General features: G+C 59.2%; 85 protein-coding genes and 7 tRNA genes. 40 read left to right on the top strand and 52 right to left on the bottom strand.

The genetic code is table 11. From position 1 onward, the window contains the following. Positions 1-136: 136 nt before the first annotated feature. The 6 genes from QP909_RS01805 to QP909_RS01780 form a co-directional block, all read right to left on the bottom strand. Positions 137-212, bottom strand: a tRNA-Gly gene (locus QP909_RS01805). A 42-nt stretch (positions 213-254) separates the two neighbouring features. After that, a tRNA-Val gene (locus tag QP909_RS01800) sits at positions 255-326 on the bottom strand. 27 nt (positions 327-353) lie between these two features. After that, a tRNA-Cys gene (locus QP909_RS01795) sits at positions 354-424 on the bottom strand. A 30-nt stretch (positions 425-454) separates the two neighbouring features. Continuing rightward, positions 455-530 (bottom strand) — tRNA-Gly (locus tag QP909_RS01790). A 38-nt stretch (positions 531-568) separates the two neighbouring features. Then, a tRNA-Val gene (locus tag QP909_RS01785) sits at positions 569-640 on the bottom strand. Positions 641-687: 47 nt separating this feature from the next. Beyond that, positions 688-763 (bottom strand) — tRNA-Gly (locus QP909_RS01780). Positions 764-1024: 261 nt separating this feature from the next. Between QP909_RS01780 and QP909_RS01775 the strand changes: the two genes are divergently transcribed. The 5 genes from QP909_RS01775 to msrB all read left to right on the top strand — a co-directional run bounded on the left by QP909_RS01775 (position 1025) and on the right by msrB (position 4433). Next, positions 1025-1096, top strand: a tRNA-Val gene (locus QP909_RS01775). 73 nt (positions 1097-1169) lie between these two features. Continuing rightward, positions 1170-2072: a DMT family transporter gene (locus tag QP909_RS01770; protein WP_284765920.1), complete on the top strand. Its 903-nt coding sequence runs from the start codon at positions 1170-1172 to the stop codon at positions 2070-2072. 72 nt (positions 2073-2144) lie between these two features. Next, positions 2145-2831 (top strand): pyrimidine reductase family protein, encoded by a 687-nt coding sequence (locus tag QP909_RS01765; protein ID WP_284765919.1) that lies wholly within the window; start codon positions 2145-2147, stop codon positions 2829-2831. Positions 2832-2849: 18 nt separating this feature from the next. Next, positions 2850-4001, top strand: coding sequence for a glycosyltransferase family 87 protein (locus QP909_RS01760; RefSeq protein ID WP_284765917.1), 1152 nt, complete (start codon positions 2850-2852; stop codon positions 3999-4001). 9 nt (positions 4002-4010) lie between these two features. After that, on the top strand, positions 4011-4433 hold the full coding sequence (gene msrB, locus QP909_RS01755) for a peptide-methionine (R)-S-oxide reductase MsrB (RefSeq protein ID WP_005328550.1): 423 nt from the start codon (positions 4011-4013) through the stop codon (positions 4431-4433). 110 nt (positions 4434-4543) lie between these two features. Here msrB and hemQ read toward each other — a convergent pair whose 3' ends face one another. Continuing rightward, positions 4544-5245 carry a hydrogen peroxide-dependent heme synthase gene (gene hemQ, locus QP909_RS01750; RefSeq protein ID WP_204608795.1) on the bottom strand — a complete coding sequence of 234 codons (702 nt, stop codon included), beginning with the start codon at positions 5243-5245 and terminating at the stop codon, positions 4544-4546. 146 nt (positions 5246-5391) lie between these two features. Here hemQ and QP909_RS01745 point away from each other — a divergent pair, with 146 nt between their 5' ends. Then, positions 5392-6051: a DUF3000 domain-containing protein gene (locus tag QP909_RS01745; protein ID WP_374048899.1), complete on the top strand. Its 660-nt coding sequence runs from the start codon at positions 5392-5394 to the stop codon at positions 6049-6051. A gap of 1 nt (position 6052) precedes the next feature. Next, positions 6053-7297, top strand: coding sequence for an HRDC domain-containing protein (locus tag QP909_RS01740; RefSeq protein ID WP_284765916.1), 1245 nt, complete (start codon positions 6053-6055; stop codon positions 7295-7297). 20 nt (positions 7298-7317) lie between these two features. Here the strand turns inward: QP909_RS01740 and dxs are convergent, their stop codons facing one another. The 5 genes from dxs to dut form a co-directional block, all read right to left on the bottom strand. Continuing rightward, positions 7318-9243: a 1-deoxy-D-xylulose-5-phosphate synthase gene (dxs, locus tag QP909_RS01735; protein WP_284765915.1), complete on the bottom strand. Its 1926-nt coding sequence runs from the start codon at positions 9241-9243 to the stop codon at positions 7318-7320. A gap of 138 nt (positions 9244-9381) precedes the next feature. Further along, positions 9382-10605, bottom strand: a complete 1224-nt coding sequence (locus QP909_RS01730; RefSeq protein WP_284765914.1) for a class I SAM-dependent RNA methyltransferase — start codon at positions 10603-10605, stop codon at positions 9382-9384. Further along, entirely contained in the window at positions 10598-11320 is a 723-nt protein-coding gene (locus tag QP909_RS01725) for a DUF3159 domain-containing protein (RefSeq protein ID WP_502868552.1), read from the bottom strand. Before QP909_RS01725 ends, QP909_RS01730 begins: the two co-directional genes overlap by 8 nt. Positions 11321-11337: 17 nt before the next feature. Further along, positions 11338-12285 carry a DUF3710 domain-containing protein gene (locus tag QP909_RS01720; protein WP_284765913.1) on the bottom strand — a complete coding sequence of 316 codons (948 nt, stop codon included), beginning with the start codon at positions 12283-12285 and terminating at the stop codon, positions 11338-11340. Between the two features lie 48 nt (positions 12286-12333). Next, positions 12334-12807 (bottom strand): dUTP diphosphatase, encoded by a 474-nt coding sequence (gene dut / locus QP909_RS01715; protein WP_200435696.1) that lies wholly within the window; start codon positions 12805-12807, stop codon positions 12334-12336. A gap of 64 nt (positions 12808-12871) precedes the next feature. Between dut and QP909_RS01710 the strand changes: the two genes are divergently transcribed. Beyond that, a complete protein-coding gene (locus QP909_RS01710; protein ID WP_502868551.1) occupies positions 12872-13408 on the top strand; it encodes a DUF3093 domain-containing protein in 537 nt (178 codons plus the stop codon). A gap of 112 nt (positions 13409-13520) precedes the next feature. Here the strand turns inward: QP909_RS01710 and QP909_RS01705 are convergent, their stop codons facing one another. Both QP909_RS01705 and QP909_RS01700 read right to left on the bottom strand, forming a co-directional pair. Continuing rightward, positions 13521-13811, bottom strand: a complete 291-nt coding sequence (locus tag QP909_RS01705) for a DUF4193 domain-containing protein (protein ID WP_284765912.1) — start codon at positions 13809-13811, stop codon at positions 13521-13523. A gap of 111 nt (positions 13812-13922) precedes the next feature. Further along, complete coding sequence (locus QP909_RS01700) at positions 13923-14810, bottom strand: inositol monophosphatase family protein (RefSeq protein WP_284765911.1); 888 nt, start codon at positions 14808-14810, stop codon at positions 13923-13925. Between QP909_RS01700 and ppgK the strand changes: the two genes are divergently transcribed. Together ppgK and QP909_RS01690 are read left to right on the top strand one after the other, a co-directional pair. Then, positions 14809-15567 (top strand): polyphosphate--glucose phosphotransferase, encoded by a 759-nt coding sequence (gene ppgK, locus QP909_RS01695; RefSeq protein ID WP_284765910.1) that lies wholly within the window; start codon positions 14809-14811, stop codon positions 15565-15567. The genes QP909_RS01700 and ppgK overlap by 2 nt on opposite strands. Positions 15568-15701: 134 nt before the next feature. After that, the gene (locus tag QP909_RS01690; RefSeq protein WP_284765909.1) at positions 15702-17225 is read left to right on the top strand and encodes an RNA polymerase sigma factor; all 1524 of its coding nucleotides are present in this window, start codon (positions 15702-15704) and stop codon (positions 17223-17225) included. 91 nt (positions 17226-17316) lie between these two features. Here QP909_RS01690 and QP909_RS01685 read toward each other — a convergent pair whose 3' ends face one another. After that, positions 17317-19083 (bottom strand): DEAD/DEAH box helicase, encoded by a 1767-nt coding sequence (locus QP909_RS01685; protein WP_284765908.1) that lies wholly within the window; start codon positions 19081-19083, stop codon positions 17317-17319. Then, complete coding sequence (locus tag QP909_RS01680) at positions 19080-19331, bottom strand: DUF3039 domain-containing protein (protein ID WP_005325062.1); 252 nt, start codon at positions 19329-19331, stop codon at positions 19080-19082. The genes QP909_RS01685 and QP909_RS01680 overlap by 4 nt, the downstream gene beginning before the upstream one ends. Before the next feature lie 137 nt (positions 19332-19468). Here QP909_RS01680 and QP909_RS01675 point away from each other — a divergent pair, with 137 nt between their 5' ends. The 9 genes from QP909_RS01675 (at position 19469) to galE (ending at position 29136) form a co-directional block, all read left to right on the top strand. Next, the gene (locus QP909_RS01675; RefSeq protein ID WP_284765907.1) at positions 19469-19843 is read left to right on the top strand and encodes a DUF3099 domain-containing protein; all 375 of its coding nucleotides are present in this window, start codon (positions 19469-19471) and stop codon (positions 19841-19843) included. 15 nt (positions 19844-19858) lie between these two features. Further along, positions 19859-21430, top strand: coding sequence for a DUF7782 domain-containing protein (locus tag QP909_RS01670; protein ID WP_284765906.1), 1572 nt, complete (start codon positions 19859-19861; stop codon positions 21428-21430). A 42-nt stretch (positions 21431-21472) separates the two neighbouring features. Further along, positions 21473-21916 (top strand): D-aminoacyl-tRNA deacylase, encoded by a 444-nt coding sequence (dtd, locus tag QP909_RS01665; RefSeq protein WP_239277560.1) that lies wholly within the window; start codon positions 21473-21475, stop codon positions 21914-21916. Positions 21917-22274: 358 nt separating this feature from the next. After that, entirely contained in the window at positions 22275-23690 is a 1416-nt protein-coding gene (locus QP909_RS01660) for an SLC5/6 family protein (protein ID WP_225746854.1), read from the top strand. Positions 23691-23736: 46 nt separating this feature from the next. Continuing rightward, on the top strand, positions 23737-25110 hold the full coding sequence (locus QP909_RS01655; protein ID WP_284765905.1) for an L-serine ammonia-lyase: 1374 nt from the start codon (positions 23737-23739) through the stop codon (positions 25108-25110). 145 nt (positions 25111-25255) lie between these two features. Continuing rightward, positions 25256-26050, top strand: coding sequence for a helix-turn-helix transcriptional regulator (locus QP909_RS01650; protein ID WP_350309211.1), 795 nt, complete (start codon positions 25256-25258; stop codon positions 26048-26050). Positions 26051-26232: 182 nt separating this feature from the next. After that, on the top strand, positions 26233-27246 hold the full coding sequence (locus QP909_RS01645; RefSeq protein WP_225746851.1) for a sigma-70 family RNA polymerase sigma factor: 1014 nt from the start codon (positions 26233-26235) through the stop codon (positions 27244-27246). A gap of 222 nt (positions 27247-27468) precedes the next feature. After that, positions 27469-28146: a metal-dependent transcriptional regulator gene (locus QP909_RS01640; RefSeq protein ID WP_239277554.1), complete on the top strand. Its 678-nt coding sequence runs from the start codon at positions 27469-27471 to the stop codon at positions 28144-28146. 3 nt (positions 28147-28149) lie between these two features. Beyond that, positions 28150-29136, top strand: a complete 987-nt coding sequence (gene galE / locus QP909_RS01635) for a UDP-glucose 4-epimerase GalE (RefSeq protein WP_284765904.1) — start codon at positions 28150-28152, stop codon at positions 29134-29136. Between the two features lie 12 nt (positions 29137-29148). Here galE and QP909_RS01630 read toward each other — a convergent pair whose 3' ends face one another. Beyond that, positions 29149-30252 (bottom strand): DUF4192 domain-containing protein, encoded by a 1104-nt coding sequence (locus QP909_RS01630; RefSeq protein WP_284765903.1) that lies wholly within the window; start codon positions 30250-30252, stop codon positions 29149-29151. A 224-nt stretch (positions 30253-30476) separates the two neighbouring features. Here QP909_RS01630 and QP909_RS01625 point away from each other — a divergent pair, with 224 nt between their 5' ends. Both QP909_RS01625 and QP909_RS01620 read left to right on the top strand, forming a co-directional pair. Further along, positions 30477-31541, top strand: coding sequence for a PAC2 family protein (locus QP909_RS01625; RefSeq protein ID WP_284765902.1), 1065 nt, complete (start codon positions 30477-30479; stop codon positions 31539-31541). 34 nt (positions 31542-31575) lie between these two features. After that, positions 31576-34119, top strand: a complete 2544-nt coding sequence (locus tag QP909_RS01620) for a DEAD/DEAH box helicase (protein WP_284765901.1) — start codon at positions 31576-31578, stop codon at positions 34117-34119. Here the strand turns inward: QP909_RS01620 and QP909_RS01615 are convergent. Next, a complete protein-coding gene (locus QP909_RS01615) occupies positions 34049-35203 on the bottom strand; it encodes a SulP family inorganic anion transporter (RefSeq protein WP_502868550.1) in 1155 nt (384 codons plus the stop codon). The genes QP909_RS01620 and QP909_RS01615 overlap by 71 nt on opposite strands. 225 nt (positions 35204-35428) lie before the next feature. Here QP909_RS01615 and QP909_RS01610 point away from each other — a divergent pair, with 225 nt between their 5' ends. After that, positions 35429-36325, top strand: a complete 897-nt coding sequence (locus tag QP909_RS01610; protein ID WP_284765900.1) for an NAD(P)/FAD-dependent oxidoreductase — start codon at positions 35429-35431, stop codon at positions 36323-36325. A 108-nt stretch (positions 36326-36433) separates the two neighbouring features. On the opposite strand, the gene ahpD is transcribed toward QP909_RS01610, so the two are convergent. Both ahpD and QP909_RS01600 read right to left on the bottom strand, forming a co-directional pair. Then, positions 36434-36958: an alkylhydroperoxidase, AhpD family gene (gene ahpD / locus QP909_RS01605; RefSeq protein WP_005325083.1), complete on the bottom strand. Its 525-nt coding sequence runs from the start codon at positions 36956-36958 to the stop codon at positions 36434-36436. Between the two features lie 97 nt (positions 36959-37055). After that, on the bottom strand, positions 37056-37649 hold the full coding sequence (locus tag QP909_RS01600) for a peroxiredoxin (RefSeq protein WP_023021385.1): 594 nt from the start codon (positions 37647-37649) through the stop codon (positions 37056-37058). 160 nt (positions 37650-37809) lie between these two features. On the opposite strand from QP909_RS01600, the gene QP909_RS01595 reads away from it, so the two are divergent. After that, on the top strand, positions 37810-38754 hold the full coding sequence (locus QP909_RS01595) for a hydrogen peroxide-inducible genes activator (protein ID WP_239277550.1): 945 nt from the start codon (positions 37810-37812) through the stop codon (positions 38752-38754). A gap of 104 nt (positions 38755-38858) precedes the next feature. Here QP909_RS01595 and QP909_RS01590 read toward each other — a convergent pair whose 3' ends face one another. After that, positions 38859-39767, bottom strand: a complete 909-nt coding sequence (locus tag QP909_RS01590) for a hypothetical protein (protein ID WP_284765899.1) — start codon at positions 39765-39767, stop codon at positions 38859-38861. A gap of 105 nt (positions 39768-39872) precedes the next feature. Between QP909_RS01590 and hrpA the strand changes: the two genes are divergently transcribed. Then, entirely contained in the window at positions 39873-43760 is a 3888-nt protein-coding gene (gene hrpA / locus QP909_RS01585; protein ID WP_284765898.1) for an ATP-dependent RNA helicase HrpA, read from the top strand. On the opposite strand, the gene nrdR is transcribed toward hrpA, so the two are convergent. Next, positions 43757-44215, bottom strand: coding sequence for a transcriptional regulator NrdR (nrdR, locus tag QP909_RS01580; protein WP_005328590.1), 459 nt, complete (start codon positions 44213-44215; stop codon positions 43757-43759). The two genes, hrpA and nrdR, sit on opposite strands and share 4 nt — an antisense overlap. Before the next feature lie 730 nt (positions 44216-44945). Between nrdR and lexA the strand changes: the two genes are divergently transcribed. Together lexA and sugR are read left to right on the top strand one after the other, a co-directional pair. Then, a complete protein-coding gene (gene lexA / locus QP909_RS01575) occupies positions 44946-45650 on the top strand; it encodes a transcriptional repressor LexA (RefSeq protein ID WP_239277543.1) in 705 nt (234 codons plus the stop codon). A 359-nt stretch (positions 45651-46009) separates the two neighbouring features. Continuing rightward, positions 46010-46792 carry a transcriptional regulator SugR gene (gene sugR, locus QP909_RS01570; protein ID WP_284765897.1) on the top strand — a complete coding sequence of 261 codons (783 nt, stop codon included), beginning with the start codon at positions 46010-46012 and terminating at the stop codon, positions 46790-46792. Positions 46793-46813: 21 nt separating this feature from the next. Here sugR and ptsP read toward each other — a convergent pair whose 3' ends face one another. Beyond that, positions 46814-48502: a phosphoenolpyruvate--protein phosphotransferase gene (ptsP, locus tag QP909_RS01565; RefSeq protein ID WP_284765896.1), complete on the bottom strand. Its 1689-nt coding sequence runs from the start codon at positions 48500-48502 to the stop codon at positions 46814-46816. A gap of 198 nt (positions 48503-48700) precedes the next feature. On the opposite strand from ptsP, the gene QP909_RS01560 reads away from it, so the two are divergent. The 3 genes from QP909_RS01560 to QP909_RS01550 are packed head-to-tail and all read left to right on the top strand — an operon-like array spanning position 48701 to position 52127. Further along, on the top strand, positions 48701-49666 hold the full coding sequence (locus QP909_RS01560; RefSeq protein WP_284765895.1) for a 1-phosphofructokinase family hexose kinase: 966 nt from the start codon (positions 48701-48703) through the stop codon (positions 49664-49666). 13 nt (positions 49667-49679) lie between these two features. Then, positions 49680-51803 carry a PTS fructose transporter subunit IIABC gene (locus QP909_RS01555; RefSeq protein WP_284765894.1) on the top strand — a complete coding sequence of 708 codons (2124 nt, stop codon included), beginning with the start codon at positions 49680-49682 and terminating at the stop codon, positions 51801-51803. A 54-nt stretch (positions 51804-51857) separates the two neighbouring features. Continuing rightward, positions 51858-52127 carry an HPr family phosphocarrier protein gene (locus QP909_RS01550; RefSeq protein WP_005325102.1) on the top strand — a complete coding sequence of 90 codons (270 nt, stop codon included), beginning with the start codon at positions 51858-51860 and terminating at the stop codon, positions 52125-52127. A 68-nt stretch (positions 52128-52195) separates the two neighbouring features. Here the strand turns inward: QP909_RS01550 and QP909_RS01545 are convergent, their stop codons facing one another. The 3 genes from QP909_RS01545 to hflX form a co-directional block, all read right to left on the bottom strand. Further along, positions 52196-53185, bottom strand: a complete 990-nt coding sequence (locus QP909_RS01545; RefSeq protein WP_284765893.1) for an HNH endonuclease signature motif containing protein — start codon at positions 53183-53185, stop codon at positions 52196-52198. 131 nt (positions 53186-53316) lie between these two features. Further along, complete coding sequence (locus QP909_RS01540) at positions 53317-54597, bottom strand: uracil-xanthine permease family protein (RefSeq protein WP_040425259.1); 1281 nt, start codon at positions 54595-54597, stop codon at positions 53317-53319. 31 nt (positions 54598-54628) lie between these two features. Continuing rightward, positions 54629-56122: a GTPase HflX gene (gene hflX / locus QP909_RS01535; RefSeq protein WP_284765892.1), complete on the bottom strand. Its 1494-nt coding sequence runs from the start codon at positions 56120-56122 to the stop codon at positions 54629-54631. Positions 56123-56197: 75 nt separating this feature from the next. On the opposite strand from hflX, the gene QP909_RS01530 reads away from it, so the two are divergent. Continuing rightward, positions 56198-56995: a hypothetical protein gene (locus tag QP909_RS01530; RefSeq protein ID WP_284765891.1), complete on the top strand. Its 798-nt coding sequence runs from the start codon at positions 56198-56200 to the stop codon at positions 56993-56995. Between the two features lie 36 nt (positions 56996-57031). After that, entirely contained in the window at positions 57032-57643 is a 612-nt protein-coding gene (locus QP909_RS01525; protein WP_502868549.1) for a hypothetical protein, read from the top strand. A gap of 46 nt (positions 57644-57689) precedes the next feature. Here the strand turns inward: QP909_RS01525 and dapF are convergent, their stop codons facing one another. Genes dapF through QP909_RS01510 form a run of 3 tightly spaced genes read right to left on the bottom strand, consistent with a single transcriptional unit; the run spans position 57690 to position 60051 of the window. After that, a complete protein-coding gene (gene dapF, locus QP909_RS01520) occupies positions 57690-58550 on the bottom strand; it encodes a diaminopimelate epimerase (RefSeq protein WP_284765889.1) in 861 nt (286 codons plus the stop codon). A 5-nt stretch (positions 58551-58555) separates the two neighbouring features. Next, positions 58556-59452, bottom strand: a complete 897-nt coding sequence (miaA, locus tag QP909_RS01515; protein WP_284765888.1) for a tRNA (adenosine(37)-N6)-dimethylallyltransferase MiaA — start codon at positions 59450-59452, stop codon at positions 58556-58558. Next, complete coding sequence (locus tag QP909_RS01510) at positions 59452-60051, bottom strand: hypothetical protein (RefSeq protein ID WP_284765887.1); 600 nt, start codon at positions 60049-60051, stop codon at positions 59452-59454. Before QP909_RS01510 ends, miaA begins: the two co-directional genes overlap by 1 nt. A gap of 136 nt (positions 60052-60187) precedes the next feature. Between QP909_RS01510 and QP909_RS01505 the strand changes: the two genes are divergently transcribed. Next, positions 60188-61492, top strand: coding sequence for a DUF349 domain-containing protein (locus tag QP909_RS01505; RefSeq protein WP_284765886.1), 1305 nt, complete (start codon positions 60188-60190; stop codon positions 61490-61492). Further along, positions 61492-62622 (top strand): GNAT family N-acetyltransferase, encoded by a 1131-nt coding sequence (locus tag QP909_RS01500; RefSeq protein ID WP_284765885.1) that lies wholly within the window; start codon positions 61492-61494, stop codon positions 62620-62622. The genes QP909_RS01505 and QP909_RS01500 overlap by 1 nt, the downstream gene beginning before the upstream one ends. An 11-nt stretch (positions 62623-62633) precedes the next feature. On the opposite strand, the gene QP909_RS01495 is transcribed toward QP909_RS01500, so the two are convergent. From QP909_RS01495 to QP909_RS01475, 5 genes are all read right to left on the bottom strand, one after another. Beyond that, entirely contained in the window at positions 62634-63263 is a 630-nt protein-coding gene (locus QP909_RS01495) for an Rv2732c family membrane protein (RefSeq protein WP_284765884.1), read from the bottom strand. A 22-nt stretch (positions 63264-63285) separates the two neighbouring features. Further along, positions 63286-64848, bottom strand: a complete 1563-nt coding sequence (gene miaB / locus QP909_RS01490; RefSeq protein WP_284765883.1) for a tRNA (N6-isopentenyl adenosine(37)-C2)-methylthiotransferase MiaB — start codon at positions 64846-64848, stop codon at positions 63286-63288. A 46-nt stretch (positions 64849-64894) separates the two neighbouring features. Further along, positions 64895-65497, bottom strand: coding sequence for a recombination regulator RecX (gene recX, locus QP909_RS01485; RefSeq protein ID WP_284765882.1), 603 nt, complete (start codon positions 65495-65497; stop codon positions 64895-64897). Positions 65498-65546: 49 nt separating this feature from the next. Beyond that, positions 65547-66683: a recombinase RecA gene (gene recA, locus QP909_RS01480; RefSeq protein WP_284765881.1), complete on the bottom strand. Its 1137-nt coding sequence runs from the start codon at positions 66681-66683 to the stop codon at positions 65547-65549. A 182-nt stretch (positions 66684-66865) separates the two neighbouring features. Beyond that, positions 66866-67081, bottom strand: a complete 216-nt coding sequence (locus QP909_RS01475) for a DUF3046 domain-containing protein (protein WP_239277525.1) — start codon at positions 67079-67081, stop codon at positions 66866-66868. A gap of 163 nt (positions 67082-67244) precedes the next feature. Between QP909_RS01475 and QP909_RS01470 the strand changes: the two genes are divergently transcribed. The 3 genes from QP909_RS01470 to QP909_RS01460 are packed head-to-tail and all read left to right on the top strand — an operon-like array spanning position 67245 to position 69132. Continuing rightward, entirely contained in the window at positions 67245-67808 is a 564-nt protein-coding gene (locus QP909_RS01470; RefSeq protein ID WP_284765880.1) for a biotin transporter BioY, read from the top strand. Next, a complete protein-coding gene (locus tag QP909_RS01465) occupies positions 67808-68500 on the top strand; it encodes an energy-coupling factor ABC transporter ATP-binding protein (RefSeq protein ID WP_284765879.1) in 693 nt (230 codons plus the stop codon). The genes QP909_RS01470 and QP909_RS01465 overlap by 1 nt, the downstream gene beginning before the upstream one ends. 11 nt (positions 68501-68511) lie before the next feature. Beyond that, positions 68512-69132 carry an energy-coupling factor transporter transmembrane component T family protein gene (locus QP909_RS01460; RefSeq protein ID WP_005325123.1) on the top strand — a complete coding sequence of 207 codons (621 nt, stop codon included), beginning with the start codon at positions 68512-68514 and terminating at the stop codon, positions 69130-69132. 78 nt (positions 69133-69210) lie between these two features. Here QP909_RS01460 and QP909_RS01455 read toward each other — a convergent pair whose 3' ends face one another. From QP909_RS01455 to pgsA, 4 genes are all read right to left on the bottom strand, one after another. Next, positions 69211-70071, bottom strand: a complete 861-nt coding sequence (locus tag QP909_RS01455) for a PspA/IM30 family protein (RefSeq protein WP_005325125.1) — start codon at positions 70069-70071, stop codon at positions 69211-69213. A 181-nt stretch (positions 70072-70252) separates the two neighbouring features. Next, positions 70253-70615, bottom strand: a complete 363-nt coding sequence (locus tag QP909_RS01450) for a helix-turn-helix domain-containing protein (RefSeq protein WP_284765878.1) — start codon at positions 70613-70615, stop codon at positions 70253-70255. A 26-nt stretch (positions 70616-70641) separates the two neighbouring features. Next, positions 70642-71139: a CinA family protein gene (locus QP909_RS01445; RefSeq protein WP_284765877.1), complete on the bottom strand. Its 498-nt coding sequence runs from the start codon at positions 71137-71139 to the stop codon at positions 70642-70644. Positions 71140-71146: 7 nt separating this feature from the next. Beyond that, complete coding sequence (gene pgsA / locus QP909_RS01440; protein WP_284765876.1) at positions 71147-71731, bottom strand: CDP-diacylglycerol--glycerol-3-phosphate 3-phosphatidyltransferase; 585 nt, start codon at positions 71729-71731, stop codon at positions 71147-71149. A 59-nt stretch (positions 71732-71790) separates the two neighbouring features. On the opposite strand from pgsA, the gene QP909_RS01435 reads away from it, so the two are divergent. Further along, on the top strand, positions 71791-72078 hold the full coding sequence (locus QP909_RS01435; RefSeq protein WP_284765875.1) for a YciI family protein: 288 nt from the start codon (positions 71791-71793) through the stop codon (positions 72076-72078). Here QP909_RS01435 and QP909_RS01430 read toward each other — a convergent pair. The 7 genes from QP909_RS01430 to dapB all read right to left on the bottom strand — a co-directional run bounded on the left by QP909_RS01430 (position 72075) and on the right by dapB (position 82207). Beyond that, on the bottom strand, positions 72075-73196 hold the full coding sequence (locus QP909_RS01430; RefSeq protein ID WP_284765874.1) for a TerC family protein: 1122 nt from the start codon (positions 73194-73196) through the stop codon (positions 72075-72077). The genes QP909_RS01435 and QP909_RS01430 overlap by 4 nt on opposite strands. Before the next feature lie 169 nt (positions 73197-73365). Further along, positions 73366-76692 (bottom strand): FtsK/SpoIIIE family DNA translocase, encoded by a 3327-nt coding sequence (locus QP909_RS01425; protein ID WP_502868553.1) that lies wholly within the window; start codon positions 76690-76692, stop codon positions 73366-73368. 218 nt (positions 76693-76910) lie between these two features. Further along, positions 76911-77546, bottom strand: coding sequence for a TIGR03085 family metal-binding protein (locus QP909_RS01420; RefSeq protein ID WP_284765872.1), 636 nt, complete (start codon positions 77544-77546; stop codon positions 76911-76913). Positions 77547-77604: 58 nt separating this feature from the next. Continuing rightward, positions 77605-79743, bottom strand: a complete 2139-nt coding sequence (locus QP909_RS01415; protein ID WP_239273061.1) for a ribonuclease J — start codon at positions 79741-79743, stop codon at positions 77605-77607. 2 nt (positions 79744-79745) lie between these two features. Beyond that, positions 79746-80654 (bottom strand): 4-hydroxy-tetrahydrodipicolinate synthase, encoded by a 909-nt coding sequence (gene dapA, locus QP909_RS01410; RefSeq protein ID WP_225746820.1) that lies wholly within the window; start codon positions 80652-80654, stop codon positions 79746-79748. A gap of 56 nt (positions 80655-80710) precedes the next feature. Next, positions 80711-81457: an FAD-dependent thymidylate synthase gene (thyX, locus tag QP909_RS01405; protein ID WP_269953064.1), complete on the bottom strand. Its 747-nt coding sequence runs from the start codon at positions 81455-81457 to the stop codon at positions 80711-80713. 3 nt (positions 81458-81460) lie between these two features. After that, entirely contained in the window at positions 81461-82207 is a 747-nt protein-coding gene (gene dapB, locus QP909_RS01400) for a 4-hydroxy-tetrahydrodipicolinate reductase (RefSeq protein WP_049377438.1), read from the bottom strand. 140 nt (positions 82208-82347) lie between these two features. Between dapB and QP909_RS01395 the strand changes: the two genes are divergently transcribed. Both QP909_RS01395 and QP909_RS01390 read left to right on the top strand, forming a co-directional pair. Next, positions 82348-82737: a VOC family protein gene (locus QP909_RS01395; protein ID WP_284765871.1), complete on the top strand. Its 390-nt coding sequence runs from the start codon at positions 82348-82350 to the stop codon at positions 82735-82737. A 114-nt stretch (positions 82738-82851) separates the two neighbouring features. Next, entirely contained in the window at positions 82852-83550 is a 699-nt protein-coding gene (locus tag QP909_RS01390) for an AMIN-like domain-containing (lipo)protein (protein WP_284765870.1), read from the top strand. A 96-nt stretch (positions 83551-83646) separates the two neighbouring features. On the opposite strand, the gene QP909_RS01385 is transcribed toward QP909_RS01390, so the two are convergent. From QP909_RS01385 to QP909_RS01370, 4 genes are all read right to left on the bottom strand, one after another. After that, the gene (locus QP909_RS01385; protein WP_284765869.1) at positions 83647-85893 is read right to left on the bottom strand and encodes a polyribonucleotide nucleotidyltransferase; all 2247 of its coding nucleotides are present in this window, start codon (positions 85891-85893) and stop codon (positions 83647-83649) included. Positions 85894-86037: 144 nt separating this feature from the next. Then, positions 86038-86307: a 30S ribosomal protein S15 gene (gene rpsO / locus QP909_RS01380; RefSeq protein ID WP_005278802.1), complete on the bottom strand. Its 270-nt coding sequence runs from the start codon at positions 86305-86307 to the stop codon at positions 86038-86040. Positions 86308-86476: 169 nt separating this feature from the next. After that, positions 86477-87409: a nucleoside hydrolase gene (locus QP909_RS01375; RefSeq protein WP_284765868.1), complete on the bottom strand. Its 933-nt coding sequence runs from the start codon at positions 87407-87409 to the stop codon at positions 86477-86479. Beyond that, positions 87410-88432, bottom strand: a complete 1023-nt coding sequence (locus QP909_RS01370) for a bifunctional riboflavin kinase/FAD synthetase (protein ID WP_284765867.1) — start codon at positions 88430-88432, stop codon at positions 87410-87412. A gap of 23 nt (positions 88433-88455) precedes the next feature. Here QP909_RS01370 and truB point away from each other — a divergent pair, with 23 nt between their 5' ends. Further along, positions 88456-89349: a tRNA pseudouridine(55) synthase TruB gene (gene truB / locus QP909_RS01365; protein WP_284765866.1), complete on the top strand. Its 894-nt coding sequence runs from the start codon at positions 88456-88458 to the stop codon at positions 89347-89349. On the opposite strand, the gene QP909_RS01360 is transcribed toward truB, so the two are convergent. The 3 genes from QP909_RS01360 to QP909_RS01350 all read right to left on the bottom strand — a co-directional run bounded on the left by QP909_RS01360 (position 89346) and on the right by QP909_RS01350 (position 92232). Continuing rightward, the gene (locus QP909_RS01360; RefSeq protein WP_284765865.1) at positions 89346-90020 is read right to left on the bottom strand and encodes a 4'-phosphopantetheinyl transferase family protein; all 675 of its coding nucleotides are present in this window, start codon (positions 90018-90020) and stop codon (positions 89346-89348) included. The two genes, truB and QP909_RS01360, sit on opposite strands and share 4 nt — an antisense overlap. Then, complete coding sequence (locus QP909_RS01355; RefSeq protein WP_284765864.1) at positions 90017-90829, bottom strand: metallophosphoesterase family protein; 813 nt, start codon at positions 90827-90829, stop codon at positions 90017-90019. The genes QP909_RS01360 and QP909_RS01355 overlap by 4 nt, the downstream gene beginning before the upstream one ends. An 86-nt stretch (positions 90830-90915) precedes the next feature. Continuing rightward, positions 90916-92232 (bottom strand): MATE family efflux transporter, encoded by a 1317-nt coding sequence (locus tag QP909_RS01350; protein WP_284765863.1) that lies wholly within the window; start codon positions 92230-92232, stop codon positions 90916-90918. Between the last annotated feature and the right edge of the window lie 14 nt (positions 92233-92246).

Here is a 92246-nt window from a genome sequence, read left to right as displayed (position 1 = left end):
CATGCGCTAAACCCCACCAACACAAAATGTCGTTTAGCCCGACACGCCGCAAAACAACACATTCTGTCGTTTAGGCCACTTGTGATCAGGCACATGCAGACATAGAAAAAGCCGCTCCATTTCTGGAGCGGCTATGTGGAGCGGATGACGAGACTCGAACTCGCGACCCTCACCTTGGCAAGGTGATGCGCTACCAACTGCGCTACATCCGCGTGGCAAACATAAGTTTGCCACGGGTTCTAAAAGGAACCCTGTGCGCGATACTGGGATTGAACCAGTGACCTCTTCCGTGTCAGGGAAGCGCTCTCCCACTGAGCTAATCGCGCTTAATGCCCGAAGGCATTAAGAAGTTGAGGTGGAAACGGGAATCGAACCCGTGTGCACGGTTTTGCAGACCGTTGCCTCACCACTCGGCCATTCCACCGTGGCGATACCGCCTCACACAATACAGTGCTGGAGCGGATGACGAGACTCGAACTCGCGACCCTCACCTTGGCAAGGTGATGCGCTACCAACTGCGCTACATCCGCATGCGAAACCAGGCCCGGTTTCTAGGACAAAGTCCTTGTGCGCGATACTGGGATTGAACCAGTGACCTCTTCCGTGTCAGGGAAGCGCTCTCCCACTGAGCTAATCGCGCGCTATTCATTTAGAATCACTCTTCACGGGCAAACCCTTAGAAAAGCGTGGAGCGGATGACGAGACTCGAACTCGCGACCCTCACCTTGGCAAGGTGATGCGCTACCAACTGCGCTACATCCGCATTGCCCCGCGAACTTTGTACCGTTGCGGTGCGAGAAGAAACATTATCGTGCTCCGCGTCAGTTTCCAAATCCCCAGCCCAGCGGCGTTCTTTCCGGCGCCGATTTTTACATTCGGGCCAACTAAATCTCACCGGTGTGATTCTCCAAGAGCATTGAACAGCAGGCCGCCTCCCTCTGATGTGCACCCTCCCTCTGATGTGCACCACTGCCCAGCCAATTAGGTGTTTGAATTTGGTGCGGTGTAGATTTAGCCACCGCAAGGTCCTATAGCTCAGTGGGAGAGCGTTCCGTTCACACCGGAAAGGTCACTGGTTCAATCCCAGTTAGGACCACAATTTCCCGCCCACCGCTCCACTCCATAGGGGCTTGGGCGGGTTTCTTTATATGCCTGTAAAGTGTCCCGACGTGTTGTGGATTCTCTTAGGCATTATCGCCGGACTCGTTCTGCCCGTTCAGACCCTGGTTAATACGCGCCTTCGCGCATCTACTGGCACGCCGTTTTCCTCTTCGCTCATCTCGTTTGCCGTGGGCACATTGACGTTGCTTGTCGTCGCGACAGCCGTCACCGGCGGCGAGTTTGGCATTTCCCGCGTCTTTGGGGAACCGCTGTGGATTTGGTTCGGTGGCCTGCTCGGCGTGGTTGCGCTTACTGGAAATATCCTGCTGTTTCCTCATCTGGGTGCGGTCCAGACCGTAGTTCTTCCCATCGCGGGTCAAATCATGATGGGCCTTGTCATCGACCACTTTGGGCTGTTTGACTCCCCCACTTCCCCACTTTCCCTGATTCGCGCTCTAGGGGCACTAGTTGTTCTCGGTGGAGTGATTTCTATCGTCGCTAGCCCCGGCGCGCCGACGAAGCAAGAAGACAGCGCTATGGCGTTGTGGCTTTGGCGCCTCGCCGGCTTTGTCTTTGGTTGCTTTACCGCATGCCAATCCGCCATCAACGGCCACCTGGGGCAGATCACCGGATCGCCCGTTAGTGCGGCTTTGGTGTCTTTTAGTATTGGCGTTTCCGCGCTCGTAATGCTCAATATTGTTTTGCGCTGGCGCCCTCGCATTGAGCGTCCCGAGGGTAAGGCTAATCCGTGGTGGATGTGGGCAGGCGGCGCCTTGGGAGCCATGTTTGTCTTTGGCAACGCGGCCTTAGTACCACAGATTGGCACTGGGCTTACTGTGGTGGCAACCCTTCTCGGTTCCATGGTGGGCTCCGTGCTCATTGATCGGATGCGGGGTGCGCGCGTCGCCATGCGCCAGGTAGCCGGCATTGCAGTGATCTTGGTTGGTGTAATACTCATCCGCTTGGTGTAAGCCCCACTCCTGTGGCTATGCCCGGTACTTTGCCGTGCTGGGTATCTGGTGCCTTGACTAGGCTGGGAAGACATGGATATCTCTTCGCTATTGGGCCCCGATTCCGGTGAAGTATTCACCGTCCGCACAAATATGGTCAGCACACTGACTGGATCGGCAACCATGAACCACGTTTCCGAAGACATGGGAAATGACACTGATGGGCAGCTTTTTGCTGCGCTACGTAACTGGGCAGACGTCGTGCTGGTGGGTGCGCAAACGGTGCGCGCGGAGGACTACTCCGGAGTAAAACCTAACGGGGATGGTTCGCGGCCGGCTCCGATTGCGGTGCCTTCCCGCAGCCTTGAGTTTGATGTCACCTCGGACTTCTTCACGGATTTTACTACCCCTCCCATCATCCTGGTCCCCCATAGCAGCAGGGACGATCAAGAGCTCGCAAAGCGCATCGCGACCATCGAATCCACAGGCGCGGAAATCTGCGATGCTGGCGAAGGAACCGTGCAGGATTACATTTCCGTCTTGCAGGACCGCGGGTTTAAGCGCGTGCTGTGCGAGGGCGGGCCAGGAATGATAGGGCAGCTGGTAGACATCGATGCCATCGACCAGATGTATTTGACCCTGGACCCACATCTATCTACCGGCGTGGAAACTCCCATGGCGACCTTTAAGGGCGAGCATTCCCATCGCCGCATGCAGTTAGAAAATGTCGCGGCTGATCAGGATGGCACGGTGTTTCTGCGGTATTCCCGCGCCCGCTAGGCCGTAGACTAAGGGGCCGTGAATTCCCGAATCAATGCCGCCGCCTGGCCCGTGGCCATCCTGCTTGTTGTGCATCGCGTTTTCATCATCGCGCGCAATGGCACGCCGACGGATGATTTCACCACCGTGTATAACGCTGTGATACGCATGGCCACTGGCCAGCCGGTCTATGAGCAGGCTTATAACCACGTTGACCCGCTGTACCTGTATACCCCGGGAGCCACGTTGCTGCTCGCACCACTAGCGCACATGGATTTTTCGTTGGCACGGGGACTATTCATCGTCGCCAACGCGGCTGCAATCGTGGCAGCGCTAGCGGTGCTCACCCTTACGGTGGGCCGCACACTTACTTCGGCAGTGTGGCCAGTATCTATCGCTTTGGCCTTTGTCACGGAATCGGTGACCAATACGCTCGCATTTACCAATATCAACGGCATTCTCTTGCTATGCATGGCCGTGTTCTTGTGGTCTTTCTTGCGCGCCGAGCGCACCCCATGGCTGGGCTGGGTGGCAGGCGTGGTCATTGGCTTGGCCATCGTCATTAAACCGCAATTTGCGCCGTTGCTCTTCCTGCCCTTGGTCAAGCTGCAATGGCGCAGTCTCGCGACTGGCATTGGCGTACCGGTAGTTCTCAACCTCCTAGCCTGGCCGCTGGTGCCGGGCGCTAGCGGCTTTGTGGATAACCTCCTGCCCTACCTCTCAGAAACCCGTGACTATGCCAATTCTTCCTGGGCAGGCTTCCGCGCCTACGTTGACTTTGGCGCGGGACTGTATTGGACCGTGTGGTTGATATTTGCCGCGCTTTCGGCCGCAGCGATTCTCGGACTTTTGCGCTGGCGCAACTCCGACCCGACCTTGTGGGCACTGACGACTAGCGGGGCGATCATGGTGGGTATCTTCTTCCTGTCTTCCCTTGGCCAGCAGTATTACTCCATGTGGCTATTCCCATTGATGTTTACCGTTGTACTCAAGCGTTCGGTTTTCCATTCCGCGGGCGCGTGGTTTGCGGCCTTTTTCTATTTGGCTCCCGTTTCTTGGGCGTCTACAGCGCACCCGGATGCTGGTCGCTGGATGAATTTTTTCACGGCAACGGTGGGATGGGCGCTGCTTATCGTCGCAATTTTCGCTACGGTCGCCGGCTGGTGGCGTGCCGCGCGCAGCACGGTTTAGACTCGGCCCATGACCGATTTCAAGCTCATTGCCGATACCGAATGGCGCCAGCGCTTAAGCCCCGAGGAATACTACGTCCTGCGCGAGGCCGGCACCGAGCCGCCCCACGTAGGCGAGTACACCAATACCACCACCGAGGGGGTCTATTCTTGCCGCGCGTGTGGAACCGAGCTTTTCCGCTCTACGGAAAAGTTTGAGTCCCACTGCGGCTGGCCATCCTTCTTCTCCCCACTCGCAGGGGACAAAATCATTGAGCGCGAAGACAATTCGCTCGGCATGCGCCGCGTAGAAGTTCTGTGCGCCAACTGCGAGTCTCACCTGGGGCACGTCTTTGAAGGCGAGGGCTACGATACCCCCACCGACTTGCGCTATTGCATCAACTCCATCTGCCTGGACTTGGAGGAAAAGCCGGTAGAAGGTGGCACCGCCTAAGGTGGCATGCACAAGAAAGAGCGCCCCGTCGGCAGCCTAACTTGCAGGCTAGTGACAGGGCGCAACAAAGGGACGTCGCCAAGCAGGGTTACTGCTAGGCGGCGTTTCTTTTAGGGCAGTACTGCGATGAGCTCTGCTACGTCCTTGACGCGGCGGCCGGTGTGGAAGGGAATCTCCTCGCGCACGTGGTGGCGGGCCTCGGTGTAGCGCATCAGGTACATCAGGTCGACGATGCGGTGGAGCTCATCCGCCTCGAAGGCCAAAATCCACTCATAGTCACCCAGGGCAAAGGCTGGGACGGTATTTGCACGCACATCCGGGTAGTCGCGCGCCTGCATACCGTGCTCCATGAGGATGCGGCGGCGCTTTTCATCGTCCATGGTGTACCAGTCATAAGAGCGCACGAAGGGGTATACCGAGATCCACTCCTTGGGCTCCTCGCCCATGATGAAGGAGGGCAGGTGGGACTTATTGAACTCTGCTGGACGGTGCAAGGCATTGCCTACCCAGGTCACTTCGCTGACTTGGCCCAGGGTGGTCTCGCGGCGGAAGTCCCCGAAGACCTTTTGCAGGTCAGAGAATTCCTCGGCGTGCCACCAGATCATGAAGTCGGCGGAATCACGCATAGCCGTGAGGTCGTAAATGCCGCGCACGGTTACCTTTCCGGCCTTTTCCACGCCGGCAAAGAACTCCTGAGCTTGGGCGATGATCTCCGCTCGCTCGGTGCCGAGCGCGCCCGGGATCACCTTAAAAACTGCGTGCTGGGAATATTGCTGAACCGCGTTGAGTTCCTTGTAGTCAAGCTTCGCCATTGCGTTCTCCTTTGCAGAAGCCTTTGGGTAAACGAACATATCCATCATAAGTTGGATATGAAACCTTGTCACTTTCCGGCCACGAGGAGGACGACACGCCCACGCATCGGCGCGCCTCCCCCAGCTAGAGGCCGCGAAACTATAGCTTGAACGTCGTGAGCAATTCCGAATCGACCACCCCACGCAGCACCGAGGCCTCCGCCCCCACCCCTTTGCACGGGCAGGCGGAAACCCACGAGCCAGCTACCCCCGCCGCTTTCACCCAAGCAGTGGAGTCCATGCACGCGGCCGACCTGCGCCCTGAGATCACCCTAGGCTCCATTCGCCCACCGCAACGCCTTGCGCCGTTTAGCCACGCAATCGGCCTCGAGGTGGGAAACGAAGATGACCCGGACATCGTGCCCACCGATGCAGAGGGCGACGCCTTTGGTCGCCTCATCCTGCTCCACGATCCGGGCGCTGAGGAAGCTTGGGAGGGTGCCATGCGCCTTGTGGCCTATATCCAGGCGGATATGGACGACGCCGTAGCTGGCGACCCACTCTTGCCCGATGTGGCGTGGCAATGGCTCAACGAAGGCTTGGAAAAGGAAGGTGCCAACCACACCAATTTGGGCGGCACCGTCACCTCCACCGCCTCCGTGCGTTTTGGCGAGATTGGCGGCCCACCGCGCGCCTACCAGATTGAAATGCGCGCTTCGTGGACTGCCGAAGGCCTCGATCTAGCACCCCACGTGCAGGCCTTTGCCCAGGTATTGGCCAACGTTGCCGGACTACCCCCTGAGGGCGTCACCGAGCTCGGCCGCTAATATGCCAGAATTGCGCAGCCGGCCGCTCGAGGGCATCCCGCCGGTGCTTGCTACCCCGGAGGAATTCACCGCGGCCGCAGCCCGCCTCGCCGCGGGTACGGGCCCCTTTGCCATCGATACCGAGCGCGCCTCCGGCTATCGCTACGATGATCGCGCCTTCGTAGTGCAAATTCGCCGCCGCGGCGCGGGCACGATGCTTTTTGCCCCTGAAGGCCACCGCGAGGAGCTTACGGCCGCCCTTGCCCCAGTGCTCAACGGCGCCGAGTGGATTATTCACGCCGCCCATTCGGATTTGCCTTGTCTCGGGTGGCTCGGTCTCTTTCCCGGCTCCATCTTTGACACGGAACTGGCGGCACGGCTCGCGGGATTTGAACGGCCCAATCTGGGCACTATGGTCACAGAGCTTTTTGACGTCGAATTGGAAAAGGGCTACGGCGACGCCGACTGGTCCACCCCGCAGCTCAGCGAGGAACTCAAGGCTTACGCCGCGCTCGATGTGGAACTGCTTCTCGAGCTAGCCGACGCCCTGCGCGATATTTTGGCCGAACAAGACAAGATGGACTGGGCTTTAGAAGAATTTTCCGCCATAGTCCAGGAACATTCCGGAGACTTCGCTCCCCAGCCGCACACGTGGCGCGATCTGAGGGGCATCTCCAGTTTGCGCAGCGGCAGTCAGCTCGCTGCTGCTCGAGCGCTGTGGGCCAAGCGCGACGCTATCGCTCGGCGCACGGACACTGCGCCCGGCCGGGTATTAGCAAATAGGACGCTGGTAGAAATTGCGCGCACCCTTCCCACCACCGCCCGCGATCTTGCCCGAGTCAAGGGATTTCCCCGCCGGCGCAAGGGCGCCACCGCCCAGTGGATGGCTGTACTTCACCAGGCCCGCGCCGTTCCCCCGCAGCAGCGGCCTCGCGTCCATCGCGCCCCACAACCGGTTCCTTCCAAAACCATCTGGGCCAAGGACTACCCGGACCTATGGGAGATTTACCAAACTATCCGCGCGGACATCGCCGATCTCGCCACGGAACTCGGTATGCCATCCGAACTCCTTATCCGCCCTGCCGCTGTGCGTGCAGCAGTATGGGCGAAGGTAGGTGTGCGCGCCGATAAGCGCCACCGCGGACCTGATTCTGTCGCTGGCGCCATCCGGCAGCCAGGCGACGTCGCTGCGTATCTCCGCGCGGAGGGCGCGCGCGAATGGCAAATAGAAATGACCGCCCCGATTATCGTGGACGGTCTTTTCTAGGAATATTTAGCAGGCTAGGTTTAGTTCTCTTCTCCTCGCGCGTTGGCATCAGCAGTGAGATTTTCTAGCCACTCGCTTATTGACGCCGCCATAAGCTCAGGCGTCAACCCGAACTCTTCCAAAACCTCGCCGCGGGAGCCGTGCTTAGGGAAATAACCCGGAACGCCGAGTCGGCGCACAGGAGTATCGACCTCGGCTGCGCTGAGGGTCTCCGAAATCATGGAGCCAATACCGCCGCGTACAAGGCCGTCTTCTGCCGTAACCACCAAGTCGTGGTCAGCGGCGAGAGCCACCACAGAGCTTGCCACCGGCGCTACCCAACGCGGGTCAACAACGGTAACGTTCACGCCCTGCTCGTCCAGCAGCTTCGCAGCCTCGATACTGCGCGCGGACATGGCCCCGATAGAAACAATGAGTACCTCAGGGGTGTCCTCCCCGGCATCAGCTTCGCCATAGTGCAGGATGTCTACGCCATCGCCCAAGGTATCCACCGCTTCCATATCCGGCAGCAGATTGCCCTTAGGGAAGCGGACCACGGACGGGCCAGATTCAATCTCTAGCGACTCCCGGAAGAGCTCCCGCAGGCGCGCGCCATCGCGCGGGGCGGCAATATGCATTCCTGGCACAATGCTCATGAGCGCCATATCCCACACGCCATTGTGCGAAGCGCCATCGGAACCGGTAACCCCAGAGCGGTCAAGCACGATGGTTACCGGCAGCTTTAGCAGCGCAATATCCATAATGACCTGATCCACAGCGCGGTTTAAGAAAGTGGAATACACCGCCACGACGGGGTGCATCCCGCCAAGCGCCAGACCAGAGGCAGAGGTCATTGCGTGCTGCTCGGCAATTCCCACATCAAAGAATCGCTCTGGGAAGCGCTCTTGAAAGGGAGCGAGCCCAGTAGGACCGGCCATAGCAGCGGTAATGGCCACGATGTCATCGCGCTTTTCGGCAGCGGCTAACAGCTCCTCTGAAAAGGCAGCCGTCCACCCAGGTTGCTTGGTGCCCTTAGCCACGCCGGTGACCGGATCGATAGCACCGGTGGAGTGCATCTGGTCCTTCGGCTCATTGACAGCCGGGGCAAATCCGTGGCCCTTTTCGGTAACCACGTGCACGATGATGGGTCCGTCATAATCGCGGGCATAAGTCAGGGCATGCACCAAACTATCGATATCGTGGCCATTGATGGGGCCGATGTACTTCATGCCCAGTTCCGGGAACATCTCGGTAGGCAAGACGGTGGACTTGACACCCTCTTTCATGGCGTGCAAGGCATCAAAGGCCCGCTCGCCTACCCATCCCATTTGCTTCAGGCGACGCTTGCCCTGTTCCATGAGCTCGTCATAACCGTGCTGGGAGCGGATGCGGCCAAGATTCTCAGAGATTCCACCGATGGTGGGCGAATAGCTACGGCCGTTGTCATTGACAACGATGACCGCATTGCGCCCTTTATCCTCCGAGATATTGTTTAACGCCTCCCAGCACATGCCGCCGGTGAGGGCGCCATCACCGACAACACCGATGACATTGCGGTGACCGTTGCCGCGAATCTTGAAGGCCTTTGACAAGCCATCGACCGTAGACAGCGACGCCGAAGCGTGGGAGGACTCGGTCCAGTCATGCTCGGACTCGCCGCGGTCCGTATACCCCGAAAGGCCATCCTTTTGCCGCAAGGTATCGAATTGATCCGTGCGCCCAGTCAACATCTTATGCACATAGGACTGGTGCGAAGTGTCAAAAATAATCGGCTCGCGCGGAGAATCAAATACGCGGTGCAACGCAATGGTCAATTCCACCACGCCCAAGTTAGGCCCCAGATGTCCGCCCGTGACGGAGACCTTGTCAATGAGGCGCTGCCGAATCTCTGCCGCCAGCTCCTCAAGCTTGTCTGCAGACAGTGCCTTGAGGTCCTGCGGCGAGTTAATGGTATCCAAGATAGTCATGGAGCGGCCTTCAACTCCTTCTGTGCTTAGTTCTTCTTTTCTACCGTACCCGCGGCGGGCGGTGAATATTATATCGGTCAATATTCCGAGAACGGCGCGGCGCCGTGCCGCACCCCGCCTCGGAGCCATAAAGACTCATCAGGCAGGGGTAATGAGAGCAATCGTTTCAAAGTGGTGCGTTCCAGGGAACGCGTTAATGAGTGCCATCTTTTCTATTCCGTATCCGTGCTGGTTCCAGTATCCCATGTCGCGCGCGAAGGTGGCGGGGTCACATCCCACGTGAACGACCGCCTGGGGTGCAGCGGCCGCCACGGAACGAATCACGTCCTCCCCTGCTCCGGTGCGCGGCGGATCAAGGACTACAGCGCCGGGCTTGGGAAGCTGTGCGGCAACGTGCTCCACCTTCGCGGACTTTATTTCCACCTCGCAGTCCGCCAGACCGGCCTGTTCCCCCGCTGTAGCCGCCGGTGAGTAGTCCACGGAGATAACCTTGCCCTGCACGGCATGGGCCAGTGCGGGAACGAATAGGCCAACGCCACCGTAGAGATCCCAGGCGGTGTGCTCTTGGTACTCGCGGCCCCCGAGCCACTCCGCTATCAGATCGGTATACGCGGCCGGTGCGTGGCTGTGTGCCTGCCAGAAGGCGGTAGCAGGAAAGCTAAACGTCCGCCCGTCGACATGCTCGTGCACCTTGCCGCTGCCTTCTACCACCTCACGGATGGTCTCCACGCGGCGCCCGCGCGGGGCCTTGCGGGTTTCCACCACGTGGCGGTTGCCCTCGCCATCGAGAACGGCGATGACCTCAGCACCTGGGGTAAACCGGCGCGCGCCCTCTCCAACGAGCCCCTCTGCCAATCCCGGAGCCAGCTGCGTACACGCAGTTTCCGTAATGAGTTCATTGGACCGACGCTGACGGGTTCCGGCGCGCCCTTGCTTATCGACGCCCCACCTCACCCGCGTGCGCCATCCCCGAACCGGCTCTAGGGTGTGCTGCTCAATGTTCAGTTCCTCGCCGGTGACAACGCCGGTGCGGCGCAGCTGCTCCGACAAGATCTCTGCCTTGATTCCTGTTTCGGCCGCGGGATCCAGCTCGGCGAAATCACAGCAGCCTGCTCCTTGCGCGGCTGCAGGACAAGACGATGGAACGCGCAACGACCCAGGACTTAGTACACTTTCCAGCTCTGCCTTAATGAACGACTTCTTTACACGGCCGGCTGTAGCTTTTACGACGTCGCCGGGAAAAGCGCGAGGAACGAATACCACTCGCCCATCCGGCGCCTGGCCAATTCCTTCCCCGCCGTGCGCCATGCGGTCAATGGTGACCTCAAGACTATCGCCGCGGCTCATCGTTGATTCAGTCATCTTCTGCCTCAGACTTTGGTTCTCGTTCTGCGTTAGTGTGCTCACCTGCGCCCGCCGCTGCGTCAACGGCTGCATCCGCGCGGCGCACCATCCACACGGTCAGCGCCGTAACTAGAAGCGTCAATGGCCACCCCATCAAGATTCGGGTCACCCCTAAGGCCGTGGTTGCATCCGCATCATAAATGGCGCGCTGAACAACAAAACGGGCCAGGAAGATAACCGCCCACCCACCAGTAGCGATGGCATAGGCCCGGCGCGCCTGGGCAACCTTTTGCCACTGCATTTCCTCGCCATTAATCCCCTTCCAAATGACACCCACAGCGGGCCACCGAAAGAGGATTGATAGTACCGCGGCAATACACAGCGCCAACGACATCCAAATGCCGTACAAGAAATACCCTTTGGCATCACCGGTAAACCAGGCGATGGCTGCACAAAGGGCCACTCCCAGCAGACCCGATATGGCTGGCTGCAGGGTCTCTTTACGGATTACCCTCCAGAGTGCAATAACAACGGCCACGCCGAGCGCCGCCGCCAAGGCTGGTCCCAGCCCAAAGAAGTTATTGACAGGAATCAGCACAATGACCGGCAAGGTGGCCGAGATGAGCCCTGACAAGCCTCCCATTTGCTCCAGCAGGGTGGGTTCGGCAGCAGACTCCTCAGAGTCCAGGTTCTTAGCGTCCGGGGAAGGTTGCGGCGAGGAAGAATGTGTCACGTGATTTACTGCTTTGCCTAGTTCTTGGAATTAGGTGCAGAGCCCTCATCGGGATTCTGCGGGGACGATCCATTCTCACCCTGGTGTGGGGTACCGCCCAAATCGCGCAAGTGTTGCTCCGCCTCTGCTTCTGCCGCAGGATCAGGGCCGCCCACTCCGTTTTCTGGGTGGTTTTGAGCATTAGCGGCTGCCTGCTGTTCTTGCTGGCGCTGGTCCATAGCCTGCTTGACCTGCTCTACGAGCTGCTCAGGCATGATGACCGGCAAAGCATTTCCCGCCAAGATGGGGTCTTCCCCGCGGTAGACGAAGGTCCGGGCGGCAACCTCGCGGGCCATGTCAGCGAGGTCGGCTTCCATACCGGCCGGCGCGGCCAGGGTCATGCGCAGCATCCAGCGCGGACCATCTGCGCCGATGACGCGGACCTGGCCGTTGTCGTTCTTGCCCACGACTTCGGCACCCCAAGGCCCTGGCTCGGTAGTTACGGTAAGGCCGTCGCGGCTCATGCCCTCCTTAATTTCCTCCACGGATTCTGCCCACTGGCCTGGCTTACGTGGGGCAGCAAAGGCTACTGGAGTAATTCGGCCTACCTTGGTCACGATGTGCAGCATTCGTGGGCCTTGTTCACCCATCTCCACCTGTACCTGGGATTCTTTTGGCAGTGGGATTCGCAGGGACCCCAGATCTAATACGCCAATGGAAAAGTCGCTGAAATCGAAGGTCTCGATATCGACGGAGTCGCCATCAAAGGGGCCGGTCTGGCCATTGATGGCATCATGAGCGAATTCGCGAGGTTCATTGCCAGAAGCCGCCGCGGCATCTGCTGCGGTGTCGCCTACTGGAGCATAAGTCTCCTGCGCCTCCGCATCCGCGGAAGTGGGGTCCGCCGGCTTTTCACTTTGTGCTGCAGGCTTGTCCTGAGCCTTCTTTTCTTCGTCGTTCTTCTTGCCAAAGGGCCAGATTCCCATGAGTGCTACGTCCTTTCTAAAAGTTTCGTTGAGTCTCTACTGCTTTAACTACACACCGGTAGAGCCATAGCCACCGGCTCCGCGGACAGTGTCATCCAATTCTTCAACCTCAGCAAACCCCACCAGCTCTACGCGCTGGACCACGAGCTGAGCGATGCGCATTCCGCGTTCGATCTCAATGGGAGTGTGCCGGTCGTGGTTGATGAGGCAGACCTTGATCTCCCCGCGGTAATCGGCATCTACCGTGCCCGGGGTATTGACAATGGAAAGCCCTTGCTTGGCGGCTAGTCCGGAGCGCGGGTGAATTAAGCCGACCGTTCCTAGCGGCAGCGCAATGGCAATCCCGGTGCCGACGAGGGCGCGCTCGCCGGGTTGCAGGGTAAGAGCTTCGGCTGCGTAGAGGTCTGCACCGGCGTCACCACGGTGGGCACGGTGCGGTAGTGGAAGCTCCTTATCCAGGCGCTTGACTTTAACGTCCCCAAAGGGGCTTTCTGGCTGAGAATGCGGAATCGAGTCAGTCACCTGGCCAATCCTACCTGCCTTGGGAGGTTCATTCTGCGGCACGTGTGGTCTAGACTGACTAGACGTGTCTGATACATCTGCTACTTCCGCAACTCCGGCACCGTCAAGCGCCGCTTCGGCACAGGGCACGGTGGCCCCTCAGGTGCTCTACCGCGAACGCCAATGGGTCCCTTGGTACTTTTGGCTTTTTGCAGCCGCCATCGTGGGGCTTACTTCCGCTACCGCTGGCCTTAACCGCTCCATGTGGTGGACCATTATTCCCGCGATCCTCCTTGGTGCTATCGCCGTATGGGTACTTATTACCTGGTCCAATACAGTCATCAAGGTAGAGCGGGACCCGGATGGAACGCGTTGGCTCACGGTCAAAGATGCCCAATTGCCTAACGACGTCGTGTCGCGGTCTATCACCGTTCCCAAATCTGCGCGGCGCAACGCGCTGGGGCCGCAGTTCGATCCCGCGGCGTTTTTGGTTTCCCACGCTTGGGTGGATGAGCACGCCATGATGGTGCTCGATGATCCAGAAGATGATACTCCTTATTGGCTCATCGCCTCGAAGGATCCGGAGGCCTTGCTCCACGCCTTTGTTCCGGAGCAGCAGTAATCTTTAATGACTTTGCACACCACCAAAATTTTGGTGGTTGCTACAGCAAACCCCGCACTCGGCACGTAGAAGGTTGCCAAGTGCGGGGTTTCGTTTCTGCTGCGTATTCCTTTTAGGCGCAATCCTTGCAGATTGGCTGGCCGTCCTCTTCGTGGGAGTAACGCTTATTGGACTGCACTAGGAAACACGAACCGCAGGTAAACTCATTTTCCTGACGTGGAACTACCTCAACATTAAGCTCCTCGCCCGTGAGGTCTACTGTTGGCGGCTGGAAGGCTTCGACGATTTCTCCGTCATCGTCCATGCCGTTGTTATCGCTCTCAGCGGCCTTGAGTCCTTCTAAGGAATCAGTTTCGAGTTCATCTTCCGCGCGCCGGCGCGGTGCGTCATAATCGGTGGCCATAATGCACGCCCCTAATGGTCAAGTTGCTCTAAGGAATGGTATTTATCGATCGCGCATAGTAAAGCACAAATGGCTAGATGTCATATCACCGCTCGCCGGCGCGGGAAACTATTACCCCCGCAGCACGTCCGTGACCCTGTGCGCTGCTAAAAGCTCTTCGAATGCGGGGGCCAAATCTGCCCCCGCGGCCCAGGTAAGTTCACCGTCAGCGGAGCCTTTATCAAAGCCTGGATGGCGCACCACCGCACCTGCCTCGCGAGCAATGATTGCCCCGGCAGCGAAGTCCCACGCATTGATGCCGTGCTCAAAATAGGCGTCAACGGTTCCCTCTGCCACCCTGCATAGGTCGAGCGCGGCAGCGCCGATGCGGCGAATATCACGTACATTAGGCAGGAGCTTGGTGAGGAGCTCGGCTTGGGCTGCTCGCCGGTCAGCTTCGTATCCAAAGCCGGTGGCTACCAAGGCCAACGCAGGAGCTTGTGTCTGGTTGCACCGCAGTGCGTGCTCAATTCCGTCTGGTCCGGTGACCGTGGCGCCCTGCCCGGCTGCGGCCGCATAGGTGCGCCCGCGCGCCACGTTGACCACCGCGCCAGCGACGAGGTGACCTTGGTATTCCGCACCAATGGATACGGCGTAGTCCGGCACCCCGTAGAGGAAATTCACGGTGCCGTCAATCGGATCGACAATCCAGGTAACGCCACTGGTCGATTCCACATTGGCGCCTTCTTCGCCAAAAATTCCATCCCCGGGGCGCTGGGTGCGAATGGTGGTGGCAATGAACTCCTCTGTCGCGGTATCGACCTCCGTTACTGGATCTACGTCGCTGGACTTGGTGTGGGTATGCGCCGCGATGCCGTCACCTGCGACTAGTTCTGCGCGCCGCGCAGTAATTAATTCCGCAGCCCGGGTGGCGGTAGAAACGGCAAAATCCCGCAATTGGCAAAAATCGATCTGCTCAGTCATGCCAACTATTGTGCCTTCTTCTAGACTGTCGGGCATGACTACTCTTTCTGGCCATTCCTTTGGCATCGATATCGGCGGCTCCGGCATTAAAGGCGCTGAGGTGGACCTTGCCACCGGCGAATTCGTGGGCGAGCGTATGAAGATCGCCACCCCACAGCCATCTACCCCGCATGATGTTGCCAAGGTAGTAACTCAAATCGTGCAGGAAAAGCAGTGGGACGGCCCCGTTGGCATCACCCTGCCTTCCGTGGTTCGCAACCAAGAAGTCGAGACTGCGGCAAATATTTCCAAGGATTGGATTGGCGTCAACGCCACAGAACTCTTTGCGGACTACCTGGATTCGGATTTTGCCGTGCTTAACGACGCCGACGCGGCGGGACTAGCCGAGGTTGCCTACGGAGAGGACATCGCCAAGCAAGGCTCCGTAATCTTCCTAACCCTGGGCACCGGTATCGGTTCGGCCTTCTTCCTCGACGGCCAGTTGTTCCCCAATACCGAACTGGGGCACCTGATGGTGGGCGATGACGAGGCTGAGAAAATTGCGTCCTCGGCCGTGAAGGACCGCGAGGAACTCAAGTACAAGCAGTGGACTAAACGACTCAACAAGGTCCTCGCGGAATATGAAAAGCTTTTTAACCCGCAGGCCTTCCTCATCGGGGGTGGGATTTCCCGTAAGTTTGAAAAGTGGGGCCCACACCTTGATATTGAAACCCCCGTCATGCCTGCACAACTGCGCAATCGCGCAGGAATTGTCGGAGCTGCGATGGCGGCGGTAGACGGTTTGAAACCGTAGTGTTTACGCACTGCAGGTGACCCTATCCACCGGCAGATTGGAAAGATCCTCTATACTGGGCGGTCGATCCTAAGTTAAATAGCTCTAGGGCGTGTCTGGCCTGCATAAGGCCACAACGCGCTAACATCACACTGATGCACGAGCGTCCGAGTAGGGCGCACAGAGCTGTTTCAATCAAGAAGTTAGTCGAAAGGGCGTACGTGGCAGCCACTGAATCTTCAGACCAGGCACTCGGCGAGGGCGAAAACGCCGCTGAGGCATCTACTCCTGCAAAGAAGACCGCCAAGAAGACGGCAAAGAAAACCGCGAAAAAGACGGCTAAGAAGACGGCCAAAAAGACCGCTAAGAAAACAGCCAAGAAGACTGCAAAGAAGACCGCCAAAAAGTCGGCCAAGAAGACCACTAAGAAGTCTGCCAAAAAGGCCACTAAGAAGACGGTCCGCAAATCCGCGGCAAAGAAGCAGGAATCCCCAGCCGAGTCTGACAAGCAGGCACAGCCGGAAGCAGAAGAGGAGCTCGAGGAGGACGAGCACGACGAAGACGTCGACTTTGATCCCACCAATGCGGACATCGAAGACGATGATGACTTCGACGCCGGCGAAGACCTCGAAGAAGACTTGGACGACGACGATGAGGAAGAAGAGGAAGACTCCTCTTCCGTCTGGGATGAGGAAGAGTCCGCTGCGCTGCGTCAGGCACGTAAGGATGCGCAGCTAACCGCCTCTGCTGACTCCGTCCGTGCCTACCTCAAGCAGATTGGTAAGGTCGCCCTACTCAACGCCGAGCAAGAGGTTTCCCTAGCCAAGCGCATCGAGGCTGGCCTGTACGCACAGCACCGCATGGATGAGATGGAGAAGGCCCGCGCCGAAGGCGATAAAGCTGCCAAGCTCTCCCCCATGGAAAAGCGCGACCTGCGCAGTATCGCCCGCGATGGCCGCAAGGCCAAGAACCACCTGCTGGAGGCCAACCTGCGTCTGGTGGTTTCCTTGGCCAAGCGCTACACCGGCCGTGGCATGGCTTTCTTGGACCTCATTCAGGAAGGAAACTTGGGTCTTATCCGCGCGGTGGAGAAGTTCGATTACACCAAGGGCTATAAGTTCTCCACTTACGCCACCTGGTGGATCCGCCAGGCCATTACCCGTGCCATGGCTGACCAGGCTCGTACCATCCGCATCCCAGTTCACATGGTGGAAGTCATCAACAAGCTGGGCCGCATCCAGCGCGAGCTCTTGCAGGACTTGGGCCGCGAGCCTACCCCGCAGGAGCTGGCGAAGGAGATGGATATCACCGAGGAAAAGGTGCTCGAAATCCAGCAGTACGCCCGCGAGCCTATTTCCTTGGATCAGACCATCGGTGACGAAGGCGATTCCCAGTTGGGTGACTTCATCGAGGACTCCGAGGCCGTCATTGCGGTCGACGCCGTATCTTTCACCCTGCTGCAGGATCAGCTCCAAGACGTGCTGACTACGCTGTCCGAGCGTGAAGCCGGCGTGGTTCGCCTCCGCTTTGGCTTGACCGACGGTATGCCGCGCACTTTAGACGAGATTGGCCAGGTCTACGGAGTTACCCGCGAGCGCATTCGCCAGATCGAGTCCAAGACGATGTCGAAGCTGCGCCACCCCTCTCGTTCGCAGGTTCTGCGCGATTACCTCGACTAATCGCTGCAGCTGCAGGAGCGCAGAAAGCCCGCACCAATTTATTTCGGTGCGGGCTTTCTGCGTAACTACTCTCTAGCCACCGTGGGCTGTTCTACCACTTGCGCAGGTATTCGATGCGCTCGCGCAGCTGCTCGGCATTGCACAGCGCGGTGGGCGGGCCGCCACAGGCCTTGCGTACCTCAGTATGGATAGCACCGTGCGGGCGGCCCGAGCGCTGGGCAGCGATGGAGACTACCGTATTGAGCTCTTTGCGCAGCTGGCCTAGCTCATCGACGACTCCGGTGTCGCTGGAATCAGACTCCATAGACTTCTTCCGTGAGGCCGGCGCATAGTCCATGCCGTAGAGCTTGCGGCGGTGGGCTTCCTCCGCCTCAGCCGCACGTCGCGCTTTTTCCTCTGCTTCGCGGCGATCCATTTCCTCGGATTGCTTCTTGCGCAGCAAATCTTTTACCTGGTCCGCATCAAGTAGCCCGGGAATGCCAAGGAAGTCCGCTTCCTCATCGGTGGTCATATCCCCGGTATTGAACTGAGAACCGTTGTAGAGCAGTCCCGAAAACTCTGCTTCGGCACCAAGCGACTCATAAGACTTCTCCAGCATGTCTGGTTCGGTCTTTTTCTGATTCGCCTGCTCTAGCAGGTCGTCGTCCCAGCCTTCCTTGTCGGGCTTTTCTTCACCCAAGACGTGGTCGCGGGACTTTTCCATATTTTCCGCCAAGCCCAGCAGGACAGGAACCGATGGAAGGAAAACCGATGCCGTCTCGCCCGGCATGCGCGAGCGCACGAAGCGGCCGATGGCCTGGGCGAAAAAGAGAGGAGTCGACGCCGAGGTAGCATAAACGCCCACCGCAAGGCGCGGGACGTCGACGCCCTCGGACACCATGCGGACCGCCACCATCCACTCATCGGTTGACTCAGAAAATTCCTGAATGCGGTCCGAGGAGCCGGGATCATCAGACAAAATCACCGACACTGGCGTATTAGAAAGCTGTTTGAGGATCTTGGCATACGCGCGTGCGGTCGTCGTGTCCGAAGCCAGCACGAGGCCACCTGCATCCGGCATATTGCGCCGCATTTGCATCAGGCGGGTATGCGCCGCCTGCAGCACCGCAGGAATCCACTCGCCCTTGGGGTCCAAAGCGGTGCGCCACGCTCGGGCGGTTTGCTCCGCATTCATAATGTCGCCCAAACGAGCTGCATGTTCCTCACCGGCCGAATCGCGCCAGCGGGCTTCGCCAGAGTAAGAAAGAAAGACAACGGGGCGCACGACGCCGTCGGCAAGCGCATCGCCATAGCCATAGGTATGGTCCGAGCGGGATACCTTGTGCCCCTCCCCATCGTCCACGTACTGGACGAATGGAATGGGCGAGTCATCGGAGCGGAAAGGCGTACCGGTCAAAGCCAGGCGGTGATTGACATCGTCATAAGCTTCCTTGACGCCATCTCCCCAGCTCTTGGCGTCGCCTGCATGGTGAATCTCGTCAAGAATCACCAAAGTGCGCCGGGCAGAGGCCACAGCGCGGTGCTTAAAGGGGTGCATACCCACCTGCGCGTAAGTCACCACAATGCCGTCCATCGAGGGATTAACGGCGGAGGAATTGCTAAACGCCGGATCTAGAGCCAGACCTACGCGTGCGGCAGCGCTAGACCACTGGGTCTTGAGGTGTTCGGTAGGCACCACCACGATTACGCGCTCGACCGTACGGTCTTCCATGAGCTCGGTGGCAATGCGCAGGGCGAAGGTAGTCTTTCCGGCGCCTGGGGTCGCCACCGCCATGAAGTCTTGCGGCTTAGTAGCGAGGAATTTATCGAGGGCGGATTGCTGCCAGGCGCGAAGGTTAGTCTTCTTAAAAGTCCTCACTTGCGGCGCAGACCCTTATACACACGCTCACAATCGGGGCACACCGGAGAACCCGGCTTTGCCTGCTTGGTCACCGGGAATGTTTCGCCGCACAGCGCAACGACATACTTGCCGTTCACCGCGGAATCGAGGATGTGATCCTTTTTGACGTAGTGGAAGAACTTCGGCGTGTCATTATCCGTCGTCGAAGTGTCTTCACGAATATCTGGCCGTTCAATTGTCTTCGTAGTCGTAGTCACGCACTCCATTTTGCCGCATCGGCATCGAACTTTGCGAGTCAGGCGGCTACCCTTGGAGAACATGTACACGTCATGCACGCCAGCCACTGCGCCCCTCTCCCCTTATCGAGGGAACGCCGACGCGCACGAGGGGAGCCGAATCTAGGTTGTTTGGCAAAAAAGAGCGCTATCTCATCACAGATGCCAAGCTCACGCCTGGCCAGGACCGCAAGCGCCGCGAAATTCAGTACGGAATCTTCCAGTTTTTGCGCGTTCCTTCCCTGCTCATCGCCGGCTTTTTCCTCTATATGCATTGGTGGCTTCTAGCCGCCATCATTGTGGGCGTGACGTTTCCCCTCCCCTGGATAGCAGTGGTGATTGGCAACGGCCGAGGTGAAAAGAAGGATAAGCGCGAGAAAAACGTGTACAAGCCAGCCATGAACCGGCAGCTTTATAACCAAGCCCACGCCCCACAGGTATCCGGCGGCACCGCCCGACCTATTGAGGCACACCACGACATCATCGATCACGAAGAAAAGTAAAGGATTCCTGCTTTCATGACGACCGCTTTTGGCCCCGACTTTGATGCCACCGCGCTAACCAAGCTGGCCGAAGAGCTTTCCGATGTCTTTACCGCCGCCGGTTTTACTACCGATGGCATAGCCGGGCACCTAGGTCCGGAAGTTACCGAGGCCCTCTTCCGCGGCGAACCCGCACCAGTTGCGCTCGCTGCGCACAGCGAATCTCAATTGGATCTATTGATCCGCTTCTTCCTCCTGCATGAACACCTACCGGCGACGCTTTTAGGCGAGGCGGTAGGTGCGCGCCTGGCTACCCAGTTGCTGGATGCCAATGTTGCGCTTGCCGACGCCCATGGCAAGGCCTACATTGCCCTCGATATCCGCCCCCACATCATCGTTGGCGCCAACCGTCTCATCTTCTCCGACGTCGACGCCTCCTTGGTCGACCATGTACCTGGCCCAGACCACGTGCTTGGCGTTGGTGCGGCAAGCCTTTCGCTGCTGCAATCCACGCCAGTAAGCCCAGTGGGCAGCGTCTTAGATCTAGGCACTGGCTCGGGCGTCCAATTGCTGGGGCAGCTCGATTGCGCTGAAAAGATTACCGCTACCGACGTGCATGAGCGTGCATTGGAGTTGGCCGAGGCTACCATCGCCGCTACTGGCGAAAGCAAGAAAGTGGAATTGCTGCAAGGTTCGTGGTTCGACCCCGTAGCCGGCCGCCGCTTTGACCGCCTTGTAGCTAACCCACCTTTTGTTGTTGGCCTTCCTGAAGTTGGACACGTCTACCGCGACTCCGGGTTAAATCTGGACGGTGCTAGCGAGCTGGTTGTCTCTCGGGCCACCGATCACCTAACCCCTAGCGGAACGGCTCACCTTCTGGCCGCTTGGGTACACACCAGCGGCGAAACCTGGCAGCAACGCGTTGCCTCCTGGCTGCCGGACAAGGGAATTGCCGCCTGGATCATCCAGCGCGACGTAGCCAATCCCGCACTCTATGTGTCTACCTGGCTCGAGGACGAATCTCTGGATGTACGCTCCCCTGAAGGCCAAGAGCGCTCTCGCGCCTGGCTGGAACATTTCCAGCAGCATGAGGTCAATGGCATTGGCTTTGGCTTTGTCGCTATCCAACGCATCGGCGACGATGAACCTGCCGATATCTTGGCCGAAGAAATGCCCCAGGCCTTTAGCGACCCACTTGGCCCTGAAGTAGAAGAATACTTTGCCCGTGTGGCGTGGTTGCGCGACCTAGTACCCGGGGAACTACAGGGAAAGCATTTCCACGTACGCCCGGGGCTGGCACGCGAAGATATCAGCACCCCAGACGGGGAATTGGGCCAGGGCTTTACACGGGCCGCTCAACGTCTTACTCGCACCGACGGTCCGCGCTGGAGCCACGAAGTAGATGAACACATCGCTGCCATTGTCGCCGGACTCAACCCACAGGGCTTGAACCTGGAAGAAACCATCGGCTTGTATGCGGCGGCGCACGGATTCGACGAAGAAGAACTCACCGCAGCCGCTCTACCTGCCGTCATCGATATGGTCCGACATGGACTGCTTATCCCAGCCGACCTCCTCTTGGATACCGATTCGCCGGACCTCAGCTAGATCCACACTGTCCCCCACTCGTTATATAAGGAGAAGTAAACCATGCGCGCAGTTTTGACTCGGGTATCAGAGGCCACAGTAACCGTCGATGGAGAAACCGTAGGAGCCATCGATTGCCCCGAAACCGGTGGTCTTCTCGCTCTAGTTGGGGTCTCGCGCGAGGATATGGATGATTGGCAGCCCCGCGCCGAGAAAATGGCACGCAAGATTGCCGAACTGCGCATTCTTGATGGCGAAGTGTCAGTCATTGATGCCGGAGCGCCCGTGCTTGTGGTGAGCCAATTTACTTTGTACGGCCGCACTGCCAAGGGACGGCGCCCTTCGTGGGCGGATGCTGCCCCAGGACCCGAGGCCGAACCGGTCATCGAGGAGATTATTGCGAACCTTAGGGAACGCGGCGTGTCAGTAGAAACAGGCCAATTCGGGGCTAAAATGCGCGTTTCCTCTGTGAACGAAGGACCTTTCACCGTCTTGGTAGAGACCTAGCCCGCACCGTTCATTTCCGCCCCACGAGATCTGAAAATCGTGTTAAGCAGGCTCTTTTACAAACCTTTCCGTGACTCACACCACTTTTCCGGATTCCGTGTAGAGCAAGCCATAAAGCCCTGCGGAATGCAAATTCTCAGAGAGTGATAAATGCCCTACCTGAAGTGCAATAATTTATTATCACCCTGCAAGATTTTGTTCTATACTGAGGGCACAGCGAAGCAAAAGGGCTGGATATGCAGGATGAGAGACAGTTTCTCAAAGTCCTACAAACGCAAAATTGAGTGAGAAAGATTTTCTCAATCATGGTTGCAGAAGCCCAAACGCTTCGGCCGACCAACTAGATGTAGGAAAGAAAATGTCCCACTCAATCAAGCGGCGCAACAAAGCCCAGCACCCAGAAAACCAGGCTGAGATGCCTGAGGACCTCAAGACCTCCAAGGCAGCTCCCTCCTCCAAAGAATCCGCACCAGCCCCTGGCATTGACACTCCGTTTGATGGCCAGAAGGGTGCACCGAAGTGGAATAAGGAAGACACCGTATGGATGCTCTCCCTGTTCGGCACCGCAATCGGCGCCGGCGTCCTCTTCCTCCCCATCAACGCCGGTATCGGCGGCATCATCCCGCTGCTCATCATGACGGTCGTAGCACTGCCCATGACCTACTGGGCTCACCGCGGGATGACCCGCTTGGTACTTTCTAGCTCCAAGCCAGACGGTGACCTCACGGACGTCGTCGAGGAACACTTTGGCAAGAAGGCCGGCGTTCTGATGAACATCCTGTACTTCCTGTCGGTCTACCCCATCCTGCTGGTTTACTCGGTAACCATCACCAACACGGTCAACTCCTTCTTGGAGCACCAGCTCGGAATCACCCCGCCGGACCGCTGGCTTACCTCCCTACTGCTGGTGGGCGGCCTCATCCTAATCGTCCGCATGGGCAAGGACGTCGTAGTTCACGTCATGTCCTACTTGGTCTACCCATTCATCGGCATCCTGGTTCTACTTTCCCTTTACCTCATCCCGAAGTGGAATACCGCGCTCTTTGATTCCTTCGACCTCAACGTTGCTCGCGAGGCTTCTGGCCACAGCATGGGCGTTACCCTGATGCTGCTGGTTCCGGTTATGGTCTTCTCCTTCAACCACTCCCCGATGATTTCCTCCTTCGCCGTTGACCGCCGCCAGACCTACGGCAAGTTCGCCGAGGCCAAGTCCCGCAAGACCTTGCTCCGCGCAGAAATCCTCATGGTCGTCGTGGTCATGTTCTTCGTCTTCTCCTGCGCTCTGAGCCTCTCCCCGGCTGACATGGCAGACGCTAAGGCACAAAACATCACCATCCTGTCCTACCTGGCCAACCACTTCGATAACCCACTTATCCAGTGGATTGCCCCAATCATCGCCATGATTGCAGTTGCTAAGTCCTTCCTCGGCCACTACCTCGGCGCAGCCGAAGGCTTCGAGGGTCTCGTCATCAAGGGCAGCAAGAACGCAAGCAAGGACGACGCAGAGTCCGCCCACAAGCTCGATACCATCACCCTCATCTTCATGCTGGTCACCGCTTGGCTCGTCGCCTGGGCTGACCCATCCATCCTGGGCATGATTGAAACCCTGTGTGGCCCGACGATTGCCATCATGCTCTTCATCATCCCAATGGTCGCCATCCACAAGGTTCCGGCACTGAAGCGCTACAAGGGCAAGGCTTCCAACTACTTCGTCTTCTTCATGGGCCTCGTCGCCCTAGCAACCATCATCTACTCCATCGTCCAGGCCTTCTAAGCACCGCCGCAGACGAGAAAATCGCAGAGGATTCAAGGAAAGAACAATGTTCATCAGCATCTTCGATATGTTCAAGATTGGCATCGGCCCCTCAAGCTCACACACCCTTGGCCCAATGAAAGCCGGCAAAGCTTTCGTGGACGAACTCAAGGAAAAAGACCTCTTTGACAAGGTCACTCGAGTTCAGGCAAATGTCTACGGCTCCCTCTCCCTCACGGGCATCGGCCACTCCACCGACAAGGCCATCCTCCTCGGCCTCGCTGGTGAAGAGCCAGAGACGGTTGATATCGACGGCATCTCCGAGTTCATGAAGAACGTCCGCAGCAGCGAGAAGCTCATGCTGGGCGGCTCCCACGAGGTAGAATTCCCCAAGGACGGCGGCTTCTACTTCCACGATGAGTACCTCCCGATGCACGAGAACGGCATGTGTCTTATCGCCTTCGCCGGCGAGGAAGACATCCTGCACAAGACCTACTACTCAGTCGGCGGCGGTTTCATCGTCAAGCAGGAAGACTTTGCCAAGCGCACCGACGCCAATGTTGATATCCCCTTCCCATACGCCAGCGCCGCAGAGATGCTCGAGCTGTGCGAGAAGAACAACATGACCCTTCCGGAGCTTGGACTTGCCAACGAGCTGGCACTGCGCTCCGAAGATGAGGTCAACGAGCACCTACGCAAGGTTCGCGATGTCATGTACACCGGCATCAAACGCGGCTCCGCTACCGATGGCCCACTCCCAGGCTCCCTGCTTGTCCCCCGCCGCGCCGCTGCCCTCAGGCGCCGCCTGGAGCAGTCTGAACCGCACGATGGCCTGAACATCCTCAGCTGGGTCAATATGTTCGCACTGGCTATCTCTGAAGAGAATGCATCCTGCGGCCGCGTTGTCACCGCACCTACGAACGGCGCCTGCGGCGTTGTCCCGGCAGTACTGGCTTACTACGACAAGTTCGTTGAGCCCGTTACCACCGAGATGTTTGCTGATTACATTTTCGCCTGCAACCAGATTGCTTCCCTGTACAAGATGAACGCTTCCATCTCTGGCGCTGAGGTCGGCTGCCAGGGTGAGGTTGGTGTAGCGTGCTCCATGGCTGCTGGCGGTCTCGCCCAGCTCATGGGCGCTACCCCAGAGCAGGTTTGCATTGCAGCCGAGATTGGCATGGAGCACAAGCTGGGCCTGACCTGTGACCCAGTCCTTGGACAGGTTCAGGTACCCTGCATTGAGCGCAACGCTGTCGCTGCCGTTGACTCCATCACCAGCGCTCGCATGGCGCTGGAGCGCGAGAGCAAGCCATGCGTTTCTTTGGACGAAGTCATCTGGACCATGTATAAGACTGGTAAGGATATGAACGCCAAGTACAGGGAAACCTCACAAGGTGGCCTGGCCCTAGCAGTTCACCCGCCAGTTCCGGTGTGTGGATAGAGACCACCCTGTAAAGAAGCGATGAGCCGGGTGAGCACAGCGCTAAGCCGCTTGTGTTCACCCGGCTTTGTTGGCGCTACCCCCCCCTTCCGCCTATTCGCTTCCGTGTGATATCTTCTCTATAACCTGACAGGAATTAAAGGACATGCTTCAGCTAATGAACTTCCCTAGCGGCAATGCCTCCGAAGAAAACTTCCTCGAGCAGTACATTCCCCTCGTCGAATTCCTCGGTAAGGCAATGGGCCCAAACACCGAAATCGTACTCCACGATCTCGACGTTCCCGATAAATCCATCATGGCCATCGCCAACGGCCACATCTCCGGCCGGCAGCTAGGCGGCCCCGTGACCGACTTCGCACTGTGGTTTATGAAACAAGGCGATGCCGCAGCAATCCCCATGATGACCGGCTACCGCGCCGTCAATGCGGAAGGCAAGATTTGCCGCTCTTCAAGCTACTTCATCCGCGATGACTCCGGCCATATGCGAGGAATGCTGTGCATCAATGTTGATGTCTCCGAGTTGGTACACATTCGCGATGCTGCCGCCGCACTTATCGGCAACGCAGATGATCCCGCATTTGATAAGTCCAAGGCTTTCGGCGGCTATCCCGGCACGGAGGAGCAACCTCAACGCCCCGTAGCGGTACCAGACCCGGTTACAGAAAAAACCGAGGAGACTGCGCAAAAGCCAGAAAACGAAGAAGTAAGCGAGTCTCTGCGTTCTAACGTGGAGCACCTTCTGGATTCCATGCTGGACTCTGCGATTTCCAACCAGAGCACGCCAGTTCCTCGCATGCAGCGCGAAGAGCGCCTCGAGGTGGTTTCTGACCTTGAGGATGCAGGATTTTTCCTCCTTAAAGGAGGAATCGCCGCGGCAGCGACGCGCCTAGGCGTATCTGAACCGACTATCTACCGCTACCTCGTCCAGGTGCGTGGATAGTAGTTCCACATTCCAAGCTATTCGCAGCTCGTAACCGTTCCCCGTGGTACCTCTCCCCCGAAAAGGTGGAGTTGTACCACGGGGAACAACTGTTTTTAATATTTCTCTCCGCACCGGGAACTAAATCGCTTAAGACTCCGTTGTACTTTGTGAAACCGGCGACAAATTCAGGAGGCTTCACTATGACGAAGACATCTGCCACCACCGCCAAGGGCACTTCAAGTGCCACTACTGATGAAGAACAGGAAGTAGACCGCGGATCTCGCCGCAACCAAACCAACGATAATCCTTCTGCCGACCTCGTCCGCGTTTATCTCAACGGCATTGGCAAGACCGCACTGCTCAGCGCGGAAGATGAGGTAGAACTCGCTCAGACCATCGAGGTTGGACTGTACGCGGAGTACAAGCTCAATAACGCAGAGAAGCTCACCCGCGCAGAAAAGCGCGACCTTAAGATCCTCGCCCGCGAAGGCAAGAAGGCACGCTCCCACCTGCTCGAAGCCAACCTGCGCCTCGTTGTCTCGCTGGCAAAGCGCTACACCGGCCGCGGTATGCCACTGCTGGATCTCATCCAAGAGGGCAACCTAGGCCTTATCCGCGCAATGGAGAAGTTCGATTATGCCAAGGGCTTCAAGTTCTCCACTTATGCCACTTGGTGGATCCGTCAGGCGATTACCCGCGGCATGGCTGACCAGTCCCGCACCATTCGCCTCCCAGTCCACTTGGTTGAGCAGGTTAACAAGCTTTCCCGCATTAAGCGCGAGATGTATCAATCCTTGGGCCGCGAAGCTACTAACGAGGAGCTTTCGGAAGAATCCGGTATTGACGAGAACAAGATTGAAATGCTGCTGCGCCAGTCACGCGATCCGGTCTCTCTCGATATGCCGGTAGGTACCGATGAAGAAGCTCCTTTGGGCGATTTCATTGAAGATGCAGAAGCTACCGATGCTGAAACCGCGGTCGTCGCATCTATGCGCCACTCTGATATCCGCGGCGTGATTGACACCTTGGAAAAGCGCGAGCAGGATGTCATCCGCCTGCGTTATGGCCTCGATGATGGTGTTCCGCGCACCTTGGATCAGATTGGTCGCCGCTTCGGTCTTTCGCGCGAGCGTGTACGCCAGATTGAGCGCGAAGTTATGGCAAAGCTGCGCGATGGCAATCGCGCCGATCGCCTGCGCGAGTACGCTTTGTAATCCACGCCTACCGCATTCGGCAACACATCCTCTCCCCGGGCCCATTTGGCAACGTACCGCCATGGGCTCGGGGTTTGGCGTTGATAAGGCATCGGCTTGGTTCTTAGCGGCGAGCCAAGCCTTGGGTAGGCTAATCTGGACTGCAGAGTCTAGAAAGCGCTTTCCCGTTCTTGGGCGGGACAATAGCCGCGTAACCGTATTCACACAGAAAGGTATGCCCACGTGAGGGACCTAGTTGATACAACAGAGATGTATCTGCGGACCATCTACGAGCTAGAGGAAGAAGGCATCACTCCCCTGCGCGCCCGCATTGCGGAGCGTTTGGAGCAGTCTGGGCCAACGGTTTCTCAGACCGTGGCTCGCATGGAGCGCGATGGCCTTTTGCACGTGCGCACCGACCGCAGTTTGGATCTCACGGACAAGGGCCGCGACTTAGCAACCGCAGTCATGCGCAAGCACCGTTTGGCAGAGCGTTTGCTTACCGACGTCCTGGGGCTCGACATTGCCAAGGTCCACGACGAGGCCTGCCGGTGGGAGCATGTGATGAGCGAAGAGGTGGAAAAGCGCATGGTCGCTGTTCTCGATGATCCGACGCGGTCGCCCTTTGGCAATCCTATTCCGGCGCTATCTGCACTTGGCTTCGATGTTCCACAGCCGGATCAGGGCACCCGCGCGGTCGATCTCCCCAATGGCGAGCAGGTCTCTGCGACCGTCATCCAGGTCAATGAAATCCTGCAGGTTGATGATGGCACCTTCCAAGAACTCACCGATGCTGGAATCCGAGTGGGCGCCAAGGTGTCTGTGGTCAATAACAGCGGCACGATTACACTGTCGACACCGGAAGGCAGAAGCGTCGTGCTTTCCGACGATTTGGCGCACGCAGTGCGCGTGGAGGTATAACCCATGAAGCTTCTCGTCACAGGTGGCGCGGGCTATGTAGGCAGCGTTTGCGCTGCTGTATTGGTCGAACAGGGCCATGACGTAACCATTATTGATAATTTCTCCACCGGCAATCGCGAGGCCGTTCCGGAAGCCGCCCGCGTCATCGAGGGCGACGTCGCGGACAAGGCTGCCGATGTCCTGAGCGAAGGTGGCTTCGAAGGCGTCATTCACTTCGCTGCGCGCTCCTTGGTGGGCGAATCCGTGGAAAAACCAGATGAGTACTGGCAGCACAACGTCGTTACTACCCTGACGCTGCTTAATGCCATGCGGGATAACGACGTCAAAAACCTCGTCTTTTCCTCCACCGCTGCAACCTACGGTGAGCCCGACCAGGTCCCGATTACGGAAGACATGCCAACCCAGCCCACCAATCCGTATGGTGCGACCAAGCTGGCCATCGACTACATGATCACGTCCTTTGCCCACGCCTACGGCCTAGGCGCTACCTCGCTGCGCTATTTCAATGTGGCTGGCGCCTACGGAAATATTGGCGAAAACCGCGAGGTAGAAACCCACCTCATCCCCATCGTGTTGCAGGTTGCTTTGGGCCACCGGGATAAGATTTTCATGTTCGGTGATGACTGGGATACCGCAGACGGCACCCCAGTGCGTGACTACATCCATATCCGCGATCTAGCTGACGCCCACGTGCTTGCTCTCGAGTCCAATGAACCTGGCACCCACCGCATTTACAACTTGGGTTCTGGCGATGGTTACTCCGTCAAGCAGGTCATCGAGATGTGTCGCAAGGTCACCGGCCACGATATTCCGGCTGAGGTGGCCCCGCGCCGCGCGGGCGACCCAGCTACGCTCATCGCTTCCTCTGAGAAGATTCAGCGGGAGCTCGGGTGGAATCCTACCCGCACGGACCTGGAAACCATCGTCACCGACGCATGGAACTTCACCCGACAGCTTGGCGATAAAGCACATTCCGCAAAGCGGTCCTAGACGCCGCGCGCGTTAGGCGGGGCTGTCAACGCGAAGCCCCGCCGCTTCGCGGGCTAGCTCGCAACCATGGCATAGGCTGGAGACCAACCGCTTTCCCATGCCGCTGCGATAGCCCTGCGCTATGAGGCGCCCCAGATTGTGATGGGGCGCCTCTTCTACTACTACGGAAAGCGCCGGACCGGCATAAATTCCGAATTCGTGAGACACCTGGCTAGCAGCATACAAAGCTAGGGCGTTATAGCGAATAGACCCCTGGAATGTACGCGCTACCGCCAATAACAGGTCTCCTGCTTCCTGCGGCGCGGAGACGAGCTCCGTAATGACTAGGTCGCGGGTCCAGGTGGTAGACATCCACATGGCTGCCACGCACAACAATTCTTCATTTTCTAGGGTTTCCTCCAGCGATTCGACCTCGCTGAGCACATAGCGCACATCGGCAATGAGGTGCTTGACCACCTGCACTGGTTCTGTCGTGCCGTACCCGTGCCCGGCGCGCAATTGGCGGGCAATCTCTTCGGCGCATCGCTCCATGGCCCTAATCTCTTCTTCCCCAAAGTATGGGTTCGGGTCCTTAAAGCGCTGGACCAAGTCATGACGGTTCAGTTCCGGAAGCATGCCATTATTCACGCAGGCGCGCATCGTGTGGCTCGTCGAGATGGCGGGTATGGTTCCTTCCATCCAATTCTGGAGCGGGCCCTCGCCGCTTTCTGTGGCGTGGCCAAAGATGAGGTCATAGGAGGTACCGGTGGATAGTTCTTCGGCCAGCCAGCAGGCATCGATGCCCATACCTGTTCGGTCGTGGAAATGGTAAAGAGACTGCAGAATATCCCAGAGCTCTCCTTCCTCGCGCTGAGAGAGGACGAAGCAGAAAATGATTTCGGGATTTCCGCAATGAAACGCCTCCATCACCTCGTGCAGGGCACCAGGCACATCGTACAGATCGAGGCGGGCCACTGGCCCAATGCTGTATCCGCGTGGGCTGGGCTGGATGGAGATGAGGATCACTGATTCAGTGGGAAAGAATCCGAGGATTCCTGGGATATTGGCGAGGATATCGCCGGGCGTACGGATGGGCTGAGTTGGTGTTGTGATGTCCATGGCCCCAGCTTCAACCATGCGCGCAACTCTGCATAGGCCACCAGGGGCTAGGTGGTGGGGATCTGTGGATAGGTGGGGTGAAGGGGGCGTCGGCAAGCGGCTTTCCACACCCCGCCCGGGATTGCGCTGGCAATGCGCAGCGGTTTGGGGCACAATTGTTTATTTAACCTCGCAGTGCGCGCGGGAATAGTATGCACGCACGCGGCGTTGGGGTAGGTAAGAAAGCAAGGAGGTAACACAACATGCACGAAGAAGATCGCCGCATGTATGAGCTGGAATATCCGGCTCCGGTGATTAGGGATGATTCCGGTGACGGACAAGGCCCCACCATGATTGTTGCCATGCACGGTTATGCTGACGCTGGCCAGGCCATTGAGGCAAGTGCTGACCACCTGAAAGCCGCTTTGGAAGGCCGTCAGCTGGCGTCATTTAACTCTGATGAGCTGATTGATTACCGCTCGCGCCGCCCAGCCATCACGATTGATAAGGATCGGGCGCTGGAAATCGAGTCCATGGATCTTGGTATTAAGGTGCTGCGCGATAATTCCGGCAAGACCTTCCTACTGCTGTCTGGCCCTGAACCGGACATGCGCTGGGAGGCGTTTACTACCGCCGTGGTGAAGCTGGTGGAAAAGTTCAACATCGAAGACACCATCATGCTCTATGCCGCGCCGATGCCGGTGCCGCACACCCGCCCCACGGTGGTCACGGCCCATGGCACCTCCTCCCGCTTGACCGAGCACATGCTCTCGATGGATTCCACCATGATGGTCCCAGGCTCCGCCGCGCTGTATCTGGAAAAGGCTCTAGCGGATAAGCACCGCACGGTGGCTGGATATACCGTACACGTGCCACATTATCTGGCAGCTTCGCCTTATCCGCAGGCCACGTTCCAGTTGCTGGATTCGGTGGCTCGGGCGGCGCGCCTCAATATTCCTTTGGGCAGCATTGAGGCCGATATTTCTCGCGTGGAAAACCAACTGGAGGAACAAGTTGGTGGCTCGGATGAGATTGAAGGCGTAGTCCAACAACTCGAGCAACAGTATGACGCTTATATGGAGCGCTACCGCAAGGAGCACCCGCAGGCGATCATGCCCGGCGAGGAGCCTATGCCTACCGGTGAGGAAATCAGCGAGGAATTCCAGGCATTTTTGGCTTCCTTGGATGAAGAAGAAAGCCAGCAGATCATCAATACCGAGATCGATGACCGCGAAGATTCCACCAAGGAAGAAGGCTCGAGGTCCGATGAAGGGAAGGATGGCCCTGATTCTGCTTCGGGTGAGGGCGACTTAGGTGACGATATCTAACTAACCCGCCCCCATCGCCGCTAAGGTGGTGGGGGTGAACTTATCTCAGCTGCTGCCAGATTTAACGGAAGTACCCGAGTCCCTCGTAGACGAGGCAATTTGGGACACCTTTACCTCGTGGACCACCGGCCGGGGTATCAATTTGTACCCAGCACAAGAAGAAGCCTCGCTCGGTATTTTGGCCGGCGATAATGTTATCCTCGCTACCCCTACGGGCTCGGGAAAGTCCATGGTGGCTAATGCTGCACACTTCATCGCCCTAGCTCGTGGCCAGCGCAGTTTCTATACCGCGCCGATTAAGGCCCTTGTGAGCGAGAAATTCTTTGCCCTTTGCGATATCTTTGGCGCCGAAAATGTGGGCATGATGACTGGCGATGCCACCGTTAATGGCAATGCCCCCATCATCGCCGCCACCGCCGAGATTGTGGCCAATATTGCGCTGCGCGATGGCGCCGAGGCCAATATCGACCAAGTAGTGATGGACGAGTTCCACTACTACTCCGAGCCGGATCGCGGTTGGGCCTGGCAGGTGCCGTTGCTGGAATTGTCCAAGGCGCAGTTCCTACTCATGTCTGCCACTCTGGGCGATACTCAGTGGCTAGAAGAAGATCTCACCCGCCGCACCGGCCGCGCCACCAACCTTGTCGCCGGCACTTCACGTCCCGTCCCACTGGACTTTTCCTATGTCTTTAGCGCGGTACACGAGACCATCGAGGAGCTCTTGGCCGATAAGAAAGCACCCATCTACGTGGTGCACTTCTCGCAGCGTGAAGCGGCCGAGCGCGCCCAGGCGCTTACCTCTCTTTCGGGGATCATCACTAAAGAAGAAAAGGAAGCGATTGCCCAGGAAATAGGGGGGTTCCGCTTCACCACTGCCTTTGGCAAAGATCTGTCCAAGCTCTTGCGCAAGGGCATCGGCATCCACCACGCGGGTATGCTGCCCAAGTACCGCCGTTTAGTAGAGCGCTTGGCACAAAAGGGCCTGCTTAAGGTCATTTGCGGCACCGATACCTTGGGTGTGGGCATTAACGTGCCCATCCGCACCGTGCTGATGACTGGGCTTGCCAAGTTCGACGGCCAGCGCCAACGCATCCTCAAGTCGCGCGAATTCCACCAGATTGCCGGCCGCGCCGGCCGCGCCGGCTATGACACCGAGGGCACTGTGGTGGTCGAGGCCCCCGAGCACGAGATTGAAAATGCCAAGGAGCGCCGCCGCATCGGCGACGACCCCAAGCGCTTGAAGAAGCTCAAGAAAAAGTCCGCCCGCGAAGGCGAGGTGTCCTGGTCCGAGAAGACTTTCGCCCGCCTTACTGAGGCTGAGCCGGAGCAGCTTACCTCTCAGTTCCGCGTTTCAAATTCCATGCTGCTCAACGTCTTGGCGCGCCATGGCAATGGCTATAACCACATGCGCCACCTGCTGCGAGACAATCACGATAATCGCAGCAAACAGAATAAGGACATTCTCACCGCTATCGATCTGTTCCGCGGGCTAGTGGATTCCGGCGTGGTACAAAAATCCACCAAGGGATTGGATATCTACGGCCGTCCCTACCATTTGGTACGAGAGCTGCCGCGTGACTTTGCGCTCAACCAGCCGCTGGGTCCATTCGCGCTGGCGGCGCTCTCGCTGCTGGATCCGGAGGCGGAGACTTATAACCTGGACGTCATTTCCGTGTTCGAGGCCATTCTGGATGACCCGCGCCAGGTGCTCATTGCCCAGCAGAAGCAGCGTCGCGGCGAGGAGATCGCCGCGCTGAAGGCGGACGGGGTGGACTACACCGACCGCATGAATATCGTAGAAGACATCACCTGGCCGAAGCCGCTCGAGGAACTATTGGAGCAGGCCTACGATACTTTCGCTGAGACCAATGCGTGGGTCAGGGAGTTCGAGCTGCGGCCTAAGTCCGTTGTGCGTGACATGCTCGAGAACGCCATGACCTTCTCCGATCTGGTCGCAACCTACGGCTTGGCCCGCTCCGAGGGCGTGATTTTGCGCTACCTGACCGACGCCTGGCGTACCCTGAAGCAATCCATTCCCGATGAGTACAACACTCCAGAGCTCGAGGACATCGTTGTCTGGCTGGGAGAGCTTATCCGCCAGGTGGATTCCTCGCTTGTCGACGAATGGGCGCAAATGGCCGGCGAAGACTCCCCCATCGACCAAGACACGGTGGACCGCGAGCTGGCCTTTGGCGTGGAGGACCCCACCGCGCTCACGGCCAATCGCCGCGCCTTTACCATTATGGTGCGCAATTACATGTTCCGCTTGGTGCAGCTCTTTGCTTTGGAAAAGGAAGACCGCTTGGCAGAGCTGCTTGATTACTTGGACGAGGTGCCAGACTTCGGCGCTATCCTAGATGATTACTTCGATGAATATGATGACATCGATTCCGGCCCCGAGGCCCGTGGCCCGGAGTTTTTCCGCCTAGGCGATACTGACTCGCGTGCGTGGTCCGTGCGCCAGATCATCAAGGACCCAGACGGCGACTACGCCTACCAGTTCGTGGCTACGGTAGACCTCGATGCCTCCGATGAAGCCGGCGAAGTCCGCCTAGCGGACCTGCGCGTGGAGTATTAGCCAGCGAAAACGACAAGCCACCCTGGTTGCCTCGCCCCGGGGTAAGGGGGGCCGCAACGAGTACGGCGACGAGCAGGAGCAGCGAATGGAACACCGCTGCCAGGCGTGTGCCCGCGCCTGCCCGCACGTTGACAGCAGTTCGGGCGATCGCGGCTGTTGCGGGGATCCCGCCGAACAGGGGCGCGACGACGTTGGCCACGCCCTGCCCAAAGAGCTCGCGGTCAGGATCGTGCCGGTCGCCGACAGTCTTTGCGTCGGCAACCGTCGCTGACAGCAACGATTCCAACGCACCGAGCGCTGCGACGGCGACCGCTGCCAACAGCAAGGAATCCAGGTGCTCCCACGGGATCTGCGGCCAGCGCGGGGCAGGCAACGTCGACGGGATGTAGCCGATAGTCTTCAGACCGCTGTCTGCCAGCATGTTGATGGCCGTCGCAGCAGCTACCAACACCAGCGCCGCGGGAAAGCCACTACGAATGCGGGCAGCAACCACGATTCCGGCCGCCACCGCGAGGGTCATAACGGGCGCCTGCCATACCGGAGCATCTAGCCAAGCTTTGATTGCGTCCCACGCCAACCCGAGGACTTTCTCGCCATCTACGTCAACACCGAGTGCTGCAGGTAGCTGTTGGAGGGCGATGATCACCGCAATACCGGCTGTGAAACCTTCGATGACAGGCAACGGCATGTATTTCATCGCGCGGCCAGCGCCGGTGAATGCCAGCAAGAGCAGCATGAGCCCCGCCAGCACGCCAACGACGAGCACCCCATCGGCACCATGGTCGGCCACGATGGGGATGAGCACCACGGTCATTGCGCCGGTCGGGCCGCTTACCTGGACGTTGCTACCGCCGAAGACTGCGGACAGGATGCCCGCGACGATGGCCGTCGTAATTCCAGCTGCCGCGCCGACACCAGAAGCAACGCCGAAGCCGAGCGCCAGGGGGAGTGCGACTAGGGCCACCATAAGGCCGGCCGAAAGGTCGCGCCCGATAGTCACGCGGGACCAGTCCGAGCGGCGCGGTGCGAATCGCAGGGCACGGGATCGGATGCCCACCTTAGAGACGGTGGAGGGGTGGGTCATGCTACTTTCTTGCTCCTTAAAGGCTCAACGACACCCAAAGGATACACAAGGCGCCTTCCTTCGACGGCCGGATTCCCGATTCTGGCCGATGCCTCATGTTGACGAATTCCCACCACACCCCAACCCTTCGGCACTAACTTGGCCAAGTCAGGGTTGGGCGTGACGCCTGCCACAAACTACTGAAAACCATTGCCATTTAAACCCTCCTCTGGTTTACTCGGGGCCATGCAGACAGTAGATACCCTCATCATCGGCGGTGGCGCGGCCGGCCTGCAGGCAGCCCTAGTCATGGTCCGCGCCCGCCGCAGCGTGCTCATTGTTGATTCCGCCACTCCCCGCAACCGTTTCGCCCATAAAATTCATGGAGTCATTGCCCTCGAGGGCACGCCACCCCTTGAGTTTCAAGAGCGCGGCAAGGAGCAGCTGCGCAGCTATGGCGCGCAGATCGTGAACGCCACCGTGGATTCCGTCACCGATAATGACCGCACGCTCACCGCCACGTTGAGCAACGGTGAGACCATCGCTGCCCGCTCTATCATCGTCGCCAGCGGCGTGGACGACGAGCACCCAGCTATCCCGGGCCTGCAAGAAAACTGGGGAAATACGGTCCTCCACTGCCCCTACTGCCACGGATACGAGGTGGCGGACAAGAAGCTCGGCGTGCTCTACATCGGCGAGTTCTCCTTCCACCATGCCGCGGTTCTGCGCCAGTGGTCGAAGGACATCACCTTCTTCACCAATGGAATGGAATTCACCGACGAGCAGCGCGCGGACCTGACTCGGCGGGGCATTGCGCTTATCGACGGCCCCGTCACCGCCTTCCAAGACGGAAAAGTCCTGCTGGAAAGCGACGAGCATGCCGTCGATACACTGTTTTACATGCCCATTCCCCGCCCTCACGATGAGTTCCTCGCTGACCTCAATCTTCAGCGCCACAGTCCGCCGTCGGGCATGGGCGGCAGCCTGATCAAAACGGGCCTCGCCGGTGCCACCAGCCACCCGCGCATCTGGGCCGTAGGCAACGTGGTCAACCCACCGGCGCAGGTAGCGATGGCGATGGGCGAGGCCAACGCCGCCGCCATTGCGGTCAATGCCTTCCTCGTCGAGGACGATTGGATTTAAATACGGTGGTGTGGCATGAAAGCCATCATCCAGACCAATCCGGAAGACCCACACTCGCTGGAGCTGGGGGGACGTCGGCAAGCGCGAGGGCGGCTATAAGCCAGACTTTTAGCGTGCGGCCTCAATCTGGACAGCCTGTGCCACAGCTTGAACTACGGCAGCGACCTTAACGGCCTCCCAGATCTGCTCCTTGCTCAGGCCAGCCTCGTTGACTTCCTGGGCGTGGGCGCCGAAGCAGTGCTCGCAGCCATTGATGGCGGAGACTGCGGTATTCCACAGCTCGAAGTTGGCCTTGTCCACGCCTGGCTTGGAGATAATGTTCATGCGCAGGCCGAACTTAACCCGTGCGTAGTCATCGCCCAACCAGCCCTTGGCGCGGTAGGCAACATTGTTCATAGCCATAACGGTGGCTGCGCCGTAGGCTGCCTCGATAGCTTCCTCAGACAGGTGCTCCTTTGCTTCCTCCGCAATCTCAGACAGCACGGTGTCATTGCGGGTTGCGGCGGCCGATGCCAGCAGGCAGCCCCAGAGCTGCTCCTCGTCCAGGTCCTTGGAACGGGTCAGGGTGCCCAAGTTGAGCTTCTGGTCCTTGGCGTACTCCGGCAGGGAAGACTTCAGATTATCAATAGACATAACTTTTCTCCTTTGAGGTTTTGATAGGAATTTACTGCGTCGGATTTAAAAGGAAACCCCGCCACGAAAGCGGGGTAAACCTGCATCTCAGTGAGTTTTAGAGTGCGGACTGTACGACGTCCATCTTGTTGATGTTCTTGGTTGGGTCGTTCTTCTCCCAGTTGCAAGCGCAGACCTCTTCGGACTGCAGGGCGTCGAGCACGCGCAGAACCTCGTCTACATTACGGCCGACAGCATCCGGGGTAACGGATACGAACTGGATAACGCCATCTGGGTCGATGATGAAGGTGGCGCGGTCAGCAACGCCATCAGCGTTTTCGACGCCCAGTGCACGAATGAGGTCGTGACGTACGTCAGAGAACATCGGGAAAGGAACTTCCTTCAGCTCTGGATGGGTTGCACGCCAGTTGAAGTGAGCGAACTCGTTATCGGTGGAGCCACCGAGGATCTGGGTATCGCGGTCCTGGAATTCCTCGTCCAGCTTGCCGAAGGCAGCGATCTCGGTCGGGCAGACGAAGGTGAAGTCCTTCGGGTAGAAGAAGACGACCTTCCACTTGCCCTCGTACTTGTCCAGGGATACCTGCTCGAAGTAGTCCTCCGGCTGGTTAGCGTTGACGTCGTGCAGATCGCCACCGGTCAGGGCGGTGAGGTTGAACTCTGGGAACTTTTCGCCGACGGTCAAAATAGGCATAGTCTTCAACTCCTTTAACAAAGGCTTTTCCTCTAAGTTTCCTGCCGCTTGACGTACAAGCAGCGGGGCCGGACCGTGTCCGGCCCAACACGATCAGTTATACCATCTTTTCCGCTCGCGTCAATAGCAAATCCTATAGGTAAGTGTTAGAGTGATAGGCATGCATAATAAAGAGTATCGCCCTACACTTGCTCAGCTGCGTACCTTCGTCACCGTTGCGGAAAATAAGCACTTTGGCACCGCGGCCGCCAAACTCGAAATTTCCCAGCCCTCTCTCTCCCAAGGCCTCGTTGCGCTCGAGCAGGGCTTGGGCCTGCAGCTTATCGAGCGCTCCACTCGCAAGGTCATCGTCACCTCGGCCGGTGAGACCCTCCTCCCCTATGCCAAAGCCACTCTCGAGGCCGCCGATACCTTCCTGGCCCACGCTCGCGGCGCCAACGGCACCCTTGCCGGCCCACTGACCATCGGCGTTATCCCCACCATTGCTCCCTACATCCTTCCCGATCTGCTCTCGATGCTTGTTGAGGCCTACCCGGATCTCGAGCCGCGCTTCGTAGAGGAGCAAACCCAGCACCTCATTACCCGCCTGCGCAACGGCAACTTGGACCTTGCCATCATGGCCCTTCCTTCTGAGGCCACCGGCATGGTCGATAGCCCGCTCTACACGGAGAAATTCTCCATCGTTTGCCCTCCTGATCACCCCATCGCCGGCCGCGAGGATGTCGAGCTTGCGGAGCTCAAGGACTTAGATTTGCTGCTGCTTGACGACGGCCACTGCTTGCGCGATCAGGTCGTCGATCTCTGCCGCCACGCCAATATCAACCCGGCCGAGGCCACCAATTCCGTCACCCGTGCTTCCTCCCTGACCACCATCATGCAGCTAGTCATGGGCGGACTGGGCTGCACCCTCGTCCCCGAATCTGCACTGGCCACCGAGTGCCATGGCAAGGACGTCGCCATCGCCCACTTTGCCTCCGATGTCACCGCCGAACGCGAGGTCGGCCTCGTGTTCCGTTCCTCTGCCGCCCGCGCCGAGGAATTCCGCGAATTCGGCACGCTCATCACCTCCGCCTATAACAAGGCGATTGAACGTTCCCGGCAGTAGCCGCAATCGGCAGTGGACACTGCCTCTAGTTGCCTCTGGGCGTGGCCAAGCACGCCAAAGGCCACCGTCCCAAGCGGGAAACGGTGGCCTTTACCTATCTGGTGCTATACCTGCGGGAGGGTGTTGCGACCCGCGCACTGGCGGAACATGTGCGCTTGCGCCAATAGCGTGACCGGATAAGCCACGATGAGGCCGATGCCCAAAAGCAAAAAACCGGCCACAATGATGAAAAAGTTCAAAATGGAAAGCAGTAGCAACTGACCGTAGTTATTCTTACCTGCCTGAAAGCCCTTCTTCACAGCGTCACCAACGCTATCGCCATCGGCCGCGAACCACTGCATCAGCGAGAAGAATGGTTGGATAAAGAAGCTAATGAGCAAAAGCACGCCCATGATGCCCATGACGCTTAATACTGCCGCAACTGCTTCGTCCTCCGTCATAGTCTCGACGTCGTTAAGCAACCCATAGACAGTTCCGCCTACTGCAGCGAATGCAATAAGGCTCGCCACTGCCCCGATGACGAGCATGATAACCAGCGGCTGCCACCAACGCACGTTCTTAAAAAGGTAACCCCAACCGGTGCGGGCATCATCGATCTGGAAGAGCGCTAGGCGCATAATTACCAGCGACAATACAAGGCTTAGGACAGTGGAAATGAGCTGAGAAGCCCAAGAACCCGCGGTTGGATCACCCGTACCGGAGTAGCTCGCGGCATTGATGCCGCCTGCAACGGCTACAAAAACGATACTTAGAACAAAAAGCGCTACTGCTCCTAGAATCCACAGCTTCCAATTGCCAAAGACAGTCCTAAAAGCCCAAGAAACCGCATCTATTGCGGAGACCTTACCGGTAAACGGCCGCTGGCCTGCCTGGTAGCCGGCATAGCCTTGAGCGTTGCCCTCGTGGCTGCCACCATACGATGGAAGCTGGCCGTAGTCCGGCCGATCCTCGGGATGGTTGGTCGGCTCATAGCGAGGAAAATCGTCATTTCCACCCGAATACGGGTTCGTCATAGGCGGTGCTCCTCCTTCAGGAATGCACATAGAAAATGTATAAGTATTTTCACTTTAACAACTTTTTCCTCATTTCAGGTGGACGGGTAAACTCGTTGCCTAGTCATGACTAAGAACGAATCCCCTTCTCGCGACGAGCTCTTCGCCGCACTCGAAAATGTCACTTTGGCCGAGGCCCGCTCCTTCCGTCGCCGCCTCAAGAAGGCCCGCGCCCCTAAAGCGCTGCAAGAAATCGGCGCTGAAATCCATGCCGCTGCCGAGCGCGTCGCGCTTACCGACGCCGCTGTTCCCACCATCACCTACCCCGACGCCCTCCCCGTCACCGCCCGCAAGGACGATATCGCCGAGGTAATTCGGGACAACCAGGTCGTCATCATCGCTGGTGAGACCGGTTCTGGTAAGACAACTCAGATCCCAAAGATCTGCCTCGAGCTGGGCCGCGGCCGGCGCGGATTCATCGGCCATACCCAACCGCGCCGTATTGCAGCTCGCACCGTGGCTGAACGCATTGCCGCGGAACTGGACCAGAAGATCGGCGAGTCCGTCGGCTACGCCATCCGCTTCGATGACCGCGTCTCTGAGACCACGGCCGTCAAGCTGATGACCGACGGCATCCTGCTCGCCGAGATGCAGCGCGACCGCTTTCTCAATAAGTACGACACCATCATCATCGATGAGGCCCACGAACGCTCGCTCAATATCGACTTCCTCTTGGGCTACTTGAAGCGCCTATTGCCTAAGCGTCCCGACCTCAAGGTGATCATCACCTCCGCAACCATCGACCCGGAAAGTTTTGCCGCCCACTTTGCCGACGCCGACGGCAACCCCGCCCCCATTATCGAGGTCTCCGGACGCACTTACCCCGTAGAAATCCGCTACCGGCCACTCGAGTTCGAGGCCGGCGGAAAAGTAGTGGACCAAGATCCGCTCGACGGTTTGACCGAGGCCATCGAAGAGCTCATGCGCGAAGGCGACGGCGATATCCTGTGCTTCTTCCCTGGCGAGCGAGATATCCGCGATGCCATGGAAGCCATCGAAGGCAAGAAATGGAAAAACGTCGAGGTCACTCCCCTCTTTGGCCGCCTATCCAACCAAGAGCAGCACCGCGTGTTTAGCGAGCACCGCGGCCGCCGCATCGTCTTGGCCACCAATATCGCCGAAACCTCGCTTACCGTACCCGGAATCCGCTTTGTCGTCGATACCGGCACCGCCCGCATCTCACGGTATTCCACGCGCACCAAGGTCCAGCGGTTGCCTATCGAGCCCATCTCGCAGGCCTCCGCCAACCAACGCTCCGGCCGTTGCGGCCGCGTCGCCGACGGCATCGCCATCCGCCTGTACAGCGAACAGGACTTTGAAAGCCGACCCGAGTTCACCGACCCAGAAATTCTGCGCACCAACCTTGCCAGCGTCATCCTGCAAATGGTTTCGCTCAAGCTCGGCGATATCGAACAATTCCCCTTCATCCAACCTCCCGAGCACAAGGCCATCCGCGATGGCCTCACACTCCTCCACGAGCTCGGCGCCCTCCACGACAAGCAGGACAAGCCCTCTCTCACCACCATCGGCCACGATCTTGCCCGCATCCCACTGGATCCGCGCATGGCTCGCATGCTCATTGAGGCCAATACCAACGGCTGCCTCGATGATGTCATGGTCATCGTTGCCGCCATGACCATCCAAGATGTGCGCGAGCGCCCCCTCGACTTCCAAGCCCAGGCCGACCAAGCCCACGCCCGTTTCAAGGACAAGACCTCAGATTTCTTGTCCATGCTCAAGCTGTGGGATTACATCAAGCAAACCCGCAATGAGCAATCCGGCAATAAGTTCCGCAAGCGCATGAAACAGGAGTTCCTGCACTACATGCGCATCCGGGAGTGGTTTGACTTGGTGCGCCAGCTCAAGGACGTCGCCAAGCAGCTGGGCTGGACCTACCAGGAAGGCACCGAGCGCCGCTCCGATGACATCCACATGTCCCTCCTTTCGGGCCTGCTATCCAATATCGGCGCCCGCGATGGCAATTCCAAGGAGTTCCAAGGCGCGCGCAACACCCGCTTCCTGGTATTCCCCGGCTCCGCCCTGGCTAAAAAGCCTCCCGAGTTCCTCATGGCCGCCGAGCTGGTGGAAACGTCCCGCCTCTGGGCGCGCGATGTCGCCGCCATCGATCCCGCCTGGGTGGAAAAGCTCGGTGCGGACCTGCTCAAGCACAACTACTCCGAGCCCACCTGGTCTCGCAAGCGAGCCGCCGCCATCGCGCACCAAAAATCCACGCTCTACGGCGTGCCCATCGTGGCCGACCGCACCGTGCCCTACCACCGCGTCGATTCCGCCGCTGCCCGCGATATGTTCATCCGCAACGCCCTTATCGCCGGCGACTGGAACACCCACCACGCCTTCTTCAAGGCCAACGCCCAAGCGCTTGACGACGCCGCCGCATACGAAGAAAAGGCCCGCCGCCGCGGCCTCATCGTGGACGAAGATACACTCTTTGACTTCTACGACCAGCGCATTCCGGCAAAGGTAACCACCGGCCGCCACTTCGACTCATGGTGGAAAAAGGAGCGCCGCCGCACCCCGGATCTGCTGGATTTCGATCCGGCTAAGCTCATCGACGACTCCCACGACGTCACTGAAGAGTCCTTCCCCGACCACTGGCGCAAGGGCACTATCGATTACGAACTGACCTACAAGTTCGAGCCCGGCGATCCACTCGACGGCGTCACCGTAATGGTTCCCATTCCTATGCTCGCCGGCTTGGATACCGAAGGATTCGATTGGCTTGTTCCAGGTCTTCGCCTTGAGCTCGTCACCGAGCTCATCCGCAGCCTGCCCAAGGCCCTGCGCCGCACCGTCGTACCCGCGCCCGAATTTGCCGAGCGCGCCCTCGACCGCCTCATCCCTTATGAAGGCTCCATCACCCAGCAGCTTGCCGACGTCCTCCGCGAACTCGGCGGCCAAGGAATCAACGCCACCGACTTCCAGGCCAGCAAGCTACCCGCCCACCTGCGGATGAACTACGGGGCCATCGATAAGCGCGGCAAGATCGTCGACTCCGACCGCGACCTCGCGGCACTCGTCCGACGTCAGGCCGGGCATATCAAGTCCTCCGTGTCCCGCGTCTCGCGCACCTCCGAGTCCACCGCCGTCAGCGAATGGACCGACGACACCCTCGGCACCATCGATGACACGGTCAAGACCACCGTGGACGGCCACGAAGTCACCGCCTACCCTGCCCTGGTCGCTACCAAGGACGGCGTCGAACTCAAGGTCCATCCCACCAAGGCCGCCGCAGATGCCGCCATGGTCACGACCACTCTTACGCTCCTCATGCGTGAGATATCCGTCAACGCCTCACAAATGGTCAAGGGCCTACCATTGCAACAGCGCGTCGCCGTCGATTCCTATCCGCACGGCGGCGCCGACGGCCTTGTCAATGACGCCCGCGTCGCCGCGATCCGCGACCTGATGCTCGAAGCCGGCGAACCCGTCCGCACCCCCGCGGCGTTCCAGAAGCTTAAAGACACCGTCAAACCCCAGGTCCCAGGACGCGTACGCCAGGCAGTGGTAGCTATTGCACCGGGACTCGCCGAGTACTCCAACCTGCGAGCGGAGCTCGCTCATTGGGACGGCCCAGCAATAGATGACATGCGCGCACAATTGGACTTCCTCCTACCCCAAAACGCCATCACTGTCCATGGAATGTCCCATCTGCGTCATCTACCACGATATATCCAAGCCATGCGAATTCGTCTAGAGGACATGAACCTTGACCCGGACCGCGATGCGGACCGCCAAGCCGAGGTAGACAACGCCAAGGCTTACCTATCTAACCGCCTTCGCAACCTCCCGGCAGGCCGCGAAAAGACGCGCGAGGTCAAGGACGTACGCTGGATGATTGAAGAACTTCGAGTTTCTCTTTTCGCTCAGCGCCTTGGCACAGCCCATGCCGTTTCATTCCGCCGTATCCAAAAGGCGGTGGACAAACTGCGCTAAAAGTCCTCGCGATCTCGCCTTCGCATCAGGCGAATCTCGGATTCAAAGTCATCTGCGCTTTCAAAGGATTTATATACAGAGGCGAAGCGCAGATAGGCCACTTCATCAAGGTCCCGCAGTGGTTCTAGGATGGCCAAGCCAATCTCGTTCGCGTTGACCTGCGAGGAGCCATGACTGCGCACGGTCTCCTCCACTTCTTGCGCCAGCTTCTTCAGGGCATCGTCGCTGACATCTCGCCCCTGGCAGGCACGGCGCACACCGCGAATCAATTTATCTCGGCTGAAAGGCTCGGCCAGACCGTTTCTCTTCACCACAAGCAGCACGGCCTTCTCAACCGTGGTAAAGCGGCCCTTGCACGAAGCACACTCGCGCCGGCGACGAATCGACGCTCCAGCATCGACCACACGCGAGTCGATGACGCGGGATTGCTCATTGTGACAAAAAGGGCAATACACGGTGGTCCTTTCACTGACGTTGTTACGCCAGTAGTTTACTCACCTTCGATTTCGTGCGACCACCGACCTTCGCCCCACCATTCCCCCTATCGTGTTACTGCAGCCTCTACTTGTTGCACATTAGAAGCTGGCGGTTGCGGTGTACTGCTTCCTTCAGCGCCAGCTAGTCCACCTAACAAAGTGCCCACAAAGACCGCTACACCAAACACTGCGCCCAATGCGTAGTTACCTGTGTTCGACTCACCCACGCTGTTTCGGCCCCTATTCGATCTGTTCCCAGAGTCTCCGGGCGACGTACGGTTCGAACGATAGGTCGTGCAATCTTCCACATGTAGAGTTCGAACATACCGAGAGTTTGCGGTACCGCGAACCGCAGAACCGTAGCCACGCTCCACATCCCACACGGATGCAGAAGGCACCACTACAGGTTCAGTAGCATTGCGAGTTACCAGGTTATTGCGAGAATTGATCAACAGAGACATGACTTTCCTTTCGACGACTGAACCCACCGTAGGCGTCTCATGCGACACGTCATGACAGCCAGTCGCCATAATGTTCGATTTAGTTGGTACGTTCGATTTATAGCATCGCTTCGAATACTTGTCCACCCCAACGCGCAAATCTCGAACATCTGTACTTTTCGTGCTACAAATGACGTGTGGCAACTTTTCAGCGCCGCCAGCTAACAGACCACCGATAAATCCACCCGACCCCCTCCGAGGAGCCAGCAATGGGCCGCAAGCCAAAGAAGACTACCGAGAAGACCGACTACGCTTCCCTATCCGACCGCCAGCGACGCATTCTCAACGTCATTAGTGACGCCGTTATGTTGCGTGGCTACCCACCAAGCATTCGCGAAATTGGTGACGCAGCAGGCCTGCAGTCCACATCATCGGTTGCCTACCAGCTAAAACAATTGGAAGAGAAGGGATTTTTGCGCCGGGACCCTAATAAGCCGCGTGCTGTAGATGTTCGTCACCTTAATACGGATGAAGGCGCCAAAAAGCCGGGCCGCAAGCCGGCCAAGTCTGAGCAGCAAGTTCCCGAGGATGCAGGTGCCGTTTCCTATATTCCTGTGGTCGGCCGTATCGCTGCGGGAGCACCCATTACCGCAGAGGAAAACGTGGACACATACTTCCCCATGCCTGACGAGGTGGTCGGTAGCGGCGACCTTTATATGCTGCAAGTAGTCGGCGACTCGATGCAGGATGCCGGCATCCTTGACGGCGACTGGGTAATCATTCGTTCCCAGTCAGTTGCAGAGGAGGGCGAGTTCGTCGCCGCCCTGCTCGAAGGTTCTGAAGCTACCGTCAAGGAGTTCCACCGTGATTCCTCCGGCGTGTGGCTGCTTCCCCACAATGATGCCTACGCTCCCATCAACGGCGATGATGCGGAAATCATGGGCAAGGTTGTATCGGTATTCCGTAAGCTTTAACCACTCACCTGACGCAGATTCCATTACCCCGCAAGGGCCGAGCGTAGCCCCCGCGGGGTCTATCTATGTACACCCTTCGTTGACGCAGCCTGTATCCTGCCACCCCCATTTTGGCTCTATTTCGGACCCGGACACCGAAAGAGACGAAAATCCCACTTTCCCACTTTTCCTGATAACCAGGCATTTCAAGGTACCAGCTCTAAAATGCAGCTGTGCAAGTTTTTGCTTTAGTCCGTTTATTCCCGATTTTTGAGACAATAGACTAAGCAAAACAACATCGCCGGATTTTCACTTCCGCATAAAATGGCAATTTTTACTCCCGCGCCATGACGCGATGTCTCTAGATTCAAGGAGGAATCATGTACGCAGAAGAGCGGCGTCGCCAAATTGCTTCCCTCACCGCCGTTGAAGGCCGCGTCAACGTCACTGAGCTCTCAGAACGCTTCGAAGTTACGGCCGAGACCATTCGCCGCGACCTTGCGGTGCTTGACCGTGAGGGTGTCGTCCATCGCGTGCATGGCGGCGCAGTAGCCTCCCAAACCTTCCAGACCGCGGAGCTTACCCTGGATACCCGCCAGAGGTCCGCCTCCGGCGCAAAAGCGGCTATCGCCCGCGCGGCCCTTGATTTTCTACCCCACGGCGGCGGCAGTATTTTCTTGGACGCAGGCACCACCATCAATGCGTTCGCGGAGCTCATTGGACAGCAATACCCGCAGGCGCAGTTCAACATTGTCTCCAATAGCTTGCCTATTGCCCTGTCTCTAGCAGGCAACGGCGTGCCTGACGTCCAGCTACTTGGGGGTACGGTCCGCGCGATTACCCAGGCCGTCGTTGGCGATACCGCACTGCGCACCCTAGCTTTGATGCGTGCCGACGTCGCCTTTATCGGCACCAATGCCCTCACCCTAGACCATGGCTTGTCGACGGCCGACTCCCAAGAGGCAGCCATCAAATCCGCCTTCGTCACCAATGCCCACAAGGTAGTGGTCATGTGTGACTCCAGCAAGCTGGGCAATGACTACCTTGTAAGTTTCGCCTCTGCCGCCGATATCGACGTCGTCATTACTGACGCTGCTGCCCCCGATTCCTTCGTGGAAGCGTTGCGCGAGCGCGAAATTGAGGTCGTGCTCGCCAGCGAATAATCCCCCGATCCTTCGCCCAATTTAGGCGAAGGACTCCATGCGTTCGACCACTGCGGTACGGGCAGCGTCAGGGCTTTCCGCATCCAATGCCACCTCGGCAAGCTGCTGACACTGTTCCAAGGTAACTTCTGCCAGCTGCGCGCCGACGCCCGCTACCGCCGTCGACGCTGCGGATAGCGAATTTACGCCCAAGCCGGTAAGCACGCAGGCCAACATCGGGTCGGCTGCTGCCTCACCGCACACGCCAACCGCAACGTTATTGGCTTGGCCCACGATGCAAGTGTGCTGAATGAGTCGCAGGACAGCCGGCTGCCACGGGTCGGTCAGGTAGGCCAGCTGTGGAGACAAGCGGTCCGCAGCCATCGTGTACTGAGTCAGGTCATTGGTGCCGATGGACACGAAATCAAGGTGCGGCATGATTTTATCCGCCATAAGCGCTGCGGCCGGAACCTCAATCATGGCGCCGGCAGTCAGGCCGCGCTCGCGGCACAGGCTAGCAAACCACTGGGCCTCGGTAGAGGTGGCAACCATAGGAGCCATCACCCAAGTCGATGCTTTGTCATCGCGAGCCGCAGCCGCCTGCGCAATCGCATCCAGCTGGCGGGTCAGCAAAGCCTCATTATCGCGTGCAATACGCAGGCCACGAACACCCAATGCTGGGTTCTCCTCGGAGCTTAGCGTGGCATAAGAGATAGGCTTATCGGATCCGGCATCCAGCGTACGCACGACAACCTTTGATTCAGGAAAGGCATTAAAAACCTTGCCGTAAATCTTTGCCTGTTCGTCCACGCTCGGCTCTTCACTAGCCGAGAGGAAGGACAGCTCCGTGCGGTAGAGACCAATGCCCTCTGCCTGGGAATCCGAAGCAATGCGGGCGGCGTTGCCATCAGCGACGTTGGCAAGCAGCTGCACGCGGTGGCCGTCCTTGGTTTCAGCCGGGCCGCGCCACTGGGCAACGCGTGCTGCACGCTCGCGATATTCGGCCACGGCCTTTGTGGAAGCCTCTTCGTCGGCCCCAAGAGTGACGGCACCCACTGCACCATCGACGAATACCAGCGTGCCGCTTTCAATATCGCTAAGCGCGGCACCCACAGCAACGATGCATGGAATATCCAGCTGGCGGGCGATAATAGCCGTGTGGCTGGTAGGTCCCCCCAGCTCGGTGACAAGGGCCTTGATGTGCTTGGTATCCAGCGTCGCGGTATCGGCCGGAGCCAAGTCATCCGCGAAGAGCACGGCCTCGCCGTCTACGAGCGGCAGCCCCGGCTCGTCCTCGCCGCGCAGCTCTGCGATTACGCGGTCGCGCACGTCCTTTAAGTCAGTGGTGCGCTCGGCCATCACGCCGCCGGCGGCCTCGAACATGGTGACAAACTTATCGGTGGCGCCGACAGTAGCGAACTCCGCATCCTGGCCGGTGCGGATGTTTTTGCGCACGGCTTTGTGCCAGCCACGGTCCTTGACCATGCCGGCCGTTGCGGTCAGAACTTCCGCAGCCTGGCCTTCTGCGGCAGCAGCTCGCTGCTCCAAACGGCCAGCGACAGTATCTACGGCCGCAAGGAAGCGGTCGTATTCAACATCACTCGCTTGCTCTGGGTCGATGCTTCCCTCGGTAGGCAGGGCGGGGCGAGGGCGGACCCACACGGCTTCGGCGTAGGCGACTCCGGCAACGACACCGGTTCCTTTGATTGTGGACTCAGACGCGTTTTCCATGAGCGTACTTCCTTCGAAGATAGCGGTTTATTAACTTCCAGAACACCACAAATCGGATAGAAAAGCAATGTATACCACAGGAATTCTGTTGACTTTCGGGCACAATCGGACAAGAATCAACATTAAGGGCGGGCCATGCCCGTACGGTTCTCTCCAACGGCGTTCGGCCCCCAATATACAACCTGCGAAAGGGACGACTTGATTCTCACGCTGACCCCCAATCCCAGTATCGACGCCACCCTTGTGCTCAGTGATCCATTGACCTCCGGTGATGTCCACCGCGCCAGCGAGGTCACACAGGTTGCTGGCGGCAAGGGTGTAAACGTCACCCATACCGTGCACTTGGCCGGCGAGCAATCCTTGGCTCTTTTCCCGGCCCACGACTCCGATTCCTTCCTGAATCTCATCCACTCGGCTGGACTGCCTTCCTCTGCTATCCCCATGGACGGCACAGTTCGCGTCAATACCACCATCACCGAGCCTGATGGCACCACCACCAAGGTCAACGGTCCAGGCCCTGCGCTTTCCGACGCCGACTCCCACGCCATTACCTCCGAACTCACCGCCCGCGCCCTTGCCTCCGACTGGGTGGTTCTAGCCGGCTCCCTGCCGCGTGGCGTCAACACCGATTGGTATTGCGACCTCATCTCCGCAGTCCGAGCAGCCGCACCACAGGCTCGCATTGCCGTCGATACGTCTGACGCCCCAATGCAGGCCATTGGCGAAAACCTCAATTCTGCTGCGCCGGATCTCATTAAGCCGAACGGCCTAGAGCTCGGCCAGCTCACCGGAACCGACGGCCGCGAATTGGAAGACCAGGCCGCACGCGGCGAGTACGCGGGGGTTGTGCGGGCGGCCCGAGACGTCGTCAAGCAGGGCATCGCAGAAGTACTCGTCACCCTTGGCGGTGCCGGCGCGGTGCTGGTTACCGCGGACGGCGCTTGGGCTGCAACTCCCCCGCCAGCAACGGTGAAATCCACCGTAGGCGCCGGTGACGCCGCGCTCGCCGGATACCTCCTCGGCCGCACCGCCGGTAAGTCGCCGGCCGATAGCCTTGCGCAGTCGGTGGCCTACGGAACTGCGGCTGCATCCAAACAAGGCACCCAATTCCCTCGCCCAGAAGAACTCGATATCGCACATACCCCCGTACAATCGCTAGCCTAAGGAGTGCCTAATCATGGCTTCCGACCTCATCACTACCGACCTAGTCGCGCTCGACGCCGACTTCGGCGACAGCGTTGACTCCGTTATTACCAACCTGGCCACGCTAGTCCATGACACCGGCCGAGCCACCGACATCGCCGGCTTGGCCCAGCCCGCCATCGACCGCGAGGCCAAGGCCGGTACCGGCGTCCCTGGCGGAGTCGCCATTCCGCACTGCCGCTCCGAGGCAGTGACCGAACCCACCCTCGCATTCGCCCGCCTGAGCCGTGGCGTGGATTTCTCCGGCCCTGACGGTGACGCCCAGCTGGTCTTCCTCATCGCTGCTCCGGCCGGCGGCGGCAAAGCCCACTTGAAGATTTTGTCCAAGTTGGCCCGCGCTCTAGTGCGCAAGGACTTCCTCGAGTCCCTGCGCAACGCGCCCACCAAGGAAGAAATCGTTCGGCTTGTGCTGGAGGTAGTCAATGCCGAAAAGCCGAAGAAGAAGCCAGCCGAGGAACCGGCCACCCAAGGCGCTGCTGCCGGCACTGCCGCAACCGGTGCCGCCGCCGGCACCGCCGGCTCCTCCGCCACCGCGTCCTCGGCCGCAACCCCTACCAACGCAGAACCTTCGACCGATGTCACCCGCATCGTGGCCATCACTGCCTGCCCCACCGGCATCGCCCACACCTACATGGCGGCCGACGCCCTCACCCAAACCGCGGCCGAGCGTGATGACGTATCTCTGACTGTTGAGACGCAGGGCTCGTCTAATAATGAGTCTGTCTCCCAATCCACGATCGACGCGGCCGATGCGGTCATCTTCGCCACGGACGTCGGCGTGCGCGACCGCGAACGCTTCGCCGGCAAGCCGGTTATCGAGTCTGGAGTCAAACGCGCCATCAATGAACCTGGCACGATGCTCGACGAGGCGATCGCAGCCGCGCACAACCCCCACGCGCACAAGGTCTCCGGCACTGCTACCCGCGCCGATGCGGAAGAAGAAGGCAAGTCTCTTGGTTGGGGCAAGCGCATCCAGCAAGCCATTATGACCGGCGTGTCTTATATGGTCCCGTTCGTTGCGGCCGGTGGTCTGCTGCTCGCCCTCGGCTTCCTTTTCGGTGGCGCCGATATGGCAAATGGTTGGCAGACACTATCGACGGAGTTTTCGCTCGGCAACCTCCCCAGCCATGACGTGACCGTTGACGGCGAACTCATGCACTTCGAGCGCTCCGGGTTCTTGCTCTATCTCGGCGCTGTTCTCTTCGCCGTAGGCCAAGCGGCAATGGGCTTCATCGTCGCTGCGCTGTCGGGCTATATCGCTTACGCTCTCGCCGGCCGTCCTGGCATCGCCCCAGGCTTCGCGGGCGGAGCGATCGCAGTTACCTTGGGCGCTGGCTTCATCGGCGGCCTAGTTACTGGCCTGCTGGCAGGCTTCATCGCGATGTGGATTGGCAACTGGAAGGTACCGCGTTGGCTAGGCTCGCTCATGCCGGTTGTCATTATTCCGCTGCTGACATCGTTGGTTGTCGGTCTCGCCATGTACCTGGCACTCGGCGTACCGCTGGCAAACCTCATGGAAGGCCTGCAAAATTGGCTATCGTCCATGTCCGGTTCTTCGGCTGTATTGCTGGGTATCATTCTCGGCCTGATGATGTGCTTCGACTTGGGCGGCCCAGTCAATAAGGCGGCCTACCTCTTCGCCACGGCCGGACTGTCTACCGGCGACGAATCCTCCATGCAGATCATGGCCGCCGTCATGGCGTCCGGCATGATCGCACCAATTGCGTTGTCGCTGGCTACGTTTATCCGCAAGTCGCTGTTTACACCGGCCGAGCAGGAGAACGGCAAGTCCGCTTGGCTGCTGGGTCTGTCCTTCGTCTCGGAGGGTGCCATCCCGTTTGCGGCGGCCGATCCGTTCCGCGTCATCCCTTCGATGATGGCCGGCGGCGCGGTGACGGGCGCGATTTCGATGGCCCTGTCGGTCGGTTCCCGTGCTCCGCACGGCGGCGTGTTCGTCTTCTTCGCCATCGACCCGTTCTGGGGCTACCTCGTGGCCATCGCGGCCGGCGTGGTTGTCTCCACTGCGGCGGTGCTGGCGATGAAGCAGTTCTGGCCTAACAAGGCCGTCGAAGAAGCCGCCCAGAACGTGGCAGTATAAACCAAACACTCGTACACTGGATTGTAAAAATCCCCGTAAGAAAGGATATTTTCCATGGCTTCCAAGACTGTAAAGGTTGGCTCCTCTGTAGGCCTGCACGCACGTCCTGCATCTATTATCGCGGACGCTGCCGGCGAGTTCGATGAGGATATTTTCCTCAACCTGGTCGGCGATGATGATGAGGATGAGACCGATGCGGCCTCTTCCCTGATGATCATGGCTCTTGGCGCAGAACAGGGCGATGAGGTTACCGTTACCTCCGAAAACGAAGAAGCAGTGGAAAAGATTGCTGCTCTCATCGAGAAGGACCTGGACGCTTCCTAAGCCCTAAAACGGTTCGGCTCTAGGCTCCCCACCCTTGCGGTGGGGAGCTTTTCGCTTGCCGACGCCACCTATCCCCACGGTGGCACCCACGTCACCTGCCCGCGCACGCGGGCTAGCCGGCCACGGCGCGGCGGGGCGTTGGGGTCATCGTCATTGACGCCGTTGTGATAGGGACAGCATGTTGCAAGGTTCGCAGCGTTGGTCTCGCCGCCATGCTTCCAGGCTTTGAGGTGGTGAATCTGGCACTTGTCGGCGGGATAGTTACAGCTCTCCCACGGGCATACCGGGTTGACCGCAGCCGCCATGAGCCGCTGCTTGTCGTTAGCCACGCGCGAGGTCCGGTAGAGGTTGACCGGCCCCTCGTGGGGATGGACGAGCGTGACATAGCCGTGGTCGCTCAGTGTCCGCGCGACAAGCTCCGCTCCGGTGATTCGAGCGCCGTTGGTGAGTTGGAGGGTGATTTCCTCGCCGCCTCCGTCTACTACGCGGTCGAGCTCGTCGAGGGTGAGAACCACCTGAGTCGTCACCGTCGCCCGCGTCGCATTCGCCTTGCCAAAGAAGAGGTCTTTGGCAGATTCCAGGGGCTTATTGGCATCCAATGCAGCGTGCATATCCGCCACATCGGCTGAATCCCCGGTAATAGTCAGTGACCACGGACCGCCGGAGCGGCGGGTAAGGCGCACTCCCTTTTCGGGCGCGCGGCGAGGTCGCAGTTCGCGTACCAAAGCGCGGGCACGCTTTTCCAAGGCGGTGGCGCTGCCGCGAAAGGCACACAGCTCGGTGCGTAGGGTCCAGGCGTCGCGCTGCGTCGGCAAGCGCAAGGCGTATTTTTCAATCAGCAGTAGCACGTCAAGGGAATGCCTAGTCTGCCGCGCCGCTCGCTGTTTGGCAGCAAAGCCGCACCGGCCGAAGTAGGTATCGCATAGACGCAGCAGGTCGCGCGCGGCTATGTCAGAGGCACCCCGCGCGATGAGCTCGCGATCGCTAAGCCCTTGAACGGCGGCGACAATGTCCATGCCGGCGTTCACTGCGTTTAGGTATGCGTCCAATGCGGTCATACCGCTAAGTTAAATAGACCCCGCACGCCTAAGCGAGCCGCATACCGGCGCGCTGTGGATAACCCGCGTTGGTCCGTCAACAACGCTGCCCGCCGCGGGCGCGCGACGGGCAGTTATCCACAGGTTGAAAATTAGTACTTGGCGCCGTGGCCCTCACCGACGGAATCGTAGAGCTTTTTCATGATCGGATAGGCCACGATGATGCCTACCGAGCCCCACGCAATGCCTTCGAGGGAAACCCCACCCACGGTGAGGGTCAGGTTGCCGATGCCCGCGATAAGCGCCACCGCGGCCGCAGTCAGGTTGACCGGGTTATTGAAATTAACCTTATTATCCATCCAGATGCGCACACCCAGCATGCCGATGAGTCCATACAGCACGATGCAGGCGCCGCCCAAAACTCCGGTCGGGATGGTGAAAATCAGCGCACCAAACTTCGGCACGAAGGCCAACAGGATGGCGGTAAAGGCCGCCACCCAGTAGGCGGCGGTGGAATATACACGGGTTGCGGCCATCACGCCGATATTTTCGGCGTAGGTCGTGGTACCGGAGCCGCCGAAGCCGCCAGCAAGGGTGGACGCAAGGCCATCGGCGATCAGCGCGTCACCAGCCAGGTCATCGAGATCGCGCTTGGTCATCTCGGAGACGGCCTTGACGTGGCCGACGTTTTCCGCGATGAGTACCACCAGCACTGGAAGCGCCACGGCAATGGCGGAGACGTTGAAAGAAGGCGCGTGGAATTCCGGCAGGCCTACCCACGGGGCGGCATCGATGGCCGCGACGGCGTCATCTCCGAGGTTGCCGGTCAGCGCAGCGAAGACCCAGCCGACGACCACGCCGAGCAGGATGGATAGGCGCGAGACCATACCGCGGCCGGCGACGGTGGCCAGCAGGATGACGAGCAGCGTCACCGCGGCCACGAGCGGCTGGGAGGCGAAGTTCTCGGCTGCATTCGGCGCTAGGTTCAGGCCGATGAGGGCCACGATTGCACCGGTGACGGCCGGCGGCATGACGGCATCGAGCACGCGGCGGCCGGCGATTTTGACTGCCACACCCACCGCAGCCAAGACGAGGCCGGTGACCAAAATGGAGCCCGCCTGCGCGGCGATACCGTACTGCTGCGACGCCGAAAGCGGTGCGATGAATGCAAACGAGGAGCCGAGGTAAGACGGCAACCGGTTGCGCGTGATAAGCAGGAACAAAATGGTGCCGAGGCCGGAAAAGAGCAGCGTCGTATTGACGGGGAATCCGGTCAGGGTAGGAACCAACAGCGTAGCGCCGAACATGGCCACCACGTGCTGCATTCCGATGCCGATGGTTCGGCCCCAGCTGAGTCGTTCTTCCGGCGCTACGACCGCGCCCGGTGCAATCCTTTTACCGTCTCCGTGGACGGTCCAACCTTTTAAGCTCACGAGCCTTAATTATGGATCACCCGGGTTGGTTTTAGGAAACTTCCTCCACGATGAATTCGGCAAGTTCGCGGGCGGTGGGCGCGGGAAGGCGGACGTCGACAAGCGTGCCATCGGCCGTGTACTCCTCGTGGCGCACCGTGCCCTCGGCGTGTACGCGGGCCACCACATCACCGCGGGTGAAGGGAACCTGCAGCTTGACGTGGCTATCGCGGGAGTTGAGGAAGAGCTCCACGCGCGCGGTAAGCTCATCGATTCCCTCGCCCGTGCGCGCGGATACGTAGACGACGTCCTCATGGTCGAGTACGTGGCGCAGCTCGGCGAGCACCAGCGGGTCGGCCTGGTCGATCTTATTGATCACGATGATCTCGGGCGGGGCCTGCTCGCCGGTTTCGGACACAATGTCATAGATGACCTGGTTGACGGCCTCAATCTGCTTGAGCGGGAATGGGTCAGAGCCATCGACCACGTGCAACATGATATCGGCGGCCAGCACCTCTTCCAGGGTGGATTTGAAGGCTTCGACCAGCTGCGTGGGCAGGTGTCGGACAAAGCCGACGGTGTCGGTGAATACGACCTGGCGGCCGTCGGCAAGCGTGGCACGGCGAGTGGTGGGGTCCAAGGTGGCAAAGAGTGCGTCCTCCACCAGCACGCCGGCGCCGGTCATGGCGTTGATGAGCGAGGACTTTCCAGCATTGGTGTAACCGGCAATGGCTATCTGCGCGATGGTTGAGCGCTGGCGCTTGGAACGCTTGACCTCACGGGCGGTCTTCATAGCGCGCAGCTCCCTGCGCAACCGAGCCATCTCCGTGCGGATGCGACGGCGATCCGTCTCGATCTTGGTCTCACCGGGACCACGCAGGCCCACACCGCCGTTGGAGCCGGCGCGGCCGCCCGCCTGGCGCGAAAGATTGCCGCCCCAACCACGGGTATGGGTGTAGAGGTATTCCAGCTGCGCCAAGGAGACCTGTGCCTTGCCCTCTTTGGACTTGGCGTGCTGGGCAAAGATGTCAAGGATGAGCATCGTGCGGTCAATGACCTTGGTGTTAAGCGCGCGCTCGAGAGCGGTGAGCTGGCCGGGGTTGAGCTCGCCATCGCATACCACGGTATCGGCGCCGGTGGCCTCGACGATGTCGTGCAATTCCTTGACCTTGCCGGAGCCAATGAAAGTGCCGGAATCAGGTTTATCGCGTTTTTGGTAGATCATCTCTACTACTTCGGCGCCGGCGGTCTCGGTCAGCGCCGCGAGCTCGTCCATGGTGGCTTCGACTTCGGCCACGGTGCCTTCGGTCCACACGCCAACCAAGATGACGCGCTCGAGGCGCAGCTTACGGTACTCCACCTCATAGCCATCGGTGGTGTCTTCGGCGCGGATGGTGGTCTCACGGGTGACGCGGCGGAACGCGTTGCGCTCTGCCAGGTCAAGGTCACCGGTGGTGGGCGTCGCCTGTGGTGCGGTAGGGGCCTCGTTATCGCGGAACGCACGGGCGAGGAGATCGTCGTTATTGTGCTGGGAAAATTCGGTCATACTACCATTCATTTTGGCACGTTGCGGCCAAAAGCGGGAATTGCGGATTCTTAGCTGGCTGCACAAGGCGATACAATGGCGGGCATGAACGTTAAGGACACTGGGGCGCAGCAAAATACCGAGATGCAGGCGATTGGCCTCAATTTCGAACGCTGGCAAGATGCCGTCGAGGCCGCTATCGCGAGCGATCGCTTGGCCGTTACCGGTGAGGTACGCGGTGGTCAGCTGATCCAGTTCACCGATCCATCGGGCGCACAGCTCAATATTCTCGCGGTGGAACCTTTTGCTACCTACATTGGCTTCAATGCGGTTACGCAAGGGTTCGCCCACGTAGAGATGGTCAACGATGTTCTTGCCCTGCTGGAAATTATCGATCCTTTCGGCACCACCATCGCCCAGGCCACCGCGAACTTGGCGCAGGGGCCTTTGCTTGCCGACGAACCCTTGCAACAGTGGCAGCAAATCTCCCTCACCGCCATGGGCCTCGATATCCGCACCTACGAGTCTGCCGATGCCTATGAGGCGGCCGAGGGCGAATTCCCGGCGCTCTTTGAGTCCGCGGGGGCGAAGGTAATTTCCTCCGGGTCTGGTGCGGAGGTTCCTACCCCGGCCGCTACCTTTGCGGCGCGCGTCATGGAATCCGAGTGGCGTACCAATGAGCTCACCGGCGAGAAATTCGCCCACCTCGTCATGGATGGCCTCTTCCCCTTCGATCTCTGCCTACCTGCGGGGGGCGACGAGCTACCGACCAAGGACTCTATCGTGGCCGGCACCGCCCTGCTGACGGCTTCTATAGAAATGCCCAGCGGTGGCTGCGGCGACGGCGCTGGCTGCGGTTGTGGTTCCGGAGGCTGTGGCTGCGGCGGCCACTAAGAGCTGACGCAAAGGTCTGGTGGAATAGCTGTGTGGATGCCTTTCCCGGAAAATGCGAGGAACCGGCGTGTATTGGTTCTCGCGCTGATCCTGGTGGGATCAGTGGCGGTTGTGGCAACCCTAAAACTCCCCGGGGTTTTCATCGCGGCACTACTCATCGCGGCAGCACTGCTCATGCTCCACGCCCGGCCGGATGCCTCGGAGCAGGCGGCGCTGCGCAGCTCTATTCGGCTCTCTGCCGAAGATATTCAGGACGTCTTGGCCGAATACGAAGACTTCCGGTCCTCCGAGGCGGCCGAAAAAATCGCGGACCGCACGCTTTACCGGCCGGCGCTTTTAGATCTGGATTGCTCCGACCCCACCATCGAAGCCTTCCACTATGAGATTTCGGGCTCCCGACGGTTCCTGCGCCGGCTGAACCTACGCGTCAACGCGGAAGAGGTCAGCACCAACGAGCTGGAGTCCTTGCTCAAGGTGACCGATGGACGGGCTCGCGAGCTCAAGGAAACATGGCTATCGGCCCGCCGCGCCGCTTTTGCGCTCGGGCCGAAGTATGAAAAGAACGAAGTAAAAAATCGCGCCCTGCGCCGCCAAGCCCTCGAAGAGCAAGCATTCGAGGAAGAGGAAGGCGAAGGACGCAGCGCCTAAGCACTCACCGTGTACCGCGCACCGCGCGCGTCGGGCCCGACGCGGTCTAAAGGGAGGTCTCGCCGGTGGCGACGATCGCGGACGGGCCGGTCAGGCGCGAACCGCCCTCGTAGATGTCCACTGTCACTTCCCCGCCGGGGACGTGTACGTGCACGGTACCGTGAGGGGTGGTGGTGTGGTCAACGGCGGCGTCGGCAAGCGCAGCGGTCGCGGCCGCCACGGTGCCCGTGCCGCAGGAGCGGGTCTCTCCTACCCCGCGCTCAAAGACGCGCATGTGCACGTGGCCATCACGCAGCGGGGTCACGACCTCAACATTCACGCCGGCGGGGAAGAAAGACTCATCGATGATGGGCTGCTCGAATGTCTTGGCTGCAAGGCCCTCGGCGTCCAGCCCCGGCACCACGGCCGCGAGGTGGGGGTTGCCCATGTCAACGCCTAGACCGGCGTAGCTCTCCCCGGCCATAGACGCGGTGGATACACCCGTTACTTCGGCCGGTCCCATCTCCACGGTGACCTCAGCCCCATGCGCATCGCACGAGTGCACCGTCACGCGCTTGGCGCCGGCGCGGGTACCGATGGTGAACTCGTCTTCTTCCACGAGGCCGCGCGAGCGCAGCCAGTGGGCGAAAACGCGGGTGCCATTGCCGCACATTTCGGCCACGGAACCGTCAGCGTTGCGATAATCCATGAACCAGTCAGTGGGCGCGATGCCCTCGGCCAGCGACTCGATTTCCCCGGCGGCGAGCAAGGCCTCGGCGCGCACGACGCGCAGCAATCCGTCGCCGCCGATACCGGCGCGGCGATTACACAGCGCCGCTACGCGCTCGGGGGCAAGCGGCGTGGTGGCCGCGTGGTCTTCGACGATGACGAAGTCGTTCTCAGTTCCATGACCCTTGGCAAATTTCATGCTCCCTACCCTAGCGCGCGCAGCGCCTGGGCGGTCGTATCGCCCGCGGCATCCAGCCACATGATGCGCTTATCGCGGTTGAACCAAGATCGTTGGCGGCGCACGTAGCGCCGTGTCCCGGTAATAGTGCGCTCGACGGCCTCATCCCAGGTGAGTTCACCGCGCTGGGCTTGGAATACCTGCGCATAGCCAATGGCACGCCCGGCCGTGGAATCGGCCACCAAGCCTTGGGCTTGGAGGCACTCGACTTCCTCGATGAGCCCGCGCTCAAACATCAGGCGCGTGCGCAGCTCGATGCGCGGATTAAGCCAGTCTGCGGTGGTGCGCAGGCCGAGCAAACGGGTGCCCCACCGCGGCGGTGCGTCCTTCGGTGGTTGACTAGCCTTATAGGGTTTGCCGGTCAATTCGATGACCTCCAAGGCGCGCACGGTGCGCCGTGGGTCCTTATCTTCAATAATGGCGGCCGCGGCCGGATCTACCTGCGCCAGCTCCTCGTGCAGGGCATCGGTACCGATTTCTACGCGCCGGGCCTCATACTTGGCGCGGACGGCGGGGTCGGTGGGTGGGAACTGCCAGTCGTCGACAAGCGCTTGGGCATAAAGCATGGAGCCGCCGACTAGGATGGGCGTCTTGCCGCGCGCCATGATCCCTTCCACGTCCGCGATGGCATCGCGCTGATAGCGCGCCACAGAAGCGGTCTCAGTCACGTCCCACACATCGAGCTGGTGGTGCGGGATTCCCTCGCGCTCGGCCGGGGTGAGCTTGGCGGTGCCAATATCCATACCGCGGTAGAGCTGCATGGAATCGACGTTGACCACCTCGCCGTCCAGCTCCTGCGCCAGCGCCAACCCCAGCGCAGATTTGCCGGAGGCGGTGGGTCCAAACACTGCAATCGGGCGCATTAGACCTCCCACCCTGCAACGTAGCGGCCAACCCCCAGGGTGGCGTCGGTGGCCAGCAACTGCGCCTTCTTTGGTTGTAGTCCTGCTAGCTCCTCCCACAGTGCGGGCTCTACCACACCGCGCTGGGAAAGCCATTCGCCTGCCTTGCTTGCCGACGCCCCCATGAGCACCTCCTCGCACCACTCGTGCGCTTCCTGGGCACCGGGAACGAGCGCCAAGGGGGCGCGCTCGGTCAGGCCCGCGCTGCCATCTGCCACGACGATGGTGAGCGCCGCCGGATCCGGCTGGCCGATGTGCTCCCGGCTAGCGCGGGCGTGAAGTTGCGGCACGCTGTGCAGCACGTACCGGGCCATGATCTCCGGAAGAAAATTGCCGCCGCCCAGGTCAGTGGCCGCACCCCAGGCCCGTAAGCTACCGGTATGAGCGGTATACCAGCGCTTATCCTGGCTGCCGACGATATCTACTTCCGTTATTCCGGCGGCCGCAGCCTCCACTGCGAGCGTACGGGCAGCGGCAAGCAGGGCGCGGGAAGCAGCGTCATGAGCGGAAAGCTCCACGGCCAGCGCCGGTGAGGCTGGCATTACCATGAGATTGAACATTATTCCTCCATACTATCTACCCAAGTGGAGGTAATTAAATAGAATCTGGGCACGCGCGGGATATTCGCGGTAATGTATCGAGTGATTTTATTCGGCAGCCGTGACGCGCGGCGATCTATGCATAGGAGGGCTTGTCATGTCTCCCATCCCTACCCCAGGTTCCATGCCCAAGAAGGGCCCTCGCCCCACCGCAAAGCCTGTTCCCGTGCAGGCACCAAGCAAGAATGACCCGGCCAAATGGGGCCGCGTCGACGCGGATGGTTCCGTCTTCGTTTCCGCTCCGGAGGGCGAACGCAAGATTGGCGAATGGCAGGCCGGCACCCCCGAGGAGGGCCTACAGCACTACGGCGCGCGCTACGACGATCTCTCCACCGAAATTGAACTGCTCGAGGCTCGCCTGCGCGCCAACCCCAGCGAGGCCGCTGGCATTAAAAAGACCGCAGCGCAATTGCGCGAGACCCTACCAACCGCTGCGGTCATCGGAGACATCGCAGCACTTGACCGCCGCCTTGTTGCCGTCATTGAACACTCAGTAGAAGCCGGTGAGCAGGCGCAGGCCGATAAGGAGCGCCGCCGCGAGGAAGCTATTGCTGCCAAGGAAAAACTGGCAGCTGAGGCAGAAGAAATTGCCGAAAACTCCACCGAATGGAAGGCCGCTGGTGACCGCATCCGCGCCATCCTAGAAGAGTGGAAGCAAATTAAGGGCATTGACCGCAAGACCGACGATGCCCTATGGAAGCGCTACTCCCGCGCCCGCGACTCCTTCAACCGCCGTCGTGGCTCCCACTTTGCCGAGCTGGACCGCGCCCGTGCGGTTGCCCGCAAGAAGAAGGAAGAACTGGTCGAGCGCGCCGAGGCCATCCAGGATTCCACCGAGTGGGGCCCCACCGCCCGCGCCTACCGCGATTTGATGACTGAGTGGAAGGCTGCCGGCCGCGCCCCGCGCGACGTGGACGATAAGCTCTGGGCCCGCTTCCGCGCCGCCCAGGACAAGTTCTTCAATGCCCGCAATGCCGTCAATGACGAGCGCGACCGCGAGTTTGCAGAAAATGCCAAGGCCAAGGACGCCTTGATCGCGGAATACGACGAGCAGATCGACCCGTCCAAGGGCATCGAGGGTGCGAAGGCCAAGCTGCGCGAGCTGCAGGAAAAGTGGGAAGAAATTGGCTTCGTTCCCCGCAAGCAGGTGCGCGAGTACGAGTCCAAGATTGAGGCGCTGGAGCAGCGCGTCACCGAGGCAGAAAAGTCCGAGTGGCGCCGCACCGACCCAGAGGCGCAAGCACGCGTGGCGCAGTTCCAGGCTAAAGTCGATGAGTTTAACTCTCAGGCCGAGGCAGCTGAGGCCAAGGGCAATGCGAAAAAGGCCGCTGATCTGCGTGCGCAGGCCGAGCAGTGGCAGGCTTTTGCCGACGCCGCCGCTAACGCCGTCAATGACAAGTAGTGCACCTCGTCCACATTGCGCGGCCACCGCGGCCGGCGCACTCGCCTACCGCTCACGCCCAGCCCAGCGAACCTGCGGACTGTATTCGCAGCTTCGTCTTTTGGGCCAACTTGGCGGCCCAAGAAGCCAGCGGCGATGCCGCGGCATCGACGTCGCCGGGCCGTGTGGTCCAGCGTCTGCAAGGTTCTAGCGAATCACAGACCCATCTTTTTGCCGTAGTGGACGGCGACTCCACCCTTGGTGAGGTTTCTGATCTTGGCCTGCCGCTTATCCCCTCGGTGGAGCCGAGCCCGGAGCTGGATTACCTCGGGTTCATCCACATTAGCCTGCCGCTGTTGGAAGAGCGCGAGGCAGCAGAGATTGAATGCGTGCTGTGTGATTTGCCCCTTCCTGGCGAGCAACTGGATGAAGAAGGGCGCAAGGTTGCCGAGTGGATGGGGACGAAGGCGCTGGAGCTGGCCCGGAAACTCGGCCGCACCGTAGCGCACGTGGGACTATTGCACCCGCCGGGCGCGGACCCAGACTACGACGCTATGGGCAGCATCTACCGCGAGTTGGGATTTACGCAACGGCATGCGGAACACCAGCTGGTGATGGACATCCCTGAAAGCCCTGTGGCAGCACTGCTCCCGGCGGGAATCACGGCCCGAGTCTGGCCGGATTACGACATCCCTGAGGGCTACCTCGACGAGGTCATGCGGCTGCTTAGCCTAGCGTCCACAGACGCGGAAACTGGTGATCTGACGGTGGAGCCCATCGTGTGGACGCGTGCCCGATTGCGCGAAGCGCACAGCCGGCTGCGCTCTCGTCGCGGGCACACACTTCTTATCGCACTTACCGCCGAGGACGGGAGCATTCTCGCACTGACCGAGATGGCTCGGCACGAGGACGCGAATCCTGAAGTTTGCGAGTGGACTCTGACTGTGACCGATCGCCCGCACCGGCGCCGGGGACTTGCGCAGCTAGCCAAGCTCACTGCGCTGCATGAGGTGGCGCGCTATTGGCCGCGGGTACGGCGCTGCTACTGCTCCGTTGCCGCCAAGGACGCGGCCATGAATGCCATTTACCGCAGCCTGGGCGCCCGGGAACTCTCCCGCTCTTCTGCGTGGGAGTTGCGGCTGCGGGATTAGTGGCGGTAGGCCTACTGCTCGCCGCGCTGGGCGCGGTGGCGTTCGGCGGCTTGCTTGCGGCGATTGTCCTCCAGTGGCTCCCGCTGCGGTGCCGCGTCTATCCTGGATTGGAATTCGCCCACCTCATCGAGCTGTCCGGCGGTGGCGCGCACGCGGGCTTCGGCAGCCTTCTGCTCTGGGCTGCGGCGCAGTGCCACCATGCTATAGGCCAGAAATGCTAGGAAGGTAGCCAGCATTCCTACCCACATTCCCAGCGTCGCCCCATCAGCGGTAGAACCACGGAACCAGAAGCCCCATAGGTTGGCAAAGAAGGACACCGTCACCAGCATCCAGGCGATGAGCCCCGGCGTAGCGCGGCGGGTGAACAGTGTCACCGGAGTAAGAATTCCCAACCCTATGAGCGCGAGCCACGCGGAGACGGTTTCCATGATGGAAATCCTCACGCCACTCGACGTGGTGCCGAACGTCAATGCCTCCCAACCATGGGCTGGACCGGCGTAGGGCAAAATCAGGTAGAGGATATAGACCACCACTGCAATACTCAGCGTCACCTTGTGAACGCCGAGGTCCATTGTTTGTGCTGCTCTACGCTCAGCGTTAGCTGCATTGTGGGCTGCGGTGGTCGAATGTTCCTCAGTCATGGCTCCCTAGCCTACTCCCCTGCTAGCAACCGCAAGAATCGCCGGATTCGGCCGCCGCGGGCTTGCCAATCGACGGCAAACCCAGACCGACGCCGATGGGTGCGGTGGTAGGCGTTTCGCCGGCAGCAGACATGTCGCCGGCCTTGGTGCGGGTGTGGGAGGTCACGGCGGCGTCGGCAAGCAAGAAGAAGGAGCCCGCACCGGTGACCTGGGTATGCACCACATCACCCGGGCGAATCTCCGCCGAGATATCCGTGCCGTCCGAATCAACCGGGGCAAAGTGCACCAGGCGGCCATCGCGCGCGCGGCCGGTCATGCGGTGGGTTTCATCGTTCTTGCGGCCACCTTCGGCCTGCACCAAAAGCTCCACATCCGTACCAATGAGCTTCTTGTTTTCCTCTGCCTGAATGCTGTCTTGCAGGGCAACGAGACGCTCGAAACGATCCTGGACGACCTCCTTGGGAATCTGGTCCTCCATTTCCGCAGCCGGGGTTCCCGGACGCGGCGAATACTGGAAGGTAAAGGCCGAAGCAAAACGAGCGCGGCGCACAAGCTCCATGGTGTCTTGGAAGTCTTCCTCGGTCTCGCCTGGGAAGCCCACGATGATATCGGTCGTGATCGCGGCGTGCGGAATTTTCTCCCGTACCTCATCCAAAATCCGCAGGAACTTCTTAGTGCGGTAGGAACGGCGCATGTCCTTAAGGACCTTGTCGGAGCCAGACTGCAGCGGCATATGCAACTGCGGGCACACGGCCGGGGTCTCGGCCATGGCATCGATGACGTCGGAAGTAAACTCCGCTGGGTGCGGGGAGGTAAAGCGCAATCGCTCAAGGCCATCGATCTTGCCCACCTCGCGCAGCAGCTTAGAAAAGGCGAAACGGTCACGCGGCATATCGGGATCGGCAAAATTAACGCCATAGGCATTGACGTTTTGCCCCAACAGGGTGACCTCAGATACGCCCTGGTCCACCAAGGCTTTAACCTCGGCCAAGATATCGCCGGGCCGGCGATCCTCTTCCTTGCCGCGCAAGGAAGGAACAATACAGAAGGTGCAGGTGTTATTGCAGCCTACAGAAACAGAAACCCAGCCGGCATAGGCAGACTCACGCTTGGCTGGCAAGACCGACGGAAAAGCCTCGAGGGAATCAACGATTTCCACCTGGGCTTCATCGTTGTGGCGGGCGCGCTCCAGCAGCGTCGGCAGGGCCGCCATATTGTGAGTGCCAAAGACAGCATCAACCCACGGGGCATTATCTAGGACGGTGTCCTTGTCTTTCTGTGCCAAGCAACCGCCCACGGCAATTTGCATGCCGGGATGGTTTTCTTTTGTCTTCTTCAAGGCACCCAACGTGCCGTAGAGCCGCTTATCGGCATTTTCGCGCACGGCGCAGGTATTAAAGACGATGAGATCTGGCTCCACGCCCTCGCCGGCGGCCGCGTAGCCGGCCTCCTCCAAGAGGCCAGAGATGCGCTCTGAATCGTGCACATTCATCTGGCAGCCGAAAGTTCGGACTTCATAAGTACGGTTATCTGCGATTGTCTGCTCCACGTCGGCATAGTTTAGCCATGAAGCTAGGCAACTCATAACTGCCGCGTCTTTGTCATTTCGGCGCTGCCCTGCCTTGGCCGTATCAGTCCTCTGCGCGCAATTCCGCGCACCGCGCGTCAAGCGCCGCGATTGCGATCTGCAGCGACATCCCTTCATTGAAGCCGCGGCGTGCCAGCACTCCCACGATGCGTCGCAGGGCCTTGTCGCGCTCCTTGCGATCCGAGGGAACAGCTTTAATGGAGCGAGCCTTCTTTTCCGCAAGGGCCTGTGCCATGGCTTGTTCATCGGCAGGGTCGATTTGCTCGAGAGCCTCAGCACGGTCAGCCTCACTCACGCCCTTTTCCCGCAATTCCCTGTTGAGAACCGAGCTGGACTTGCCGCGCCGCTTATGCCGTTGGCGCACCCACTCGTGTGCAAAAGCTGCGTCATTCACCAGCCCCGCGTGGGCTAAATCATCTAGTACGTTCTCAACGACATCTGGCTCAAACTCGGCCTGTACTAGGCGATCATAGAGCTCTTTCCGGGACCTAGAGCGCTGATCCAAAAGACCCAGTGCCCGAGAGCGGACTTTGGCCTTGGCCTCTTCTGCCTCTCGATCAAAAAGCCCGCCCCCTGCCGCTCCATTCTCATAGGCCTCGAGGGCCTGACGGAGTTTGGCGAGCTTTTCGGGGGCGGGTTGATTCATGATGCAGATTCAAATGGTACGCGGAGTGTGTGGGGACGGGTTAGACGTTTTAGTCGTCATCAAAATCGACGTTTGGAACGAGATCAACGGACTCGTCGGTCAATGGATCATCGGCTCCAGGAACGTCCATCGCGGCACCCTCTTCACCTTCGGCCGCGGCCTCGCCGATACCGAGCTTCTGGAAAATCTTCTGCTCGATTTCATTGGCCAGATCCGGGTTATCCTTCAGGAAATTACGCGCTTTCTCCTTACCCTGGCCCAACTGGTCGCCTTCGTAGGTAAACCAAGAGCCGGACTTGCGGATGAAGCCGTTTTCGACGCCAAGGTCAATAATGGAGGACTCGCGAGAGATGCCTTCGCCATACATGATGTCGAACTCGGCAATCTTAAATGGTGGCGAGACCTTGTTCTTTACTACCTTGAGCTTGGTGCGGTTACCGATGGCATCTTGGCCATCTTTTAAGGTCTGGATGCGGCGGATATCGCAGCGCACGGAAGAGTAGAACTTGAGCGCCTTACCACCGGTGGTGGTCTCTGGCGAGCCGAACATCACGCCAATCTTTTCGCGCAGCTGGTTAATGAAGATAGCGGTGGTACCGGAGTTGTACAGGGCACCGGTCATCTTGCGCAGCGCCTGCGACATCAGGCGGGCCTGAAGGCCGACGTGACTATCCCCCATCTCACCTTCAATTTCCGCCTTCGGGGTAAGGGCAGCTACGGAGTCAACAACGATGATGTCGATTGCGCCGGAGCGCACCAGCATATCGGCAATCTCCAAGGCCTGTTCACCGGTATCTGGCTGGGAAACCAAGAGGTTATCGGTATCCACGCCAAGCAGACGAGCATACTGCGGGTCGAGCGCGTGCTCGGCGTCAATAAACGCGGCAATGCCGCCATCCTTTTGCGCGGATGCAATAGCGTGCAGCGCAACAGTGGTCTTACCAGAAGACTCCGGGCCATAAATCTCTACGATGCGCCCGCGCGGGAAACCGCCAATACCAAGAGCGACATCGATTGCGGTGTTACCGGAGGAAATGGCTTTAATCGGTGGGCGGTTGTCATCACCCAGGCGCATCACAGCGCCTTTGCCGTAATCCTTCTCAATCATGGCCATCGCGGCATCGAGGGCCTTTTGGCGGTCATCTCCCTTAGAGGCGGAAGAAGAAGACTTCTTTTTGGTTGCCATTAACTTTCATCCTTATCTTTAACGACGATGTACTAACGCATTATTAGACTGCCGTGGAACTCAAACGGTTCCCTCCGTCAACGCCATCCCACTGTAGACGACTACATCGACACTTCCGCCATATTACATACATCTGTTCGAATTTTGAAAGTGAACACGCCAGTCCGTCAAATTCGACGGCGCTATAAAGTCGGGTAATCGACTCCCAACCTGCGCTCCTTCGGTACATCAAAGTCATCACACAGGCTCAGCCAGACGCGACGCGGATCGACGCCGCGTTCGATAAGCTCATCAGGCGTTGCCCCGAGGTCTGGCAAGACATGGGAGTGGCTAATCCACTTTCCCTTAGACTCGCCAAATTCGTCCTTAATGAGCTGGTAATACTCGGTCAATCGCATGCGCGCCATCCTACTCAGCGCTTAAACACAGGCGCCAGCGGGCTAAGAAGCCTCGATTGGGAGCCCGCCGCAATAGCTCTGGCTCGCAATTATCAGCCCCGGGTGAACACCGTTCAAAACCCTCAATTGTCTGCAGTTTTCATGCAGTGCTAACCTCTTGAGCATGAAAAAGAACTCTCTGGCAACCACCATTGCCTATGTTGCCGTGTTTACCGCTCTCGTCATTGTCCTTGCCTTCGTATCCATCCCCGTCGGTTCAGCCGGCGTGCCCATTGTGCTGCAAAACGCAGCGCTGATCCTCGCCGGCCTAATTTTGGGCAGCAAGCGCGGCGGTTACGTGGGACTACTCTTCTTGTTCCTGGGGCTCGCCCTCCCAGTTCTGGCAGGTGGCGGTACCACGCTGCGCGCGCTGGCAGGCCCGACCGCAGGCTACATCATCGGCTATGTTCTCTCGCCAGCAGTTGCAGGCGCAATTGCCTACCGCTCCCCTAAGAACAAGGGCGGCATGGCGGTCATACTTGCCATTGCTGCCATTGCAGGCCTTGCGGTCCAATACATCTGCGGCGCCTTTGGTCTCATGATCCGCTCTGGCTTGGAAATTGGTCCAGCCTTCGCCGCCCAATTGCCCTTCATCCCTGTCGATGCCGGAAAGCTTGTCGTTGCCGTCATCATCGCTCTCGGTGTTCACGCGGCCTTCCCCGATCTGATGGGACGAAAGGCCGCCTAGTGCCCACGATCGAATTTTCCTCGGTCTCGGTGACTTTTGATGACACCGTGGTGCTTGAGGACATCAACCTCACCCTCACTGAACCGCGCATTGGCATTATCGGCCAGAATGGTGGCGGGAAATCCACCTTGACCCGGCTCATTAATGGGTTGGGCGAGCCTAGTGAAGGTACGGTGACGGTGGACCAGATGGACGTCGCCAAGCAAGGCAAAAAGGTACGCGAAAAGGTGGGGTTCGTCTTTTCGGACGCCGAAAACCAGATTGTCATGCCCAATGTGCGCGATGACGTCGCCTTTTCGCTCCGCCGCTTTAAGCTGCCCAAACACGAGCGCATCGCTCGCGTGGATGCTGCCCTCGAGCGCTTCGGACTCGCCGAATTTGCTGAGCGCTCACCGCATACACTCTCCGGCGGACAAAAGCAGCTCCTCGCGCTGGCAGCGGTCATGGTCATCGACCCGATTCTCATCATCGCTGATGAGCCCACTACCCTGCTGGATCTGCGCAACCGCGATCGGATCAAAAGAGAATTCGCGCGACTAGAACAGCAACTAATTGTGGTGACGCACGATCTGGACTTTCTGCGCGATTTTGATCGAGTCATCTGCATCGATAACCACCGCATCGCCGCGGATGGCCGGCCGGCGGAGGTCATAGATTTTTACCAAGACCTCATGGCCCAGCGGCCGCTGTAGGGAGAATTCTCATGCAACGACGCACCAATCTCCCACTTTCCGTCTATGTTGATGGCACCAGCTTTGTTCATCGCATCAAACCTAGCTGGAAGATCGCATTCCTCTTAGTCTTTATCCTGGTCACCAGCATCTTTTTCAAGTCCATTCCGTGGGCAGCAGGCGGTGTCATTTTCGTCGTCTTTCTCTATGCTTGCGCCCGGATTCCACTGGGCATCGCGTGGAGTCAGATCTGGCCGCCACTCTTTTTCCTGGTTCCCTTGGCAGGCTTTCAATGGTGGGCAAAGGACTTCGACTATGCGGCGGTGATGTTCCTCAATGTCTTCGCCGCTATGATGGCTGCCTTCCTGCTCACGCTGACCTCCACGGTCGATGAGATCATGGAGTCGCTGGAAGAGTCGCTGCAGCCCCTAAAGCGACTCGGAATACCGGTAGAAAACATCAGCTTGGCTATGTCACTGACTATTCGTCTCATCCCGTTGATGTTTGAAACCGTCTATGAAGTCCTAGATGCCCGCAAAGCGCGCGGTGCCGGGATGTCCCCGCTCGCATTTGGCACCCCGGTTATCATTCGCTCCATCCGGCGAGCGCGCGCCATGGGTGAGGCTTTGCAAGCCCGCGGCGTCGGCGACTAGCAGCAAAAGTTATCGCCTCCCTTGCACCACCACATGATGGCCGAGGGAGGCGATAACTATTTAAAAGACAGTCGGGGTTTACTCCCCACGCAGCTCACGCAGACGGGCCTGCACAGCATCGTTGTTGGCACTGCCGGGCTGAGCAGCGTTGTCGGCAGCAGAGCCGGACGCTTTATTGCCCTCAATGGCCTGGGCCTTATTGCCTTCCACGGACTTAGAAGAGTTCATTTCACTGCGAATCTGCTCCAAGCGGGAATGACCGGCCATCTGAATACCAGCTTGTTGTACCTCGGCCATGCGGTTTTCCACGGAGTTCTCAGCAAGCTCAGCCTGGCCGAGTGCCTTGGAGTAACGGCGCTCAATCTTATCGCGCACAGCATCCAGAGACGGCGTATTGCCATTGGCAGTCAGCTCGTTCATGGAGTTCAAAGACTCAGAGACCTTTTCCTGCATCTTTGCCTGCTCCAGCTGGGAAAGCAGCTTGGAACGCTCATTGACCTTTTCGCGCAGCGCAGCGTTATTACGCTGAACCGCATTCTTGGCCTTTTCTGCCTGCTGTAGTGCCTGGTCGTGCAGCTTCTTGGTATCCTCCACGGACTCCTCAGCCGTAACCAGCTGGGCGGCGAAGGCCTCGGCCGCGTTCTCATACTCCACGGCCTTATTTTCATCGCCCTTGGCACGGGCCTGATCAGCCAATTCCAGAGCCTGGCGAGCATTGCCCTGCAGCTTTTCTACCTCTGCCAAACGGCGGTTAAGCTGCATTTCCAACTGACGCTGGTTACCAATCACGGCGGCTGCCTGCTGAGAAAGCTCTTGGTGCTGGCGCTGAGCATCTTCAATAGCCTGCTCGATCTGCACCTTCGGATCGGCGTTTTCCTCGATCTTATTATCGAAGAGAGCCATCAGGTACTTCCAGCCCTTAACAAATGGGTTCGCCATGGTGTGCTTCAACCTTTCTAGGTTAAAAATGTGCGTAATGTTCTGCTGTTTATACTAGCGAAGCGCTGTTTCCACCGCTTGCACTCCCCGCGGTCGCGGGCGCTTGCCGACGCCCCTTAACCACCACAGCCGACCTTTCTCGCAAGAGAATAGGCCGGCTGTTGACATAGACCGCTGTGGGCTAAAGCTCTGATGCGGCAGGTGCCGTATGGGCAAGCTCCTCATCCATGGAGGGCAGGGCCATGTAACCGGCCGCTTCAATCAATACGTCCGAGACTGAGCAATCCAGCGCGTGGCACACGGACGCAAGAAGCTCAGAGGAGACCTCCTTGCGGCCGCGTTCAAGTTCCGAAAGGTAACCCGGCGATACGCGGGCTACCCCGGCCAATTCGCGCAGGGTTACCCCTTTGTCCGCGCGGAAGGCGCGCAGCGTCAACCCAAGAGCCTCACGCAAAAGGGGCTCAGGGGTACGAGCAATGGCGGGCGCCGCTGGTGCAACAGCGCCGTTTACCGGGTGTTCGAGGACTGCAGTAGAAGAGTTCATCACTATGGTCAACGCTCCTTGTCTCGTTATTGTTCCCGCAGTGCCGGATTTTCTTCCAAAGTTGAGCCTAGGAGCCGCAAGGCGGCTGCGACCGTGGCCTCTCTGATTTCGTTTCGCTCTTTCCCCAACCCGGACAGCTGCTGCGAAAAACTGACTCCGCTAGGAGAAAAAATTCCGATATAAACCGTGCCCGCCGGCTTGCCTTCTTGTAGGTCTGGTCCTGCCACTCCGGTAAGGCCTATTCCCCAGTCCGCGGCGGTTTCTGCCACCGCCGCGCGGGCCATTGCAAGGGCGGTCTCCCCAGAGACCACACCGGCTGCTTCAATATCGGCTACCGGTTGGTGCAAAAAGTGGGATTTCACCTCGGTGGCATATGTTACAAGCCCTCCGCGCAACACAGCCGAAGCTCCAGGGACAGAAGCTACCGTGGCGCTGGCCAACCCGGCAGTAAGTGACTCACAAAAGGACAAAGTCTCGCCGCGCTCGGTGAGCTCGGATACGAGGCGGGAAGCCGTGGTGCTCATGAACTACCTAGCGATTCTGCTTCTTGCCGTCGATGAGGTACTGAACGCCGGTAACCACGGTCACCACTGCGGCCAAGAGCATCACCAAGAAGGTAGGAACGTTCATCCACTCCGGCAGCGGCCACAGGTACAACCCTACTGCCAAGGATTGCAATACAGTCTTCAGCTTGCCGCCCTTCGAAGCAGGCACGACCTTACCGCGGCGCAACAAAACCATACGCCAGATGGTGATTCCGAACTCACGGATGAGAATGACCACGGTAATCCACACCGGCAGTACCCCAATGATATTGAGGCATACCAGTGCGGTAGTCATAAGCGCTTTATCCGCGATGGGATCAGCAATCTTGCCAAAATTGGTGATAAGGCCACGGGCACGTGCGATGTCCCCGTCGAGCTTATCTGTCAGCATTAGGGCCGCAAATAGGCCAAAAGCCCACCAGTCGTGGCCGGCAATCACCAGCCATGCGAAAACCGGAATGAAAAGAATGCGCAGGCTGGTGAGAATATTTGGCAGGTTCCAATTGGATACCTGTGGATTCACATCCGAGGATTGCGCTGACTGTGTTCCGGGTTGATTCACGTTATACATACTACCTGTTAGCACCAAGCACCTGCGCTTGGATGCCCCTGCATTTTAAAATGCGAAGCATGAAGTATTTTGCTGTTAGCTACGACTACAACCCCAATAATCCTGAGATTGCTAAGGCCCGCCCCGCGCACCGCGAGTTTACCGCGCAGCTTTTTGAGGAGGGCACCATCATTGCCACTGGCCCGTTGACGGACTCCAAGGGCGGCGCGCTCATCATCGTGGGGCTTGGCGACGACGCCGTGGTCGCCGACGCCATCGCTCTCATGGACAAAGACCCCTTCTACCAGGCCGGCTGCATTACCGGCCGCAGCTTCCGCGAATGGAATCCCGTCAACGCCCGCTTCTAGTGCGGTAGCTCTTCCTTGGGCAGGTCTTCGGCCTTGCCCAAGAATTCGCCCTTCTTGTTGCGGACGATCTTATTGCCTTCCTCGTCCCAGTCGAAGTGGTTGTGCGATACCGGTACTCCGCCCTGGTTCTCATCGCGTTTACTTTTGATAATCGAGGCGATAACCGTAATGACTAGGACGCCCACGATCACAATAAGAGAGGTGATAGTGGAAAATTCTGGGATGGACTCCACGTTCTCGCCGCCGTTTACAAACGGCAAGTTATTCTCATGCAGCGCATGGAACATGAGCTTTACACCGATGAAGCCCAAGATGATGCCCAAACCATAGGGCAGGTATACCAAGCGATCCAGTAGGCCATCCAACAAGAAGTACATCTGGCGCAATCCCATGAGGGAGAAGGCATTGGTGGTAAAGACCAAGAACGCTTCCGAGGTAATGCCGTAAATGGCCGGAATGGAGTCGAAGGCAAACATCACGTCGATAAGGCCAATGGACACCAACGCAATAAATAGCGGGGTGAACGCGAATTTCCGCTTGCCCGAAGAATCTTCCACGCGGTGCGTGAGCTTATCGCCGTGGTAGCGCGGGGTGACGTGGACTACCTTGCGGATCAGCTTGATGATGCCCATGTCATTGGGATCGGTTTCGGGGGCGTCCCGAATCTCATCGACGATGAGCTTGATCGCTGTGTAGATAAGGAATATCGCGAACAGGTAGAAGATATCGGACCACGCCGCGATGACCGCAGCACCCAAAAGGATAAACACTAGGCGGCATGCCAAAGCGATGACGATACCGATGAGCAAGACCTTTTGCTGGTACTTACGCGGGATCTTGAAGGCGCCCATGATAAGCGCGAAAACAAAGAGGTTATCTACGGATAGCGCCTTCTCTGTCACGTAACCCGTGAGGTATTGGATGCCGTGCTCATGGTCCCATATGGCCCACACGCCGGCACCAAAAAGTAAAGCGATGCCGACATAGAATAGGGTCCAGAACCCGGACTCCTTCAGCGTGGGCTCGTGCGGGGTGCGCACGTGGGAGTAGAAATCAAAAACAAAGAATCCAAGAATGACGACGATGGAAATCGCCCAAATCCACAATGGCACATGCATTGGTACATCCCTCCGGTCGAAGATACAACAAATTGACCGGAGGTCTCCCCCGCCCGGCGAACTAAATTCCGCCGGGCCGGCACGACCGGGAGCGTAATGCTACCGTGCTGACGATCGATGCCGAAGGATGGGGTACTCCCCTCCAAGACCCGTCCAACCTTACACGATCTTAGAAGGCGCCTGCCGAAGGGTTATACGTCGCCTGAACGGTACGGGTGTCGCCGGCATCGCCCTGCGGGGAGGAATCGGCGCCTGCGGAAGAATCGGCGTCGGAAGTAGCGGCAGCTTCCTCCTGCTCCTGCTGCTGCATCTCCTCCTGAATCTCCTTCGGGGCTTCGGCAGGATCGGCGCCCTTAATCATCCAGATGATGGTATCGAGCTCTTCCGGCTTCACTAGGACCTCGCGGGCCTTGGAGCCCTCGGACGGTCCGACGACGCCACGAGATTCCATCAGGTCCATGAGGCGGCCGGCCTTGGCAAAACCGATGCGCAGCTTGCGCTGCAACATCGAGGTCGAGCCCAACTGGGCGGTGACCACCAGCTCGACGGCCTCGAGGAGGTCGTCCATGTCCTTGCCAATTTCCTCATCGATTTCCTGCTTGGCCTCGGATTGCTTCTCTTCAGTCACGCCCTCGGTGTAGTTCGGCGCGGCCTGCGACTTGGCGGCATCGACAACCGCCATGACTTCATCATCCGAGACGAATGCGCCCTGCATACGTACAGGACGCTTGCCCTGCGGAATGAAGAGGCCATCGCCCATACCAATCAGCTTTTCCGCGCCGCCCTGGTCCAAGATAACGCGAGAGTCCGTCAGTGAGGACGTCGCGAAGGCCAAGCGTGAAGGCACGTTTGTCTTAATCAGACCGGTCACCACGTCAACGGACGGGCGCTGGGTTGCCAGCACCAGGTGAATTCCGGCGGCACGCGCCTTTTGGGTGATGCGGACGATGGAGTCCTCAATCTCCTTTGGCGCAGTCATCATCAGGTCCGCCAGCTCGTCGACGACACAGACGATGTACGGGTACGGGCGTACCTCGCGCTCGGAGCCTGCCGGTGCCTGGTATTCGCCGGAGACCACCTTGCGGTTATAGTCCTCAATCTTGCGCACGCGAGCAGCCTTCATATCCATGTAGCGCTGCTCCATCTCCTCCACCAGCCACTGCAGGGCTGCTGCGGCCTTCTTCGGCTGGGTGATGATGGGCGTGATCAAGTGCGGAATGCCCTCGTACGGGGTAAGTTCCACCATCTTCGGGTCCACCAGGATGAGGCGAACCTGCTCAGGGGTGGCTCGGGTTAGCAGCGAGACCAACATGGAGTTGACGAAAGCGGACTTACCGGAACCGGTAGCGCCGGCGACGAGCAAGTGCGGCATCTTTTGCACCGAGAACGAGGTGTATTCGCCTTCGATGTCCTTGCCCAAACCGATGAGCATGGGATCCGGCGAGCTGGTCATGCTTGGCGCATCAAGCACCTCGCGCAGGTGCACCATCTCGCGGTCTGGGTTCGGAACCTCAATGCCGACGGCCGACTTGCCGGGGATAGGTGTGAGCAAGCGTAGATTGTCCGTGGCCACGGCGTAGGCCAGATTGGACTGCAGGTTCGTAATTTTCGATACCTTGACGCCTGGTCCGAGCTCGATTTCATAACGGGTCACTGTTGGCCCACGGCTAAAGCCGGTTACCTGGGCATCGACCTTGAACTCTTCGAAGACATCGGTGATGGCCTCGATGATGCGGTCATTAATCTCCGTGCGCTCCTTGGCCGGAGTGCCCGGGGTCAGCAGGTCTGTGGTGGGAACCGCGTAGTTCTCATTGCCAAACTGCGTGGACGGCGCAGGAGCAGCAGAAGTACCCGTTTCCCCTGCGGCCTCGGTCGCAGGCTCGGTGGAGTCCACCTGTGCACCGGTCGTAGCGTCGTGTCCGGAGCGCTCGCGGAAGAGTTGGCGGGCCTTCTCGTGCGCGGACGAGACTGCATCAGCGCCTCCTTCCACCGCAGATCCAGCAGCGCCTGCAGCTACACCGGCCGCTGCAGCGCCAGCGGCACCGGCAGCACCCGCAGCAGCAGTCTTTGCTGCGCCACTTGCTGCTCCCGCAGCACCCGCGGCGCCCGCAGCCGCACCAGCGGCCGAGCCAATTGCGCTACCAGCGGCGGTGCCAGCATCAGCACCCGCTGCCGTAGCCGAGCGAGTGGAAGGAGAAGTGGAACGTTGACGAGTAGTGCCCAGCACTTGGGTCGGTTCCGGCTCCCCGGAGTCCGGTTGTGCCGGTGACGACGCCGCGGCGTCGTCTACTACCGGGATCTCATCGGTATCGCCAATGTCACGAGAGACCGGCTTTTCAGCCGCGTTAGACACGGACTGGAAGCCGCCACGCGTTGGTGCGCTAAAGGCGCGGGTGGCATGTTCCTCCTCTGCTGCAGCAGGGGAATCCACCGGGTAAGAAGAACCACGCGGGGCGGGGCTTTCCGTGGGGCGTCGGAAAGCGCGCAGGCTACCACCACGCTCAGAGGAACGACGCTTGGCCACAGGTCGTGCTGGGCGCTCGCTGCGCTCGCGTCCTTCCGCGATGTCATCAATATCGCCAGTCACGTGGCCGTAGAGGTCATCACCCTCTTCGTCGTAATAGTCTTCATCCGTACCACCAAAGCGGGAGAAGGCCGCAGCTATGGCATCAGCCACCAACTCATAGGCCTCGCGGATAGTAATGCCGGTGACTAACAAGGCGCCGTAAATAATGACGAGGAAAAGCAATGGCACTGCGACGAAAGAGGTAAAGGCCGTCTCCAGAATGCCGCCGATAGCGTAGCCGATTACACCGCCAGCACCACCGGCGCTGTCCGGGGTAAAGCCAAGCTCAGGGGTGCCAGCAAAGATGTGGATCAAGCTGAGCATGGCAAGGACGATGATGCTGATACCGCCCACAATGCGCGGCTTAAAGTGTCCCGCTGGGCCGGAGATATCCATCATCAAGGAAATGGCCAAGGCCACCAGTGCCACCGGCAGCACCCAGGCGCCTGCACCAATGACATAGCGGACGATATTGCCCACCCAGGCGCCAACCTGGCCAGCAACGCCAAACCAGACGGTAGCAGCGAGCACGATGGCAATGCCGATGAGAACGAGTGCCACCGCATCAGGATTTTTCACCTGAATACCGCGTGATTCTTCCTCGCTTGCTTCCATCGTAGAAAGCTCTTCTTCCGCGGCTACATCGCGCGCCCGAGTAACCTTGCTCTTCTTCTTTTTCTCCCCGCGTGCAGAAATTTCTTCCGGCTCCCTCGTCGTCTCGTACTCCTCGGTGTCATATACGTCTTCGCTGGGCTTGAGCCCGGCCACGCCATGGCTTACACCCCGCGCCATATTTCCCATGCCGCGGGCCGTGGCACCAAAGGCAACGCCCAAGCCCTTGCCGACGGCCCGGAACGCACTACCCGTACGCTCCTGCGAGGTCGCCGCCGCGCGCCGATGCGAAGACGTCATAGCCAAGGTTTCCGGCATGCCAGCACCGGACCGGCTGCGGCCCGACGGCCGGGAACGATTCGACTTTCGGCGCGTTCCGCGCGAAGAGGCATTTTTGACAGACATGCCTCTACTCTAACCGGGCTACCCCACAAATCACATTAGCCACACGCGTTTCCCTAGCACCTGCCCCCTTTAAACTCTCGGCACACACGTCACGCGCGGCCCACGACATAAAAGTGATAGCTAAATCAATATTAAAGGCTTGACCTTACGATAGCTTTGGCATTACCTTCTACCGTCACTTCAGCAGCATCACGCCCGAAGGACCAGAGGATGAGCTCGCCTACCTCGCCTGAAACGCGGACGACGGCATCACCCTTATCCGCCACGCCATGCGAATCGGCGGCCACGATTCGCGGCAAGCCTTCCGGCTGCAGAATAACCGGACGTTCAGATTTGCGCAGGGCCACCTTAGCCAAGGGCTTTAGGTAGCTATGCATCTGCTGCTTAATGCGTGCCGAAAAGTCGCGTGGGCCCATGCCGTTAGCCCGGCGAATATCTTCGTGGTGAACAAAGTGCTCCACAAAGTTTTGCTGTGCATCCACGAACCGGACGAGGTTATAGGAAGCAGGTCCCCTCCCCCAGTCATCAACCAACTCATCAAAGTCGCGCTCGGCCACCTTGCGTGATTCTTTTTCAAGCCGACCGGAAAATGCTTTAGCGAAGATGCCGGCGGCCGCATCGGGGCGATTTTCCCGCACCCACAGATGTACCGCTAAGTCGCGGGTTGTCCAGCCCTCACACAAGGTGGGGGCATCGGGACCAAGCTTATGAAATAGCGCGACCATCTTGGCGCGCTCAGCAGAAGAAAACGACATAAGCCCCAGCATACCGAGCTAACTGGCATGCTGGGGCTTGCTTTTACTTAGCGCGAGGACCCCGTGCTATTTACAGGGACTCACGAGAAGCGTCAACGTCTTCTTCATCGGTAACCAAAGGACCGGAATTAGTCGGCACGATGGTCGGAAGAATAACCGGCTCGCGCTTGTACTTGGAATCCATAAGCTTGGATACCTTGCGGCGAAGCTTCTGCACCATGCGGTAGGTATCGTTCTCACCCTCCGCGGCGAGATCGTTCATGGTGTTTTCCACCATCTCCGCAACCTCCGGCACGATGCCGCGGTCATCATCGGAGAAGCCTGTGGTAGATACCGTTGGGTGCTCCAGCAGGCGCGAGGTGCGGTTATCAATCACGCAGGTGATAGAAACCACGCCGCCGGCACCCAGGTTGGTGCGATCAGCCAAGGTATCGGCATCCACATCGCCCATGGATACGCCGTCGACGTATAGGTTACCCACCTGCATCTGGCCTACGACCTCGGCGCGGCCCTTGTGCAGGTCCACGACGACGCCGTTTTGTGCCAGCACGGTACGGTCGCGGTCCACACCGGTGGAAATAGCCAGTTCCTTATTGGCGCGCAGGTGGCGCCACTCGCCGTGCACCGGCATCGCGTTGCGCGGGCGCGCTGCGTTGTACAGGAAGAGTAGCTCGCCAGCGTAACCGTGACCGGAAGCATGCACCTTTACATCCTGGTTGGTAATAACGTTGGCACCGATCTGGGACAGCATGTTGATGACGCCGTAGACGGCCTCCTCGTTGCCCGGGATGAGCGAGGAAGAGAAGATGATGGTATCGCCATCGCGGACGGTAATCTGGCGGTGCTCACGGCGAGCCATACGCGACAGAGCTGCCATGGGCTCACCCTGAGTACCGGTGGTAATCAGCATGGTCTTATGCGGAGCCATCTTGGCTGCCTCATCGATGGGGATAATAGTGCCGCGTGGAACCTTCAAGAAGCCCATCTTCTCCGCAATTTCCATGTTGCGCATCATCGATCGGCCATTGAAAGCTACCTTGCGCCCGTTAGCCACAGCGGCGTCGATAGCGGCCTGGACACGGTAAACATTGGAGGCGAAGGACGCCAAGATTACGCGCTGCTTAGCGCCGGCGACAAGCCGCTTGAAGTTGGCGGGAATATCGCCCTCAGACGCCGATACACCAGGGACCGTGGCGTTGGTGGAATCACACAGCATGAGGTCAACACCCTCGTCACCATAGCGGGACAGGGCTGGGAGATCCGTTGGACGGTTATCCAGCGGGGTCTGGTCCAGCTTGATGTCACCGGTGTGGATGATGTTGCCGGCTGGGGTTCCCAGCATGATGCCCAAAGCATCCGGCACGGAGTGGTTGACTGCCCAGAAGCGCACGCGGAACGGACCGTAGGTTACGTCAGACTTTTCATTAACCTCGACGAACTTCGGCTTCTGGCGGTGCTCCTTACACTTTGCAGCAATGAGCGCGATGGTGAAGCGGGAAGCAACGATGGGGATATCCGGACGCAGCTTGAGCAGCCACGGGATTGCACCAATGTGATCCTCGTGCGCGTGGGTAACGACGAGGGCCTTGACCTTGTGGATCTTCTTCTCAATGGGGCCGAAGTCAGGCAGGATGAGGTCCACGCCTGGCTCACCAGAGGATGGGAAGAGCACACCGCAGTCAATGATGATGAGGTCGTCGCCGTACTCGAAGACGGTCATATTACGGCCGATCTCCGAGATACCGCCCAGAGCGTAAATGCGCAGGGCATCCTTCGGCTGCTTCGGTGGCTCCGGCAGGCGCTTGGTCAGATCCGCACCCTGCATAGACTTCGGCACGTTGCGGCGGCCACGGTTATTGCGGCCGCGGCCCTTACCGTTCTTTCCGTTGCCGTTGCCGTTCTTGCCGCCGTGGTTATTGTTTCCACCGTGGTTATTGCCATTTCCGTTGCCACCACGGCCACGGCCGCGGCTGCCACGGGAACGGGAGCGACGGTTGTTGCTGCCGCCATCAGTGTTGTTGTCAGAGGAATTCTTCTTGCCAGAATTATCTTTGTCGCCCTTAGCGGAATTATCCTGCGCGGAATTGCCTGCGTCAGTTGCTGGGGCTTGGAAAACTGGCGAAGCCGCCTCGTTGGAGGCGGTTTCGTTTTCCGCCGGTGGACCCGCCTTGCGGGTCACCTTGCGGGAACGGTTACGGGGTTCATTCATTCTTAGAGGACTCCAGATTGTTCCAGATCACGGCGAAGCACCTCGCGTTCCTCCTCACTCGCAGCGGTGACAGGAAGACGGGTATCGCCAACTTCGATGCCCTGCAGGCGCAGGGCTTCCTTTGCAAACGTCGCTCCGCCCAACCGAGCTTGTGCATGGGTTAGCGGAAGAAGCGTAGTGACATTGATTTCTCGGGCGCGGGCCATATCGCCCGCGTCGAAAGCTTCATAAAGTTCTACCAAGGCACGCGGTGCAACATGGCCGATGACGGAGATGAAACCAGAAGCGCCGAGGGAAAGCCACGGCAGGTTAATCGGATCATCACCGGAATACCAGGCCAAACCGGTTTCTTGGATGAGTTCTGCGGCCGCAGGAAGGTCGCCCTTAGCGTCCTTTACGGCTTGGATGGTCGGCAAATCCGCAAGGCGGCGGAGGGTATCCGGCGCCACTGGGATGCCCGAGCGGCCAGGGATGTCATAGACACAGATCGGCAGATCCGTGGCTTGCGCGACTGCGGCAAAGTGCTCGTAAACGCCCTTCTGAGAAGGCTTGGAGTAGTACGGAGTTACCACCAGCAGGCTATCTGCCCCCGCTTCCGCGGTGGCCTGAGCCAACTTAATAGAGGTTGCGGTGTCATTCGTTCCGGCACCGGCGCAAAGCTTTGCGCGGTCTCCAACTTCTTCCTTTACGGCTTTGAGCAGCTCCAGCTTCTCTTCGACCGAAGTGGTCGGCGATTCACCTGTGGTTCCACCTAGGATGAGCGAATCAACGCCATTGTCAACGAGATGAGCTGCTAGGCGACGACCTGCTGCAACGTCCAGCGCACCGTCACGGTCAAACGGGGTGACCATGGCGACGCCGATGCGTCCAAAAGTGTCGACGCCAGTCTTTGCTGTCATACCTGTGCTCATAGCCGTCAAGATTACCCTTTTGGCTTGCAATTAGCCGCATCGGGGTCCCGCGCGTGTTAGGCGTAGGGGCTCGCTGCCATCTGGGTTCCATCAGCCAGAGTGGTGATATTGAAATCATCAAAGAGCACTGGCGCCTTGCTTTGCAGCAGTTTCAGGCACTCCACCGCAACGTGGCGGAGTTCCTCATCGGCCTGTTCGGCGGCTCGCGCACCAATAAAGTGCCGCCACGCGCGATAGTTGCCAGTAACAACGATGCGCGTTTCTGTGGCGTTTGGCAGCACGGCACGCGCCGCCTGACGAGCCTGCTTCTTGCGCAGGAGCGCGTTAGGTTCTTCCAGCTTCTCTTCTAGTGCGCTAAGCAGTTCATCGTAGACAAAGCGAGTCTCATCTACCGCTTGCGTTACTAATCGGCTAAGTTGCTCGTCCTCAGCCACCAATTTAGGCAGGACCACCTCCGTCTCCTCCGGGTGGACAAAGCGCTGGGAGAGCTGAGAGAAGGAAAAGTGCCGGTGGCGCACGAGCTCATGGCTCGCCGACCGCGACAGCCCTGTGATGTACATGGTGGCCGTGGCATGCTCGAGCAACGCAGTATGGCCTACCTCCATGATGTGGTGCAGGTAGGCTTCATTAGTTGCCGTGCGAGGATTTGGCTTATCAAAGGACTCGTAGCAAGCCCGTCCTGCAAACTCGACAAGTGCCTCGCCATCAGAGGCCGAGTCATCCACGTGCCACTCCACGCCCTGCGGGGCGTGGAACTGCGTTGCGGCAATGAGCTGAATGTCTAGCTCACTTGCTTTAGCCATGGTTTAAAGCCCCAGGTACTTATCAAGGCCTACGACTAGGCCCGGGTGGTCTGCAATTTGGCGCACGCCCACCAGTACGCCTGGTGTAAAGGACGCGCGGTCATAAGAATCCTGGCGGATGGTCAGCGACTGACCTTGAGCACCAAAGACAACCTCTTCGTGTGCCACCATGCCACGGGTGCGAACCGCGTGAACCGGGATGCCGTCGACGGTGGCGCCGCGGGCACCATCGAGCTGCTTTTCGGTAGCATCCGGCATGTCACCCAGACCAGCCTCCTTGCGGGCGGCGGCAATTCCTTCGGCAGTATGGATCGCAGTACCGGACGGTGCATCCAACTTGGTTGGGTGGTGGAATTCGATAACCTCTGCAGTCTCAAAGAACTTAGCAGCCTGCTTAGCTAGCACCATCGTGAGCACTGCGGAAATGGCAAAGTTCGGCGCAATGAGGACATTTCCAGCACCGTCCTGCTTGGTCCACTCCTCTACCTGAGCCAAGCGCTCCTTATCAAAACCGGTGGTTCCCACCACACAGTGAATCCCGTTTGCGATGCAGAATTCAAGGTTTCCCATTACGGAATCTGGCTGGGTAAAGTCCACAATGACCTCAGCGTGGGCGTCGATAAGCTGCTGCAAATCATCACCGCGGTCAATTTCCGCTACCAGATCGAGGTCATCTTCCGCGTTGACGCCTTCAACGATTGCCTGGCCTACGCGTCCGTGCGCGCCTAGTACGCCAACCTTGATAGCCATGGTGTGTTCTCCTTCTTCAGCCACATCGGTAGTACTTTTCTCCCCATCCTAACGCGCATGGGGGATGCACATTACCTCGCCTTCCTGGAAAGGGTTTGCGCTCTTCGACGATGCCCCTCATTCTCCCTAGGATGGCAGGCATGCAGATATATATCGCTTCCGTTCCTGTAGACGACGTTGCCCGCGCTCACGATTTTTACGTCAATACCCTTGGCTTCCGAGTTAAGGATGATGTAACTTACGGCGATTTTCGGTGGCTCACCGTCACCAATGCTGAAGGTGAGGGAAATACCGAGCTGCTTCTGGAACCGAAGGGCCACCCCGCCGCCAAAGACTACGCCGCAGCACTCAAGGCCGACGGCATTCCAGCCACCCAGTTCCTGTCCGCCGATGTGGAAAAGGAATACAAGGAGCTCAGTGACAAGGGCGTGAAGTTCACCATGGAGCCCACCGATGTTGGCCCGTCCATCATCGCTGTATTCGATGACACCGTGGGCAACCTTATTCAGCTGGTGGAACTAAAGAAGTAGCCACACCCTCCCCTTTTTACACGGATTAACAATTACATCACTTCCGCCTTCCCGCCCCATCTGCCCCAGTAGAATGGGTGTAACAACACGGTAAGCACCAAGGAAGTGATGAATATGTCTCCCTCAATTTTCTCTCGCACTATCGCCGTGGCCATCAGCGCAGGATGTGTGTTAGCACTTGCCGCTTGTTCCGATGAAGAAACTACGCAGGCAGGCGCACCAACTTTCAGTGAGGTTCAGTCAGCTACCGACACCGCTGAAGTTCAGGCCTCCTCCGCTACCCCCGCCGCTACTTCTGCCCCGCGCAGTACCTCTGCAGCGGATGCAGAAAAGCAGAAGCTCCCCCAGGACTCAGCCCCACTGGCATTCGCCGGTATGGGCACGGCCTCGCTCGAGGACCGTCAGCACATGCCGGAGAGACTCGGAAACCTCGTTCCCACAGGTGTGCGAGTGGGGGCGCACGATGGGTTCACCCGCGTCGTCATTGACTTGGAGGGCGAAGGTGAACCGGGCTGGTTTACGTCCTATACCGATAGCCCTGCCCAACAGGCATCCGGCAAGCCGGTTGAAGTCCAAGGAAATACCTTCCTCAACCTCGGCATTGAGGGAACACCGTGGCCTTCTACCCCAGAGCTAAAAGAAAAGTACATGCAACCGGGCACTACCCCTGGTGCCGGGGTGGTCAGCGCAGTCAACTACACCACCACCTTTGAGGCGCAAACACAGCTCATTATTGGACTAGAGAAGAAGACCGCTTACTCCGTGACGTATCTAAAGGACCCGTCCCGCGTGGTCATTGACTTCCAGAACTAACGTATAGCGGCGCCTCTAAATGGTGCACACCTACGAAGAAAGGCTCTGCCTTCCAGCGAGTGAACTGGAAGGCAGAGCCTTCTTTGGGCTTAGGGATTAGTCCTCAACCGGAACTAGGGAAATCTTGCCGCGGTTATCGATATCCGCGATTTCTACCTGAACCTTATCGCCAACGTTGATGACATCTTCTACCTTCTCGATGCGCTCGTCGCCACCCAGGTTAGAAATGTGGATCAGACCATCGCGACCCGGGGTCAAGGAAACGAATGCGCCGAACGGAACGGTCTTCACCACGGTGCCCAGGAAGCGTTCTCCAACCTTCGGCAGCTGTGGGTTTGCAATGGAGTTCACCTTATCGATGGCAGCATCCGCAGCCTCACCGGTAGCAGCGGAAACGTAGACGGTTCCGTCATCCTCGATGGAGACATCGGCGCCGGTTTCCTCGGTAATCTGGTTGATGGTCTTGCCCTTTGGCCCGATAAGCTCACCGATCTTATTAACCGGGATCTTCACGGAGGTGATCTTCGGAGCAAGGCCAGACATCTCATCTGGGGTATCGATGACCTCAGCCATGGTTTCCAGGATGGTAGAGCGGGCATCGCGAGCCTGCTCCAGGGCCTGGGCCAGGACCTTAGACGGGATGCCATCCAACTTGGTGTCCAGCTGCAGGGCGGTGATGTACTCAGAGGTACCGGCGACCTTGAAGTCCATATCGCCAAAGGCATCCTCGGCACCGAGGATATCCGTCAGGGCGACGAACTTTTCCTTGCCATTTACCTCGCCAGAGACCAAGCCCATAGCGATGCCAGCTACCGGAGCCTTCAGCGGGACACCGGCATTGTAGAGGGACAAGGTGGAAGCACACACAGAACCCATGGAGGTAGAGCCATTGGAGCCCAAGGCCTCAGAGACCTGGCGGATGGCGTAGGGGAAGTCCTCACGGGATGGGATGACCGGAAGCAGAGCGCGCTCGGCCAAAGCACCGTGGCCGATCTCGCGGCGCTTCGGGGAGCCCACGCGGCCAGTCTCGCCAGTGGAGAATGGCGGGAAGTTGTAGTGGTGCATGTAACGCTTGGATTCCACCGGGGTCAGGGAATCAATCTGCTGCTCCATCTTGAGCATGTCCAGGGTGGTAACACCCAGAATCTGGGTCTCACCGCGCTCGAACAGGGAGGAACCGTGAGCACGCGGAACCAGGTCCACCTCGACGGAGAGGTCACGGATATCGGTAACGCCGCGGCCATCGATACGGAAGCCCTCGGAAAGGATCTTCTGGCGCACGATCTGCTTCATCAAAGCGTTATAAGCGCCGCGGATCTGCTTCGAGGCATCGGCCTCCTCCAGGTCCTCGAACTGGTCCAAGAGCTCTTCTTCGACCTGCTCCATGTATTCATTGGTGGCATCGTCGCGTTCCTGCTTGCCCGGAATGGTCAGCAGCTTTTCTAGCTTCTTGGTAGCAGCCTTTTCCACTGCCACGAAGACATCATCGCCGTATGCCGGGAAGAGCGGGAACTCCTGGGTTTCCTTGGCGGCACGCTCCGCCAGACCGTTCTGGGCCTCGCACAAGGTCTTAATGAATGGCTTTGCTGCCTCCAAGCCTTCCGCGACGGCTGCTTCCTGCGGTGCAGGAGCGCCATCGGCAATGCGCTCAGCAACGTTGGTGCCGGCACCGGCCTCGACCATCATGATGGCTACGTCGTCCTTACGGCCCTTTTTGACAATGCGGCCGGCAACGACCATCTCAAAGAGAGCGCGCTCGTGCTGCTCGTGATTCGGGAAGGCCACCCACTGGCCCTCGGGGTGCTTATCATCAGCGATCAGTGCCATGCGGACACCGCCGACTGCACCGGAAACGGGCAAGCCGGACAGCTGGGTGGCGGCGGAAGCGCCGTTGATGGCAACGACGTCGTAGTACTCTTCCGGATCCTGGGACATCACGGTAACGACGACCTGGACCTCGTTGCGCAGGCCCTTGACAAAGGTTGGACGCAGCGGGCGGTCGATGAGGCGGCATGCCAGGATGGCCTCAGAAGAAGGGCGGCCCTCACGGCGGAAGAAGGAACCCGGAATCTTGCCGGCGGCGTACATGCGCTCTTCTACGTCCACAGTCAGCGGGAAGAAGTCAAATCCCTCGCGCGGCTGGTTGGACGCAGTGGTCGTGGCCAGCAACATGGTGTCATCGTCCAAGTAGGTGGTCACGGAGCCGTCTGCCTGGCGGGCCAACTGGCCGGTTTCAAAGCGCAGGGTGCGGGTGCCAAAGTCACCATTGTCTAGCGTGGCAATGGCCTCGGTAATGCCAAAGTCCTCGTCAATATTGAACTCGACGGAGTTCTGAACGCTCATTAAAAAATGTCTCCTTGAGTGGTTTAGGCGATCGTCGATGCCGCCTGGTCGATTTTTGTCTATGACAACGGTGTCAAATTCTAACAGAAAAACCACAAAAGCCCCGCCAAAGGGCGGGGCGAGGTGGCCGAAGCTGGGCCGAAATTAACGGCGCAGACCCAGACGAGAGATCAGATCACGGTAGCGATCGACATTGTTCTCAGCCAGGTACTTCAGCAGGCCACGACGGCGACCAACCATCAGCAGCAGACCACGACGGGAGTGGTGATCGTGCTTGTGGAACTTCAGGTGCTCGGTCAAAGTATTGATGCGGGAGGTCAGCAGGGCAACCTGTGCCTCAGGGGAACCGGTATCGGTTTCGTGCAGGCCGTACTCCTTGAGGATTTCGGCCTTCTTCTCAGTGGTCAATGCCATGAGTATTTCTCCTTTATTTCAGTCCACATTATCGTGACGCTTAAGCCTGCGCTGGGCGCAGTACTTGTGCGTGCCGCAACTGCTGTGAACCGCAGTCGCTAAGCCAAACAAACACCTTACAGCGCTCAGGCAGAGAAAATCAAAACCACATGGCTTCTAGGCTGTGCTTTTAAAGCTCGCTGAAGAACGTCTCAAGGCGTTCGACAAACTCTCGCACAAAACGCTCACTATCCACGCCCACAGCTACCCGGGCGGTGGGTGGCGCATCCAATCGCTTTTCATCCGCGATTGTCCGCCCACGGGTAGGGCCGGTGGTGTCAGTCTTGAGGTTTATCGAAAGGACGTCGACAAGCGAGGCATCTGCTGCCACCGCAACGGCCAATGGATCGTGCAGGCCACACCCGCCTAAGTGCGGCGATGTGGTGGCGTAAGCCCGAATGTAATAGTCCACCATATCCGCAAAAATGCGGCCGGCGCGGGTTCCGGTAGCGCGCCAACGCGCAGACTCCGCCGTGGTCAAAAGCGTGCGCAAGGTGACGTCCAAGCCCACCATGGTGGTATCACTTGTGTGGCGGAACAGGTAATCGGTAGCTTCCGGATCCTGGGAGAAATTGGCCTCAGACCACTGCGTGACGTTGCCCGGAACGGTGAGAGCCCCGCCCATCATCACCAGGTGTGCGGCCGTGGCAAAGGAAGGGTCCTGCTGCATGGCGGCAGCAATCGTGGTGGACGGGCCGGTCGGAATGATTACTAGATCATCGCTGTGCTCGTGCACGGCCTCGATGAGGAAATCGGCCGCAGGTTGGGACTGCGCCTGGGTGGTTGCCGGCGGAAGCAGGACCTCCCCCACGCCGTTGTGGCCGTGGATTAAAGAAGAAATCTCGCTTGGCCGAAAACCATCCGGGCTAGGTCCGGCAAAGACCGGAATATCGTCTTGGCCCAGTAGTTCTAGAAGGGCCAGTGTATTGCGCACGGCTAAGGGCACGGTCACGTTTCCGTACGTGCAGGTCACGCCGATTAAGTCCAGGTCCGGATGGGCGATGGCATACGCCAGCGCTAGGGCATCATCAATGCCGGTATCAAGATCGAGAATCGCCTTCATTTATTTCTCCCGCAAGAAGTAGTCCTTCGCGGTCCAGCCCTGCGCCTTAGCATCGGCGGCTAGCACCTGGCGGGCCTTGGTTACGTCATTGGCCATCGCTTCTAGCAGCTCGTCTACGGAATTGAACTTCACCATATCGCGGAGGTGGCCTACAAAGTGCACCGTAGCCTCGTAGCCATACAGGTCAGCGTCACGGTCGAGCACGAAGGACTCGATAGAGCGCTCCTCGTCGCCAAAGGTGGGGTTGGTGCCTACGGAAATCGCGGCCGCATAGGCCACGCCAGGGCGCATATCCCCGTCGATAGAGGAGTCAGAATGGACGATGAACCAGCCCGCGTACACACCATCGGCCGGGATGGCGACCGTATCCGGGAAATACTGATTGGCCGTGGGGAATCCGAGCTCCTTGCCACCACGTCCTGCGCCGCGCACTACAGGCCCGGTCACGGTGAAATGGCGACCAAGCGCCCAATTGGCGGATTCGATGTCCCCCTGCGCAAGGCACTCACGAATGTGGGTGGAACAAATGCGCACGCCCTCATCATCCAGCAATGGGACGATTTCGACGCTAAAGCCGAACTCGGCACCAAAATCCTGCATAGCCTGGGCGGTTCCGGTCGCGCCGGCGCCAAAGGTGAAGTTCTCGCCCACCACGATGTGCTGCGCTGCGAGCTTTCCTACCAATAAATCCTCTACGTAGGGTCGCGGCTCCACCCCAGCAAGGTCTCGGGTGAAGTCAATAACAAGCACGGCTGCGATGCCCATTTCTTCGGCCAATTCCAGTCGGCGTTCAAAGCTCAGCACCGCCACGGGCGCACGTTCCGGGAGAAATACCGACACCGGGTGCGGGTCAAAGGTCACCATGACAGGACGCTCACCATGAGCGCGCGCATGTTCCACGCAGGCGGAGATGAGCTGCTGATGGCCGCGGTGCAGGCCGTCAAAGACACCGATGGTTACTGACGTTGGGCCCACTTCCGCGGGGATGTCATCGATTCCGTACCAAATATCCACGCAGACCATCGTAGAGCATAGACTTAGAGGCTATGACTGATGCGCTCGCAAACTCCGGACTCGTCATCGTAGACAAACCCGCCGGCATGACCTCCCACGATGTTGTCGGCCGCCTACGCAGGTACTTTCACACAAAGAAGGTAGGCCACGCCGGCACCCTCGACCCCATGGCTACCGGCGTGCTTGTCCTTGGTGTGGAGCGTGGCACCAAGTTCTTGGCCCACATGGCTGCCTCCACTAAGTCCTATGACGCCACCATTCGCCTCGGCGCCGCCACCACAACCGATGACGCCGAGGGGGAATACGCTTGGGGCGCTAGCGCTGCGGCCATTGACCGCGCCGCAATCGAGGCAGAGATTGCCAAGCTCACCGGCGATATTATGCAAAAGCCCGCGGCCGTTTCCGCTATTAAAATTAACGGCCGCCGCGCCCATGAGCTGGTGCGGAAGGGCCAGGAGGTAGACATTCCCGCCCGCCCAGTAACGGTAGATAAGTTTGACGTCCTGGCCGAGCGCCGCGAGGGCGACTACATCGATCTAGACGTCACGGTGGACTGTTCTTCCGGCACCTATATCCGCTCTCTGGCCCGCGATCTGGGCGAGGCCCTGCAGGTGGGCGGGCACCTGACCGCCTTGCGTCGCACTGAGGTGGGCCCTTTTGCACTTGCCGACGCCCTCTCGCTCGACGCCCTTGCCGAATCCCCTCGCCTTTCCCTCAGCTTGGATGAGGCCTTGGCTCGCTGCTTCCCCGTCCTTTCCGTCACAGAGGAGGAGGCAGCCGCCCTCGCCATGGGCAAATGGCTAGAGCCCCGCGGGCTCAAGGGCGTCCACGCTGCTGTGGCCCCTAATGGCCAAGCCGTGGCGCTCATTAAAGAAAAAGGCAAGCGCCTGGCCACCGTATTTGTGGCACGGCCTTCTACCCTTTAGTGGCTAAAGTCTAAAGCCGGAACCGAGGTGGAGACGATGACGTAGCCGTCTCGAATTACCCAGCGCCCGGTGATAAAAGGCACCGGTGTGGGCCTAGCCAAAATATAGGAAATAAGCGTGCCATCTTCGCGCAGGTCGATTTCTGCTTGGTCAAAGTCCAACCAGCGGAAGGTCATAGGAAACCACGACTTATACGTGGCCTCCTTGGCACAAAAAAGCAATCGGTCCGGGCAGGTAATCCCTGCCTCACGCAGCCGCAAAAGCTGCGGCATCTCCCCTGCCCGGGCGATCATGGTGAGCACATGATCCGGCAGCGGTTCGGCGGGTTCTGCATCCAGGCCTACGGATTTTAAGGCTGAGGTAGGGGCAACCACTGCAGCCCGCATGCCCTCGGTATGCGTCATCGAGCCGACAAAACCTTCTGGCCACAGCGGCATGCCGCGCTCACCGCGCAAAATCGGCGTCGCCGGATTGGCGCCTAATTCCTGCAAGGCTCGGTGCGCACACCACCGAGCATCTCCGAACTCGGCCTTGCGCACATCAACTGCCTGGGAAACGAGAGACTTTTCTTCAGCCGCGAGGCCTTCAAAATTAGCCAAATCCGCGTAACCCGAATCCGTGCGCACGTAGCAATAGCGCGCACTTTCAGGAAATAGCTCTGGATACATCATCGTGTCCCCTCCTCTACAAAGGAACGCAGTACCGGATAGGGCCACGCTTGGGCGCTCTCGCGCCCCTGCCATTCACGCGGATACCCCAATGACGTTTCGATGTGGTCAACGCCATCCACATTAATGCGAGACGGCATATGCAGGTGCCCATAGATGACGGACTCCGCGTTATAGCGCCGCGGCCACGACCGCGTATGCCTAGTTCCGCACCACAAGGCAATTTCAGGAAAGCGCAATAACATTGTCGGCTCTTGAACCAACGGCCAATGGTTAACCAACACGGTAGGACCATGTACTCGAGAAAGGCGCTTGATGGAATAAGCCAACCTATCCCAACACCACGCCCGCACGTCTACGAAGGGGGCGATAGCGAACTCATCAGTCATCATCAGTTGTTTCGCGCGCGCTGCGTCAATGGCTTCGTCCACGTTAAGGCCATGCGGACGGAAACTGTAATCATACAAAGTAAATAGCGGAACGATGGTAGTTCCGTGAAATACCGGATACGGGTCTTCTGGAGTAATAACTCCAATCTCCCTGCACCTTTCCACTAAGTGCGCATACTTTTCTCGGCCTTGATACCGGTCCTGGGAACGGGAGAATAGCTCATGGTTGCCCGGCACCCAGATGAGCCTGGCATAGCGATCATTGAGCTGGCGCAAAATACGAATAATGAGATCGGTCCGCTCTGCAACGTCCCCGGCCACGATGAGCCAATCCGCGGGATCGGGCGGAGTAAGCTGATCAATGCGCTCGCTATTGGCGCTGACCGCTCCATGCAGGTCAGAAACCGCCCACACTGTTGGCATAGGTTTCTCACCTGCCTTCCTAGAATCTGCGCGCTGCACGGAGCAGCACACCGCGCGAGAGTATCAACACGCCCACTTTAGCGCAGCTAGCGCTCCTGTACTACGGCCCATTTCATCGATCGGAACCGGTAGACCACACCCACCATGCGGAAAGCAATGAAGGCCGCGAGGCCACACCACACGCCGGTTAAGCCTGTGCCCATAAAGTGAGCCAAGATAACGCCCGGCAAAAATCCCACCAGGACCGAAGATATGGTCAGCGTGCGCAGGAAGGCAGCATCGCCGGCGCCGAGCAAGACACCATCGAAGGCGAAGACCACGCCACCGCCGATAACCATGGCCACCAGGATCCACCACGGCTCAGAGATGGCATCGAGCACTTCCGGAGCGGAGGTAAAAATGCGCGGAATAATCCCTGCACCAGCAGCAAATACGGCAGCCAAGAGGCCAGAGAAAATCGTAGAGTACAACGCCACCTTGCTGCCCACACTGCGTGCGTGCCGCGCAGAGCCAGCACCAAGGGCCGCACCAGTCAACGATTGCGCGGCAATGGCCAACGAATCCAAGATAAGGGACATGAAGTTCCACAGCTGCATCATGATCTGGTGACCGGCCAAAGAAGCGGTACCAACGCGGGAAACCACAGCCGTGGCGGTTAGGAAAGCCACCTGGAAGCTAGCCGAACGCAAAATAAGATCGCGGCCTAAGATGAGTTGTTCGCGTACCACATGCCACTGAAATTGCCAGGAGCCGGTATGCTCCTTATGCAATTCGCGGACAAATAGCGCAGCAATGATGCTCATGCCTAATACCGTGGCAATGGCCGAGCCTGCCAGCCCCCAGAAATGGACGAAGATGGGCACCGCAATAGCGCCGGGAATCATGCCAGACAAAGTGAAGTACAGCGGCTTCTTCGTATCTTGGACGCCGCGCATCCAGCCGTTTCCGGCCATCTCCACCAAAGTAACGGGAATAGCCAGAGCTGCGATGCGCAGCCACAAGGCCGTACCGGCGGCCGTGGTGGGATCACCGGTTAAGGCGCGGGCAAATACGCCGCCGAAAATCCACATGATCACGGCGAGCAGCGCGCCTACACCTAGGGCCACATAGGTGGCTTGCACGCCTTCAGCAACCGCAGCTTCGCGCTTTCCGGAGCCAAAGAGACGGGCAGAGCGAGCGGTCGTGCCGTAGGACAAGAAAGTCAACTGCGTCGTCACCACGGAGTGAATTGTGGTGGCTGCAGCCAGCGAGGCGAGCTCTTGGGCGCCAAGGCGACCGACTACCGCGGTATCCAGCAAGAGGTAGAGCGGCATGGCCGCAAGTACGCCAAGCGCGGGAAACGCGAGGCCAAAGACCTCGCGTGCGGTTACCGTGCCGGCGGTGGAGCGATCCTGAGCGTTCATTCCATCCGTCTGCC

It is taken from the genome of Corynebacterium sp. MSK195 (assembly GCF_030228885.1).
Lineage (GTDB): Bacteria > Actinomycetota > Actinomycetes > Mycobacteriales > Mycobacteriaceae > Corynebacterium.
This window is presented reverse-complemented; position numbering and strand designations above follow the sequence as displayed.

What these genes read in the sequence shown, in the direction of transcription:
- QP909_RS01765 (WP_284765919.1), top strand. Translation starts at nt 2,145, where the DNA reads ATGGATATCTCTTCGCTATTGGGCCCCGATTCCGGTGAAGTATTCACC.
- msrB (WP_005328550.1), top strand. Translation starts at nt 4,011, where the DNA reads ATGACCGATTTCAAGCTCATTGCCGATACCGAATGGCGCCAGCGCTTA.
- hemQ (WP_204608795.1), bottom strand. Translation starts at nt 5,245, where the DNA reads ATGGCGAAGCTTGACTACAAGGAACTCAACGCGGTTCAGCAATATTCC.
- QP909_RS01740 (WP_284765916.1), top strand. Translation starts at nt 6,053, where the DNA reads ATGCCAGAATTGCGCAGCCGGCCGCTCGAGGGCATCCCGCCGGTGCTT.
- dxs (WP_284765915.1), bottom strand. Translation starts at nt 9,243, where the DNA reads ATGACTATCTTGGATACCATTAACTCGCCGCAGGACCTCAAGGCACTG.
- QP909_RS01730 (WP_284765914.1), bottom strand. Translation starts at nt 10,605, where the DNA reads ATGACTGAATCAACGATGAGCCGCGGCGATAGTCTTGAGGTCACCATT.
- QP909_RS01720 (WP_284765913.1), bottom strand. Translation starts at nt 12,285, where the DNA reads ATGGGAATCTGGCCCTTTGGCAAGAAGAACGACGAAGAAAAGAAGGCT.
- QP909_RS01705 (WP_284765912.1), bottom strand. Translation starts at nt 13,811, where the DNA reads ATGGCCACCGATTATGACGCACCGCGCCGGCGCGCGGAAGATGAACTC.
- ppgK (WP_284765910.1), top strand. Translation starts at nt 14,809, where the DNA reads ATGACTACTCTTTCTGGCCATTCCTTTGGCATCGATATCGGCGGCTCC.
- QP909_RS01700 (WP_284765911.1), bottom strand. Translation starts at nt 14,810, where the DNA reads ATGCCCGACAGTCTAGAAGAAGGCACAATAGTTGGCATGACTGAGCAG.
- QP909_RS01690 (WP_284765909.1), top strand. Translation starts at nt 15,702, where the DNA reads ATGCACGAGCGTCCGAGTAGGGCGCACAGAGCTGTTTCAATCAAGAAG.
- QP909_RS01680 (WP_005325062.1), bottom strand. Translation starts at nt 19,331, where the DNA reads ATGGAGTGCGTGACTACGACTACGAAGACAATTGAACGGCCAGATATT.
- QP909_RS01670 (WP_284765906.1), top strand. Translation starts at nt 19,859, where the DNA reads ATGACGACCGCTTTTGGCCCCGACTTTGATGCCACCGCGCTAACCAAG.
- dtd (WP_239277560.1), top strand. Translation starts at nt 21,473, where the DNA reads ATGCGCGCAGTTTTGACTCGGGTATCAGAGGCCACAGTAACCGTCGAT.
- QP909_RS01660 (WP_225746854.1), top strand. Translation starts at nt 22,275, where the DNA reads ATGTCCCACTCAATCAAGCGGCGCAACAAAGCCCAGCACCCAGAAAAC.
- QP909_RS01655 (WP_284765905.1), top strand. Translation starts at nt 23,737, where the DNA reads ATGTTCATCAGCATCTTCGATATGTTCAAGATTGGCATCGGCCCCTCA.
- QP909_RS01650 (WP_350309211.1), top strand. Translation starts at nt 25,256, where the DNA reads ATGCTTCAGCTAATGAACTTCCCTAGCGGCAATGCCTCCGAAGAAAAC.
- QP909_RS01645 (WP_225746851.1), top strand. Translation starts at nt 26,233, where the DNA reads ATGACGAAGACATCTGCCACCACCGCCAAGGGCACTTCAAGTGCCACT.
- galE (WP_284765904.1), top strand. Translation starts at nt 28,150, where the DNA reads ATGAAGCTTCTCGTCACAGGTGGCGCGGGCTATGTAGGCAGCGTTTGC.
- QP909_RS01630 (WP_284765903.1), bottom strand. Translation starts at nt 30,252, where the DNA reads ATGGTTGAAGCTGGGGCCATGGACATCACAACACCAACTCAGCCCATC.
- QP909_RS01625 (WP_284765902.1), top strand. Translation starts at nt 30,477, where the DNA reads ATGCACGAAGAAGATCGCCGCATGTATGAGCTGGAATATCCGGCTCCG.
- QP909_RS01615 (WP_502868550.1), bottom strand. Translation starts at nt 35,203, where the DNA reads ATGACCCACCCCTCCACCGTCTCTAAGGTGGGCATCCGATCCCGTGCC.
- QP909_RS01610 (WP_284765900.1), top strand. Translation starts at nt 35,429, where the DNA reads ATGCAGACAGTAGATACCCTCATCATCGGCGGTGGCGCGGCCGGCCTG.
- ahpD (WP_005325083.1), bottom strand. Translation starts at nt 36,958, where the DNA reads ATGTCTATTGATAATCTGAAGTCTTCCCTGCCGGAGTACGCCAAGGAC.
- QP909_RS01600 (WP_023021385.1), bottom strand. Translation starts at nt 37,649, where the DNA reads ATGCCTATTTTGACCGTCGGCGAAAAGTTCCCAGAGTTCAACCTCACC.
- QP909_RS01595 (WP_239277550.1), top strand. Translation starts at nt 37,810, where the DNA reads ATGCATAATAAAGAGTATCGCCCTACACTTGCTCAGCTGCGTACCTTC.
- QP909_RS01590 (WP_284765899.1), bottom strand. Translation starts at nt 39,767, where the DNA reads ATGACGAACCCGTATTCGGGTGGAAATGACGATTTTCCTCGCTATGAG.
- hrpA (WP_284765898.1), top strand. Translation starts at nt 39,873, where the DNA reads ATGACTAAGAACGAATCCCCTTCTCGCGACGAGCTCTTCGCCGCACTC.
- lexA (WP_239277543.1), top strand. Translation starts at nt 44,946, where the DNA reads ATGGGCCGCAAGCCAAAGAAGACTACCGAGAAGACCGACTACGCTTCC.
- sugR (WP_284765897.1), top strand. Translation starts at nt 46,010, where the DNA reads ATGTACGCAGAAGAGCGGCGTCGCCAAATTGCTTCCCTCACCGCCGTT.
- ptsP (WP_284765896.1), bottom strand. Translation starts at nt 48,502, where the DNA reads ATGGAAAACGCGTCTGAGTCCACAATCAAAGGAACCGGTGTCGTTGCC.
- QP909_RS01555 (WP_284765894.1), top strand. Translation starts at nt 49,680, where the DNA reads ATGGCTTCCGACCTCATCACTACCGACCTAGTCGCGCTCGACGCCGAC.
- QP909_RS01550 (WP_005325102.1), top strand. Translation starts at nt 51,858, where the DNA reads ATGGCTTCCAAGACTGTAAAGGTTGGCTCCTCTGTAGGCCTGCACGCA.
- QP909_RS01545 (WP_284765893.1), bottom strand. Translation starts at nt 53,185, where the DNA reads ATGACCGCATTGGACGCATACCTAAACGCAGTGAACGCCGGCATGGAC.
- hflX (WP_284765892.1), bottom strand. Translation starts at nt 56,122, where the DNA reads ATGACCGAATTTTCCCAGCACAATAACGACGATCTCCTCGCCCGTGCG.
- QP909_RS01530 (WP_284765891.1), top strand. Translation starts at nt 56,198, where the DNA reads ATGGCGGGCATGAACGTTAAGGACACTGGGGCGCAGCAAAATACCGAG.
- QP909_RS01525 (WP_502868549.1), top strand. Translation starts at nt 57,032, where the DNA reads ATGCCTTTCCCGGAAAATGCGAGGAACCGGCGTGTATTGGTTCTCGCG.
- dapF (WP_284765889.1), bottom strand. Translation starts at nt 58,550, where the DNA reads ATGAAATTTGCCAAGGGTCATGGAACTGAGAACGACTTCGTCATCGTC.
- miaA (WP_284765888.1), bottom strand. Translation starts at nt 59,452, where the DNA reads ATGCGCCCGATTGCAGTGTTTGGACCCACCGCCTCCGGCAAATCTGCG.
- QP909_RS01510 (WP_284765887.1), bottom strand. Translation starts at nt 60,051, where the DNA reads ATGTTCAATCTCATGGTAATGCCAGCCTCACCGGCGCTGGCCGTGGAG.
- QP909_RS01505 (WP_284765886.1), top strand. Translation starts at nt 60,188, where the DNA reads ATGTCTCCCATCCCTACCCCAGGTTCCATGCCCAAGAAGGGCCCTCGC.
- QP909_RS01495 (WP_284765884.1), bottom strand. Translation starts at nt 63,263, where the DNA reads ATGACTGAGGAACATTCGACCACCGCAGCCCACAATGCAGCTAACGCT.
- miaB (WP_284765883.1), bottom strand. Translation starts at nt 64,848, where the DNA reads ATGAGTTGCCTAGCTTCATGGCTAAACTATGCCGACGTGGAGCAGACA.
- recX (WP_284765882.1), bottom strand. Translation starts at nt 65,497, where the DNA reads ATGAATCAACCCGCCCCCGAAAAGCTCGCCAAACTCCGTCAGGCCCTC.
- recA (WP_284765881.1), bottom strand. Translation starts at nt 66,683, where the DNA reads ATGGCAACCAAAAAGAAGTCTTCTTCTTCCGCCTCTAAGGGAGATGAC.
- QP909_RS01475 (WP_239277525.1), bottom strand. Translation starts at nt 67,081, where the DNA reads ATGCGATTGACCGAGTATTACCAGCTCATTAAGGACGAATTTGGCGAG.
- QP909_RS01470 (WP_284765880.1), top strand. Translation starts at nt 67,245, where the DNA reads ATGAAAAAGAACTCTCTGGCAACCACCATTGCCTATGTTGCCGTGTTT.
- QP909_RS01460 (WP_005325123.1), top strand. Translation starts at nt 68,512, where the DNA reads ATGCAACGACGCACCAATCTCCCACTTTCCGTCTATGTTGATGGCACC.
- QP909_RS01455 (WP_005325125.1), bottom strand. Translation starts at nt 70,071, where the DNA reads ATGGCGAACCCATTTGTTAAGGGCTGGAAGTACCTGATGGCTCTCTTC.
- QP909_RS01450 (WP_284765878.1), bottom strand. Translation starts at nt 70,615, where the DNA reads ATGAACTCTTCTACTGCAGTCCTCGAACACCCGGTAAACGGCGCTGTT.
- QP909_RS01445 (WP_284765877.1), bottom strand. Translation starts at nt 71,139, where the DNA reads ATGAGCACCACGGCTTCCCGCCTCGTATCCGAGCTCACCGAGCGCGGC.
- pgsA (WP_284765876.1), bottom strand. Translation starts at nt 71,731, where the DNA reads ATGTATAACGTGAATCAACCCGGAACACAGTCAGCGCAATCCTCGGAT.
- QP909_RS01435 (WP_284765875.1), top strand. Translation starts at nt 71,791, where the DNA reads ATGAAGTATTTTGCTGTTAGCTACGACTACAACCCCAATAATCCTGAG.
- QP909_RS01430 (WP_284765874.1), bottom strand. Translation starts at nt 73,196, where the DNA reads ATGCATGTGCCATTGTGGATTTGGGCGATTTCCATCGTCGTCATTCTT.
- QP909_RS01425 (WP_502868553.1), bottom strand. Translation starts at nt 76,692, where the DNA reads ATGCCGGAAACCTTGGCTATGACGTCTTCGCATCGGCGCGCGGCGGCG.
- QP909_RS01420 (WP_284765872.1), bottom strand. Translation starts at nt 77,546, where the DNA reads ATGCTGGGGCTTATGTCGTTTTCTTCTGCTGAGCGCGCCAAGATGGTC.
- QP909_RS01415 (WP_239273061.1), bottom strand. Translation starts at nt 79,743, where the DNA reads ATGAATGAACCCCGTAACCGTTCCCGCAAGGTGACCCGCAAGGCGGGT.
- dapA (WP_225746820.1), bottom strand. Translation starts at nt 80,654, where the DNA reads ATGAGCACAGGTATGACAGCAAAGACTGGCGTCGACACTTTTGGACGC.
- thyX (WP_269953064.1), bottom strand. Translation starts at nt 81,457, where the DNA reads ATGGCTAAAGCAAGTGAGCTAGACATTCAGCTCATTGCCGCAACGCAG.
- dapB (WP_049377438.1), bottom strand. Translation starts at nt 82,207, where the DNA reads ATGGCTATCAAGGTTGGCGTACTAGGCGCGCACGGACGCGTAGGCCAG.
- QP909_RS01395 (WP_284765871.1), top strand. Translation starts at nt 82,348, where the DNA reads ATGCAGATATATATCGCTTCCGTTCCTGTAGACGACGTTGCCCGCGCT.
- QP909_RS01390 (WP_284765870.1), top strand. Translation starts at nt 82,852, where the DNA reads ATGTCTCCCTCAATTTTCTCTCGCACTATCGCCGTGGCCATCAGCGCA.
- QP909_RS01385 (WP_284765869.1), bottom strand. Translation starts at nt 85,893, where the DNA reads ATGAGCGTTCAGAACTCCGTCGAGTTCAATATTGACGAGGACTTTGGC.
- rpsO (WP_005278802.1), bottom strand. Translation starts at nt 86,307, where the DNA reads ATGGCATTGACCACTGAGAAGAAGGCCGAAATCCTCAAGGAGTACGGC.
- QP909_RS01375 (WP_284765868.1), bottom strand. Translation starts at nt 87,409, where the DNA reads ATGAAGGCGATTCTCGATCTTGATACCGGCATTGATGATGCCCTAGCG.
- QP909_RS01370 (WP_284765867.1), bottom strand. Translation starts at nt 88,432, where the DNA reads ATGGTCTGCGTGGATATTTGGTACGGAATCGATGACATCCCCGCGGAA.
- truB (WP_284765866.1), top strand. Translation starts at nt 88,456, where the DNA reads ATGACTGATGCGCTCGCAAACTCCGGACTCGTCATCGTAGACAAACCC.
- QP909_RS01360 (WP_284765865.1), bottom strand. Translation starts at nt 90,020, where the DNA reads ATGATGTATCCAGAGCTATTTCCTGAAAGTGCGCGCTATTGCTACGTG.
- QP909_RS01355 (WP_284765864.1), bottom strand. Translation starts at nt 90,829, where the DNA reads ATGCCAACAGTGTGGGCGGTTTCTGACCTGCATGGAGCGGTCAGCGCC.
- QP909_RS01350 (WP_284765863.1), bottom strand. Translation starts at nt 92,232, where the DNA reads ATGAACGCTCAGGATCGCTCCACCGCCGGCACGGTAACCGCACGCGAG.